Origin of the sequence: Streptomyces sp. NPDC048612, from assembly GCF_043199295.1 — a bacterium.
Lineage (GTDB): Bacteria > Actinomycetota > Actinomycetes > Streptomycetales > Streptomycetaceae > Streptomyces.
Map to the genome: position 1 here is coordinate 1 of NZ_JBICVV010000015.1, position 115,343 is coordinate 115,343.

The window sequence follows — 115,343 nt, forward strand, 5'->3', positions numbered from 1 at the left end:
GTGGTGGAGGGGGGTTGGGTGGAGGTGGTGACCGAGGCGCAGGCGGGGTGTGCGGTGTTGGTGGTGGCGAATACGGGGCCGGTGGTGCCGGCGTACGAGGTGGAGAATCTGTTTGAGCCGTTCCGGCGGTTGCGGACGGAGCGGACCGGTAGTGACAAGGGTGTGGGGCTGGGGTTGTCGATCGTGCGGTCGGTGGTGCGGGCGCATGACGGGACGATCACGGCGCGGCCGCGGGAGGGCGGCGGGCTGGTGATGCGGGTCGTCCTCCCGCTGTAGGGGCCGGGCCCGTCCGCAGCCGTGCGCCGGGTGCGTACGCCCTCCTGCCCGGCCGGGTACGCCCCGGGGGCAGCGGTCCGGACTGCGGCTTCCGTACCCCCGCCCCGTACCGCGTCCGTGGTAGCGGGCGGGCGCACCCTACTCCCCGGGGAGGCCACCGGGTTCCGCCCGGGGTACCGGCGTCCCGCGGCGGACCCTCCCTAGGATTCACGTATGGATCTCCGAGGTATCCGACCGCGCGGCCGGCGCTGGTACGCCGCCGCGGGCGCGCTGGCCGTCCTCATAGGAGGCGGCACCTGGGCGGCCGCCTCCTCGGACGCCGCGCCCGCCGTCCACCGCACGGACCGGCTGATGACCATGCCGGACCGGCCCGGCAGCCCGGAGAAGGTACGGATCGACACCTCCTTCTTCACCGCCGGGGACTCCGCCGGGCGGCGGCCCGCGGTGCTGCTCGCCCACGGCTTCGGCGCCAGCAAGGCCGAGCTCCGCCCCCAGGCCGAGCGGCTGGCCCGGGACGGCTACGCCGTGCTGACCTGGTCGGCGCGCGGCTTCGGGAAGTCCACCGGCAAGATCGGGCTGAACGACCCGGACGGTGAGGTCGCCGACGTCCGCCGGCTGGTCGACTGGCTGGCCGGGCGCCCCGAGGTGCGGCTCGACAAGGACGGTGACCCCCGGGTGGGGATGGCCGGCGGCTCCTACGGCGGGGCGATCTCGCTGCTGGCGGCCGGCCACGACCGGCGGATCGACGCGATCGCCCCGCAGATCACCTACTGGAACCTCGCCGACGCCCTCTTCCCGCACGGCGTGTTCAAGAAGCTGTGGGCCGGGATCTTCTTCACCACCGGCTCGGCGGGCGCCCCCACCGGCTCCGCGGGCGGGGCGCCCACCACGTCCGGGGGCTGCGGGCGCTTCGAGCCCGCGCTGTGCCGGATGTACGAGCGGGTCGCCGTCAAGGGCGCGCCGGACGCCGCGGCCCGCAGGCTCCTGGCGGACCGCAGCCCGGCCGCCGTCGGTGACCGCATCAAGGTGCCGACCCTGATCATGCAGGGCCAGACCGACTCGCTGTTCACCCTCGACCAGTCCGACGCGCTGTACAAGAAGCTCCGCGAGAACGGGCCACCGGCCGCCATGGACTGGATCGCCGGCGGCCACGACGGCGGGGACCGGGAGACCGCCCGCCTGGAGGGACGCACCGAGGCCTGGTTCGACCGCTACCTCAAGGGCGACGAGCACGCCGGGACCGGGCCCGGATTCCGCATCAGCCGCAGCGGGGGAGTGGACTCCACCAACGGCGCGGTGCGGCTGGGCGGGGCGAGCGCCGACCGCTACCCCGGACTGGACCACGACCCCCGGCGGGTCCGGCTGGCCGGCCGCACCCAGACCTTCAGCAACCCGCCCGGCGCCGGACCGCCGGCGATCTCCGCGGTGCCCGGGGTCGGCGCGCTCGGCAACCTCTCCTCGCTCGGCGCCGGCGGGCTGTCCCTGGACTTCCCCGGCCAGTACGCCCGCTTCGAGTCGGCGCCGCTGCGCACCCCCGTCCATCTCACCGGCCGCCCCACCGCCACCGTCCACGTCCGGTCCGAGACCCGGGACGCGGTGTTCTTCGCCAAGGTCTACGACGTCGCCCCGGACGGCCGCCGCCAGGTGCTGCCGTCCCAGCTCGTCACCCCGTACCGGATCGAGGACGCCCGGCACGGCCGGACCGTGCGGCTGCGGATGCCCGCCGTCGACCACGAGTTCGCGGCCGGGCACCGGATGCGGCTGGTGCTCTCCGCCACCGACCTCGGCTACGCCTCACCGGCCGAACCCGCCTCCTTCACCGTCTCCCTGCCGGACGGCGCCCTCGACGTGCCCACCGCGCCCGCGGTGCGCGGCGCCGCCGCCCCGCTGCCCGCCTGGACCTGGGCGCTGCCCGCCGGGGCCGCGGTTCTCGCCGCGCTGCTGCTGCTCACCGCCCGCCGCCGGACCGCGGCACCCGCGCCCGACCCGGCGCTCGCCGAGGTCCCGCTGCAGATCAGCGACCTGAGCAAGCGGTACGCGAAGTCCACCGACCGGTATGCCGTACGGGAGTTGTCCTTCCGCGTCGAGAAGGGGCAGGTGCTGGGGCTGCTGGGGCCCAACGGCGCCGGCAAGACCACCACCCTGCGGATGCTGATGGGGCTGATCACCCCCGACGAGGGCGAGATCAGGATCTTCGGGCAGGCCGTCCGGCCGGGCGCCCCGGTGCTGTCGCGGGTCGGCGCGTTCGTGGAGGGCCCCGGCTTCCTGCCGCATCTGTCCGGCCGCGCCAACCTCGACCTGTACTGGCAGGCCACCGGCCGGCCGGCCGCCGACGCGCACCTCGACGAGGCACTGGAGATCGCCGGACTCGGCGACGCCCTGCAACGCGCCGTGCGCACCTACTCCCAGGGCATGCGCCAGCGTCTCGCCCTGGCCCAGGCGATGCTCGGACTGCCGGACCTGCTGATCCTCGACGAGCCGACGAACGGCCTCGACCCGCCGCAGATCCGGGAGATGCGGGACGTGATGATCCGCTACGCCGCCGCCGGACGCACCGTCATCGTCTCCAGCCACCTGCTGTCCGAGGTAGAGCAGAGCTGTACCCATCTGGTCGTCATGGACCGCGGCCGGCTGGTGCGGTCCGGCCCGGTCGACGAGATCACCGGCTCCGGCGACACCCTGCTGATCGGGGTCGCCGAGGAGGTCGGCGACGCCGTGGTGGAGAAGGTGGCCGCGCTGCCGGGCGTCGCCTCGGCCGTACGCGCCGAGGGCGGTCTGCTCGTACGGCTCGACGGCCTCGGCACGCCCCATCTGCTCGCCGAACTCCTCCGGCTGGAGGTCCCGGTGGACCGCGTCGGCCCGCACCGCCGCCTGGAGGACGCCTTCCTCACCCTGATCGGAGGGGACCGATGACCGCGACCACCACGGGACGGGCGCCGGGCTACCGCCCGCGCCGCACCCTCCCGCTGCGCGTCGAGGCCCGCCGCCAACTGCTGCGCCGCCGCACGCTGGTGATCGCCGCCGTGCTGACGCTGCTGCCGTTCTTGCTGGTGGCGGCGTTCGCGATCGGCGGCGACCCGGCCGGCCGGGGCCGGGTCACGCTGATGGACACCGCCACCGCGTCCGGCGGCAACTTCGCCGCCACCGCGCTGTTCGTCTCCGCGGGCTTCCTGCTGGTGGTGCCGGTGGCGCTGTTCTGCGGTGACACGGTCGCGTCCGAGGCGAGCTGGTCCTCGCTGCGCTATCTGCTCGCCGCGCCGGTGCCGCGGGCCCGGCTGCTGCTGAGCAAGCTCACCGTCGGGCTGGCGTTCAGCGCCGCCGCGATGCTGCTGCTGCCGCTGGTCGCGCTGGCCGTGGGCAGCGCCGCGTACGGCTGGGGGCCGCTGCAACTGCCCGCCGGCGGCGCGCTGTCCGCGGGCGAGACGGTGCCGCGGCTGGCGGTCGTGGTCGGCTATGTCTTCGTCAGCCAGCTGGTCACCGCGGCCCTGGCGTTCTGGCTGTCGACGGTGACCGACGCGCCGCTGGGCGCGGTCGGCGGCGCCGTCGGGCTGACCATCGTCGGCAACGTCCTCGACCAGGTCACCGCCCTGGGCGCCTGGCGGAACGTGCTGCCGGCGCACTGGCAGTACTCCTGGGCGGACGCCCTGCAGCCCCGGCTGGAGTGGTCCGGGATGATCCAGGGGGCGTCGGTCTCGGTGGCGTACGCGCTGGTGCTGTGCGCGCTGGCGTTCCGGGGGTTCGCGCGCAAGGACGTGGTGTCGTGACGGCGGGGCGCCGGGCCGTGGGCCGCGGGGGCCGGTCCCGTCAGGCGGTGGGCCCCTGCATGTGGGCGCTGACCCAGCGCATCGTGCCCTCGCCGAGGCCCCGCACATAGGTCGCCGCGCTGTGGGTGCCGCCCGGCACTATCTGGAGCCGGGTGTGCACCGGGCCGTGCCCGTAGCGTGCGAGGAACCTCCGTACCTTCGGCAGCACCGTGTGCTCCCGGGAGCCGTCCTGGAACGCCAGATAGACGTCGGGTCCGCCGCGCGCTATCAGGCGCCGGGCCAGCACCTCGGGGTTGTTCTCCCGCTCCGCGTCGGCATGCCCCTTCCACAGGGGTGAGTCGGGCACGATGTCCGGCCCGTTGGGTATCGCGACCTTGAACGTGTCCGGGTGCTGGAGGACGTTCTTCAGCGCCGCGAACCCGCCCGACGAGGAGCCCATGATCGCCCAGGCGTCGCGGGTCCTGAGGGTGCGGAAGTTCTGCCGTACGAGGTCGGGCACGTCCTGGCTGAGCCAGGTGCCGATCTTCGGCCGGCCGGGTATGTCGCTGCCGTCGTGGTACTGCTTGTCGTCGGGGTTGAGCACCGGCATGACGACGATGAACGGCAGGCTGCTGCCGTTCCCCGACCAGCGGGCGAGGTTCTCCTGCAGCTTGAGGCCGGGGCCGGTCCAGTAGTTGGCGGGGTAGCCGTGGGAGCCGGGCAGCGCCTCCATCACCGGGAAGCCCTTGTGCGCGTTCCGCTTCTCGTAGTACTCCGGCGGCGCCCAGACCCAGACCCGGCCGGTGAAGCCCGACTTGGGGCCGTGCAGGGTGGTCACCCCTATCGGGGTGTTCCGGCCGGCTCCGCCGACCCGGCTCTCCTCCTCGAAGCCGATGGGCTTCGTGGGCCACTGCACCAGCGAGCGCTTCCCCGGCGGGCCGGCCCCGAGCGCGGCGTCCGCCTGGGTGCTGCCGAAGCGTACGGGGGCGGAGGCCCGGGAGGCGCCGGTGCCGCAGCCGGCCGTGGTGGCGAGGACGGTCAGGGCGAGCAGCGCGGTCACCGGGCGGAACAGGGCTCTGTGCACGGGTCTTTCTCCTTGCCGGACGGCCGGGACCGGTCCCGGCTGCCGAGCAAGAGGAAGAGGAGCGTCCGCCGGTTTCCCCGTGGCGGTGTCGGCTTCCTCGCACCGGCCGCCCGGAATCCCGGCATCCCCTTCGTGACCTGGGGTGTTCCCCGTGGAGCGGGAAGGCTGCTTTACCGGGATTTTCCCGGCGCAGGGGTCGGAGCGCGGGATCTTGGAGCCCGCCCGGAGCTTTCCGGAACCCTCGGCTCCGGCGCCGTATCCTCTCGCTATGACCTGGTCGCGTGCGCTCAAGGAGGCCGCCCGCTCGGGGCTGACCATCGAGCGGACCAAGCTCACCCCGCTGATCGCGATCCGCGGCTCGGCCGGCGTCGCCATCGTCATCGGGCTGTGCCTGTGGCTCGGTGACCCGGCGCTGGCGGTCTCCTCCGCCTTCGGCGCGTTCTCGTCCGGCATCGTCACCTTCCAGCGCAGCATGCGGCCGCGCCCGGTGCTCGCACTCGCCGTCGCCGGCGCGCTGGCGGTCTCCACCTTCCTCGGCTACCTGGCCGCCGCCCATGTCGTCGCCTTCGTCCTGCTGCTGGCCGGCTGGACCTTCCTGGCGGGCATGGCCTGGGCGATCGGCCCGGTCTCCGGGCTGGCCGGCACCCAGACCGTGGCGATCATGCTGGTCACCGTCACCCTGCCGACCTCCGTCCTCGGCGCGGCGGAACACGCCGCCCTGATCTTCTTCGGCGGTGTCGTCCAGGCGACCCTCATCGTGGTCTTCCCGGTCCGCCCCTGGGGCGTCCAGCGCGACGCGCTCGCCGACGCGCTGGCCGCCGAAGCCGACTACGCCCGGCGGCTGCGACAGGACCCGGTCGCCCCGTTCGACCCGGCGCCGCTGATGGACGCCCGGCTCGCCTCCGCGGTGACCCCGCGTCAGGCCCGGCGCCGCCCCGTCCAGCTGCACGGCCCCCGCGGCCTGGCCGAACGCGTCCGCCCGGTCCTCGCCTCCCTCGCCGACCCGGTCGTCGGCGCCCCGCTGGAAGGGCCCGAACGCGACCGGGCCCGCGACCTGCTGGGCGCCGCCGCCACCGTCCTGGACGCCGTCGCCCACGCCGTACGGCACGCCCGCCCGGTCCGGCTGCCGCCCGAGGCGATGGCCACCCTCGAAGTCCCCGCGACCGGCCCGATGCTCCACGGGGCCGCCCGCCGCTCCGCCTACCGGCTGATCTCCCTGCTCGCCGACGCCGTCGAACTCACCGACGAGCCGGTCGAGGCCACCCGCCCCACCACCGCGTCCGAACGCGGCCATCTGCTGCGCCCCAGCGTCCCCAAGTTGGTGCCGGGCGCGCTGCGGGCCCTGCACCGCGAGGCGCGCTGGACCTCGCACATCTTCCGGCACGCCCTCCGTGTCGCCGCGGTCGCCGCCGCGGGCTATCTGCTGGGCACCGCGCTGCCGTTCGGCCACGGCTACTGGGCGCCGCTGGCCTCCGTCATGGTGATGCGCCCCGACTTCGCGCAGACCTACTCCCGCGGCATCGCCCGTTTCACCGGCACCCTCGTCGGCGTCGGCATCGCGGGGGCGCTGATGGCCGTGGCGCATCCGGGGACGTACGTCAGCGCCGGACTGGCCGTGGTCTGTGTCGCGCTGATGTACCTGCTGATGCGCACCGGCTTCTCGGTGACCTCGGCGTGTGTGGCCGCCTATGTCGTCTTCCTGCTCGGCATCGCCGGCGCCGGCTGGGAGCAGACCGTCCAGGAACGCGTCGTGCTGACCCTCCTCGGCGGGCTGCTCGCGATGCTGTCGTACGCGCTGTTCCCCGCCTGGGAGACCCCCAAGCTCCGCGACCGCCTCGCCGAGTGGCTGGCCGCCAACGGGGCGTACGCGCTGGCCGTCTTCGACCTCTACGCCACGCCCGCCGAGCGCCGCCCCCGGCAGGTCCGCGACGCCCTGCTGGACTCCCGTGCCGCCCGCGCCGCCTGGGAGGAGAGCGAGGCACGGGCCGAGAAGGAGCCCGTGCGCCACCGGGGGCTCTCCCTCACCTCGGCGAAGGCGGCCAGTACCGCGCTCGCCACGATGGGCCGGGTGACCATGATCCTGGAGGTCCACCTCCCCGAACGGGACGCCGCGTCCTCACCGGGCGCCACCGCCTTCGCCTTCGAGCTGCGCGCCTCCCTGGAGGAGGCCACCCGGGCGGTCCGGGAACGGGGCGAACTGAACTGGAGCGAGTTGCGGGCCGTATGGGAGAGGTGGGACGCGGAGGACGAGAACCGCGGTGTCGCCCTGCGCGTCGCGGACCTGCTCCTCGACGCGCTCGACGACCTGGCCGGGGCACTGGCCGGGGAGCCGGACACGGACGGCGCGGCGGCGTCCGGCGCGCAGGAGAATGGCGGCCGGTGAAGGAGGGAAGGCACGGAGGGGAACCATCAGAGGCCCCCAGTAGTCTTAACAATTGCGCACAATGAACACCATTGGTGGCCCATGGGGTTGTCTGCAGCGCAATGCCCCAGGAACCCACCCCGTCGCGAGAGAGCACACGATCCCCCCATGGCGTCCAGCACTTCGTCCGGTACGTATGACATAGGCATCGACCTCGGCACCGCCAACACCCTGGTGTACGCCCGCGGCAAGGGCGTGGTGCTGAACGAGCCGTCCGTCGTCGCGGTCAACGCCGCCGGCGAGGTGATCGCCGTGGGCCTGGACGCCAAGCGCACCATCGGCCGCACCCCCTCCGGGATCACCGCGATGCGTCCCCTGCGCGAAGGTGTCATCGCCGACTTCGATGCCGCCGAGCAGATGCTCCGCGCCCTGATGAAGAAGGCCCTGCCCAGCCGCCGTTTCTCCCGGCCGCGGCTCGTCATCTGCGTCCCCTCCGGCATCACGGGCGTCGAGCGGCGCGCGGTCATCGACTCCGCCCGGGGCGCCGGCGCCCGCGAGGTGCACCTCATCGAGGAGCCGATGGCCGCCGCGATCGGTGCCGGTCTCCCGGTGGACGAGCCGGTCGGCTGCATGGTGGTGGACATCGGCGGCGGCACGACCGAGGTCGCCGTCGTCTCCATGGGCGGGCTGGTCACCGCCCAGTCCGTACGGGTCGCCGGGGACGCCATGGACACCGCCGTCAGCGCCTACATCAAGAAGAAGCACTCCCTGGACATCGGCGAGCGCACCGCCGAGGACATCAAGATCGCGATCGGTTCGGCGGTCTGGACGCCGGTCGACGTCGACGAGGACGGCGAGCCCGAGCGCCCGTCCTCCTACACGGTCCGCGGCCGCGACCACGTCAACGGCCTGCCCCGCGTCCAGGAGATCACCGAGGAGGAGATCCGCGAGGCGCTGGCCGAGCCGGTCGACGCGATCGTCCGCGCCGTCCACCGCACCCTCGACGACTGCCCCCCGGAGCTCTCCGGCGACATCGTCGAGCACGGGATCGCCCTCACCGGCGGCGGCGCCCTGCTGCGCGGCCTGGACCGCAGGCTGCGCCAGGAGATGGGCGTCCCGGTCCGGGTCGCCGACGAGCCCCTGGACTGCGTGGTCAACGGCACCGCCAAGTGCGTCGACGAGTTCGCCTCCCTGCACGGCCTGTTGACGGGCGCGAAGGAACAACCGAGGCGCACGGTGCGGTTGTAGGGAGAGGCCGTGGGCGCGGGTCCCGCGTCCGGCCGGTTTGCCGTCCCGGCAAAAAACCTCGCGCGCGGTGGGGTGCCGCCACGATCGTGGGGGAGCGGTCGCGGGGACCGCGGGCCGCGCCGGACCGGGCCCGCCCGTGGCCGCCGCCCGCAGGCACCGCCACCACCGGCGGCGCCGCACTCCCCGAGGAGGATGCATGCCGCAGTCCGCCAAGACGCCGTCCACGCCGCCCACTTCCCCCGCCGCGGTTCCGCAGCCGCCGGCCGGCCCGCTGCCGGAGGCGGTCCACCGCACGGTCGAGGTCCCCGGCGGCCGCATCCACCTCGTGGAGCAGGGCAGCGGCCCCCTCGTCCTGATGGTCCACGGCTTCCCCGAGTCCTGGTACTCCTGGCGCCACCAGCTCCCGGCGCTCGCCGCCGCGGGCTACCGAGCCGTCGCCATCGACGTACGGGGCTACGGGCGTTCCTCCAAGCCCCGCGACGTGGCGGCCTACCGGATGCTCGCCCATGTCGCCGACAACGTCGCGGTGGTGCGCGCCCTCGGTGAGGAGACCGCGACCATCGTGGGCCACGACTGGGGCTCGCCCATCGCCGCCAACTCGGCGCTGCTGCGGCCCGATGTCTTCACCGCCGTGGCGCTGCTGAGCGTGCCCTACGCGCCGCGTGGCGGCGTCCGGCCCACCGAGGGCTTCGCGCGGCTCGGCGGCGGGGGCGAGTTCTACATCAACTACTTCCAGGAGCCGGGCCGGGCGGAGGCGGAGATCGAGCCCGGTGTCCGCGACTGGATCGCCGGGTTCTACGTCGTGGCCTCGGGCGACGCCAAGCGGGACGCCGCGCCCTCCGGGGCGGGCCGGGACCACGTCGGCAGCTTCTCGGTCGCCCCGGGCGGAAAGCTCTCCGACCGCTTCCCCGAGAAGCTCCCCCTGCCGCTGCCCTGGCTCACCGAGGCCGATCTCGACTTCTACGCGGGCGAGTTCGAGCGCACCGGCCTGACCGGCGGCCTCAACCGCTACCGCAACGTCGACCGGGACTGGGAGGATCTCGCCGCCTGGGACGGGGCCCCGATCAGGCAGCCGTCGCTCTTCATCGGCGGGGAGCACGACGCCCCCACCAACTGGATGGCCGACGCCATCAAGGCCTTCCCGCACACCCTCCCCGGCCTGTCCGCGTCCCACATCCTCGACGGCTGCGGCCACTGGGTCCAGCAGGAACGCCCCGAGGAGGTCAACCACCTGCTGCTCGACTGGCTGCAGACGCTGCCGGGGGCGGGGGCCTAGGAGGCGCTCCGCGCCCGGCTCATATAGGCCGCCAGCCCGTCCAGGATGCGCTCCAGGCCGAACTCCCCGGCCCGGTCCTGGGAGGCGGGGTCGGCATCCGTGGCCGCGACGGCCGCGGCGACCGCGGGAAAGCGGTCGGCGCGGCCGGCCAGCAGTTCGTTCAGCGCCGCGCTCATGACCTGCTCGGGCTCCTTCGCTCGGGCGCTGCCCAGCCCCATCGAGGCCGAGACCTGGGCGATGGCCTGGATGTGGCCGCTCACCACGACCACGGCGTCGAGCTGCTCGGCGCCGGTCAGGCCGGTGTCCGTGAGCGCGGCGAGGGCGCGTTCGGTCCAGCCGAGTTCCATCGGGCCCATGACCCGGGGGCCGACGGCCGCGCCCAGCAGCCAGGGGTGCCGGTGGTAGACGGCCGCCAGTGCGTGCGCCCAGGCCCGTAGCGCGCTCCGCCACGGCGCGTCGTCGCCCCGGCCGGCGGCGTCCGGCGGGGGTGCGCTCGGCGGTTCCCCCATCGCCCGGTCGATCATCAGCGCGACCAGCTCGCTCTTCCCCGGGACGTAGCGGTACAAGGACATCTTGGTGAAGTCCAGCTCGGCCGCGATCCGTTGCATGGAGACCGCCCCGAGGCCGCCGGTGTCGGCGAGGCCGATGGCCGTGGACGTGATCCGCTCCAGGCTCAGCGCCGGCCTGGGACCCCGGCTGGGCCGCTCGCGGCCGCCCCACAGCAGCTCGACACTGCCCGCCTGATCCCCGAACACACTGCGCTTCCCGTCGTCTCCCGCCATCCCCGCATCCTAAAACTGTGTCCGGGGTACACAGAACAGTGTCCGTCGGATACAGTTTCTGGTGTCAGTACGACCGATCGACGGGGGAGCGTGCGATGAGGTACGGAACGACAGCGGGGTGTCCGGGTGCGGACCGGCCGGGCCGGGGGCGGGGCGAGCGAACGGCCGGGTCCCGGCCGGAAGTTCTGATCTCCGGCGCCAGCGTGGCCGGCCCGGCCCTGGCCTACTGGCTCGGCCGCTACGGCTTCCGGACGACCGTGGTCGAGGTGGCCCCCGCCCTGCGCGGCGGCGGCTTCGCGGTCGACTTCCGCGGCGCGGCACACCGGACGGTCCTGGAACACATGGGCCTCCTGGACGCCGTCCGGCGGCGCGTCACCGGTCCCGGCGCTCCGCTGAGCTTCATCGACGGGCAGGGCCGCGAACTCGCCACGCTGCCGCCCGAGTTCGCCGCCGGGGACATCGAGATACTCCGCTCGGAGCTGTCCCGCCTCCTGCACGCGCACAGCCTCACCCCGCCCGGCACCGGTCCCTGTCCGGGCGTCGCCCCCGAGTACGTCTTCGGCGACTCCCTCACCTCCCTCACCGAGACCGCCGACGGTGTCCACGCCACCTTCGAGCGGGGCGCACCGCGCACCGTCGGCCTCGTGATCGGCGCCGACGGCCTGCACTCCACCGTGCGCCGGCTCGCCTTCGGCCCCGAGGAGCGGTTCGTCAGCCACCTCGGCTACCACTTCGCCGCGTGGGACCTGCCGGCGGAGGCCGGTGACCTCGGCGCCCGCCCGGTCGGTTACGGCGAACCGGGGCGGCTGGCGACGGTCGGCCGTCTGCCCCGCCGGGCCGCCGAGCCGGGCTACACCGGCGAAGCCTTCTGCGTCTTCGCCTCGGAGGAGCAACTCCCTTACGACCGGCGGGACAGCAGGTCCCAGAAGGAGGCGATAGCCCGCGCCTTCGAAGGAGCCGGCTGGCGGATACCGGAGCTCATCGGCACCCTGTGGAAGGCCGGGGACCTCTACCTCGACGCCCTCAGCCGCGCCGATCTGCCGCAGTGGTCCACGGGCCGCATCGCGCTCCTCGGCGACGCCGCGTACGGCGCCACGCTCGGCGGGATGGGCACCGGCGCGGCGCTGGTCGGCGCCTATGTCCTCGCCGGTGAACTCGCCCTGGCCAGCGCCGACCACCGCACCGCCTTCGCCCGCTACGAAGCGAAGATGCGCCCCTACACCACTCCCTGCCAGGAAGGCGGCCGCGGCGCCGGTGAGTTCTTCGCCCCCGCCACCCAGGAGGCGATCGACGCCCGTAACACCGCCCTGAACACCCCTTCCGCCGTCACCGCCATGCTGGAGCGGGGGCATGACCTCTCCGCGGCGATCACGCTGGAGGACTATCCGGCCTCGGTCGCGGCGACCGCGAAAGCCCACGCGGAGCGGTCCCCCGGGCCGGCGGCGTGGTGAAGCCCCGCCAGTGTGCGCTGGGCCGATCGGGTGCACCGGTGTCAACGCGATTGCCCGGCGTCAACTCTTCTGGGTTACTGGAGAGGCCTGGTCGGTGGCCGTCCATCCCCCTCGGGCTTCGGTAGTCGGCCCGCCCACCAGTCCTCTTCGCTGCAGGGCTGTGAAGGACGGCCAGGAGCGTGACGGCCCCCGCACCGCCCAGGTGTGAGTCCGGCCGCTGAGCGCCCGCCCGCGTCGTCCTCCTGTGCGGCCGGCTGCTGCCAAGTGCTCGGATTCCGGCTCGTGCGCCACACCAGTCACGAGCGGGCCGGGCGACGCGCTCACACAGCAGGAGGACATTCATGTCTACACCCACACTTCCGTCGCTGCCGGGCTTCCCGCTCGCGATCGGCCCGTTGCTGCTCGGGGTGGTACCGGCCACCGGGCCGACCGCGGGCGGCAACACCGTGCAGCTGGTCGGTCTCGGCCTCGGCGGTGCCACCAGCGTCCTCTTCGGAGGGACGTCGGCGACCATCGTCGGACAGGACCCGCTGGGCCTGACCGTCACGGTCGTGGCCCCGGCGCACGCCGCGGGCACCGTCCAGGTCACCGTCACCACCGCCTCCGGTACCAGCAACCCGGCGTCCTACGTCTATCTGGCGCCGGCCGTGCCGGTGGCGGCGGCCATCACACCCACCGCGGGTCCGGTCGCGGGCGGTACGCCGTTCGCCATCATCGGCTCGAACCTCCAGGGCGGCACCGTCACCATCGGCGGCAACGCGGCCACCGTGCTGGGCACCGACCCCACCGGGTCGGTCCTGTTCGGTGTCGTTCCGGCCGGCGCCCCCGGCGGAGGCAACGTGCCGGTGGTGGTGACCACTCCGGGCGGCACCGCGACCGTCCCGGGCGGCTACACCTACCTGGTGCTGCCTCCCGTGGGCAGCTGACCGTCCGGACCACGTCCGGCACCGCCCACGCGGACGTTCACCCGCAAGGCGTGACGGCCCGCACCCCCGGATGACGGCCCGGCTCCCGGCACCTGAGGTCCACCGCCCGCGCCGGCGCGGGCCGGACCCGGCCGGGCGGCCCGGCACCGTCACTCCGTAGGGGGGCGCAGGAAAACGGTTCGGCCCCCGCCCGTACGCCGGGCGGGGGCCGAACTCGCCGGTGGCTTCCCCTGGCTCTCCGCGGGGCGGCGGTGCCCGTCAGGGGGCAGATACCGCCGGGTGTCCTGCGGGGGCCGCCCGGCGGCGCCGCACAGCAGCGGCAGCGGCAGCCCGGCGTCCGCCATCCATGTCAGGCCCGTGTGGCGCAGGTCCTGGCGCCGGAGATACTCATGGCCGAGCTCGTCCACCACGTCGTCCCAGTGGGTCGCGTCCCGCAGCGCCGCGGCGGTGAACCGGCTCCGGCGGGGGCCGGTGAACAGCCGGGCCGGGGGCGTGTGCCGGGCCGTCTCCAGCCGCCCGGCCGCCAGCTCCCGCGCGGCGGGCCGCAGCGGCACCACCCGGTGGTGTCTGCCTCTGCACGGGCGGTCGTGCAGCCCCTCCGGCTCGGACACCGTGAAGTGCTGGACCTGCCAGGTCCAGGTGCTCGGGTCGATGTCCTGGGCCTGCAGGGCGGACACCTCGCTGAAGCGGGTACCGGTCCAGGCGGCGAACCGGACGATGTCGCCCCACCCCTCGTAGCCGTCGGACGACCGCTGGACGAGGGCGGCCGCCAGCCGCTCCAGGGCCTCCGGGTCGGGCAGTGCCAGCGACCGCGGAGCGGTGCGCTCCGCCTGGGCGCGCTGGTACTCCTGCTGCCAGCCGGCCACCCGCGCCGGATTGGCGTCCAGCACCCCGTCCCGGACGGCCTGTTCCAGGACCCGGACGAGGACGGCGAGGCTGTTCTTCACCGTCGACAGCCCGCACTCGTCGGCGATCCAGCAGTGCAGCGCGCGGTTGACGACCCGGCGGGTGACCTGGTGCACGAGGACGTGCCCGATGCTGGGGACGACCCGCAGCCGCCAACCGGCCTGGTAGGGCGACATGGTCAGGGTCTCCAGGCCGTGCATCGCGGCCGCCCACCGCCGCTCCCCGTAGGCGGCGAGTGACATCGTGCGGGTGTCGGTGCCGGGCGGAATCCGGCATCCGGCGTTATCGTTCATCATCGAATCACCCTTGTCTGCTGGGAGTTATTCGTCCGACGGATCTGGTGGCGCGATGCGCTCTGGCGGCGCGATGCGCTCATGAGCGGGAAACCGAATCCGGGGAATCGTGACCACATCGTGCCGGGGGACGGTGTGAAGAGCTGCCGGCCGGCGGCGGGCAGGTGGCCGCGCCGCTTGCCGCGGAAGAAGAACGGCAGTTGGCCGGGGCCGGAAAAGGCCGGGCTCCACCGCACACGGTCCGCGCCGGCGGTCTCCCGTGGATCACTCACCGGTACGGGAGAATTGCGGACGCACCTCCAACTCGCTCAAGGCCGACGGAAGATGCGGAGACGGCATGGGCTTTGCCGAAGTCGAAGTGACTTCCATTGTCACTGTCAGCGGCGGCCGGCGGCGGTCGGCTATTGCCAGCGCGTCGGTTCCCGCTGTGTTCCACACACACAAATGACAAGCGGCGAGCTTGCTGCTGCGCGCGGTTCTGCATCGCGATCAAGCCGGCACAGTGAGCAATCCAACGCTGCATCAGTCATGAGTGGAATAAAGGCATCTCCTCAGGCCATTGCGCAAGTTGGTACGGGATTCCGCTTTTCGCGCTGCTCCGAACGGGTGGCCTTATCGGTTGACTGTTGTAGCCCGCCGAGCCGCATGGATAACTAGTCGCATCCAACCGGTGGGCCGCCCATCCTCTCCGGGGAGCGGCACCTGGCCTACCCGTTGGCCCGGCCCAGCGCCTGGTTGCGGTCAGACCGAGATGCCGTATGGGCGTCCCCGGTAGAGGGTTTTGGATCCGTCAGCCGGTGCCGGCACCTCGGCACCGGCTGATCGGCCCCCACATTCGGATCAGGGGGCGTCATGCGAACCATTCCCACCATTCGCCGGCTCAACGGCGCAGAGGCCTTGATCCCAGCCCGCACCGCGGGCGCACCAGAACCCCACCGGTACGCCGGTGACCTGCGTCTCCCGATCCCGATGCCGGATGCGAACGCCGCGCTCCCCGCCGCGGCCGGCCCGGCACCCGCGTCCGGCGCCACCCCCTCGGCGCCGGCCCCGCACCGTACCCACCCGCTCCACACCCCGCCGGCCGGCAGCGGCTCCGCTGCCGTACGCCGGCGCACCACCACTGCGGATTCCCCGGCGGGACGGTTCCCCCTCCCCGTCCGCGGGGAATCCGCCCGGCATGTCCGCACCGCCGCGGCGGCCCGGGTCGACCTGGTCCCCGGCGCCGGCGAACGGCCCCTACCGGCCGGCCCCGCCGCGTGCGGTGAACGGCTCCCCTTTCCGTGTACAGGCGGCGGCAGCGCCGTGACCGAGGATATGGAGTTCTTCATCTCCGCCTCGCCGAAAGGGAATGGGGCGCCGTGCGGAACGGGCCGCTCCGTCAGGACCGGAAGTGTGCCGGTGACCGCCGCCCGTGTCATCGGCACCTGTTCCCGCCGTGCCCGCCGCGGCGGAATTCAGTAACAAGGCCTGAGCGGGCCATCACCCGCAGCCTGCCCCGGGCGCCGCCGGGACCGCAATAGGTCACCGTGCACACCGCGCCCGTACCGCCGACGACGACCTCGGAGTCGCCGTCGCCGCGCCATCAGTCAAGACCGGTCCGGCAGTTGTCACTTCGCCGTAACCGGTCCCGCAGTGATCTGCACCCGGGTCCCCCCACCTCACCTCTGAAGCCTGCCCCCCACACAACCCACTGCGACAGAAACACCGGAGAACAGTATGGCGAAAAGAAGAATGGTGATCCTCGTCGACGGGCCTGAGGGAAATGCCCTGCCGCAGCACATGCGTGACGACGCGGGCGATCCGATAAGGCTCCTGCGGGGCAACGGGTACGAACGTTTCGAATTCTACGGCGAATACGCGGATCTGGGCGGTCAGCAGATCCCGGTCTATCGCTGGTGTTACCGCACACGAATCGCCGAGTAGGCGTTGTGCGCCCCGCAGAAGAAAGCGAAGTGCAGAGGAGAACGAACATGTTGAACCGCCTGAGGGACGGAGTTCTGTCATGAACCAACGGAATGGAAGCTCCGGGGAACGCCACACGAACCGGGACGTGATGGTGACCGGCGTCGGATTCTGTCTGCCCGGCCAGCGCGAGCCGGTGTTCACCGCCGACGACATGTGGTCGGTGATCTCCAACGGACGGTCCTGCCTCAAGCGCGACGAGGTCTACTACGGCTCGGTCGAGCTCACCCAGGAGATGTTCGACGAACGCCTCCCGGATGTGCCGCCGTTCTTCTCCCGCCACTACACCTCGGCGCACCGTTTCGGCCTGGTGTCCATGGCGGAGGCCACCACCGACGCCGGACTGTCCTTCCACGGCGGTGCGCTGAGCGAGGCCGCGATCCTGGTGGGGCGCGGCGGCGTCGACGCCAACATCGACAGCTACCTGTCGGTGCTCGGCGCCGACCCCGGCAAGACCAGCGCACCGGACGCCATGGAGCTGTTCGTCGCGGCCGAACAGGCCGTGACACCCTCCGACGTGGCCCTGGTCCAGGCGGCACTGACCCAGTCCAACGGCCCCTGCTTCACGGTCTCGTGCGGCTGTGCCTCGTCCGCCGTGCAGGTCGGCAACGCCCGGCGGATGATCGCCCAGGGCGAGGTCGAGGTCGCGGTGGTGACCGGCGTCGACGTCTTCAACGTCCACCTCATCCAGAACATCCAGCGGCTGCTGAGCGGCGCCCAGCAGACCTACGACGACCTGCGCACCACCGGCATGCCGGAGCTGCTGCCGTCCTTCAGCTCCCTCATGCGCCCCTACGACCGGCGGGCGGACTGCATCAACCACGGCGAGGGCGCCGCCACGGTGATCATGGAGAGCCGTGAGCACGCCGCCCGGCGCGGTGCGCACACCTACGGCCAGGTGCTGGCCACCGCCATGACCCGCGACGGACTGGCCAACCCCCTCGCGTCCGACGAGACCGGCGCCGAGCTGGTCACCGCCGTCCGCCGCTGCCTCGGCGACCGGTGGCGGATCGAGGACGTGCCGTACGTCCACGGCGGCAGCGACGGCAACATCGTCGTCACCGCCTTCGAGGCGGCCGCCATCCGGGAGCTGTACGGGCCCGACAGCGAGGTGCTGGTCACGTCCCAGGAGGGCTGCTTCGGCCACAACGGGGCACCGGCCGGCTGCCTGGGCGTCGCCATGACGCTGATGATGATGGAGCGGGGGCAGGTCTGCCCCACCGCCAACTGCGAGCAGCCGGCCGACGGGCTCCCCTTCGACCCCGTCCCCGGCGTGCGGCCCCGCCCGCTCGACTTCGACTACGCGCTGAGCTTCAACTACCAGGTCGGCGGCGTGAAGAACGCCATCCTCCTCGGCAGCCCGGAAGCCGTGTGACCACGGGCAGATCACCTCCCCACGTACGGAGCCCCGATGAGCAACGACAAGCACGGCTCGCCAGCCGAGACACAACCCACCCCCGAGACACAACCCACCCCCGAGACACACTCGACCCCCGAATCACATCCCACCCCCGGGACCGAGCCCGTCGCCGTGATCGGCATGGGCTGCCGGCTCCCCGGAGACACCGATTCGCCCGCCGCCCTGTGGCGGCTGCTGGCCGACGGGCGCGACGCGGTCGGCGAGATGCCCGCGGAGCGCCGGCGCCTGGTTCCCGAGGGCTCCCCCGGTCCGGGGAGCCGGGCACCGACGCCCCGTCAGGGCGGCTATCTACGCGAGGTGACCGGCTTCGACGCCGCCTTCTTCGGTGTCGCGGGCGGGGAGGCCGACGTCCTGGACCCCCAGCACCGCCTGCTGCTGGAGGTCACCTGGGAGGCCCTGGAACACGCCGGCCTCCCCCCGGACCGGATGAACGGCACCCGCACGGGCGTCTTCGCCGGCATCAGCTACAGCGACTACATGGACCAACTGGCGGGTCAGCCCCAGGAGCTGGAGGGGTCGATCCTCACCAACGGGCACTGTGTGGCGGCCGGCCGGATCTCCTACCTGCTCGGTCTGCACGGACCGTGCGTGGCGCTGGACACCGCCTGCTCCTCCTCCCTGGTGGCGGTGCACATGGCCCGCCGGGCCCTGGACGCCGGCGAGTGCGAGGTCGCGCTCGCCGGCGGCGTCACCCTGAGCTTCCAGCCGCGTATCACCCGGTCCTTCGACCGCATGGGCATGCTGTCGGCCGGCGGCCGCTGCCGGACCTTCGACGCCGACGCCGACGGGTTCGTACGCGGCGAGGGCTGCGGCGTGGTCGTGCTCAAGCGCCTCTCCGACGCGCTGCGGGACGGCGACCGGGTACTGGCCGTGCTGCGCGGCTCGGCCACGAACCAGGACGGCTCGTCCGAAGGCCTCGCCGCACCGTCGGTGACCGCCCAGCGGGCCCTCTACCTGGACGCCCTCGCCCAGGCCGGGGTCGACCCGCGCGACGTGGGCATGGTCGAGACGCACGGCACCGGCACCCCCGTGGGCGACCCCATCGAGTTCGCCAGCCTCGCCGAGGTCTACGGCTACGGACCGGGCCGCTGCGCCCTGACGTCGGTGAAGACCAACGTGGGGCACCTGGAACCGGCCGCCGGGGTCACCGGGCTGATCAAGAGCGTGCTGTGCCTCCAGCGCGGCATCATCCCGGCCAACCTGCACTTCCGGCGCTGGAACCCGGCCATCACCCCCGGGGGCACCCGCTTCTTCGTCCCCACCGAACTGACCGCGTGGCCGCTGCGCACGGCCACCCGGCTGGCCGCGGTCTCCTCCTTCGGCTTCTCCGGGACCAACGCCCACGTCGTGCTCGAACAGGCCCCGGAGCCGCGGCCCGCACGGAGCCAGGACACCGGCCGGCCGGCTCCGTCGGCCGCCGACGTCTTCCTGGTGTCGGCCGGCTCCCCGGACGTCCTGCCGGCCGCGGCCACCCGGCTCGCGGACTGGATGGAGGGCGACGGCGCCACCGTGCCGCTCCGCGACATCGCGCACACCCTGGCGCTGCGGCGCTGCGGCGGCCGCGGGCGGATGGGCGTGGTGACCGCCGCGCGCCAGGAACTCATCGGCTCGCTGCGGGCGTTCGCGTCCGGGGAGCGGCACCCGGCGGTGGTGACCGGCGCCGTGGGCGCCGCGGTCGAGCGGCAGCCGGTGTGGGTGTTCTCCGGGCAGGGCTCCCAGTGGCCCGGCATGGGACGCGGGCTGCTGAAGGCCGAACCGGCCTTCCTCGACGCCCTGACCGAGCTCGACGAGCTGATCGGCGCGCAGAGCGAGGTGTCCGTGCTCGATGTGGTGCGGCAGGGGAAGACCGTCCAGGGCTGCGGCACGGTACAGCCGGTGCTGTTCGCCCTCCAGGTCGCCCTCGCCGCCACCTGGCGCTCGTACGGCATCGAACCCGCCGCGGTGATCGGCCACTCCATGGGCGAGGTCGCGGCGGCGGTGGTGGCCGGGGCGCTGACCCTGGCCGACGGCGTCCGGGTGATCTGCCGGCGCTCCGGACTGCTGAGCGACATCGCCGGCAGCGGCAGCATGCTCAGCGTCGGCCTGGACGCCGACACGGTGCGCGGGGAACTCGCCGACAGCGCGGGCACGGTGTCCGTCGCCGTCCTCTCGGCGCCCGACTCCACCGTCGTCGCCGGGCGGACCACGGAGGTGAGCCGGCTGGCCGCCGCCTGGGAGGCCCGGAAGATCCCGGTGTTCCCGATCGCGGTGGACGTCGCCTCGCACTGCCCGCTGGTGGACCCGGTGCTGCCGGCGCTGCGCTCGGCGCTGGCCGGACTCGCGCCCCGGCAGCCCAAGGTGCCGTTCTACTCGACGGTCGTCGACCCGGGGGAGACCCCGTCCTTCGACGCCGACTACTGGTGCGACAACCTGCGCCGCCCGGTGCGGTTCGCCGAGGCGGTGGCCGCCGCGGCGGCCGACCGGCACGTGGTCTACGTCGAGGTCTCACCGCACCCCGTCGTCACCCACTCCGTGGCCGGCAGCCTGGCCGGTCTCGTCACCGACCCCGTCGTCCTGCCCACCCTGCGCCGCGACGAGGACGACCAGTCCACGCTGCGCACCCAGCTCGCCGCGCTGCACTGCGCCGGGGTGCCGGTGAACTGGCGGCACCTCTACGCCGAGGGCGCGCTGGTGGACGCGCCCACCGTCACCTTCGACCGGCGCCACCACTGGGCCGACGCCCCGCAGCCGGCGGCCGCCGCCGTGGCGCCCCGGGCCCAACTGCCCGGTCACCACACCGAGTTCCCGGGCGAACCCGTGCGCCACTGCTGGCGCGCCGACGCCGGCACCGGCGCGCTGCCCTGGATGGCCGACCACCGGGTGCACGGCAACGCCGTCTTCCCCGGTGCGGCGCACTGCGGGCTGGCCCTCTCGGTGGCCTGCGAGGTCTTCGGCGCGGCACCGCACGAAGTGGAGGTCACCGACGTCCAGTTCAAGCAGCTGCTGCGGCTGGAGCAGGACACCGAGGTCTCCACCGTCGTCACGATGACCGCGCCGGACCGGGCCCAGTGCCAGATCCTCGCCCGCAACGAGGACGGCGAGTGGGAGCCGCAGGCGGAGGCGGTGCTGCACCGGCTGAGCGTGCGGCCCGAGCTGCGGCCCAGATCCGTCGAGGACATGAGCCTGCGCCATCCGCTGTCCGTCGACCCGGCCGACCTCTACGCCGGTCTGCGCCGGCGCGGCCTGGAGCACGGCCCGGCCTTCACCGGTGTCCGCCGGCTGAACGCCGGCCGCCACAACGACAGTTTCTGGGCCGAGGTCGGCGTGCCGCGCGAGGCGAGCAGCCCGCCCCCCGGGCTGCCGGTGCACCCCGTCCTCCTCGACGTCTGCGCCCAGCTCGCGGTGGCGCCGCTGATCAACGAGGAGGACCAGGCGCTGGTGCTGCCGGTGGGCATGCAGGCGCTGCGCCTCATCGGTGACCCGGCGAGCGCCGTGTACTGCCACGCCCATGTCAGCGAGATCACCGCGGAAGCCATCGTGGCGAACGTGCGCCTCCTGGACGACAGCGGCGCCGTGGTGCTCGTCGTCAACGGTCTGCGCTTCGCACGGCGCGCGGCCGCCCGCGGCACCCCGGCGGTCGACGACTGGCTGCTGGAGATCGGCTGGCGCGCCACCCCCTGGGCGGCGCCCGACGGCGGCCACGCCCCGGGCAGCTGGATGATCGTGGGCGAGGCGGACGGCTCGGCGCAGGCGCTGGCCGCCGCGCTGCGCACCCGCTGCGCCCGCACCGCCGTCTGGGACCGGCCGCTGGACGACGGCACCCTCGCCGCCTTCCGCGACGCCCTCACCGGGCGGCTGAGCGCCGCCCTCGAATCCCCGCGCGGGGTGGTGCTGGTGTGCGGGCCCGAGGACGGCGGGGCGCCCACCGAGCAGTCCCTGCGGCGCACCCGCCGGCTGCTCGGCACCCTCCAGGCGCTCACCGCCACCTCGGACGCGCCCCGGCTGTACGTCGTCACCCGCGGGGCCCGCGCCCTGACGCCGGGCGACGCGGTCGACCTCGGCCAGAGCGCCCTGCGCGGACTGCTGCGGGTCGCCGCCCTGGAACACCCCGAGATCCGGCCGGTACTGGTGGACGCAGACCCGCACGACGCCGACCCCGAGGAGGTCTCCCTGGAACTGCTGGCCGACGCGGACGACGACGAGGTCGTGCTGCGCCCCGGCGGCCGGTACGTGGCCCGCCTGGAGCACGCCGCACCCAGCGGCGGGCAGGACGAGGCGGCCACCACGTGCACGGTCCGGTACGGCACGGACGGGTTCCGGCTGCGCGCCGGCCGCCTGGGCGATCTGTCGAGCCTGGAGTACGCCGTCACCGAACGGCGCGCGCCCCGGCCCGGCGAGGTCGAGGTGCGGGTCACCGCCGCCGGCCTGAACTTCCGCGACGTGCTCACGGCCATGGGCCTGCTCCCCGGTGAGACCGACGTCCGCTACCGCATCGGCTTCGAGTGCGCCGGAGTGGTCAGCGCGGTCGGCGACGGCGTGGAGCGCCTGCAGGCCGGCGACGAGGTGATCGCGGTCGATCTGCGGGGCGGCGCGTTCGGGTCGTTCCTGACCGTGCCCGCCGACGCGGTGGCGCCCGTCCCGTTCGGCATCGAACCGGCGGTCGCCGCCGGGCTGCCGATCGCCTTCCTGACCGCCTGGTACGCGCTGCGCTCGGTGGCCCGGCTCTCCGCCGGGGAGCGGGTGCTGATCCACTCGGCCACCGGCGGCACCGGTATGGCGGCGATCGCGGTGGCCCGCATGCTGGGCGCCGAGGTGCTGGCCACGGCCGGCAGCGAGGACAAGCGCCGCTACCTGCGGGGCATGGGCATCCGCCACGTCATGGACTCCCGCACCCTGGAGTTCGGTGAACGCACCCGCGAGGCGACGCACGGCGAAGGCGTGGACGTGGTCCTCAACTCGCTGTCCGGGGCGGCCATCCGGACGGGCCTGGAGACCCTGCGCCCGTTCGGCCGTTTCGTGGAGCTGGGGGTCCGCGACATCCTGGCGGACGCCCCGCTGGGCATGCTGCCGCTGCGGCACAACGTCACCCTGAGCACGGTCGACCTGATCGAGCTGCGGCGCAACCGTCCGGACACCTTCGCCACGGTGTGGCAGGAGGTCCTCGCCGCGTTCGAGGACGGCCGGCTCAAGCCCCTGCACTGCACGGAGTACCCGCTGTCGGAGGCCACCACGGCCTTCCGCACCATGGCCGGCGCCGGCCATGTCGGCAAGCTGGTGCTGACGGTGCCCGACAGCGGGGAGGCCCCCGCGGTCCTGCCCGACATGGACATGCCCGTACAGGAGGGCGGGGCCTACATCGTCACCGGCGGGCTGCGCGGTCTGGGCCTGGCCACGGCGAAGTGGCTCGCGGCCCACGGCGCCGGCCATCTGGTGCTCAACGGCCGCTCCGCACCGGACCCCGAGGCCGCGCAGACGCTCGCCACGGTGATCGGCCAGACCACCAAGGTGTCCGTGGTCCTCGGCGACATCGCCGATCCGGACGTCGCGGAGCGGCTGGTGTCCACCGCGGTGGCCGACGGGTTCCGGCTGCACGGAGTGGTGCACTGCGCCATGGTGCTGGACGACGCGGTGATCGCCAACGTCGCCGACGACCAGCTGGAACGGGTCTGGATGCCGAAGGTCGACGGCGCCTGGCAGCTCCACCGGGCCACCGCGGAGCACCCGCTGGACTGGTTCGCGGTGTTCTCCTCGATGGCCTCGCTGCTGGGCAACCCCGGCCAGGGCTCCTACGCCGCGGCGAACTCCTGGCTCGACGGGTTCGCGGCCTGGCGCTCCGGGCAGGGCATGCCGACCCTGGCCGTCAACTGGGGCCCGTGGGGCGAGATCGGGGTCGCCACGGACTTCAGCCGCCGCGGCTACCGCACCATCCCCACGGACCAGGGGCTGGCGGCGTTCCGGACGCTGCTGGCACACCGGCGGGTGCAGACCGGGGTGCTCCCCGGGCCGCCGGACACCTGGCTGCCGCCCGCGGGCCGTCATCTGCCCTTCTTCAGCGGGCTGACCGGCGACGCGCCCCCGGCGGAGCAGGCCCCGGCGGCCGACGGAGCCGAGGACATGCGGGCCCGGCTCGCCGCCCTGCCGCCCGGCCTGGCCCGCAGGGCGGCGCTGGAGGAGCATCTGGCGGACCACGTCCGTGACGTCCTGCGGATGGGCAAGAGCTCGCTCGACCCGCAGACCCCGCTGAAATCCCTGGGGTTCGACTCCCTGCTGGCCATGGAGCTGCGGGCCCGCATCGACCGTTCCTTCGGCCTCAGCCTGCCGCGGAACTTCGTCTGGGAGCATCCGACGCTCGTCGCCCTCGCCGCCGGTATCGCCGAGCAGCTGGGCCTGGAACTGACGGCACCGTAACCCCCCGGTCAACGGGGGCACATCACGCCCGGCGGGCAGCAAAGCCCGCCGGGCGTCCGTCTGTTCACGGCACGGAAGAAGCGGTAGCATTTCTTCCGCATTCCCGCCGCATTCCTTTCCGGCGCAGCCGCCGGCCATTTTCGTCAATGGCATCGGCGCATAATGCGCAACGGTTTTTTTATGGTCATAGTATTTCGCGTCGGTGAAATCCCCGGCCGCTCCCACTGCTGCACCGTACGCCTTCCCGGGCGTCCTGAGGCGCTGCTTGAATAGAGACGGGAAGAGGACGGAAGCGGCCCGGTGCACACCGGAGGCGCGGCGAACTCCCCAGGCCGCCACGACGGATCGAGCGATGGCGCGGCGTGCTTCATGTGGCGATACCGGCATCGGCGTCCATGAGGCAGGTACGAAAGGGGTAGTCATGTTACCCACCACAATGCATTCGGCCGAAGTCACCATAACCGCCCGGCATATCGCCGGCTGGCCCCAGGAAAGAAACTCTCTGGTTCCCGCTGACTGCTGGGGTTCCGCGCAACGCGTGGTGCTGCGGCTGCCGGCGCTGAAACGTGCCGTACCCGTCTGCCGGAGCCTGGCGCGCTCCTGGCTCGACGGACAGCACATAGACGACGAGGACACACGCTATCTGGTGCTGTTGATCCTGTCGGAACTGTTCACCAACGCTCTTCAGTATTCCGCCGGAACCCGTATCACCTGCCGGATGGGGAGAGCGGACAACCATCTGCACCTGGAGGTGCACGACCGCGGGGGGACACCGTCGGTGCCCCGGATGCGCCGTCCCGGCCCGGCACAGGAGCACGGCCGCGGCCTGGAGCTGGTCGACAAGTCCTCCGCGCGATGGGGCCGCAGGATCGAGGCGGACAGCGGCTGCACCGTGTGGGCATCGGTGCCGCTGGCGGCCGGCGTCCCGCACGGTGTGGCGCCGTAACGCGGCTCCCCGGGGCCGGTCCCGGCGGCCGGCCGCACGGAACGGAACCCGACGACGCGGGGTCCGCGGCAGGCACGCGGGCCCCGCACGACGGAACACCCCGAGCGGCGGACCGGAGCGCCACCGGCGACCGGCACCCCTCCGCCGCTGCACCCCTCGCGGGTGACTCCCCGCCGCCGACGGTCCGGTGGGCTCCGGCTCCGCACCCCCTCCCCGCGGGACGGTACGGGCCCGCCGGCCGTCGGTGCCCCCGCACCCCGCCCGCCGGCCCGTCCGGCGCCGGACGGGCGTCACGAGGGCACCCGCACGCCGCTCTCCTGCACCAGGGCGTCGAACTCGCGCACCGGTGCCGTGTCGCCGAAGGGCCGCACCTCGTCCCTGAAGTGCTGGAGATACCGCTCGCCGAGCGCCGACCTCATCCTGCCGAGCAGCGCCACCGCCTGGGTGGCGGCCCGGCACGCCTCCTCGACGTCACCGGCCTGTGCCAGGACGGTGGCCAGCAGCAGCAGATCGATGGCCCGGCGCCGCACCCGGGTCCGCGGATGCCGGGCGAGCGCCTCCTCGGCCCGCCGGGCGGCCGGCCGGGGCTGCTTCAGGTCCCGGTAGCAGTGCGCCAGTTCGTCGGCCAGATAGGCGCGGTCGAAGTGGGCGATCCAGTCGGGGCCGTCCCCCGGCACCACGTGCGCCATCGCCTCGGAGGCCTTGTCCGCCAGCATCTTGCACATCCGGGCGTCCCCGAGCATCGCGTAGCCGCGGGCCTCGGTGGCGTAGAACATGGCCTGCGCGGCCAGCGGGGCCAGCCCCCGGGTGCCCTCCTGCGCGGCACGGGCGAGCTGCACCGCCTCCCGGGAGCAGCCGGCGCCGACGGCGAGATGACTCAGTCCGGCCGCCAGCACATAGCCGCCGTAGCACCGGTCGTCCGCGGACTGCGCGAGCCGCAGCGCCTGGATGTAGTACCGCTGCGCCAGGCCCGGCTGCCCGATGTCCAGGGCGGTGTAGCCGGCGAGTTCCGTCAGCCGGGCGGCCGCGGCGAACAGCTGACGCCCGGTGGCCTCCCCGTAACTCCCGTCCATCAGACCGGACAGCACACTGCTGAGGCAGGAGACGACGACCGGCCGGACGTATCCGCTGCCGACCCGGTGGTCGAGTTCGGCCAGCGCCTGGGTGGTCGTCCGGACCAGCTCCACGTCGGTCGCCCCCACCCGTGGCCCCACCCGCCAGGCGCGTGCCACCTGCGGGTCCGGGGAACTGATCAGCCAGTCCCTGCTGGGCTCGACCAGAGCGGAGGCGGTCATGGCGGAACGCGACAAAAGCCCCCTGGACTCGGCGTCCATGTGCCATAGTTCACGGACCTGTTCCAGTGCGTCCTCCACCGTGGCCGCGAAGTGGAGGCCGACCCCGCAGGTCACGCTGTTGCCGTTGGCCATGCCGATCTCCTCCGTCGAGACCGTGCGGCCGAGTTTGCCGCTCAGTGCCTCGGCGATGATGGCCGGCACCCGGCCGCGCGGCCGCTGACCGCTCAGCCACCGGCTCACGGAGGTCTTGTCGTACCGCAGATCCAGCCCCTGTGCCTCACCCAGGACATTCACCTGGCGGGCGAGGGCGGAGTTGGACAGTGAGGCTTCCTGGATGAGCGACCGCAGCCGCTGGTTGGTCTGACGCGCGACGAGCGGTCGGGCGGCCATGGAGCGCCTCCAAGCACATGCCGCCAACGATTCACGTTGGCATATCCAGAGACAACGGGACAGGACAGTCAATACCCAACAAGCGGGACTGAATCGCCATGACCAAAGTCAAGTCGTCGCCTGGGCGTTGCGCCCTGTAGCAAAGGTGCATGAGGGGGCTCCAGAAGCCCGCCCCCCGCACCCGCCCGCCCTCCGCGCCCCCGCGGTCCCCTCCGGCGCCCACCGCTCCCCACCGCGCACAACCACCGCCACCCGCGCATCCGCGTGAGCCGTACGTGCCGGGACCGCCCCCCCGGGGAGGTGTCAGGCCACCAGCGGCCGGTCGGTCGCCGCGATCGGCGCCGGGAGCGCGGTGGAGCCGGTGAGATAGCGGTCCGTGGCCGCCGCCGCGGCCCGGCCCTCCGCGATGGCCCAGACCACCAGGGACTGCCCCCGTCCCGCGTCGCCCGCGACGAAGACCCCGGCGGCCAGGCCGCGTTCCGCCCCGGCGCCGCCACCCCGCACCGCCCGGAACCCGTCGTCCCGGGCGAAGTTCCCCCGGGCGTCCAGCGTGAGCCCCAGCTGCGCCCTCAGTCCGCTGTCCCGCTCCGGGCCGGAGAAGCCGAGGGCGATCAGCACCAGGTCCGCCGGGATGACCCGCTCGGTGTCCGGCAGCGGCCGCCTGGCCACCGGCTCCACCTCGGTCAGACACAGCGCGCGCACCCGCCCGGCCGCGTCCCCCTCGAACCGGAGGGTGGCGGAGGAGAAGAACCGCGGATCGGTGCCCGCCCGGCCCCGGGCCTCCTCGTGCGCGTGTGAGATCCGGTAGACCTTCGGGCAGACGGGCCAGGGCTCGGTGTCGCGCCGGGCGTCACCCGGCTCCGGGTTGATGTCCAGCTGCACCACGGAGGCCGCGCCCTGGCGCAGGGCGGTGCCCAGACAGTCCGAGCCGGTGTCCCCGCCGCCGACGATCACCACATGCCGGCCCTCGGCGGTGACCGGGGACGCGGCACGGTCGCCCTCCGCGACCCGGTTGGCGAGCGTCAGGTACTCCATGGCCTGGTGGATGCCGGTCAGCTCCCGCCCCGGTACGGGCAGCTCCCGCCGCTCCATGGCCCCGACGGCCACCACGAGCGCGTCATGCCGCCGCCCCAGCTCGGTGGCGTCGACCGCGCCGCCGACGTCCACCCCCGTACGGAACTTGGTGCCCTCGGCCCGCATCTGCCCGATCCGGCGGTCCAGGTACCGCTTCTCCAGCTTGAACGCCGGGATGCCGTACCGCAGCAGTCCGCCGATCCGGTCGGCGCGCTCGTAGACGGCGACGGTGTGCCCGATGCGGGTCAGCTGCTGCGCGGCCGCCAGCCCCGCGGGCCCGGAGCCGATGACGCCGACGCTCTTCCCGCTCAGCCGCTCCGGCGGGTGCGGGGGCGCGAACCCCTGCTCCCAGCTCTGGTCGGCGATGGCCTGCTCGACGTTCTTGATCGTCACCGGATCGGCGTTGATCGCCAGCACACAGGCGTCCTCGCAGGGCGCCGGGCACAGCCGCCCGGTGAACTCGGGAAAGTTGTTCGTCGCGTGCAGCCGCTCGGCCGCCGCGCGCCAGTTGCCCCGCGTCGCGTACGCGTTCCACTCGGGGATGAGGTTCCCCAGCGGGCAGCCGCTGTGGCAGAACGGTATGCCGCAGTCCATGCACCGCCCCGCCTGCTCGGCGACCAGCGGCAGCAGCGCCTGCCCCGCGTAGACCTCGTGCCAGTCGCTCAGCCGCTCCTCGACGGCCCGCGCCGGAACGGGCCGCCGGGGAGCCTTGAGGAAGCCGCGTGGGTCGGTCATGCACCGCACTCCGTCGTTCACACATGGTGCACAGGGCGTTCTGTCAGCCTACGCCTGGTTCATCCGGCTTTCCTGGCCCAGCGGGAGGCCGTAGATCGACTGGATCAAGCCACCACCAAGACGTCTCGACACTCCCGCAGGCGGTGACCACCCCCACCCGCACCCTCACGCTCCGCCACTCCATCCCTCGCTGAGGCCGGTCTCCACCACGTCAATTCCCGGCAAATTCCGTGTACTGACCGCGACGGGTCATCGGCAATGCGTGGGCGCGTTCCCGAGGGTTCACTCGAGCCCGGTATCGATTAGGTCACAGCGTTCGGTAATTTGCCCAGCCTGGAGCGTTTTGCGCGATTCGCCCCGTGACCTGCGTCACGCTGGCTGAAATTCGCCCGTGGTACATCTTCACGACCACCTGACGGACGTCACCCATGTCCGCGTAGGGGGCGCTTGAGCCGGCCACCGCCGGCATGCAACTCCATCAGTATCCGGGGGGATCGAGACCCGATCCGTCGCCACGTAGTGGCGCGGGTCGGCATGGAGCGGAAGGGCGCACCACACATGACCTCAACGCAGGTCGGCACGAACCCCGGCGACGGCAACGAAGCCTCGGGCGCGGCACCGGAAGAGGGCTACGAGCGCGGTCTCGGCAGCCGTCAGGTCCAGATGATCGCCATCGGCGGCGCCATCGGCGTCGGCCTCTTCCTGGGCGCGGGCGCGAACATCGCGAAGGCCGGGCCCAGCCTCATCCTCATGTACGCCCTCGCCGGCGTGATCGTCTTCTTCATCATGCGGGCGCTCGGTGAGCTGCTTCTGTACCGCCCCGTTTCGGGTTCTTTCTCGGAGTACGCCCGCGAGTTCCTCGGCCCCTTCTTCGGGTTCGTGACGGGCTGGACGTACTGGCTCATGTGGGTCGTCACCGGCATGGCCGAGCTGACGGCCGCCGCGATCTACGTACATTTCTGGTTCCCGGACATCCCGCAATGGGTGACCGCACTGGTCTTCCTGGTCGTGCTGTTCGTGGCGAACCTGATCTCGGTGAAGATCTTCGGTGAGATCGAGTTCTGGTTCTCGATGGTCAAGGTCACCGCACTCATCGGCATGATCGTGATCGGTCTCGGCGTCGTCACCTTCGGCTTCAGCCAGGCGGGAGACGCCGCCGCGGTCTCCAACATCTGGGCCCACGACGGGATCTTCCCCAACGGCATCGGCTCCAGCCTCATGACCCTCCAGGGCGTCATGTTCGCCTACCTGGCCGTCGAGCTGGTCGGTGTCACCGCGGGCGAGTCCGAGAACCCGGAGAAGACCCTGCCCAAGGCCATCAACACGCTGCCGTGGCGCATCATCGTCTTCTACGTCGGTGCGCTCAGCGTGATCCTCATGGTCGTGAAGTGGACGGAGTTCCAGCCGGGCGTCAGCCCGTTCGTGGCAGCCTTCGCGAAGATCGGCATCCCGGCCGGTGCGGCGATCATCAACTTCGTCGTCCTGACCGCCGCGTTGTCGTCCTGCAACTCGGGCATGTACTCCACCGGGCGCATGCTCCGCGACCTCGCCGCCAACTCCGAGGCCCCGAAGGTCCTCGGCAAGCTGAGCTCCACCAAGACCCCGGCCCTCGGCATCACCCTCTCCGCCGCCCTCATGGGCATCGGCGTGATCCTCAACTACGTCGTTCCGGAGAAGGCCTTCGCCTACGTCACGTCGGTGGCCACCGCGGCCGGTATCTGGACCTGGCTGATGATCCTCATCAGCCACATCCTCTACCGCCGCGCGGTCGTCGCCGGCCGCCTGCCCGCCTCGTCCTTCCCGGCACCGGGCGGCACGGTGTGCAGCTGGATCGCGGTGGCGTTCCTGCTCCTGGTGACCGGACTGATCGCCATCGACCCGGAGAGCCGCATCTCGCTGTACGTCGGTGCCGGCTGGGCCGTCTGCCTGGCCGTCGGCTGGGCCGTCCTCAAGGCACGCAACCCGCACCTCGCGGCGAAGGCGACCGCCGAGGGCAAGGAACTGCAGGCCACCGGCCGTCCCCGCGGCTGAACCACCGGGCCTGCGAAGGCCCTCGGCAGACGGCCGTGACGCCGTCGGCCCGCCGAACGGGGGGCCCCGCCCCCCCCCCGGGGGGCCCCCCCGCGCCCCCCCCCGGGGGGGGGGCCCGCCCCCCGCCGGCGGGCCCCCCCGGGGGGACCCCCCGGGGGGGGCGGCGCGCGGGGGCCGGGGGCGGGGCCCCCGGGCCCCCCCCCCCCGGGGCCCCCCCCCCCCGGGCGGGGCCCCCCGCTCGCTTCGCACGCCGGGGAGGCGGCCCGGCACCCGGAGGACGGCCGCTACGCGGAGATCACCGGGGAACTGCTGGCCGACCCGGACGCCGCCCGCTGGTACGCCCGCCGGGAGACCGCGGCGTACCACCCCGCCGTACGCCATTTCCGGCACCCGGTCGCCGGGGACCTCCGGCTGCGCTACGTCAAACTCGCCGCCGTCGACCAGCCGGCCCACCACCTGCCGGCCTACCTCCCCGACGACCGGACCACACAGAAGGCACTCACCACCCTCGCCGGGTGAGCCGCCACCACCCCGGACGCCGCCGGGCGTCCTCGGCCGCCCGGCGCCCCCCCCGCACCCGCGCCTCATCGGCCGCCTCGTTGCTACTTCTCCGGGCGCAGCCGGTCCAGCGTTCCGGTGACGAGCGGGTGTTGGGGGTCGATGGCGCCGACGACGCGGCGGCCGATCGTGGTCAGCTGGCGGACCTGTGCCTTGGTGAGTGCGTCGAAGACGCAGCTGCGCACGGCCTCCACGTGTCCGGGGGCGGTGGCGACCACCTTGTCGTAACCGTCGCCGGTGAGGGTGGCCACGGTGTAGCGGCCGTCGGCGGGGTCGGGGTTACGGCGTACCCAGCCGCGCTTCTCCAGCCGTCCGACGACCTGGGACAGCCGGGGGAGGGAACCCTCCACGAACGCGGCGAGCTCGCTCATCCGCAGGGTGCGCTCGGGGACCATGGACAGCCCGGCCATCACCTGGTACTCGAAGTGACTCAGGCCGGCGTCGCGCTGTAGCTGCGTGTCCAGTGCCGCGGGGAGCCGCATCAGCAAGCTGCTGAGCGCAATCCATGCCTGATCTTCCTCATTGTCCAGCCAGCGGGGTTCCTGCGGGGTTTCCATGCTCGCGAGTATAGCTTCACGCGTGAAGTGATCGACTTGATGGATGACTTGCATCTTGAAGTGAATGGGCTCTAGTCTCCACTTCAAGATTTAAGTCATCGAAAGGTGTTGATCATGATGAACGTTCTGTTGTGGGTCCTCGCCGGCGTGCTCGCCGTGGGGTTCCTGGCGGCCGGGGCGATGAAGCTGTCCCAGCCGAAGCAGAAGCTGGCGGCCTCGGGTATGGGCTGGACCGAGGGCGTGAGCGCGGGGACGGTGAAGCTGATCGGGGGCGTGGAGCTGCTGGCGGCGCTCGGCCTGGTCCTGCCGCCCGCGCTCGGCATCGCGCCGGTGCTGGCGCCCTTGGCGGCCCTCGGACTGGTGCTGGTCATGCTCGGTGCCGTGGCCGTGCACGCCCGTCGCAGCGAGGCGCAGATGATCGCCGTGAATGTGGTGCTGCTCGCGCTCGCGGCCGTCGTGGCGTGGGGCCGGTTCGGCCCGTACGCCTTCCAGTGATCCACCGGCGATCTCGTTCCACGCCTCCGTGCGGGTCACGCAGGACGCCCCCAGGACCGTCGTCCCGGAGCGCGAGGCCGCGTACTCGTCTCGCGCCCGGTCCGCCTCGGCGGAGTCCGGCGGCCGGGCCCCGGCAACCGGGCCCCGGCAACCGGGCCCCGGCAACCGGGCCCCGGCAACCGGGCCCCGGCAACCGGGCCCCGGCAACCGGGCCCCGGCAGCGGACGGCCCGGGAGCGCGTCCCGCTGCCCCGGGCGGCCCCCCGTCGTACGGCCGCCTTCGCCCGGTGACCCCACATCTGCGTCCGCGCAGCCGCCTCTGTACACCCGACACCCCAGCGGGCCCGGCCACAGCCGCCGCACCCCGCCCGACCGCGACATCGCCCAGTGAGGACCGACACCATGACCCCGCAGACCGGCCTGCCGACGATGCAGGAGACGACCTACGACATCGGCGGAAAGAAGATCTTCGTCGCGGAGGCGGGCGACGGTCCGCCCGTGCTGCTGCTGCACGGCGGCGGTCCCGGCGCCTCCGGTGTCTCCAACTACGCCCGCAACATTGCCGAGCTGGCCAAGGAGTACCGGGTCATCGTGCCCGACCTGCCCGGCTACGGGCGCAGCAGCAAGGGTGTCGACCGCGCCGACCCCTTCGGCTACCTGGCCGACGGCATCCGCGGCCTGCTGGACGCACTCGGCCTGGACAAGGCCCATCTGGTCGGCAACTCCTACGGTGGCGCCTGCGCCCTGCGGCTGGCCCTGGACACCCCTGAGCGGGTCGACCGCATGGTGCTGATGGGCCCCGGCGGGGTCGGCAACAGCCGTGCCCTGCCCACCCCCGGGCTCAACAACCTGCTGGCCTACTACACCGGCGAGGGACCCTCGCGGCTGAAGCTGGAGAGGTTCATCCGCAACTACCTCGTCTTCAACGCCGCCGAGGTCCCGGACTCCGCCATCGAGGAGCGCTACCGGGCCAGCATCGACCCGGAAGTGATCGCCTCTCCGCCGCTGCAACGCCCGGCCGGGCTGCGCACCTTGTGGAAGATGGACTTCACCCGCGACCCGCGCCTGAACCGACTGCCGGTCCCCACCCTCGTCCTGTGGGGCGCGGAGGACAAGGTCAACCGGCCGTCCGGCGGCCGGATGCTGGCCGACCGCATGCCCAACTGCGACCTGTACCTCGTCGCCAACACCGGGCACTGGGTGCAGTACGAGCGCACCGAGCTGTTCAACCGCCTGTGCGCCGACTTCCTGGCCGGCCGCCGATGACCCTGCACGACGCCCCGCCGGTCTTCGGCGCCGTCCGCCTCGGATACGTCGTCATCGAGACCAACCGCTTCGCCGACTGGCGCCGCTTCGGCACCGACGCCATCGGCATGCACCACGATGCCCTCTCCCGCCACCTGATGCGCTTCCGCCTCGACGACCGGGAGTGCCGCTTCCTCGTCCGGCGCGGCCCCGCCGAGGACGTCGTCGCCACCGGCTGGCACCTCGACGACCACGCCGCCTTCGAACGCATCGAGGCCCGCCTCCGCGCCCATGGCGTTCCCGTCACCGCCGGCACCGACGAGGAGGCAGCCCTGCGCGGCGTCGAGCGCCTGCTGCGGTTCCCCGGCCCCAAGGGCATCACACAGGAGATCTGCACCACCCCGGTGAAGTCGGCCGAGCCCCTGCGCATGCTCGCCTCGGGCTTCGTCACCGGCGACGGCGGCATGGGGCACATCGCGCTGACCTCCACCAAGCCCGCGGAGACCCGGCGTTACTTCCACACCGTCTTCGACGCCCGCCTGACCGACTACATCGACGAGACCATCAGCGGCATCAAAGTCAAGATCCGCTTCCTGCGCGTCAACGAACGCCACCACTCCATCGCGATCGCCGCCGCCCGCGGCGGCCTGCCGATCGACCCGGTCCGCACCCGCGTGCAGCACCTCAACATCCAGGCCGCCACCCTCGACGACGTGGCCCAGAGCTACCAGCGCGTGCACGAACTCGGCTTCGACATGGCCCTGTCCGTCGGCCAGCACACCAACGACAAGGAACTCTCCTACTACGCCCGCACCCCCTCGGGCTTCGAGTGGGAGGTCGGCTGGAACCCCGTCGTCGTCGACGAGAGCACCTGGGAGCCCACCACTCACCAGGGCATCAGCATCTGGGGGCACCTCCCGGTCGGCCGGACCATCATCGGCAAACTCGCCCAGTTCCAGGCCGGGGCCCGCTCCCTGGGGCGCCCGGAGAGCACGGTTCCGCCACTGAGCGGCGCAGGCGCCGGCTCCGCCCCCTTCCGGAGGTAACCCGTATGCCCCTCCCGCAGACCCGTCCCGCAGACCCTTCCCACCCCTCCCGACAGGAGCGAAGCGTGAACGCCCACGAGGCCGCCGGTGCGGTGGCCGAGGCGGCGGCCGTCCTGGACGAAGCCACCCGCACCGGAATCCCGTGCCCCCCGGTACGTCATCTGCTGCCCGAGGCGGACATCGAGGCCGCCTACGCCGTGCAGCGCCTGAACGCCGAGCGGGGCATCGCCGCCGGCCGGCGCCCCGCCGGCCGGAAGATCGGCCTGACCTCGCCCGCCGTGCAACGCCAGCTCGGTGTCGACCAGCCCGACTTCGGCGCCCTGTTCGCCGACATGGCGGTGCCCGAGGGCCAGTTGATCGCCCCCGGCCGGCTGGTGCAGCCGAAGATCGAGGCGGAGGTCGCCCTGGTGCTCGGCGCGGACCTGCCGCACCGGGACCCGACCGTTGCCGACCTGCTGCGGGCAACGGCGTTCGCCCTGCCGGCGCTGGAGATCGTCGACAGCCGGATCGCCGGCTGGGACATCGGCATCGTCGACACGGTCGCCGACAACGCCTCCTGCGGCCTGTTCGTCCTCGGCGGCACCCCCGTACCGCTGGACCGCGCCGACCTGCGCGGCGTACGGATGACCCTGACCAGGAACGGCGAGACCGTCTCACAGGGCACCGGCGCCGACTGCCTCGGCAGCCCGCTCACCTCCGCCCTCTGGCTCGCCTCCACCCTCGCCCGCCTGGGCGAGCCGCTGCGGGCCGGCGACATCGTCCTGACCGGCGCCCTCGGCCCGATGGCCGTCGCCGCCGCAGGCGACGAGTTCACCGCCCACATCGACGGACTCGGCACGGTCACCACCGCGTTCGCCGCCTCCGCCACGGAAGGAACCGGAGCATGACCACGAAGGTCGCCGTCATCGGCTCGGGCAACATCGGCACCGACCTCATGATCAAAATTCTGCGGCTCTCCGACTCCCTGGAGATCGCCGCCATGGCCGGCATCGACCCCGGCTCGGACGGCCTGGCACGCGCCCGGCGGCTGAACGTCGCGACCACCCACGAGGGCCTGGAGGGCCTGGTCGGGCTGGACGAGTTCGCGGACGTGTCCCTCGTCTTCGACGCCACCTCCGCCGGTGCGCACCAGCGCCACGACGAGGTGCTGCGCACACTGGGCCGTACGGTCGTCGACCTCACCCCCGCCGCGCTCGGCCCGTACGTCGTGCCGCCGGTCAACGGCGACGCCCATCTGAACGCGACCAACGTCAACATGGTGACCTGCGGCGGGCAGGCCACCGTCCCCGTCGTGGCCGCCGTCGCGGCCGTGACCCCGGTCCACTACGCGGAGATCGTCGCCTCCCTCTCCTCCCGCTCCGCGGGCCCCGGCACACGGGCCAACCTCGACGAGTTCATCGAGACCACCTCATCGGCCCTGGAGGAGGTCGGCGGCGCGGCCCGCGGCAAGGCCATCATCGTCCTCAACTCCGCCGAACCGCCCCTCATCATGCGGGACACCGTGCACTGCCTCGTCGGCGACTGCGACGAGGCCGCGGTGACCGCCTCCGTGGAGGAGATGACCGCACGCGTCCAGGCGTACGTACCCGGCTACCGCCTCAAGCAGAAGGTGCAGTTCGAACACGTCGCCGCCGACAGCCCACTGCGCTCCCTCCTGCCGGCCGGCTCCCGGTCCGGCCGGGCGGCGAAGGTGTCGGTGTTCCTCGAAGTGGAGGGCGCCGCCCACTACCTGCCCGCCTACGCCGGCAACCTCGACATCATGACCTCGGCCGCCCTGCGCACCGCCGAGCGCATGGCCGCCCACCGCACCACGAAGGTGGTCTCCTCATGACCGCACACCGGTCCAACACCCTGTACCTGCAGGATGTGACCCTCAGGGACGGTATGCACGCCGTCCGCCACCGCTACAGCGTCGAACAGGCCCGCACCATCGCCGCCGCACTCGACGCCGCCGGAGTCGCCGCGATCGAGATCGCCCACGGCGACGGCCTGGCCGGCTCCAGCATCACCTACGGCGTCGGCGCCCACACAGACTGGGAGTGGATCGAGGCGGTCTGCGACGCCGTGACCGACGCGGTGCCCACCTCCCTGCTCCTGCCCGGCATCGGCACCCTGCACGACCTGCGCCGCGCGCATGCCCTCGGCATCCGCTCGGTGCGCGTCGCCACCCACTGCACCGAGGCCGACCTCTCCGCCCAGCACATCGCCGCCGCCCGCGACCTGGGCATGGACGTATCCGGCTTCCTGATGATGTCGCACCTGGCAGAACCCGCCGAACTGGCCCATCAGGCCCGGCTGATGGAGTCCTACGGCGCGCACTGCGTCTACGTCACCGACTCGGGCGGCCACCTCACCATGGACGGCGTACGCGACCGCGTCCGCGCCTACCGCGACGTCCTCGACCCGTCCACCGAGCTGGGCATCCACGCCCACCACAACCTCGGGCTGGGCGTGGCCAACTCGGTCGTAGCCGTCGAGAACGGCGTCACCCGCGTCGACGCCTCCCTGGCCGGCCAGGGCGCCGGAGCGGGCAACTGCCCCCTGGAGGCGTTCGTCGCGGTCGCCGAGCTGATGGACTGGGAGCACGGCTGCGACCTGTTCCCTCTGATGGACGCCGCCGACGACGTCGTACGCCCCCTCCAGGACCGCGAGGTGCGGGTGGACCGCGAAACCCTCGCCCTCGGCTACGCGGGCGTGTACTCCAGCTTCCTGCGCCATGCCGAGACAGCCGCCCGCCACTACGGCATCGACGCCCGCGCCATCCTCATCGAGGTCGGTCGCCGCAAGCTGGTCGGCGGCCAGGAAGACATGATCACCGACATCGCCCTGGACCTGGCCGCAGCCCGCACCACCGCCTGACGCCCACGGTGTGCGGCAACACGGGCTGAACAGCACCCGGGCGAACTGTCTCTTGAACAGGTCCGCACCTGCTGCACGCGGTGGCGCAGCAGGTGCGGACGTGGAGGACCGGCGGCTCCCCACCGTGCCCGCAGCTGTGAGGGGTCCGTCGGAAAACTTCGAGAAGTTTTCGGGAGATCCAGCCGCCGAGAGCCGTTCAAACCCGGCGACAGCCGGACTGGCGCCCCCGCCGCCGGGAGCCGTTCCAGTCCTGCCGAAGCCGCCACGCCGCGTCCGCTAAACCGCCTCTGACCTGCAAAAAGCCCTCCACGAGGGAGGGCTGGGCGCAGTACGGGCGATGGCGCCCCCGGCAGGACTCGAACCTGCGGCCAAGTGCTTAGAAGGCACCTGCTCTATCCACTGAGCTACGGGGGCCGGGTGTGGACGTGGATCACGGACCGCGGTCAAGGATAGAGGTCCGGGTGCCTCGTCCCGGTTGCTTCACCTCCGTGGCACGTTGTGGAGGTTCGGTGAAGCGGTCCCGATAATCGCAGGCAGGTACGAATCCTGCATCGCTTTTGGCGCCTCGTGCGGCGGGTGTTGTGCACTCGTTATGCCTGCGCCTCGCTTGCCGCGAGTGTCTCGCGTGCCACTTATCCCGTTCTGTGCGGGTTCTTTTGGCGCGTACTAGGGGGTATACGCTTCAAAAACCTAACGAAATTGGGCATTCTGCGCATGTGGTGACCTTGGATGTACGACCCCGGCTGATCGACGCACTGTCCGTTCTGCGAGACCGCGTCGACACCGCACGCTTCCCACTGCCACTTCGGGGCGCTGCCCGGGCCCGGCGCAACCGGGCCGAGCTGCTCGCCCAGCTCGACGACTATGTGATTCCCCGCCTCCGTTCCCCTCAGGCGCCGCTGCTCGCGGTGATCGGTGGATCGACCGGGGCGGGCAAGTCCACGCTGGTCAATTCGCTGGTGGGTCGGCGGGTCTCGGAGGCCGGGGTGCTGCGGCCGACGACGCGTACGCCGGTGCTGGTCTGCCATCCCGACGATCTCCACTGGTTCGCCGGTACCCGGGTCCTGCCGCAGCTCGCCCGGGTGTGGGTCCCCGAGCAGGACGACGGCGGCGAGGACGAGTACCCGGCGGGCGGTGGCCTGGGCCGCGGGGATTACGGGCTCGGGGGCCAGGGGGCGGGCGGTCCGGCGGCGGGCGGCCACGGGGCGGTCGGCGGAGACGGTGCGGCCGGTGGGCCGGGCGCCCGTATGGCGCGGGGGGAGAGTGCGGACCGCGGCCAGCACGGGGGGCCTCGGGAGCTTTCCGGGGGGCCCGGCCCGGGGGCCTACGGCGCCGTGGGGTGCGGGGGCGAGGCGGGGATGCTGACGGTGCGGATCGAGACCGATCCGGCGTTGCCCAGTGGGCTGGCGCTGCTGGACGCACCGGACATCGACTCCCTGGTCGCGCGCAACCGTGAGCTGGCGGCCGAGCTGATCTGCGCGGCGGACGTGTGGGTGCTGGTCACGACGGCCGCCCGGTACGCGGACGCGGTGCCCTGGCATCTGCTGCGTACGGCCAAGGAGTACGACGTCACGCTGGTGACCGTGCTGGACCGGGTGCCGCACCAGATCGCCACCGACATCTCCGGGCGCTACGCCGAACTCCTCCAGCGCGCCGGTCTCGGCCATGTCCCGCGGTTCACGATCCCGGAGCTGCCCGAGTCGGCCGGCGGCGGCAGCGGGCTGCTGCCCGCCACGGCCGTCGCGGCGCTGCGGGGCTGGCTGGAGCGGCACGCCCAGGACCCCGTCGCCCGCACCGCAGCGGCGGAGCGCACGGCCGCCGGGGTGATCGCCTCGCTGCGCAGCCGGCTGCCCGCACTGGCCGGGGCCGCCGCCGCCCAGCACGCCGCGGCGCTGCGGCTGGCCGGCCGGGTCGAGGAGGCGTACGAGCGGGCCGCTGAGCGGGTACGGCAGGAGGTCGCGGCCGGTGAGGTGCTGTCCGGGGACGCGCGCGCCCACTGGCGGGACCATGGCCTCGACGGCCGGTCGGACGAGCTGCTCGACGCGCTGACCGACGGGCTGACCTCACTGCTGACCTGCGCCGTGGACGAGGCCGACGAGCGGGCCGCGGCCGCCTGGCGGCGGGACCCGGCGGCGGGTGAGGTCTCGCTGACGGCCGCCGCGGGCGCCGCCGGTGCGGGCGGCCGGCTCGGTGTGATCGTCCGGCGCTGGCGGCGCTGCCTGGAGGAGCTGGCCGAAGAGGAGACCCGTGAGGCGCGCGCCGGTCAGGCCGGGGAGCGCGCGGGGTCGGTGGAGCCGGAGGAGTCGGCGGCGTTGCTGGCCACCGCGCTGCTCGGCGGCCGTCGTGCCCGTACGGCGGGCGAGAACCTCGCCGACCTGTTGGGCGCACAGACCGCCCTGCGGCTCTGCGAACGGGGCGGCAGGCTCCTCGCCACCTATCTGGAGCGAGCCCTGGACGGTGAGCGTGAACGGCGGCTGGCGCCGCTGGACCAACTGACGGTGCCGCTGGACCAGCAGGCGGAGCTGATCGCCGCGCTGTCCGTGGTGCAGAGGGAGAAGCAGCGGCAGGAAAACCGGACGGGGAGGGAGAAGGAGCGGCGGCGGGAGCAGCCGCAGGCGGAGGAGAGGGCGCGGATGAGGGTGATGGAGAAGGAGGAGGTGTCGGGGTGAGCGATTCCGATGTGGCTGGTTCCGGGGCGGGACCGGGGGCGACGGGGCGGGGGACGGGGGCCGGCGAGGCCGGCGGAGGGGCGCGGGCTGTGACGCCAGGGGAAGGTGTGGCGCCGGTGGAGTGGCGCGGGGGCAGGGGAGCGGAGAGGGCGGAGGAACCGGGGGCGGTGGGTGCGGCGGTGGCGGCCGATGGGGGTGGGGAGCCCGTGGAGCATGCGGTGCCCGTGGAGCATGCGGTGCCCGTGGAACCTGTAGTGCCTGTGAGGCCTGTGGAGCACATGGTGTCGATGGGTTCTGAGGCGGCCGTGGGGTCTGGGGAGTCCGTGGGGGCTGTGGAGTCTCGGGAGGGGCAGGGGGGCGCGGTGTCGATGGAGCGGCAGGAGAGCGGGGTGGCTGTGGGGGCAGCGGTGCCGGAGCCGGGGGCAGGGCTGGAGCCGCGGGCGGGGACGGAAGCGGGCCGGACGTGGGATGACGGGTTGATCGCGCGGCGGGCGCGGGACGCGGGGGTGCCCAGGCCGGGGTCGCGGACCGAGCCGCCAATGGGAGCAGAGGTCTCGGGGGAGGGCGCCGTTGCGGTAGGTGCGCCGGTCGGGGCCCGTGCCGAGGCGGGTGTGCGGGCGGAGGGTGCGTCGCGGGCCGGGGAGGCGCGCCACAGGCACGCCCGGGCTGCGGAATTCCGTACCGCGGAAGCGCATCGCGCGCAGTCCCTCCTTGAGCGGGCGCGGAGCGAGCGAACGCGGGGCGGGGGACGGGCTGACGCGTGGGTGGAGGCGATGGTGCAGCCGCGTTCGCCGGCCGAGGTCGAGAGCGATGACGGGGTCACGTACCGGTGGGTCGCGGACGGGGGGCGGCGGGCCGTGGGCGGTGGGCTGCGTGGGCGGCTGGACGCGCTGCGGGAGTTGATCGCGCTGTCCCGGACCCGGCTGGAGGGGCGGGCGCTGGAGGGGGCGGGCCGGGTGCTGGAGACGGCCGACGAGCGGTACCGGCTCTCCGGCGAGCACACCGTCGTCGCCATCGCGGGAGCGACCGGCAGCGGTAAGTCATCGCTCTTCAACGCGCTGGCCGGAGCGAACCGTTCACAGGTCGGGCCGCGCCGGCCGACGACCGCGGAGCCGGTGGCCTGCGTCTGGCCGGGCAGCCGGCCGGGCGCGGACGGGCTGCTGCACCGGCTGGGGGTGCCCGTCCACCGTCGGCACGTCCCGGCGGACGGCAGCTCCGAGCTGCGCGGACTCATCCTGATCGATCTGCCCGACCACGACTCCTCGGCCACCGAGCACCGCGCTCAGGTGGACCGGATGCTGGAGCTGGTGGACGCGGTGATCTGGGTGGTGGACCCGGAGAAGTACGCGGACGCGGTGCTGCACGAGCGGTATCTGCGGCCGCTGGCGGGCTACGCCGAGGTCATGTTCGTCGTCCTCAACCAGGTGGACCGGCTGCCCGGGGACGCCGCCGACCAGGTGGTGGACGATCTGCGGCGGCTCCTGGACGAGGACGGACTGGCGCTCGGCGAACACGGGGAGCCCGGTGCCGCGGTGCTCGCGCTGTCCGCGGCGACCGGCCGGGGCGTGGCGGAACTACGCGAGGCGCTCGGCCAGTTCGTCGCGGAACGGGGCGCGGCGGACCGGCGGCTGGCGGCGGACGTGGATGCGGCGACCGAGCGCCTGCGGTCGGTGTATGTGGCGCAGAGCCGGGTCGGGCTGACGGAAGACGCCCGTGCGGAGTTCGACGACCGGTTGGCCGAGGCGGTCGGGGCGGTGGCCACCGGGCGGGCGGCGGAACGGGATTGGCTGCGGTACGCGGAGCGCGCCTGTGGATCGCCGTGGTCGCGGATGCGGCGGTGGCGGGGGAGCAGGTGGGGAGGCCGTGGTTGCGGGGCGGAGGCGACCGGGTCGGGGATGACGGGGGGCGGGGCCGGCCCGGGAGGGCGTACGGGCGTCGGGACGGCAGATGCGGGGCGGCACGGCACAGGACGGGTCTGGGCCGGGTGGAACGGGGAGGGAACCGAAGGATTGGCCGCTTCCGGGCGGAGCGGCGCGCGGCGGGGCCTGGTGGGGCGGCGGCGGGCAGCCGGGCAACCGGGCGCCGCCGGGGCTGCGGCCGGTGCCGGTGAGGTGTCGGCGGTGGACGGCCGGGCGGCGGCCCGGCCGGTGGTGGAGCAGGCCGTCCGTACGGTGGCCGCCGAGGCGGCGCACGGCCTGCCGTCGCCCTGGGCCCACGCGGTGCGGGAGGCGGCGGACCGAGGCGCCCACGGGCTGCCGGAGGCGCTCGACAAGGTGGCGGCGGATGCCGAGGAGTCCCTCCGGGGCGGACCGGCCGTGCGGCCGCGCTGGTGGACGGTGGCCGCCTCGCTCCAGGGGATGTTGACCGTGCTCCAGGTCGTCGGTGTCCTGTGGCTGCTGGGTGCGATCACCGGTGTGGGCGAGGCGACGGACTGGCTCTCGGGGCTGGCGCCCGCGGTTCTCGGGTCGGTGGGCGGGCCGGCGCTGGCGTGGGTGTGCCGGGTGGTGGCGCGTGGACCGGCCCGGCGCTACGGGCAGGACGCCGAGCGGCGGTTGCGGAGCGCGGCGGCGGCATGCGGACGGGCGCGGGTGCTGGAGCCGGTCGCCGCCGAGTTGCTGCGCTATCGCGAGGTGCGGGAGCAGTACGCCGTGGCCTCGGGCGCGTGACGCGGACAGGGAACGGGAGCGGCGGGGCGGGGCGGGGCGGGGCGGGTGAGGCTGAGGGCGGCTCGCGGGCCGCTCGGCGTCCGCCGCCGCTCACCCTTCCGGGTGGCCGAGTTGTCCACAGTCGGCCACCCGTCCACACGCCGCCGCGGCGCCCGCCGAACCCGTGCAGCATGAGATCAACGCAGCGCGAGCGGCGGGTGACGGGAGCGAGCGCGGGACACGGGGGAGGCGTTTCAGATGAACGACACGATGGTGACGCTGGTGGGGAATGCCGCGACGGCGGTGGAGCACCGGCTGACGGCGGCGGGGGTGACGGTGGCGCGGTTCCGGCTGGCGGCCACCTCGCGCCGGTGGGACAAGGCGCAGGAGCGCTGGACCGACGGGGAGACGAGCTTCTACACGGTCCGGTCATGGCGTGGGCTCGCCGACAACGTGGCGGCATCGGTGGCGGTGGGTGAACCACTCATCGTGCAGGGACGGTTGCGGCTGCGGGAGGGGGAGCAGCCACCCGAGAAGGGCGGACAGCGCTGGTTCTCGGCGGAGGTCGACGCGGTGGCGGTCGGCCACGACCTCACACGGGGCACCGCCGCGTTCCGAAGGGTCCTCCGGTCGGCATCCCGTACGGGAGCGGGCGCGGGAGTGGGAGCGGCCGTGGAGGGCGCGCCGGTGGCGGCTCAGCAGCCTGCTCCGGCAGCGGGACCTTCCTCAGCGGCGCAGGCTTCCACGGCATCGCGGGCTTCCGCGGTACCGCAGTTCTTCTCGGCGCCGGTGGGCGGTGGGGCGCCGCAGCCTTCCCCTGCGTCGGGCTCCTCCGCAGCACCGCTGTCGCCCTCGGCGGCAACGGAGTCCTCCCCGGTGCCGGAATCGCACCCGTCAGCGGACTCGTCCTCACCACCGCGACCACCGCGCCGCACTCCATCCACCCAACAGGACTTATGGGAAAGCCCGTTGCCGGAAGCCGGACCACGAACGAGCGCCGATGACGGACCGGCGGAAGCCAAGTCGGCAGCCGGTACGCCGAAGACCGCCAAGGCGCGGTCGGCTTCCGGGGCAAAGCCGGTTTCCGGAGCACGGCAGGCCGCCGCCGGAGAGCGCGCAGGACGCAAGGACCAGCCGCCCAACGAGGCTGCCGCGACTGCCAGGGCCGGCATGGGCACTTAGGCCGTCGCTGCGGCCGAAGCCCTCGTCGACAAGGCCGCAGCGACCCCCAAAACGCCTGCGACCAGCGGGATTGCGGCTGTCGTCGAGGCTTCGGGGCGCTCCGCCGCTGTGCCTTCCGCCATGGCCCATTCATCCGAGAAGGCGTCTTTGCCCTGAAAGAGGGTGACGATTTGTCGATAATGCCAGGTCAGGATGCCTGGTGTCGGTAACGATTGCGATTCGGATCGCTTATGGGATGCCATTACCGGGGACCCTGATGCACCTGCTCCATAAGATCCGACAAGTACTCACGGGGGCTGACGTGTTCGGCTGTTGAGTTCTTTGGGATCTTTCCGGCGAGGCACCCTCTCCCACTCGACCGCCTCGCCCAGAGGGGAATTTCATGCTTTCGATGAAGAGGCGGGGCGCAGCCCGCCTTGCCGCCGCGGTCGTGGCCTCCGGCCTGGTCGCGGCGGGTGCGATAACCACCGCGGGGCCTGCCGCGGCGGATGAGTCGAACCCCACGCACGGGGGTGCCACCGCCACGCTCGGCGGTCTGAAGACCTTCGACCAGGCGGTCGTGCACAACGACGGAGGGGACCAGCGCGTAGGCGCCGGCCTCTTCGAGATGGCGGTCGACAACGGCGGCACGCTCCAGACGTACTGCATCGACATCCACAACCCGACGCAGCAGCAGGCGAAGTACCAGGAAGTGCCCTGGAGCGCCTCGTCGCTGCACAACAACGGGGACGCGGGCAAGATCCGCTGGATTCTGCAGAACTCCTACCCGCAGGTGAACGACCTGGCCTCGCTCGCCGCCAAGGCCGGTGCCGGGAACCTCACCGAGAAGACCGCCGCGGCCGGCACCCAGGTCGCGATCTGGCGCTTCTCCGACCACGCCAAGGTGGACGCGCTCGACCCGTCGGCCGAGAAGCTCGCTGACTACCTCGAGAAGAGCGCGCAGAACCTCGCCGAGCCCAAGGCCTCGCTGACGCTCGACCCGCCGGCCGTCTCCGGCAAGTCCGGCAGCAAGCTCGGCCCGGTCACCGTGCACACCAACGCCGACAGCGTGACGATCTCCCCGGCCGCCGGTGTGTCTGCCGGTGCCAAGGTCGTCGGCAAGGACGGCAAGCCGGTCACCAGCGCCACCGACGGCACCCAGCTGTTCTTCGACGTGCCCGCGGGCGCCGCGGACGGCAGCAGCTCGCTGACCGCGCAGGCCGCCACCAAGGTTCCGGTCGGCCGCGCCTTCACCGGTATCGGTGAGCACGCCAAGAGCCAGACCCAGATCCTGGCCGGCTCCAGCGAGTCCACGGTCTCCGCGGCCGCCACGTTCTCCTGGAAGAAGCAGGGCGCCATCCCGGCGATCACCGCCGAGAAGAACTGCGCCAAGGGCGGTGTGGACGTCACGGCCACCAACAAGGGCGATGAGGCGTTCCGCTTCCAGCTCTCCGGCAAGGACCACGAGATCGCCCCGGGCAAGTCGCAGACCGTGACCGTTCCGGTGGCCGAGGACCAGCCGTACAACATCACGATCAAGGGTGAGGGCGGCTTCAAGAAGTCGTTCTCCGGGGTCCTGGACTGCAAGACCGCCGGCAGCGGCGGCGGCAAGCCCTCCAGCCGGCCCAGCCCGGCCTCGGTCGGCGGCAGCACCGGCGGGGACACCGGTGGGGACAAGGGCGGCGACCTCGCCGAGACCGGCTCCAGCAACGCCACCCCGATGATCGCGGGCATCGCGGTCGTGCTCGTCGTGGTCGGCGGCGGCGCGGTGTTCTTCCTCCGTAAGAAGAAGGTCGGCACCCCCGCCCAGTGACACCCGGGCCCGGTGACCCCTGTCGCCGGGCCCTGCCCGGCGGCGGCTCGCTCACCCGACGGTGAGCGGACGATCACCGGCGAAGCACCACCCCACGGCCCCGGAGCGCCACCACGCTCCGGGGCCGTCGGCGTTCGAGCAACACGTGCGCGGGCCGCCGGCGAAGCCCCGGCCCCGCGGTCGCCCGGCCCTCGGCGGCGCCCGATCGATGTGATCAACGCTGACAGACGGCGACCAAGCGGACACCGAGCCGTGGCCGGACAGCACTGAGCGGGCGTGGGGTGACCTACTCGTTTCCGCCAGAGCGCGGCCGTACGGCAAGATGGGGTGTATCTGCCCTCCCACGGTCGCCGCGCATGATGGCCCCGGGGCGGTGCCGCACAGACCCTGATCGATCCAATCTGCCGGACGGTTTCTCTTGGCTGAGTACATCTACACGATGCGCAAGGCGCGCAAGGCGCACGGCGACAAGGTCATCCTCGATGACGTGACGCTGAGCTTCCTGCCGGGCGCAAAGATCGGTGTCGTGGGTCCCAACGGCGCCGGTAAGTCCACGGTGCTGAAGATCATGGCCGGTCTCGAGCAGCCGTCGAACGGTGACGCGTTCCTCTCCCCGGGCTACACCGTGGGCATGCTCCTGCAGGAGCCGCCGCTGGACGAGTCGAAGACCGTGCTGCAGAACGTGCAGGACGGCGCCGCCGAGATCATGGGCAAGCTCCACCGCTTCAACGAGGTCGCCGAGCTGATGGCGACCGACTACTCCGACGAGCTCATGGAGGAGATGGGCAAGCTCCAGGAGGACCTCGACCACGCCAACGCGTGGGACCTGGACACCCAGCTGGAGCAGGCCATGGACGCGCTGGGCTGCCCGCCCGGTGACTGGCCGGTCACCAACCTCTCCGGTGGTGAGCGCCGCCGCGTCGCGCTGTGCAAGCTGCTGCTGGAGGCCCCCGACCTGCTGCTCCTCGACGAGCCCACCAACCACCTGGACGCCGAGTCCGTGCAGTGGCTGGAGCAGCACCTCGCGAAGTACCACGGCACCGTCGTCGCCGTCACCCACGACCGGTACTTCCTCGACCACGTCGCCCAGTGGATCTGTGAGGTCGACCGCGGCCGCCTGCACGGCTACGAGGGCAACTACTCCAAGTACCTGGAGACCAAGCAGACCCGTCTCAAGGTCGAGGGCCAGAAGGACGCCAAGCGTGCCAAGCGTCTGAAGGAAGAGCTGGAGTGGGTCCGCTCCAACGCCAAGGGGCGGCAGGCCAAGTCCAAGTCGCGACTGGCCCGTTACGAGGAGATGGCCGCCGAGGCCGACAAGATGCGGAAGCTGGACTTCGAGGAGATCCAGATCCCGCCGGGCCCGCGCCTGGGCAACGTCGTCGTCGAGGTCGAGAAGCTCAACAAGGCCTTCGGCGAGAAGGTCCTCATCGACGACCTGAGTTTCACGCTGCCCCGCAACGGCATCGTCGGCATCATCGGCCCGAACGGCGCAGGCAAGACCACGCTGTTCAAGATGCTCCAGGGTCTGGAGACCCCGGACTCCGGTGACATCAAGGTCGGCGAGACCGTCAAGATCTCCTACGTCGACCAGAGCCGCGAGAACATCGACCCCAAGAAGACCCTGTGGGCCGTGGTCTCCGACGAGCTGGACTACATCAACGTCGGCCAGGTCGAGATGCCCTCGCGGGCGTACGTCTCCGCGTTCGGCTTCAAGGGCCCGGACCAGCAGAAGCCGGCCGGGGTGCTCTCCGGTGGTGAGCGCAACCGCCTCAACCTGGCGCTCACCCTCAAGCAGGGCGGCAACCTGCTGCTCCTCGACGAGCCCACCAACGACCTCGACGTCGAGACCCTGTCGTCGCTGGAGAACGCGCTCCTGGAGTTCCCGGGCTGCGCCGTGGTCGTCTCCCACGACCGCTGGTTCCTCGACCGCGTCGCCACGCACATCCTGGCGTACGAGGGCGAGTCCAAGTGGTTCTGGTTCGAGGGCAACTTCGAGTCCTACGAGAAGAACAAGATCGAGCGCCTCGGTGCGGACGCGGCCCGCCCGCACCGCGCCACGTACAAGAAGCTCACCCGGGGCTGACGGCGTGCGACACCTCTACTCCTGCCCCCTGCGCTGGTCGGACATGGACGCGTTCGGCCATGTCAACAACGCGGTGTTCGTCCGCTACCTGGAAGAGGCGCGGATCGACTTCATGCACCGGCTGGCGCCGGGGGGCGGCAGCCCGTCGTTCACGGGCGGCTCGGTCGTCGCCCGGCACGAGATCGACTATGTGCGGCCGCTGGTCCACCGGCACGCGCCGGTGACCGTCGAGTTGTGGGTGAAGAAGATCAGCGCCGCGTCGATGACGGTCGGCTACGAGGTCAAGGACGAGGACACCCTCTATCTGCGGGCCTCGACCGTCGTCGTGCCGTACAGCTTCACCGACGAGCGTCCGCGCCGGCTGACCGCTGAGGAGAAGGCGATCCTCAAGGAGTATCTGGACGACGCCGCGCATCAGGAGGGGTCTGCCGCGGTATGACGGCGCTGCACCTGGCCGACGCGGGGGAGGCGGCCGATCTCGCCGCCTTCCTCGCCCGCCTGATCCACTACGACCGCGCCGCCGCGGTACGGCTCCAGGCCGGCGGCGGGGTGCTCGCCGTCTTCGGCCGCCCGCCGTCCTTCGAGGTGCTGGCGGTCCGCACCGCCCGGCTCGCCGACGACACCACGCTGGACCGGACGGTCTCCGCCGGGGAACTCCTCGAAGGCGTGGCGGAGCCGGCGGACGGGCTGACCGTGCCCGCCGCCGTCACCGGTCCGCCGTGGACCGGGCTGCTGCCGCCGCGCGGCGGCTGGCAGCGGGTGCCGGGGCTGCCCGCGCCCGAGGCGCTGCTGCGTGCGGTGGCCGCCGCGGTGGCCGAATTCCGGGCCCGGGACGAGGCGTTGCCGCCACAGCACCGCACCCGTACCGAACGGGACCGTATCGGCCGGGAGATCTGGTCGCGCACCCTCGGGGACACCCATCTTCCGCTGCGCGCCGCCCACGCCGCGCAGTCACTGGGCTTTCTGCGGCCGGTGCGGGCCGGCGCGCTCGCGGGGGGCGGCGCCGGGCCCGCGCGACCCGAGCAGCGTTCACTGAGCCTGCTGTCCGCGGGCGGCTGGCTGCGGCTGAGCACCCCGTACGGCTCGGTCGCCGTACGAACCGGCGGCCCGGCGGGGCCGACCGGGCTGTCCGGCCTCACGGTGACACCGGTCTGAGCGGAGCGGGCTTCGTCAGGGGAGCCGACTCTGCTGGTCAGTAGCCAGCTGGGGCACTCGTACCCGCTCTGGCGCCGGGGGGCAACTGCCGCCGGCACGGCCCCCGGTGAGGCCAGGTCGGCTGCGTCCACCGGCGGCCTCACCGGAGAACGCGGCAGGACGGCCGGTCAGCGGTGCTCGGCGCGGCCCCAGGAAGACACCTCAGCCGTCTCCGGCCCGGCCCTCCTCTTCCGTGCCCGTGCCCGCCCCCGCGTCCCCGTCCGGGCCCGGGCCCTCACCGCGACCCGGAGGCCCCTCCTTCGTCGTGTGGTCCGGCCACACCCCGATGTGGTCGGGCTCCAGTTCCAGGAGGACGCGGTGTGCCATGCCCAGGCCGGCGGTGTAGTCGGCCGGTAGCTGGAGGCGGCCCGCCCGGTCGAGCATGGCGTATTCGCGGGCCACCAGGGACTCCTGGCCGGTCGTGGCGTCCCGTTCGGTGCGGCGCAGGACCTCGGAGGACGTACGGCCGTCGCGGATCGCGACGGTGCGCCGGACCTCGCCCGCCACCTTCTGGTCATGGGTGACGATCACGATCGTGGTGCCCAGTTCCTCGTTGGCGGTGCGGAAGGCCGTGAAGACCTGCTCGGCGGTGTGCGAGTCCAGTTCGCCGGTCGGCTCGTCGGCCAGCAGGACGGACGGGGTGTTGGCCAGGGCGACCGCGATGGCGGTGCGCTGCTGTTCGCCGCCGGAGAGCTGAGGGGGGCGGCGGTCCCGGCAGTGGTCGAGGGAGAGCATCGACAGCAGTTCGCCGGCTGCCTTCGCGCGGGCCGCTCGCCGTCGGCCGCCCCGCAACTGCATCGGCAGCATCACGTTCTGGAGTGCCGTCAGGTAGGGCAGGAGGTTGCGGGAGGTCTGCTGCCAGACGAAGCCGACGACGTCGCGGCGGTAGCCGAGCCGGGCCCTGGCGTCCATCGTCAGCAGGTCGCGGCCGGCGACCGTGGCGGCACCCGCGGTCGGCACGTCCAGGCCCGCGAGGATGTTCATCAGGGTCGACTTGCCGCTGCCGGAGGCCCCGACCAACGCCATCAACTCGCCCTCCGAGACCAGCAGATCGAGCCCCTGGAGCGCTTGCACCTCCACCCCGTCGGCGGTGAAGACCCGCACCAGCCGGTCGCAGGCGATCAGCGCGTCGTGCCCGTAGGCGGGGCGTCCGCGCCGGGAGGCCGCGCGCCGCTCCAGCTCGGCCAGGCTGGTGGGTTCGGCGGGCCGGACCGCCTCCGCCCCGGGGGAGGCGGCGTCCGGCGGTGTGGCGTCGGGCCGTGTGGTCATCGGGGGTCCCCCACTCTCAACTCGGCGCTCATGTCCCGCCGTCCGCTCAGCCAGGCCTGGGCCAGGGCGACCGCCAGGGCGAGGGCGAGCACGCCCGCCGACGGCAGCAGCAGGGACGCGGGATCGGTGTGCAGGCGTACGGTGTCCGCGGCGCCGCCGCCCGGGGTGCCGGGCAGGGCGAGCGCGGTGAGGTCGATACCGGGGCCCAGCAGCCGGACCGTGGCGGCACCGGTCAGCGCCCCGCCGAGGGCCGCCAGCAGGGCCTGCGGCAGCGCCTCCAGTATCAGCAGCCGTCGCCCCTGGGCCCGGGGCAGCCCCATCGTGCGCAGTCTGGCCAGGAGTTGGCCGCGCTGCGGGGCGGCCTGGAGGAGCGACAGCAGCAGGGCGAGCAGGGCGAAGCCGGCGCCGGCCGCGACCGCGGCGGTGTACAGGCGTACCGCGCCCTGCTGGAGGGGTGAGTCGGCGAACCTGTCGCGGACGGCGGAGCGCAGCGCCAGCCGGACGGGCCGGTCCGCCGGGCTGTGGGCGCGGACGGCGGCACGCAGCGCCCGGGTGTCCAGGGAGCGGCCGGACAGCAGGAGGACGGAGGGCCCGGTTGCGGGGTCGCGGTAGGTGTCCGGATGGCGGCGGGCGACGCTCCTGGCGTCGACGACGACGAAGTCGCCGCCGGGCTGCGCGGGGGTGTCGGCGCGGACCGTCTTCGGGCGGATGACGAGCTGGCCGAGCTCCGGCTGGAGGGCCATCGGCACGTCCCCGAAGCGGGTGCGGAAACGGGGGGAGACCAGCGCGGGCAGCGGCTGGTCGCCGCCGGGGTCGGCCAGCTCCCGTGCGTCGAAGGCGCCCAGGCCGGTGGTCCGCGAGAGCCGGGCGTACGCCTCGGCGTCGGCGATGACCAGGTAGAGCGGGGACCCGTTGTCGTCGGCGGCCTGCACATCGATGCGCAGCGGCACCGCGTCCACGACGCCGGGCACCCGGCCGGCCGCCCGCCGCAGCTCCTCGGGCAGCGGTGCGCCGGCCGAGAGCCGGGCCTCCGCGCCGACCGCGGTCAGTGCCGCGTGCTCCCGTGCCGTGGCGACCCCGGCCAGCACCGAGCCGCCGAACGACGCCGTGGTCAGCGCCACCACGAGGGCCAGCAGCGGCAGTCCGGCGGTGGCCGGGGCGCGGCCCGCGCGGGCCAGCGACAGAAAGCCGGTCAGCCCGGTGGTACGGGCGGCGGGGCGGGCCGCCAGCCGCAGCGGCAGCGGGGAGAGGCGCAGCAGTACCAGCGCGGCGATCACCCCGGTCAGCACCGGGGCCACGCTGGCCAGGGTGTCCACCCCGCCGGCCGCCGTACTGCGGCCACGCAGCGCGAGCACCGCGCCCACCGCCAGGACGAGCACGGTGAGTTCGGCGACCGTACGGCGCCGGGAGGGGCGGGCGCCCACCGTGTCGGCGCGCTCCACGGGGCGCGGGCGGCGGTGCGCGACGGCCGCCCGCAACGGCAGCGCGACCGTTGCCAGCAGCCCGGTGCCGGCCGCCGCCAGCAGGGAGGGCAGCACCCGTTGCCCGGGCACCAGCAGCAGTGCCAGACCGCCGCCGGCCGCCGCAGCAGGGAGCGCCACCGCCCCGGTCTCCGCCGACAGCCGCCCGGCCAGCCCGGCCAGGGACGCACCACGGGCCCGCAGCAGGGCCAGTTCGGCGTGCCGCCGCGCCGCGGTCAGCCCGGCGGTCATCAGCAGCACCACCGCCGCGACGGTGCCGACGCCGTACGCGGCCACCGCGACGACCGGCGCGACCGCCGCCCGGGTCCGCGCGAAGGCGTCCAGCAGACCGTCCACCGCGCTGTCGGCCAGCGCACCGCCGCCCGCCACCTCGCGCAACCGGGCCAGCGCCGCACCGTGTTCGAGGGAGACCAGCCGGTCCCGCAGCCGCGCGGCGTCACCGGCGGTCAGCGCGCGGGTGTCGACCGGGTAGCGCCAGAACTTCTCCGGCTCGCCCCCGGTGCGCAGCAGCGCCGGGCCGTCCTCGGGGGCCAGCAGCAGACCGGCCCGCCACAGCCGCTGCGGCGGGATGTCCGGCGTCGTGTCCTGATGGGCGGCCGCCATCAGCGGATCGGCGGCCCAGTACGCGCTGTCCGGGTCGCGCGGGGTGAGCAGCCCGGAGATCCGCACCGTCATCCCGTCCAGATGCAGGGTGCTGCCGACGCGCAGGGTCAGGGTCCGTGCGGTGGCGACGGTGACCGCGGCCTCCAGCCTGCGCTTCCCGGGGGCCGCGGCGTGCGGCAGCCGGCCCTCGGTGAGCCGGGTATGCGTGCCCAGCCCGGCGGCCGCGTACAGCGAGAGGCCGGGGGCGAGGCCGTCGGGCCGGGGCAGCCAGGAGTCCTGTGCGGGCAGCGGCTTGGTGGTGCGCACGCCGTACAGCGAGCCGCCCGGAGCGATCCGCAGCGGGTCGCGGAACAGGCCCCGGATCGCCCGGTCCTGGCGGGTGAGTTCGCCCGCCGCGCAGGAGGCGGCGGGATCACCGGGCAGGTCCGTACGCGAGACGGTGACCTCCACCGTCCGCTGTCCGGCCGCCACCGAGCCGAGCGCATGGCGCACCCCGCGGGTCTCGTACGCCGTCACCCCGCGCGGGAACGCCGCCGCGAGGAACGCCGTGACCAGCACCAGCGCGCCCAGGGCCAGTTGCGCCGCGCGCGCCGGACGCGGCCGGTTCCACCAGGTCGCCGCCCTCACCGGCGCTCACCCCGCAGTCCGGGGCCAGGGGCCCCTGCGGCGGGCCGTGGTTGCGTGCGGACCCCTGCCACCGGCCCGCTGTTCTGTCCGTTCACCTCACAGCCCCCCTTGGCCGCGCAGGGCCCGCACCGGGTCGCCGCGGCGCAGTCCGAGGGCCGCGACCACCAGCAGCGGCACCGCGGCGACCGCCGCCAGCAGCGCGGCCACCGGGCCCGGCGGCAGCTCGACCAGCACCGGCGGCACCGGACGGCCCGCCTCCCCGGTCAGCACGATCAGCGGGACCACCGCCCGGGTCAGCACCGTCCCCAGCGCCGTACCGACGCCCAGCGCCAGCACGATCAGTACGCCCTGTTCGGCGACGAGCATCCGGGCCAGCTGGGGGCGCGGCGCCCCCAGGGCCCGCAACACGGCGAACTCCCGCGCCCGTTCGCGGACCGACCCGGCGGCACCGACCGCGAAGCCGACCGCCGCCAGCGCCACCGCGACCGCGGCCGCCGCGGTCAGCGCGGTCTGCGGGCCGATACCGAGCGGATCGTCGTGCAGCTGCCCGGCGATCTCGTCGCGGACCAGTACCTGGCCCGGGTCGGTGTCGGGGCGGGCCCGCAGCGCCTCGACGGCCGTGTCCGCCGCGCCCGGCCGGGGGCGCAGCCACCACTCGGTGGCGGACAGCGGCGGTGCGCCGCGGTCGGACAGCGCCTCGTTGACGGACCCGAGGTCGACCAGCAGCCCGCCGGCGGCCGGCGCGTCCGCCGGGCCGGGCAGTGCCCGCACCGCCCGGACGATCCGGGCCTTCAGCGGCCGCCCGTTGACCGGCACCTCGATCAGGGAGCCGGTCCGCGAGCCGCTGTCGCGCAGGTACGCCTCGGTGGCGACGGCGGCGAGCGGCGGGCGGGCGGCGTGCGCGGCGGTGATCCGCAGCGTCGTCGCCGCGGCCCCCCAGTCGTCCACCCGGGCGCCGGTGTCGAACGTCTGGGACAGCAGCCCTCCGGCGGGGACCCCGGCCCGGCCCGCGCGGGGGCCGGACGGTTCGCCCGCCGAGCTGCTCTCGTCGGTGATCCGCGCCCGCCAGCCGGGACCGTCGGGTGCGGCGAGGGGCCGGGCCGGGCCGTGGCCGGTGGCGGCCGTCACGGCGGTGACGGTGAGCCGCTGACGGTGCGCGACATGCGGCTGGTCCAGGTCGGCGACCAGGCCGGTCATCCGCAGCGGACCGGCCGGGCGGCCCGCCGGGGCACCGGCCGCGGCGCCGAGGTCCGCGCTCAGAGTGTGCGGTGCGCCGTCGGCGGGGAGCGGGCCGAGCGGCAGGGTGTACGGGATGCCGTGGCGGTCGGTGACGAGGACGGAGAGGGTGGCCGGCACCGGCCCGGTGTCGGGCCCGGCGGCCTCCTGGCCGGGGGACGGCGGCAGCGCCCGCAGGGAGCGCAGCGTGGCGGTCAGCCGTAACCGGTCGCAGCCCGGCGGCAGTTGCAGCCCCGCCGGGGCACCGCCCGGCGGCGCCACCGCGCGCAGGACGCCGTCCGCTGCCCGCCCCCGCGGACCGTCCGCGCCGCCGCCCAGCAGATCGCCGCGCAGCAGCAGCGCCCCCGCCGAGCGCCGGGTGTCCAGCGCGAGCAGCGAGGACGACCCGCCGCCCGACAGGTCCAGACCGGCCACCCCGACGGGCAGCGCCGCGGCCACCCCCGGCGTCGTCCCGTAGGCACCGCCCTGGCCCAACGGCGGTGTCCGCCCGGCCAGTACGCGCACCGCCGCACCCGCGCGGAAGTCGGCCTGGTCGTCCTGCGAACGGTCCCAGGACGCGCCCTGGCCGATCGCCAGCATGCCCAGGGCGGTGGCCAGCACCAGCAGCAGCACCGGACCGGCACCCCGCAGGGGGCGGCGGCTGATCTGCCAGCCGGCCAGCGCCGCCGCCAGGCCCCGGCCGCCGGCCGCGCCCCGCTCGGCGATCCGGGCGGCGAGCGGCAGCAGCCGCAGCGTCAGCACCGTACCGGCGAGCAGCGCCAGCGCCGGGGCGGCCACCAGCACCGGATCGATGCCCAGCCGTCCGGCGCCGTCCGTGGTCAGCACCCCGCCGCCACTGCCGCCGCCCGCCGTCTGCCGCTGGAGCTGCCAGTAGGCGACACCGGCGACCACCAGCAGCCCGAGGTCGGCCCCGGTCCTGCCCCAGGTCCGCAGCCCGGCGCGGGCGGCGGAGGCTCCCGTGCCGCCGGGCTGCGCCCGCGCCCGCCGTCGCCGCGGACCGTCCGGCCCGGTCCGCAGCAGCGCGGGCGCGGCCACCGCGAGGGCGCAGCCCAGCGCCACACCGAGGCCGGTCAGCACGGTCGGCGCGGTCAGCCGGGTGTCCAGCGGCAGCCCGATACGGGCCAACGCGCCCCGGCCGGACAGCAGCTGCAGCAGCGGCCCGGCCAGCAGCGGGGCGCCCACCGCGGCCGGGGCGGCCAGCAGCAGCGACTCGGCCAGGGCCAGTCCCGCGATCCGCCGCCGGGACCCGCCGCGGGCCCGCAGCAGCGCCGTCTCGCCGGTCCGCTCGGTGCTCAGCATCCGGGCCACCAGCAACAGGGCGTAGCCCGCCAGCAGGATCAGCTGTAACGCGACAATCAGGATTGTCGACCGGTTCACCAGCAGCGCCCGCTGCAACTGCCCCAGCGTGGCGGGCAGATCGGTGCCGGCGGTGGCCCGGCCCGCGAACGCCGGATCGGCCATCAGCGCCTTGGGCGCCCGCGCGGCCGCGGCGGTCAGGGCGGGCAGCCGGTCCGCGGTCAGCGAGCGGAAATCGGCGGTGGCGAGCCAGCCCACCGAGTCCTGGGCCGGCGACCCGCCGCGGAACGCCGCCGGGGCGGCGAGCAGCGGCCCGTAGGTGGTGAAGCCGGAGATGCGCACCCCGCGCCCGCCGAGGTCGTCGAGCTTCCAGTACGGGTCGGCGCGGTCCTTGGGCCGGTAGACACCGGTGACCTCGACCGTCAGACGGGCCGGTCCGGACAGCCGGTTGTGGAGGGTGATGCGCCGGCCGGGCTTCACGCCCAGCCGGGCCGCCGCGGCCTCCGGCAGCGCGACGGGCAGCCGGCCGTGCGCGGCCGGCGCGGGCCAGCGGCCGGCGGTGAGGGTCAGACGGGAGCGGTCCATGGCCGCGAGGTGGGTGAGATCCGGCTCACCCCGGCGTGCGTCCGGCGACCGCAGGGTGCCGGGCAGTGCGTACGGCCCGGAGCGGACCAGGGTGTGCACCGTGAACGGCAGTCCGTCGAAGGCCCGCCGGGCGCCCCGGGTGACCGCCCGGTCCGCCGGTTCCCTTACCCCGGCCGGGAGTTGGGCCTTCACCTGCAGTGCGGCGGCCGCCGCGGCGCGGGTCCGCAGTGCCTGCCGCAGCCCGGCGTCCCCGATCGCGCCGGAGAAGGCCGCGAGCGTCGTCAGCACGGTCGTGGTGAGCAGCACCGAGAGCAGAGCCGCGGTCAGCAGCAGACGGTGCGCCCGCACCCGCAGAAACACAAAGCCGGACACGGACCCCCCTTACCGCGCTCAGCACCACACAGATGAACGAATGGTGGCAGACGAGCGGCGCGGGCGGAGGGGGCTGTGGAAAACCCTGGCCGGATCGTGACGGCGAGGGCGCGGAGCGGTGTGAGGTGCTTCTCAGTCCGCGGCGTTGATCATCGAGGCGGCGGCGTAGGTGAGGTAGTTCCAGAGCTGCGTCTCGTGCTTCTCGGACAGGCCGAGCGAGTCCACCGCGTCCCGCATGTGCCGCAGCCAGGCGTCGTGGGCGGCCCGGTCGACGGTGAACGGGGCGTGCCGCATCCGCAGCCGGGGGTGGCCGCGGCCGTCGCTGTACGTGCGGGGACCGCCCCAGTACTGCATGAGGAAGAGCGCCAGCCGTTCCTCGGCCGGGCCCAGGTCCTCCTCCGGGTACATCGGCCGCAGCAGCGGGTCCTCGGCGACTCCCTGGTAGAAGCGGTGCACCAGGCGCCGGAAGGTCTCCTCGCCTCCGACCTGTTCGTAGAAGGTCTGCTCGTCGAGCGTGCCGCGTGGAATCTTGTTCACCCGTCCATGGTGGCAGACGCCCCGGCGGAGGTCTCCGGTCGTAGGACGCGGCCGGTACCGGGGCCGGAAACGCCGCCGGGGCGTGACCGGTTGGTCACGCCCCGGGGTCGTCCGCGTATCGCGGCGGCTCAGCCGCGGCGGATGCTCAGCGTCGTCCAGGCGCCGACGTGCACCCGGTCGCCCTCATGGAGCGGCACCGGCACATAGGGCTGGATGGGGTCCTCGGCGAGGTTGATCGTGGTGCCGTTGGTGGAGTTCTGGTCCACCACGGCCCAGCTGCCGTCCTGCTGCTGCACCAGCAGCGCGTGCTGGTGCGAGACTCCCGGGTCCTCCGGCGTGCTGCCCAGGTCGATGTCCGGGGACTCACCGGTGCTGTTGCGGCGGCGGCCGACCGCGATCTGGCCGTTGAGCGGGAGCACCTGCTCGGGGGAGTAGGCGGGCAGGTTGAGCCCCGCCGCCTCCGGGCCGGAGCGGCCCATCATCGCCATGAAGTACTCACGGTCCGGTGCGACCGCGACCACCCAGCCGGTGCCGACGACCGGCGCCGGACCCTGCGGCGGCGCCGCGGGACCCTGGCCGGTGCCGCCGTTCCACTGCTGGTCCGGTCCGGGCTGCTGCTGCGGCGGCATCTGCTGCTGCTCGTACGGGCCGGGCTGCTGCTGGTGCGGCTCGAACGGCTGCTGCTGCTCGAACGGTGCCTGCTGCTGCTCGTACGGACCCGGCTGCTGCTGCGGCGGGAACGGGGCGGGCGGCTGCTGCTCGAACGGTGCCTGCGGGCCCGGGCCGGGCGGCGCGGGCGCCATCGGCGGGGGAGCGGCCTGGGCGCTCGGCGGGTTCAGCGTCCAGTCGTCGCCGCCCTGCTGTGGCGGCGGACCGGCCTGCTGGCCGGGGCCGGGCATGCCGGGAGGCGGTCCGGGCGGGAAGCCGCCCGGGCCCTGCTGGTCCGGAAAACCGCCCGGTCCGGGCTGGTCGGGGAAGCCACCCGGGCCCTGCTGGTCGGGAAAACCGCCCGGGCCCTGCTGGTCGGGAAAACCGCCGGGGCCGGGGCCGCCGGGCATGCCCTGCTGCTGCGGGGGCTGCGGCTGCTGCGACTGCGGAGGCGGGAAGCCGTAACCGCCCTGGCCGCCCTGGGTGCCGGGACCGCCGGGACCGGGTGCGCCGGGTCCGCCCTGCGGGCCGGGGTGGGGCGGCGGGAAACCGTAGCCGCCCTGGGGTGCGCCGGGTCCGGGCTGCTGGGGCTGCGGCGGCGGGAAGCCGTAGCCGCCCTGGGAGTCGCCGGGGCCGGGTGCGCCGGGCGGCGGGGCGTAGGACGTCGGGGAGTTGGTGAGGAAGTTGTAGCGACAGCCCTCACAGAACGGCGCCATCGCCTCACGCGGCGTACCGCACTGCGGGCAGGTCTCCGGCTGTCCGGACGGGCCGGGGCCGGGACCGGGGGCACCGGGTCCGCCCTGCGGGCCGGGCTGCGGCGGCGGGAAACCGTAACCGCCCTGGCCGCCCTGGGTGCCGGGGCCGGGTGCACCGGGGCCGGGCTGCTGGGGCTGCGGGGGCGGGAAGCCGTAGCCGCCCTGGGAGTCACCGGGGCCGGGGCCGCCGAAGTCGGGGCCACCGGGCGGCGGGCCGGGCTGACCCTGCGGCGGACCGGGCTGCATCGGGGGCGGACCGGGCTGTCCCGGCGGCGGACCGGGCTGGCCGGGCGGCGGGGTGTTCAGGAATCCTGCAGGCAGGGAGGGCGGCGGGGGGGCAGCCCCCGCCATCCGCTGGCCGCACACCTCGCACCAGTCTTCGGCCACCGACTGGTGGCCGCTCGGGCAGGTCGGCATGTCGGTTCTTCCCCCTCCGTACCGAATTTCCGGTAGTGCCGCTCGGTACTGTTCGTGGCTATTTCTTCACGCGAACGGTCTTCGTCGAGCGCGTTTCGAGAGTCATCTCGTCCGCGTCGGCGACCTTCGCCTTGAGTCGCACAGTACCGGTCGCCGTATCGACGACGTCCACCACCTTCGCAAGGAGTTTCGCAGTCTCCTCGTTCCCCGAGGCGGCGGCCAGCTGTACCGCGCGGCCCAGCTTCGCGGTGGCTCCACCGGTATCGCCCGACTTGCGCGCATCGAGGCCCTGTTGAATGGCTTGCGCCAGTTCCGCCTGGCCTGTGTAGTGCGCCACCTGCGGATGGATCGGTGTGGAAGCGGCCACATCATCCGTCCACAGAGCCCGTACGAGGGCCTGTGACAGGGGCCGCTGCGGGTCCGGCGCGGGGTCGCCGTCCGGTGCGGAAACGATCAACGAGATCCGGCCGGCCAGCATTTCCCGGCCGATTCCGGCGGCCGGCACCCGGAGGCAGAGGTGGTAGTCGCGGGACTCGTCGCCCCAGGAGCCGGTCGGATAGTCCGCCGACCGCGGGCCGGACTCCAGGCGCCGGCCGGTCAAGTCCTCCACGGTCGGTGCCACTTGCCTGACGAAGACGGTCTCGGCGCCCAGCGGCGTCCACAGCCGTAAGCCGACACCGCCGACCGCCTTGCCCATCGCCGCCGCCATCATCCGCGTGAAGTCGGCGGTCAGACCGGCCGGATCGGCCACGATGTCGGCGGTGCCCAGCAGCGCCGAGGCGATCCCGGTGACCTCCTTGACCTCCCAGTCCGTGCCGACCCCGCGGGCGTCACAGGTGAACGACCCGGCGCAGGCGTCCAGGGCGGCCCGCAGCTCCCCCGGCGACTCGTGCTCGTTGCGGCCGTCGGTGAGCAGGAGGGTGTGCCGGACGCCGGTCCCGGCGGAGGACAGCAGCCGGCCGGCCAGCCGCAGCCAGCCGCCGATCGCCGTCCCGCCGCCCGCGGTCAGCGTGCGCAGTGCCTCCTTCGCCTGCGCGCGGGTGGCCGCCCCGGCCACCGCCAGCCGGCCGTCGCCGGGGTAGACCTCGACGGCCCGGTGGGTACCGGCCACCACGGCGAAGCCGACCCCGTCGCGTACGGCGTCGAGGGCGGCGGCCGTCGCCTCCCGGGCGCCGCGCAGCTTCGCCGGCGGATGGTCCATCGACCCGGAGCAGTCCACCACGATCACCACGCCGCCGTCCGGACCGCCGGCCCGCGTGCCCGGCACCGGCCGGCCCCCGGTCGTGCCGCCACCGGTCGCGGTGACCGTGACGACGGCGTGCACCTCCCTGCCGCCCTCGGGGAGATAGGGGTTCTGGTACACCTCGGCGGAGAAACGCGGCACCCGGGACTTGGCGAAGTTGGCCATCCGTTCCGCTCCTTGAGACGCCGTAACCGGTCGGTCGGTACACGTGGTGCGTCGTACATGGCGCAGGGCGCGCGGCGCGGCGTACGGGGCGGGGGCGCGCCGTGCCGCGCACCCCCGCCCGTCCGCCTCGGCGGTGCGCCGGTCAGGCCGGGGCCGCCTGCCCCGACGGCGCGGGGAACGGCACCAGCGCCACGGTGACGTTGTCGTGCCCGCCGCCGTCGAGCGCATGGGTGACCAGCGTGCGGGCGCCGTTCAGCGGTCGGTCGGGGGCGTCGTACGGCAGCGCGGCGGCCATCTGCTCGGCGGACTCGGCGTAGTTCCACAGCCCGTCGGTGCACACCACCACGACACCCGGCCCGTCCGGCTTGAACGTCGCGGTGTGCGGCTCGACCTCGTAGGCGTCCGCGCCGAGCCAGCCCGTGATGGCGTGCGCCCGCTCGTCGGCGTTCGCCTCGGCCTCGGACATCAGGTTGTTGGCGACCATCTGGGCGGCCCAGGAGTCGTCCTCGGTGAGCCGGGCGGGCGGCGCCGTACGGTCGTTGGGAATCCAGTAGGCGCGGCTGTCGCCGACCCAGCCGACGGTCAGCAGGCCGCCGCCGACCACCGCACCGACGAAGGTGCAGGCCGGGGCGTTCTGCTGACGGTGCTCGTCATGGGCCAGGGCCGGGTCGGCGGCGAGTGCGTCGACCGCCGAGGAGGCCGCCAGGATGGCGTCGTGCATGGCCTGCGCGGGGTGCGTACCGCGCGGCAGGGACGTCCGCAGCGCCTCTCCGGCGGCCTCGGACGCCGCCGAGGACGCCTCGTCGGGACGGGTCGCCGAGGAGACACCGTCGCAGACCACGGCCACCACGGCGGGGGTGCCGTCGGGCAGCGCGGCGGCGCGCAGCGCGAAGAAGTCCTCGTTGCGGTGGTGCCGGTGGCCCCGGTCGCTGACCGCCGCGATGCCACCCAGCTCGCCCTCCATGTGGTCGCGGGGGCGGGGCCGGGCGTGACCGCAGTGCGCGCAGTAGCCGTCGGCGTCCACCGCCCCGGACCGGCAGGCGGTGCAGACCGGGGTGCCGCCGCCGGACGGGTCGGCGGCAACGGCCGTACCGGACGGGCCGTCCGCGGCGGCGGGCGAGGTCTCCGCCGCGGGCTGCGCGGCGGGCGCCCCGGCCCCGGCGGCCGCGTCGGCGACCGCCTCGTATCCGGCGACGCGCGGGTCGGCGGGCGGCGGGGTGTCGGTCAGCGGCGGGTGGCCCGGCACCGGCGGCGCCCCGGCGTCCCCGTACGGGAGACGGGCCTGCGGGTCCGGGGGCGGCGGCCCGGCGGGCACCCCCGCACGGCCGGCCGGTGCGGGAGCCGCCGGCGGCGCGGCGGGCATCGGAGGCGGGGGCGGCGGGGGCGGTACGGCGGCGGCCCCGGGCGCGGGCGGTGCGCCGTACGCCGACGGTGCGGCCGGCGCCAGGAGTTCGGCGCCGCACCGCCCGCAGAATTTGTCCCCCGCGTCGAGCGGTTCGTCACAGCCCGGACACCGGGACGGCCCAGTCACACCCATGTCACACCCACGTCCTGGGGCGGAAGCGGTTGGCCCGTTCCACCAGTTCGATCCTTTTCTCGCCACGCTGTGCCAGCCGCGCCAGCAGACGGTACGACAGCTCCAGGCCGAAGCGCAGGCCGCGCTCCTCCAGCGGGCTGCCGAGCAGCGTCGGCTGCCCGTGCGCGTCCGCCGTGCCGTCCGGCCCGGCACCGTGGCTACCGGAGAGTACCCAGTCCAGGGCGCTGCCCAGTACCTCGGTGGTGAGCTGTTCCCGGCGCTCGGTGTCCAGACCGAAGTCCGCGAGTGCCTCGACCTGTTCGGCGGCCGCCCGCAGGTCCGGCAGCAGCGGGTCGCGGGGCGGCCGCTCCCGCAGCCGGGCGCGGACCGCGGCGATCCGTGCCGCGATGTAGTGGATGGACGACTGCGGCACGGACTCCAGGGCGGCGACCGCGCCGGACCGGTCGCCGGTCGCCAGCCGCACCCGGGCCAGCCCGAACGCGGCGCCCACATAGCTGCGGTCGGTCGCCCACACCAGGCGGTAGTACTCCAGCGCGTTGTCCCACTGGCCCAGCAACTCGGCGCAGACGCCCAGGGCCAGCTTCGGTGCCGGTTCGCCGGGGAAGGCGTCGTAGACCGCGTCGAAGGCCAGTGCGGCGCCCTCCCGGTCGTCGGCCGTCAGCGACATCAGTCCGCGGTGCCACACCACCCGCCAGTCCGTGTTCCGCCCCGCGGCGGACCAGGGCCCTGCGGGCTCCGCCGGGAGCGATTCCAGCACCTCCCGTGCCGCCGCACCGTCCCCCGCCTCCAGACGGGCGCGCAGCTCCCGCAGCCGCAGCTCCAGGGAGTCGGACGGCGCGGCGCGCAGGGCACCCAGCAGCTCGGCGGTCCCGGCGGCCGGCAGCCCGGCCAGCAGCCCGGCGTTCGGGTCGCCCGGGTCCACCCGCGGCACCGGCAGCGCGAGGGCGGCGCCGGCGACGTCCAGGGGGCGCAGCCGCGGACCGCCGGACACCGGCGCCGCCGTCCGGTCCGGCGCCGCCCCGCGCGCCCCCAGCAGCGAACTGTCGCCGTCCGCCGCGGGCACCAACTCCGTGTCGGTCACCCGGGGTTCCGGCCCGAACAGGGTCGACAGCGCGGGCCGCGGCGCGCCCGTCTGGAGCGCCACCACCTCCCGCAGTACCCCGGTCAGCTGCTCGGCCATCTCCTCCGCGGAGGCGAACCGGCGCTCCCGGTCCGGGTCCGTGGCGCGCACCAGCAGCCGGTAGAAGGACTCGTAGGCGCGGAACACCTCGATGTTGTCCGGGTCGGGCAGCGAGTCCGCGAAGATGTTCGTGTAGCCCTGGAAGTCGAAGGTGAGGACGGCGAGGGTGCGCGCGACGGTGTAGAGGTCGGAGGAGACCGACGGGCCCAGCGCGGCGATCTCCGGCGCCTGGTAGCCGATCGTGCCGTAGATCGGGCTCACCCGGTCGTCCATCCTGCGCACCGCGCCCATGTCGATCAGCTTGAGCTGGTCGTGCTGCTGGATGGCGTTGTCGACCTTGAAGTCGCAGTAGAGGTAGCCGCGGCTGTGGAGATGGCCGAGCGCCTCCAGCGCCTCCAGGCCGTAGGCGCAGGCCTGTTCGACGGGCAGCGGATCGCGCCGGCCCAGCGGGGTGCGCCGGTCGTTGGCGAGGTCCTTGAGCGACCTGCCGCCGACGTACTCCATGACGATGTAGCCGTCGCGGCTGCCCGTCGTCCGGTCGAGGTGCTCCACGAAGTTGTAGATCCGCACGATGTTGGCGTGCTCGATCTCGGCGAGGAAGCGCCGCTCGGACACCGCCACCGCCAGCGCCTCCTCGTCGCCGGTGTCCAGCAGCCCCTTGAGCACCACCCACCGGTCGGCGACCGCATGGTCCGTCGCCAGATAGATCCAGCCCAGCCCGCCGTGCGCCAGACAGCCCACGACCTCGTACTGGTCGTGCACCATGTCACCGGGCCGCAGCTTCGGCACGAAGCTGTACGGATGGCCGCACTTGGCGCAGAACCCTTCCGTACGGCCCGGCTCCTCGCCGCGCGCCCGGCCCACCGGCGCCGCGCAGTCCGCCCGGCTGCAGAACCGCTTGCGCTCCGGGACCTCCGGGTGCGCCAGCACCGCCGTCCGCGGATCGGGCCGCGGCACCTCGGGCACTGTCACCAGCCCCGCGCCCAGCCGCCCGCGCGACGGCCCGGAGACGGCGCCGCTGCCCGAGCCGCGCACCGACACCGCCGAGACCCCACGGGTCCGGGCCCCGCCGGACCCCGCCCGCGACAGCCGCCCGGACACCGACCGCCGCGACGCCGACGGGCGGGCCGACGGCACACCGCCGCCGGACCCCGGTCCGGACGGCGCGCCGCCTCCCGGCTCCGGAGCGGGGGACGGCACCGTCAGCAGCGCCCCGGCCGCCTCCCGCGCTGCCGTGACCTCCGCCGACGCCCGGTCCGTCAGCCCCGTGGGAGGCGAGGACAGCAGCCCGCCCGGTGAGACCACCGGCGCCAGGCCGCACACGTCGCAGTACCGCTCACCGCCGCCGACGTCCTCGTAGCCGCCCGCGCAGTCCCGCCGCTGGCAGCGCTCGCCGGCCCGTTCCGTCACGATTCCCCCTGTCCCTCCGGCTGCTGCGGAACCAACGCCTCCGCCGTGGCCTGCTGGTAGCGCCACACCGCCTGCTCGGCCGCCCGCAGATCACACGGCGCGCTCCACAGCATCCGGCGCGCCAGGTCGTACCGCTCCGTCAGCAGCGGGTCCTCCGCCATGCCGTGGCGCGCGACCTTCGCCCGGTAGGCGTCCAGCCGCCCGCGCAGCTCGGCGCGCACCGCGAGCGGCGCGGTCACCGCGGTCAACGACTCGCGGGCCCGGTGGAGTTCCTCCTCCGCGCGCTCCTCCAGGCTGTCCAGCAGCGGGGAGAGCCGGTGCCACTGGGACCGCCTGCGGTAGCCGGCCGCCGCCGCCAACTGCTCGTGCAGCGCCGTCGACGGGCCGCTGACCGCCGGGACCTCCGACGCGGCGATCTTCGCCAGCACCTCGCCGCGGGCCTGCCGCGCCTCGGTCAGCGTGCGGTCCGCCCGCGACAGCACGTCCCGCAGCTGCATCAGCCGCCGCTCCGCGTCCTGCCGCACGTCCAGGACGGCCGCCACCTCCCGCCGGATGTCCTCCAGGGCGCGGGCCGCACGGTCGTAGCGCCCGGTGTCCGGCCGCCCCCCGCCCGGCGCCGAACTCCCCGTCGACGACGACACCCAGAACGCCAGCGGGTCGGCGATCACCCGCGCCCGCAGCAGCGACAGCTCCTCCGTGATCCGCTCCAGGTCGTCACCCGCCGGGTGCTCCCCGGGCCGCACCCCCACCGAATGCGCCAGCGAACGTGTCCGCTGCAACTCGGCCGACAGCAGGTCTATCCGGGCCGGCAGCGCCGACCAGACGGTGTCGGCGGCCACGATCACGTCCAGCGACCGCGCGTAGAGCCCGTTGATCCGTTCGACGAGTCCCTCCAGGCTGAACCGCTTGCCCGGTTCACCCGGTTCACCCGGTACGGCCGGGCCGGGCGGGCCGTCCTCCGGGGCGCCGTCCGCCGCTTCCGGCACCGTCACCCCCTCGCCGTGCAGCAGCTCGGTCAGCTCCGCAAGCTCCGCGACGGACGGCCAGCGGCCCCGTTCCCGCAGCTCACGCGCCGACTCCAGGGCGGCCGTGTACGCGTCGAACAGCGTCCACAGGACCGTGATCGAACGCTCCGCCTCGGCCCAGCGTTCCTTGGTGGTGCCGGACAGTTCGGCGCCCTCCAGCAGCCGGCGTCCCGCGTGGTCCTGCAGGGCGAGCAGTGACGTCTCGATCGCCTCGTACTCGGCACCGAGCCGTGCCAGGGCACGATCCGCCTCCTCCCGGTCCAGCACCGGGGCATCGGGCCTCCCCGGAGAGCCGGGGCAGGGTCCAGGGACCCCCATCGATCACCTCTCCAATACGCGTACGCTGCACGGCGATTGCTGCGACCCGGTAGCCGCTGCGGTCCGTTCCTCCCGTTTCCTCCTCCATAGTGACCTCATCCGGCCGCTCCATGGGGCGATCGGTCGCACACCGCTCCTTGGAGCGATCAGTCGCGGTACTCCGGCGACGGCGGCCCCGATATGCCCGGCAGATCCGCCTCCAGCCACTTGCGGTACGCCCGCATCCAGGGGCTGTCCGCGCCCCCGTCGCCCCGGTAGTCGTCCAGGACCTTGTTGACCCGCCGCACCAGATCCGTGTCGTCCCTGTTCATCGCCACGCCGTACGGCTCGTCCGTGAACGGCCGGCCCTTCAGCTCCACCGACGGGTCCTGCGCCGCCTGCGCCGCGGCCAGCGCGTTGTCCGTGACCACCGCGTCCGCCTCGCCCAGCTGGAGCCGCACCAGACAGTCGAGCTGGTTGGGCACCGTCAGCACCCGCGCACCGTGCCGCCGCGCCGCCAGCTCGCTCTCACCCGTCGAACCCGCCGCCGTGCACACCCGCCTGCCCCGCAGCGAGTCGTCGAACGCTGTGACCTTCGATGCCTTCGGGGCCAGCACCTGCTGCCCCGCCTGGAAGTACGCCGTGGAGAACGCCACCTGTTCCTTGCGCGCACAGTTGATCGTCATGGTCCGCACCACCATGTCGACCGTGCGCTGCTGCAGCGCCGGTATCCGCAGGCTGGTCGGCACCGCTTTGAAGACCACCTTGGGGTGCGGCCCCAGGATGTCCTCGGCGACCGCCCACACCAGGTCGATGTCGAAGCCCTCCAGTTCGCCGGTCGCCGGATTGCGGTAGCCCCACCGGTAGGTGTTCTGGTCGACGCCCACTATCAGCTGGCCCCGCTGCTTGATACGCGACACCGCAGCGCCGTCCTTCGACGACGGCCGCAGACTCTCCGCGGCGTTCCGCTCCGTGCAGCGCGCGGCGGCGGGCCCCGCCCCCGGCCCGAACGCCCGGTGCGTCACCGCCGGCGCGGCCGCGGCACCACGGCCGGGTCCGTCCGCCGCCGCGTCCCCGCCCAGCGCCGGCACCAGCACCGCCGCGGCCGCCGCCATCGCGCACATCCCCGCCCCGACCGGCGTCAGGACGGCCCGCAGATTCAGCAGCCCTCGCGCTCGCATCCCCAAGTCCCCCTCATCCGGTCTCCTCACCGGTACTCCGCCAGCCTGCGTCCGATCCCCAATACGGTGCCCAGCGCCGCCAGCCCCGCCAGCACCCCGGCCCCCACCGGCAGCCCGCGCAGCGCCGCCCGCCCGCCGTCCGCCGCCGACCGGAACTCCGCCTGCTCGTGCACCAGCGCCTGTTGCAGCCCGGCGGCCACCTCGTCGAAGGACTCCCCGGTGGAGCCTTTCGCGCCGATCACCCCGGCCAGCGCCCGGTCGTAGTCCCCCCTGTCGTCCGCCGCCCGCGCCTGTGCGTGCCGCGCCTGCCACTGCCGCACCCGCGCCAGCGCCGCCCGCACCGGGCGCCGCCCCGCCTCGTCGTCCGCGAGGGTCAGCGCCGCCCCCAGCCGGCTCCCTGCCGCCGCCGCACCGGAATCGCCCGCGCCCGCCAGGTCCTTCATCCCGGCGCGGAAACCGGCCTCGTAGTAGTCCTCCCGCCCGTCGGTCAGCACCGCGCCCCGTGCCACCAGCGTCAGATTCTCGTCCCCCCGCGCCCGCAGTGCGTCGATCCGGGCCTCGTTGAGCACCCGCAACGACCGCGCACCGTGCTCGTACGACCCGGTCAGCCCGCCCCGCGCCACCGCATGTCCCGCCACCAGCCACACCAGCACCACCACGGACGCGGTCGTCGCCGCCAACAGGCCCCGGTTGAAGACCCGGTTGGTCCGACGGTAGTGCCGCCGCTGGGCCCACCCCAGCGCACCCAGTGCCATCACCCCCGCCGCCAGCGCCCACCACGGCCACGCCTGCGCCGTGGCGTAGTCCGCGGCCAGCCGGTCCGTCTCCGCGTCGTACAACGCGCGGGCGGCGGGGAGGAGTTCCGTCCGCATCCGCTCGTGCGCGTAGCGCAGATACGCGCCGCCCAGCGGCAGCCCCTGCCGGTTGTTGGCCCGCGCCGTCTCCACCAGCCCCGTGTAGCGCGGCAGTCCGCCGTTGAGCTTGGCGATCTGCGCGCCCGCCCCGTCCGAACCCGCGCTGTTCGCCGACGCCTTGACCAGCAGCGCGGAGGCCGTCGCGATGTCGGCGGCATACCGGTCGCGGGTCTCCCGGCTCTCCTCGCCGCCGGCCAGGAAGCCCGCCGCCGCGGTCGTGTCGGCATCCGCCAGCGAACGGTAGATGCTCGCCGCGTCCGCGGTCAGCGGCTGGCTGTGTTCCACCACGTCGTCCGCGGCCGCCGCCCGGTCCGAGACCTGCCAGGCCGTGACCGCGCCGAACAGCACCACCAGCAGGGCCAGTACGGCACCGATCACCCGCAGCCGGCCCGGCTCGGTCGTCGCCGCGGCCCGCAGCTCGTCCACTCCCTCGGCCCAGGCCGTCCGGCGCCCCGCGGCGGGCGGGGACACGCTGCTGGTCGACACGGAACCTCCCCCTGGGGCGCTGACGGCGGGACCGGCCCCTGCCGCACAGCGCCGGGAGCGCTCACGAGAGGGACTGGTGCATGGGCAGCAGTATGTCCGCAGCCACTGACGGCCACACCGCGATTGCCCCGATCTTGTTCGGATCGCGATCCCCGCACGGGGCCACCGCCTCCCCGCGCCCCGCACTAGAGTGGGCGGAGAGTCATCAGACATCTGGTGTTCCCCGGACCCGGATGCCGCGCCGAAGGGGAGTGGTCCCGTGCAGTCCGTCCGCAAGGGCCGGGTGTCGCTCGTGGAGACCGCGACCGACGAGATCCGCGGCCAGATCGTGAACGGCACCTGGCCGGTGGGCAGCCGCATCCCGCCCGAGAGCGCGCTGTCCGAAACCCTCGGCGTCAGCCGCGCCTCGGTCCGTGAGGCCGTCCGCTCCCTGGTGCACTCCGGCCTCCTGGAGCCCCGGCAGGGCGACGGCACCTTCGTGATCTCCGACGACGACAGTGCGGTCGCCCTCCGCCGCCGCCTGGAACGCGCCGAACTCAGCCATGTCACCCAGGTCCGCCAGGGCCTCGACGTGGTCGCCGCCCGCCAGGCCGCGACCCACCGCACGGACGCCCAGCTCGCGGGCATCGAGGCCGCGCTGGCCCGCCGCAAGGCCGCCCTCGCCGCGCACGACGGCGAGGCGTTCACCGCCGCCGACGCCGAGTTCCACGTCCTGGTCGCGGAGGCGAGCGACAACCCCGTCCTCGCCGACATCTACCGCTCCCTGAGCGCGGCCCTGCGCGAGGAACTCCGCCGCGCCGCCTGCCTGGACACCGCCACCGCGGCCCCCGACGACCCGCACGCCCGCCTGACCGACGCCCTCCGCGCCCAGGACCCGCAGGCCGCCGTGGACGCGGCCGTCCTCCTCCTCGCCGGCCACGTACGGGACCTCGCCCTCCCGCTCGACGCCTGACGCCCGCGCGCGGACCACCTCCCCACGCCCCCCACTTCACCCCCACGCGCCGCTGTCCCGCCCACCCTCCTCCGACTACGCTGAGTGACGAAGGTTGATCCGCGTCCCAGCATCCGGCACGGGCCCGCCCGCGCCGCCGCATCGGAGGAGCCGCCATGCGCCGCCTGAAGAACCTCTTCGCTACCCTCACCGCCACCCCTGCCGCCGACACCGGCCCCACCTCGGACAACTCCCCTACGGCCAGCGGATTCCTGACCATCGGCAGCACGACCTATATCGACCCGCACGGCAGCTATCCCCTCGCCCCCCGCCTGGACGGCTCCGCGACCTTGATCATCAACGAGACGGACCGCTACATCACGGTGGTGACGGAAAGCGACCATCGCGATCCGCCCGTCCGCCTGTTCAGGGCCCGCCGCGACACCGTTCCGGGGCGCGTCGGTGAACGGGACCGGCGCTGCGGACCGGGCGATGCCGATGCCCGTACTTCGAGCGACGGCCACGCACCGGCTCACCCCCGACCATCGGCTCACCACCGACCACCGGCCCACCACCGACCACCGGGCCGCCCTCCCGCCCGGGACCTCGTCCTCGCGCCGGGGGAGCGCGTGGAGACCTGGCGGGGGGACAGCGTGCGGGTGGGGTGAGGGCCTCCGATCCTTCTGCGGGCCCTACTTCCAAGCGCTCCTCGCCCGCTCGTAAGCCCCCGGTCCCGCTCCTGCGCAGTCCAAGGCGGAGAGGGCGGCGCCCAATACCGGTGGGGCGGTGAGGACGCGTGGGACCGCCTGGGGTGCGCGTTCGGCGAGGAGTTGGGTGAGGTGGTCGTGGAGGAGTGTGTGGTGGGCGGAGAGGATGCCGCCGCCGAGGATGACGGGGGTGGGTTCGTCGAGGAGGGCGAGGCGTTCCAGGGCGACGTGGGCCAAGAGGGCGATCTCCTCCGCCTGGCGGGTCACGAGGGCCCGGGCGATGCGGTCGCCGGAGGCCGCGACGGCGAAGAGAACCGGGGGGAGTTCATGGCGGCGGTGGCCGGGGATGTCGTGCAGGTGGAGGGCCTCGACCAGGTCCCGCATGGTGGTCAGGCCGAAGTGGGCGGGCAGCGCGCGGGCCAGCTCGGTGGGTGCGCCGCGACCGTCCTCGGCGCGGGCCGCATACCAGAGCGCCTCGTCCGCGAGGTGCGAACCGCCGCCCCAGTCACCGGAGATCCGGCCGAGGGACGGGAAGCGCGCGGTGGCCCCGTCGCGTCCGAGGCCGACGCAGTTGATACCGGCCCCGCACACCACGGCGACCCCCACCGGCTCCCCGTCGTCCGGCAGCCCGGCCCGCAGTACGGCGAAGGTGTCGTTGCGGACGTGCACCGTACGCGCCCAACCCCGGCCCGCGAGTTCGGCGGTCAGCCGCTCCTCCTCGACGGGGAAGTCGGCATTGGCGAGGAAGGCGGCGAGGTGGTCGACGGGGCCGTGGGCGGGGCCGTGGGCGAGGCTGTCGGTGGGGCCGGCCGGCCCGGCCTGCGCCAGGACCGAGGCCACCAGCGGGGCCAGGGCGTCGACCGCCGGCCCGGAACCCACCGCCGGCGGGCGGAAGCCGCCGCCCCGCGCCGTCGCGAGCACGCTGCCGTCCGAGGACACCAGCGCCACATCGGTCTTGCTGTTGCCCGCGTCGATGGCGAGCGCCCTGCCGGTGCGGGCGGCTGCCGCGCCGGTCAGGCCCACGTCAGATGCTCCCGGTTGTGCGCGATCAGCTTGTCGGTGAGCCGGTCCGCCTGGTCGAACTGGCCGATGAGGGGGTGGGCGAGGAGGGCGGAGAAGACGGCGCCGCGGCCTACGGTCCGGCTGGTGTCACGGGAGTGGGTGCCCAGGAGCGCGGCCTCCAGGGCGAGTTGTTCGTAGGCGGTGACGTGGGCGACCAGCCCGGCGTACCGGGGTTCCAGGGGGCGTACGGGGAGGGGTGCGGCGCCCTTCGCGTCCACGGTCGCGGGGACCTCGATCACCGCGTCGTCGGGGAGGAAGGGGAGGGTGCCGTGGTTGAGGGTGTTGACGACCTGGGTGTCGCCGGTGTCGCTCAGGAGAGACGAGGTCAGCGCCACCGCGGCCTCCGAGTAGTAGGCGCCGCCGCGCCGGGACAGCAGCTCCGGCTTCTCGTCCAGCGCCGGATCGCCGTACAGGGTGAGCAGCTGCCGTTCGAGGGCGGCGACCTCCGCGGCGCGGGACGGCTTGTCGCGCAACTCCCGTACGACGGCGTCGTGTCGGTAGTAGTAGCGCAGGTAGTAGGAGGGGATGGCGCCGAGGTGGTCGAGGAGGGTGCGGGGCATCCGCAGGGTGCCGGCGAGGGTGTCACCGTGGGCCGCCAGCAGCTCGGGGAGGACGTCCTCGCCCGCGACGCGTACGGACCGTTCCCAGGTGAGGTGGTTGAGGCCGATGTGCTCCAGCTCGACCTGCGCGGGCGCCACGCCCAGCAGGGCGGCGAACGTGCGCTGGAAGCCGATGGCGACGTTGCACAGTCCGACGGCCCGGTGGCCGTGGGTGAGCAGGGCCCGGGTGACGATGCCGACGGGGTTGGTGAAGTCCACGATCCACGCCGCGGGGTTGCGGCGGCGGACCCGTTCGGCGATGTCGAGGACGACGGGGACGGTGCGCAGCGCCTTGGCGAGGCCGCCCGCGCCGGTCGTCTCCTGGCCGACGCAGCCGCACTCCAGCGGCCAGGTCTCGTCCTGATGGCGGGCAGCCTGGCCGCCGATGCGCAGTTGCAGCAGGACGGCGTCGGCGCCGTCGACCCCCGCGTCCAGGTCGCCGGTCCAGGTGATCCGGTCCGGGTGCCCCTGCCGGGCGAAGATGCGCCGGGCCAGTCCGCCCACCAGCTCCAGCCGCTCCGTGTCGGGGTCGATGAGGACGAGCTCCTCCAGCGGCAGCAGCTCCCGCAACCGCGCGAAGCCGTCGATGAGTTCGGGGGTGTAGGTCGAGCCGCCGCCGACCACGGCGAGCTTGATGCGGGGGCGCGGGGTGGGTTCCTGGGAAGACGGCATACGGGTCAGCCCTTCACTCCGGTGAGCGCGGCGCCTTCGACGAAGGCCTTCGGAACGAGCGAGGTGGCACCGGCCGGCCGGCGCCACGGTAAGCCGGATTCTGTCCGTACGGGCGGCAGGGCGGACTCCAACTGCGGGCCCCTGCACGGACTCCCTGCGCGGGGTCGTCCCTACCCAGGGCCCCAACCCCGGACTCCCCGCACGGGCTCCCGTCGCGGACGTCCCTGCGGGGCCTGCCTTCCAGGCCGGCTCGGGCAGTTGAGACCTGCCACTCCCAACCCTCCCTCAACGCTGCCCCGGCACCCGACCACACGACCTGCAGCATGCCCCGTGAAACCGGTGACGGCCACCGGGCGTCCCCAGCGACCAGCGACCAGCGACCAGCGACCAGCGACCAGCGACCAGCGACCAGCGACCACCGACCAAGGGCCACCGAGCATTCCCGTCCGGGCACGCGCCCCACAGCACCCCACAGCACCCCCACGAAAGGCCCTGTCCCCGCCCCCGGACAACACAAAGGGGAGGGGCGCACCGACCGGTCGTCGGTGCGCCCCTCCCCTCCGATGCGGGGCCGTCAGGCCGTCGCCTGGGCCTACTTGCCGAGTTTGGACGGCGAGGCGATCGGGCTCGTCGCCAGGGACTGGGGGGACAGCGGGTTGTTGAGGGCCGAGGGGGCGGCCATGCCGGCCGTGGGGTCGGTGGACTCCGCTTCCTCCTCCTCGGGCAGCGGGCGGGGCGCCAGATGGACACCGGCCGCGTCCAGGGCGCGCTTGATGCGCCAGCGCAGTTCGCGCTCCACGCCGAGGGACTTGCCGGGCATGGTCTTGGCCGAGACGCTGATGGTGACCGTGTCGAGGTGCACCTCGCTCAGGCCGAGGACCTCCACCGGCTCCCACAGCTGCTCGTTCCAGGGCTCGGCCTTGGACATGTCCTCACCGACGGCGGTGATGGTGTCGCGGGCCCGCTCCAGGTCCTGGTCGGCGGCGATCACCACGTCGACGGCGGCCGTGGACCAGCCCTGGCTGAGGTTGCCGATCCGCTTGACCTCGCCGTTGCGGATGTACCAGATCGCGCCGTTGGGGCCGCGCAGCTTGGTGACCCGCAGCCCGACCTCGATGACCGTACCGGTGGCGACCCCGGCGTCGATCTCGTCGCCGACGCCGTACTGGTCCTCCAGGATCATGAAGACGCCGGACAGGAAGTCGGTGACCAGGTTGCGGGCGCCGAAACCGATCGCGACACCGGCCACACCGGCGCTCGCCAGCAGCGGCGCCAGGTTGATCTTCAGCACGGAGAGCACCGTCAGCGCGGCCGTGCCCATGATCACGAAGGAGGCGACGCTGCGCAGCACCGAGCCGATGGCCTCGGAGCGCTGCCGGCGTCTCTCGGCGTTGACGAGCAGACCGCCCAGCGCGGTGCCCTGGGCGGCCGCCGCGGTGCGGTTCATCCGCTCGATGAGCTTGGTGAGGGTGCGGCGGATCACATGCCGCAGCACCACCGCGATCACCAGGATCAGCAAGATCTGCAGGCCGGACGTGAGCCACGTCCCCCAGTTCTCCTGCACCCAGCCGGCGGCGCTGGTGGCCTTCTCGGTGGCGTCGTCGAGCGACGTCGGGCCGGAGGAGCCGGGTGTGGCGGCGCTCAGGTGCGCGGCAGCGACCGGCGAAGCGGACCAGAACACAGTCGAACCTTCCGTGTGGGACAGCAGACCCGGACCTCGGTGGGACCCCCAGGAACCGGGCAGACCAACCACACTAACGGGGCAACGGAAACGGCCCGCGCTCTTGTTCGAACAGGCAGGTTTTGCGCGGGCCGGAAAGAGCGGGATCGAGACAGCGGCGCCGGGGTGTGGTGGAAAACACCTCCGGGCCGTTACTCGGTCATGGTGGCGCTCCGACCAGGCAGCGGGGGACACTGTGGGGAGATCGTCCCGGCGCGAGCCACGCGCCGCCGGCGTACAAGGAGGCACCCGTGCCGCACGTCCTGGTCCTCAACGCGTCGTACGAGCCGCTCGGCGTCGTACCGCTCCGCCGCGCGCTCATCCTCGTCCTCAATGAGAAGGCTGTCAGCCTCGAGGAGTCCGGCGCCCTGATGCACAGCGCGACCCATGTCATCCCTGCTCCGAGCGTGGTCCGCTTGAAGCGGTTCGTGCGGGTGCCCTTTCGGGGGCCCGTCCCACTGACCCGCCGGGCGCTGTTCGCCCGTGACGGCGGGCGCTGTATGTACTGCGGTGGCGTCGCAACCAGCGTCGACCACGTCATCCCGCGCAGCCGCGGAGGTCAGCACACCTGGGAGAACGTCGTCGCCGCCTGCCGGCGCTGCAATCACGTCAAGGCCGACCGCCATGTCGCCGAGATCGGCTGGCGGCTCCGGCACCAGCCCGCCCCGCCGTCAGGACTGGCGTGGCGGATCATCGGTACGGGCCATCGTGACCCGCGTTGGCTGCCCTACTTGCAGCCGTACGGCGCGGATGACGCCCTGGCCCGGATCGACGCCGTATCGGCGTAGGTCCGGGTTCTTCCGTCCGGGGACCGTGGGGGTCCGCGCCGTGTGCGCGGCTCCGACGGCCCCCGGACGGCTTTCCGTGACTGCTGCCTCGCCCGCCCCGGCCAGGGACGGCTTTCAGCGCTCGTCCCTGTCCCTGCCCTTGCCCTTGCCCTTGCCCTCGTCCTCGTCCTCGTCCCTGCCCCTGCCGTTGTCCCCGCCCTGGTCCTTGCCCCTGCCGGGGTCCTTGTCGCCCAGCTCCTGCACCGCGTACGCCTCCACCGACCAGAGCGAGTAGCCGAAGCGGGTGGCCCGCTTGTCGCCCTGGATACGGACGAAGCGGGCGTCCTTGGCGTCCATCCGGACCGACTCCCGGCCGCCCTTGCCGTCCCGGACCGTGGCGGCCGTGCGCCAGGTCCGGCCGTCCGGCGAGACCTGCACGCGGTAGCTCGCCGCGTAGGCGTCCTGCCAGTTCAGGACGAGCCGGCCGAGGCGGGTCGGATGGGCCAGGGCGAACTGGAGCCAGGCACCGTCCTCGGCGGTCGACGACCAGCGGCTGCGCGGATCGCCGTCGGTCGCCGCCGACGCCGGGAAGTCCGGGGTCTCGTCCCCGGAGGAGGTGGCGACGGTGCCGCGCGCCAGGTCCCTGCCGCCGGTGCGCGGATAGATCCGCACGGTCAGCGTCTGCTCCGCGCCGCCGAACTCCACCGGGATGCGGTACGTCCCGGAGGGGGCGTTCCCGGGGATGTCGACCGCGATCCGGACGGTGGCGGTGCCGCCGCGCGGCGCGGTCACCTCCTGCGGGGCGTGCACGGTGAAGCCCTTGGGGGCCTTGACCCGGAGCTTCTCGCGGACGTCGGCGGGACGCCGGGAGTAGATCAGGGCGTCCACCGTCGCGCGGTCGCCGGGCTGGGCGTCGGTCTCCTTGCGGGACAGTTCGAGCCCGGCCGGTTCGGTGTCCTCGAACCAGGGGGTCAGCGCCTTCACGGCCGGGGCCTTGGCGCCCTTCGCCCAGGTCAGCCGTACCGCGTCGGCGCGCAGCCGCGGGGTGTGCGCCTCCGTCCAGCCGGTGGTGGACAGCCGGCCGAGACGGCGCCAGCCCTCACCGGGGACATGCGCCTCCAGGGACACCGCGCCCGCGGCGGGGTCCGGCTCCGTCTGGGCGGTGAGCGCGGCCAGCCGCCGGGCCCGCTCGAACGGCACGGTCAGGGACGTCGGCCCGGCGTCGTCGTCATGCCGGGGCGTCGCGCGGCGGGCCCCGGTCCAGGCGTCGGCCTCGGTCATCGCCCGCTCCAGGAACGGCGCCAGCACCCCCTTGCCGACCGTCGCCGGGCTGTGCCCGATCTCCTTGCGCATCCGCTGCGCCGTGCGCTGCGCGGACCAGGCGGTGTCGCCCTCGTCGTGGGCCTGCGCCATCAGCGTGTCCACGGCGTGTACCCCGGCGGTGCCGTAGCGGGCCAGCTGCTCGGCCCAGGGGCGGACCTCGGCGGCCAGCTCCGCGTTCAGGGCGTCGGGCGCGCCGCTCATGGTCCGGAACGCCTTCCGCAGCGCCCGCGCCGCCCGGTCGAGGTCCGCGTCCCTGCCCGGCCGCCCGTGGTTGGTCGCCTTCTCGCGGGCCGCCCAGAAACGCTTGATCAGCACCTGCAGGTACCGCGACTCGGTGCGGTCCAGCACCGAGGAGGAGTCGTTGCCGGCCAGCGCCCGCAGCGCGGCACGGGCCCGGGGGTCGTCGCCCGCCAGGTCGTTCACGGCCGCCTCCCAGGACTCCTCGGGGCGGTAGTCGCGGGGGTTCCACGCGTAGTCGGCGGCCGTGAAGAGCGGGATACGGGAGGCGAGCGGCTGCGCCATGGCGTTGGCGAGCAGCGCCGAGGAGCCGGTGGCGACGGCCGGCTCCCGGCCGCGGTAGGGGCCGAGGAAGATCCGGTCCTGGGCGTAGTCGTTGACCGGGTAGTTGTCCATGGTCACCAGCGGGTGGCCGAAGGCCTGGCGGGCGGTGGACAGCTCCCCGCCGGTGATGGTCCGCGGGACCACCCCGACGCCGGTCCAGGCGACCTCGACGCGGTCGCCGAGCGCGTCGGCGAGCGCGCTGCGGTACGCCGTCGCGCCGTCCTGGTAGTACTCGGTCGGCATCAGCGCCAGCGGCGCGGCCTCCGGGTGCCGCTCCGCGAGGTGCGCGGCGAGGGCGTTGGCGATCCGGGCCTGCGCCTTTGCCGCGGCCAGCGGGCCGGAGCCGAAGGTGTCCTCGTCGGCGCCGCAGTGCCACTCGCTGTAGCTGACGTCCTGGAACTGGAGCTGGAAGGTGCGCACCCCCAGCGCCCACATCGCGTCGACCTTGCGCCGCAGCGCCCGCAGGTCGTCCTCGGACGAGTAGCACAGGTCCTGGCCGGGGGAGAGCGCCCAGCCCAGGGTGACGTGGTTGGCGCGGGCCCGCTCGGCCAGCGCCCGGAAGCCGGCGCGCTCCCCGGCCGGGTACGGCTCGCGCCACCGGGCCTGGCGGTACGGGTCGTCGCCGGGCGCGTACAGGTAGCGGTTCTGCTTGGTGCGCCCCATGAAGTCGAGCTGGGCGAGCCGCTGCTCCTGGCTCCACGGCTGCCCGAAGAACCCCTCGGTGGTGCCGCGCACGGCCGTACCGGGCCAGTCCCGTACCGCCACCGCGGCCAGCTGCCGCCCAGTGACCAGCTGCCGCAGCGTCTGCGCGGCGTGGAAGAGGCCGTCCGGGCCGACGCCGTCCAGCGCGACGGTGTCCCGGCCCGCGACCCGGCCGACGGCCAGCCGGTAGCCGCCGGAGGGCAGGTCCCCGCGGGCCGGTGCCCGCAGCGCCCGCAGCGCGGCCGCGGCCTGCTCGCCGCCGGCCTTGAGCACCAGGCCGTCCGCGGGCAGCCGGTCCCCGGGCGCCAGGGTCCGGACGGTGCGCACCCCGGCGTCGCGCAGCAGCCCGCGCAGCGCGTCCAGTGCGTACGGATCGGTGTCCGGCGGCGCCACCAGCGCCGCCTCGGCGGTGAGGGGCACGGCCGCGCCCAGCTCCTGCATCGACTGCGGGCGTGGCCAGACGGCGGGCGCGCGCTCCGCCCCGGCCGGCCGGTCCGGCCGGTCGGGCGTGCCGATGGCGGGCTCCGCCGGCGCCGCCTGGGCGCCGGGCGCCCCGCCCAGCAGTCCTCCGATCACGGCGGCGGCCACGGCGGTGGTTCCCGCCACGCGCGCGCGGGCACCCGCTCCGCCGCCCTTGCTGCCCCTACCGTTCTTCCCGACGTTTCCGACGCCCCACACGCCCCGGCCTCGCACGGCTGCTCCTCGTCCCCGTCCATCACTCACCGGTCCGCACCGGCGCCCCGTTTTCCCCGCCGATGCCCGTTAGGACAGACCTTCGGCCGTGAGCCCACCATTGTGGCGGTCGGGGTGTCAACAGGGCCATGGCGGGGTCCCCGTCGGCGGCGTCCGGGCGGCGGGCGCCGGGCGTCGCGGGGCGGGGGTGTGCGGGGCCGCCGGTCCGCAGGAATTCCGCCGCGGGGCCCGGATTCTCGGCGTTCTGTGCGCCCGCCGGTGTCCGCCGCCGTGAAATCGCCTGCGTAGGGCATAATGTGACCTGGGTCACGTTTCGTGAGCAGATACGTCTGCGATCGTGTCGAGTGGGTAGGGCCCACGTGTCCCACTACCGATGAACGGGAGGCCCTCGTGGCCGCGTCCGCTCAACTGCTCCTCGATGCTCTGTCCTCCAAACCGGGAGGTGTGACCGTGGAGCCCGATCTCTTCGACGGGGTGTCCGACCCCGATTCCGGCCTGGACGGCTCCGGCTCCTACAGCTTCGTCGAGCCGCCCCTGACCAGCGAGCCCCCGCTCGCCGACGCCGCACCCCTGACCAGTGAGGTCCCGATCGCCGCCGAGCTGCCGCTGACCAGCGAGCCGACGGCCGCGGGCATGGGCACGGAGTCCATGGAGGTCTGAGGACCGATGGGCCGCGCGCGGCTCGCCCGGCTGCACGGCGTCGCCACGTCGTACACGCCCGCGCCGGGCAGGAGCGTCCAGATCACCGACGACACCGCCGTCGCCGTGCTCGCCGCACTCGGTGTCGACGCCTCGACCCCGCACGCCGTCCGCACCGCCCTGGCCGCGTACGAGGACGACGCGGCCCGCACCCTGCTTCCCCGCACCGTCGTCGCCCGGCCCGGCCGGCCACCCGACCTCACGGGTCTCCCCGAGGGCACCGCTCTCCGGGTCGAGACCGAAGGCGGGGGGACGGCGGAGCCGGTGGCGCCCGGTCGTCCGGCGGCGCTCGCCCGGCTGCCCCTCGGCATCCATGTGCTGCACGCCACCGCCCCCGGCGGCCGGACCGCCCGCGCCCCGCTGATCGTCGCGCCCGACCGGGTGCCCGTACCGGCCGGCCGCAGCCACGGCTTCCTGGTGCAGCTCTACTCGCTGCTCTCCCGGCGGTCCTGGGGCATGGGCGACCTCGGGGACCTCGCCGATCTCGCCGCCTGGTCCGGGCGCGCCCTGGGCACCGGCTTCCTCCAGCTCAACCCGCTGCACGCGGCCGTCCCCGGTCCGCCCACCGACCCCTCGCCCTACCGCCCCTCCTCGCGCCGCTTCCCCGACCCGGTCCATCTGCGGATCGAACACATCCCGGAGTACACCCACCTCACCGGCACCGCCCGCTTACGTGCCGACGAGCTGGCCGCCCGCGCGGGGGTGCTCCGCTCCGAGGTGCTCGAACGGGGCGCGCTGATCGACCGGGACGCGGTCTGGGAGCTGAAGCGCGCGGCGCTGGAGCTGGTGTGCGCGGTCCCGCTCAGCCCCGGCCGCCGGGCCGCGTACTGCGACTTCCTCGCCGAGCAGGGCCAGGCGCTGGAGGACCACGCCACCTGGTACGCGTTCGCCGAGCGGCACGGTCCGGACTGGCGCGGCTGGCCCGCCGCGCTGCGCGACCCCCGGTCCCCGGACACCGCCCGGCTGCGGCACCGGCTGCTGGACCGGATCGACTTCCACTGCCGGCTGGCCTGGCTCACCGACGAGCAGCTGGCCGCCGCACAACGGGCCGCGCGGGACGCCGGGATGGCCGTCGGGCTGGTGCACGACCTCGCCGTCGGTGTCCATCCCTCCGGCGCCGACACCTGGGCCCAGCAGGGCGCCTTCGCCGCCGGGATGTCCATCGGGGCGCCGCCGGACGCCTTCAACGCCCGTGGCCAGGACTGGGGCCTGCCGCCCTGGCGCCCCGACGTGCTGGCCGCCGCGGGCTACGCCCCCTACCGCGCGCTGCTGCGCGGGCTGCTGCGGCACGCCGGTGCGCTGCGGATCGACCATGTGATGGGCCTGTTCCGGCTGTGGTGGGTCCCGGAGGGCCGGCCGCCGACCGAGGGCGCCTATGTCCGCTACGACGGTGAGGCGATGCTCTCCGTGCTGGCCCTGGAGGCGCGGCGGGCCGGTGCCGCGGTGATCGGCGAGGACCTGGGCACCGTCGAACCCGGTGTCCGCGGCGCGCTCGCCGAACGCGGGGTGCTGGGGACGTCGGTGCTGTGGTTCGAACGGGACTACCGGGACCGCGGGGACGACCGGGCCGGAGGAAGCGCCGGGGAGCGGGAGGCGGGGGACGGGGCGCCGCGGGCGGACGCGGTGCAGGCGGGCGACGGTCCCGGTGCGGCCGTGGCACCGGAGGCGGTGGCCGACGGCGCCGCCGCGGGCCCGGCGGGGGAGCGCGGGGCGGCGCGGGAGACGGCCGCACCCGCACCGGGCGGCGCGCCCCGCATCCTGGCGCCCGACGAGTGGCGCGGCGCCTGCCTCGCCACCGTCACCACCCACGATCTGCCGCCCACCGCGGCCCGGCTGACCGGCGCGGACGTCGCCCTGCGCGAACGGCTCGGGCTGCTCGCCGGGCCGCCGGAGCGGGAGCGGTCCCGCGCCGCCCAGGAGCTCACCGAGTGGATGCGGGAGTTGGTCCGGCGCGGACTGCTGCCCGAGGGGCGCAGTGACGAGGAGGCGGCGGTCAAGGCCGTCCACCGCTTCCTGCTGCGCACCCCGGCGCGGATGGTCGGCGTCTGGCTGCCCGACGCGGTGGGCGACCGGCGCCCGCAGAACCTCCCCGGGACCTGGGACGAGTACCCGAACTGGCGGCTGCCGGTCGCCGGCCCCGACGGCCGCCCGTACACCCTGGAGGAGCTGGCCGCCTCCCCCCGGCTGCACGCCCTGATGCGGGAGCTCTCGGACGGGCCGGGGTGAGGGCCGGCGCCGGTTGTGCCACCCCGGGCGCGCGGGGCGCCGGGGCGTCCGATACGTTGACTTCGTGAGCAACAAGGTCAATAAGAATGTCCTGCGCGCCGGAACCATCACCGCCGGCACCGCGCTGATGCTGCTGATGTCGTCCCCCGCGTTTGCGCTCACCCGCGACGATGGTGACGACCCGGGTCCGGGTCTGAGCGTGATCGCGACGCTCGGCCTCTTCGTCGCTTTGCCCATCGTGCTCTTCCTGGTCATCGCCGGGCTGGTCATGGTGGGCGACAAGTCCCACAAGCAGGCCGGCACCAAGGCCTGACACCGGGCACCACACGACGCCGCAAGGGCGCCCCTCGGTTACAAGAACCGAGGGGCGCCCTTTGTCGTACCCGCATATTGGCGCAGGTGGAAAAGGGGTTGCGAGGCGGCTATCGCGCGATTTTCGGCCGGTTTGCAAGGTGGCCGCACTTAACCGGCCCGTACCTACGATGACGTAACCTACGCAGCCGTAGGTCAAACCTACGGACCCGTAGGTCATCGTCCCCAGGAGTTCCCCCCGTGACCATCGCCCCCGCCCGCCATAACGGAGAGCTCGGCCATGCCGCCTGGAGCGACGCCCAGTTGCTCTACGCGCTCGAAGAGGTCGTCGAAAAGGAACTCAACCGCCATCTGAAGATCGCCAAGGACTGGATGCCCCACGAGTACGTACCGTGGAGCGACGGGCGCAACTTCCCCGGGCCGCTGGACGGCGAGGCCTGGGACCCCGAGCAGTCCAAGGTCAGCGACATCGGCCGGATCGCCCTGGTGGTCAACCTCCTCACCGAGGACAACCTCCCCAGCTACCACCACGAGATCGCCACCCTCTTCGGCCGCGACGGCGCCTGGGGCACCTGGGTGCACCGCTGGACCGCCGAGGAGGGCCGGCACGGCATCGTGATGCGCGACTACCTGCTCACCAGCCGGGCCGTGGACCCGGACGAGCTGGAGCGCTTCCGCATGGCCCACATGTCGGAGGGCTTCGAGTCCGACAACGCGCACAGCATGCTGCACTCGGTGGCGTACGTCGCCTTCCAGGAGCTGGCCACCCGCATCTCGCACCGCAACACCGGCCACCACTCCGGTGACCCGGTCTGCGACCGGATGCTGGCCCGGATCGCCACCGACGAGAACCTCCACATGGTCTTCTACCGCAACCTCCTCGGAGCGGCCTTCGAGATGGCGCCGGACCAGACCATGTGCGCGGTGCGCGACGTCGTCACCGGCTTCCGGATGCCCGGCCACGGGATGCCCGGCTTCGAGCGGTCCGCCGCCCGGATGGCCATCGGCGGGATCTACAACCTGCGCATCCACCACGACGACGTGCTGCAGCCGGTGCTGCGCTATCTGAAGGTGCTGGAGATCGGCGGGCTGGGCCCGGCCGGGCTGGCGGCGCAGGAGGAGCTGGGGCTGTTCATGAACGGCCTGGACGGCCAGGCGCGGAAGTTCGACGAGCGCCAGGCGGCCATCCTCGCCCGCCGCGAGGCCAACCGCCGGGCCTGACCCGGGCGGCTCCCCGCTGCCGTGGTCCGCGGTGACCGCGGCAGCGGGTGCGTACGCTGCCCGCATGGCCGACTGGGACCTCAAGAAGCTGCGCATCCTGCGCACCCTCCACGAGCTGGGCACGGTCACCGCGACCGCCGAGGCGCTGCACATGACGCCCTCCGCGGTCTCCCAGCAGCTGACCGGGCTGGCCAGGGCGCTCGGGGTGACGCTGCTGGAGGCCCACGGCCGGCGGGTACGGCTGACCGGCGCCGCCCAACTGGTGCTGCGGCACGCGGAGGCGGTCTTCGCCCAGCTGGAGCGCGCCGACGCGGAGCTGCTCGGCTACCTCCAGGGCGAGGCGGGCCAGGTGCGGGTCGGGGCGTTCTCCACCGCCATCCCCGCGCTGGTGGTCCCCGCCGTCCAGGAGCTGCGCCGCACCCACCCCGGGCTGTCGGTCGCCGTACGGGAGGCGGAGGCGGAGGCCGCCTACGAGCTGCTGGCGGAGGGCAGCGTCGATCTGGCGCTGTCGCTGGCCGCCCACGCCCCCACCCCGCGCGACCCCAAGTTCAGCCGGGTCGCGCTGCTCGCCGACCCGCTGGACGTGGCGCTGCCGGCCGGCCATCCGCTGGCCGCCGCTCCGGGGCTGCGGCTGGCCGACCTGGCGGACGAGCCCTGGATCTTCGGCAGCAGCGGGCCCTGGTCGCAGATCACCACCACCGCCTGCGAGAACGCCGGGTTCGTGCCCGAGCAGGCGCACGCAGCCGCCGACTGGAGCGCGATCTGGGCGATGGTCGCGGCGGGGATGGGGGTGGCCCTGGTGCCCCGGATGGCGCGGGCGGGCGGCCTCGGTGCCGGGCGCGAGCGCGCCGGCGACGGCGTCACGCTGCGGGTCCTGCACGCGGACCAGCCGCGCCGTCATGTGATCGCCGCCGCCCGCCGCGGCTCCGAAGGGGCGCCGGGTCTGGCCCGGGTGCTGGCGGCGCTCCGGCAGGCGGCCGCCGCACAGCCGCCGGACGAGGAAACCGTTCAGTCCAGCTGAACGTATTCCTCAAAAACTTTCGATGGACCTATGGGGTGGTCCGCTGCGACGGTGAAGTGGTCCACTCCTCCACCCGTCGAAGGGCAACGATGACCGCCAACCCGGCCGCCGACTCCACCGATCCGCACGCCAACGACGCCGACCCGTACGGCGGCGGAGACCCCTACGCCGACTACCGCGGCGGGGACTTCCCCTTCACCGCGCTCGTCGACCTCGCCGACCGCCGTCTCGGCGCCGGTGTCCTCGCCGCGAACGACGAGTTCTTCGCCGAGCGCGAGAACCTGCTGAAGCCCGGCCCGGCGGTCTTCGACCCCGAGCACTTCGGCCACAAGGGCAAGATCATGGACGGCTGGGAGACCCGGCGCCGCCGCGGCACCGACGGCGACCACCCCTTCCCGGCGGAGGACGCCCACGACTGGGCGCTGATCCGGCTCGCCACCCCCGGCGTGATCCGCGGCATCGTCGTCGACACCGCCCACTTCCGCGGCAACTACCCCCAGCAGATCTCCGTCGAGGGCACCTCGCTGCCCGGCAGCCCCGGCCCCGAGGAGCTGCTCGCCGGCGGGGTGAAGTGGGAGGAGCTGGTCCCGCGCACCCCGGTACGCGGCCACGCAGCCAACGGCTTCGAGGTCACCGCCGAACGCCGCTTCACCCACCTGCGCCTCAAGCAGCATCCCGACGGGGGCATAGCCCGCCTCCGGGTGCACGGCGAGGTCGTGCCGGACCCGGCGTGGCTCGATGTGCTCGGCACCCTCGACCTGGCCTCGGTGATGCACGGCGGCACCGTCGAGGACGCCTCCGACCGCTTCTACTCCTCGCCCACCCAGATCATCCGGCCCGATCTCTCCCGCCAGATGGACGACGGCTGGGAGAACCGCCGCCGCCGGGTCAGGGGCACGAACGACTGGGTGCGCTTCCGCCTCGCCGCGCAGGGCGAGATCCGGGCGGTGGAGATCGACACCGCCTGCCTCAAGGGCAACTCGGCGGGCTGGGCCGCGCTGTCGGGGTGCGACGGCGACCCGGCCGACGAGGCCTCCTGGTTCGAGATCCTGCCGAAGACCAGACTCCAGCCCGACACCCCGCACCGCTTCGTGCTGCCGGCGGCCGTCACCGCCACCCACGTGCGGCTGGACGTCTTCCCCGACGGCGGCCTCGCGCGGATGCGGCTGCACGGCGGCCTCACCGAGGCCGGCCGCACCGCACTCGGCCGCCGCTTCGACGCGCTCGACGGCTGACCGCACCCCGCTTCCGGCGGGCGCCGGGCGTCACCACCGGCCGCGGGGGGGGGGGGGCCGCCCCCCCCCCCGCCGGGCCGCGCGGGCCCCCCGCCGCCCCCCCGGCCCCCCCGCCGGGGGGGGGGGGGGCCCCCGGGGCCGGCCCCGCCCCCCCCCCCCCGGCCCCCCCCCCCCCGCCGCCCCCGGGCCCCCCCCCCCCCGCCCCGGGGGGGCGGGGGCCCCCCCCCCGGCCGGGGGGGGGGGCCCCCCCCCCCCCCCCCCCGCGGTCCGGCGGCATCCGATGCCGCCGGACCGTACGCCGGTCAGGAGGCCGCGTCGGCCCGCTGGGCCTTCAGCGCCCGCTCGATGCCCGCCCGGGACTCGGTCATCAGCCGGCGCAGCGCCGGGGTCGGCTCGGCCGAGCCCAGCCAGGCGTCCGTGGTGTCCAGGGTCTCCTGCGAGACCTGGAGCGCGGGGTAGTGGCCCACCACGATCTGCTGCGCCATCTCATGGCTGCGCGAGCCCCAGATGTCCTTCACCGCGGCGAAGTACTTCGCGGTGTACGGCGCCAGCAGCTCGCGCTGGTCCGGCTGGACGAAGCCGCCGATGACGGCCTCCTGCAGGGAGTTGGGGAGCTTGTCCGACTCCACCACCGAGGCCCAGGCCTCGGCCTTCGCCTCGGCCGTGGGACGCGCCGCGCGCGCCGTCGCGGCGTGCCGCTCGCCCGCGGAGGTCTTGTCCCGCTCCAGCTCCGCCGCGATGGCCTTCTCGTCGGCCCGGCCGGTGGCCGCCAGCCGCTGCAGCAGGCCCCAGCGCAGCTCGGTGTCCACGGCCAGCCCGGAGATCTCCTCCGTGCCGTCCAACAGGCCCTGCAGCAGGTCCAGTTGGTCGTCCGTGCGGGCCGAGGCGCCGAACGCGCGGGCCCACGCCAGCTGGTGGTCGCTGCCCGGCTCGGCCGCCCGCAGCTGCTCCAGCGCCGCCGCGGTCCAGGTCGCCAGACCGGTCTCGCGCCACTCCGGCGCCGCGTACAGGTCCAGCGCCAGCTTCACCTGGCGGTGCAGCGACTGGACCACGCCGATGTCCGACTCCTTGCCGATGCCCGACAGCACCAGCGACAGGTAGTCGCGGGCGGGGAGTTCGGCGTCCCGCGTCATGTCCCAGGCCGACGCCCAGGACAGGGCGCGCGGCAGCGACTCGGTGAAGTCGCCGAGGTGCTCGGTGACGGTCTTCAGCGACTCCTCGTCCAGCCGGACCTTGGCGTACGACAGGTCGTCGTCGTTGAGCAGCAGCACGGCCGGCCGCTGCCTGCCCACCAGCTGCGGTACCGGGGTCAGCGCGCCGTCCACGTCCAGCTCGATCCGCTCGGTGCGCACCAGCTTGCCGTCCTGCAGCTCGTAGGCGCCGATCGCGATCCGGTGCGGCCGGAGCACCGGCTCGCCCTTGGCGCCGGCCGGCAGCGCCGGGGCCTCCTGCTTCACCGCGAAGGAGGTGATGACGCCCGCGCCGTCGACCTCGATCTCCGGCCGCAGGATGTTGATCCCGGCGGTCTCCAGCCACTTCTTCGACCAGGTCTTCAGGTCCCGCCCCGAGGTCTCCTCCAGCGCGCCCAGCAGGTCCGACAGCCGGGTGTTCTTGTAGGCGTGCGCCTTGAAGTAGGCCTGCACGCCCTGGAAGAACTCGTCCATGCCGACGTAGGCGACCAGCTGCTTGAGGACGCTGGCGCCCTTGGCGTAGGTGATGCCGTCGAAGTTGACCAGGACGTCGTCGAGGTCGTTGATCTCGGCCATGATCGGGTGGGTGGACGGCAGCTGGTCCTGCCGGTAGGCCCAGGTCTTCATGGAGTTGGCGAACGTGGTCCACGAGTGCGGCCACTTCGAGCCCGGGGCGTACGCCTGGCAGGCGATCGAGGTGTAGGTGGCGAACGACTCGTTCAGCCACAGGTCGTTCCACCACTCCATGGTGACCAGGTCGCCGAACCACATGTGGGCCAGCTCGTGCAGGATCGTCTCCGCCCGCACCTCGTACGCCGCGTCCGTCACCTTGGACCGGAAGACGTACTGGTCGCGGATGGTCACCGCGCCCGCGTTCTCCATCGCACCGGCGTTGAACTCCGGCACGAAGAGCTGGTCGTACTTGGCGAACGGGTAGGCGTAGTCGAACTTCTCCTGGAACCAGTCGAAGCCCTGCCGGGTGACCGCGAAGATCTCGTCGGCGTCCAGGTGCTCGGCCAGCGACGGCCGGCAGTAGATGCCCAGCGGCACCGTCCGCCCGTCCTTCTCGTACGTGCTGTGCACGCTGTGGTACGGGCCCACGATCAGCGCGGTGATGTACGTCGAGATCCGCGGCGTCGGCTCGAAGCGCCAGATGTTCCCGGCCGGCTCCGGCGTGGGCGAGTTGGAGATCACCGTCCAGCCCTCCGGGGCCTTCACGGTGAACTGGAACGTCGCCTTCAGATCCGGCTGCTCGAAGGAGGCGAACACCCGCCGGGCGTCCGGCACCTCGAACTGGGTGTACAGATAGGCCTGCTGGTCGACCGGGTCGACGAAGCGGTGCAGCCCCTCACCGGTGTTGGTGTAGGCGCAGTCCGCCACGACCCTGAGTTCATTGCGGCCGGCCCGCAGCCCCGCCAGCGCGATCCGCGAGTCCTGGAACACCGCACCCGGGTCCAGCGCCTCGCCGTTGAGCACGACCTCGTGCACGGCCGGCGCGACCAGATCGATGAAGGAGTCCGCGCCCGCCTCGGCGACCTCGAACCGCACCGTCGTCACGGACCGGTATGTGCCTCCTGCGCTCCCGTCCTCGGCACCGGCGCCGCCTTCCTGCGCACCGGAGAGGTCGAGGTCGATCTCATACGCGTCCACGGTCAGCAGGCGCGCCCGCTCCTGCGCCTCGCCGCGGGTCAGATTTGTGCCAGGCACCCGGCCATCTCCTTCGCATGGGTTATCACATCGGACTCTTCGGCCATCCTTCCACGTGGTCCGGCCCCCGCGGAGTGGTGATCGGCGGAGTGCGCGGCCGCCGTACCGCACCGGCTCCCGGCACGGTGCGGTACGCGCCGATCACGGCGTCCGATTCCCGCCAGCGCACGCGGCCCCGGCGGACGAGGCTGGGCCCATGACGACCTACACCGCACGTCCCCTCCCGGCATCCGCCCACGAGGAACTCCGCGGCACCGACGACGCGGGCCGGCCCGCCGCACCGTTCACCGCCCGCGCGGACGGGGCGTCGCAGGCCGCCGTCGGCAGTCCGCTGCGCTGCTGTCTGCGCGACGTCCGCGCCGGTGAGCGGGTCGCCCTGGTCTCGTACGCACCGCTGCGCCGCTGGGCGGACGCGACCGGGGCACGGCCCGGGGCCTACGACGAGCAGGGCCCGGTGTTCGTGCACGCCGAGCCGTGCGGCGGGCCGGACGCCGCAGCCGGCCGGTATCCGGCCGTGCGCACGGGCGCGCTGCGGGTGCTGCGCCGCTACAACGCCCGGGGCGAGATCACCGGCGGCCGGCTCCTGGAGGTCCCGGAAGATGCCGAGGCCGCGTTCGATGCCGCCCTCGGGGAGGCGTTCGCGGACCCGGAGACGGCGCTGGTGCACGTCCGGGCGGTGGAGTACGGCTGCTTCCAGTTCGAGGTGCGGCGGCCCTGACAGCGAAAGCGGCGGGTGCCCGTACGGAGACTCCGTACGGGCACCCGCCGTCGTGCCGGGGTGCGGTCAGCCGCGCAGCTCGGCGGCGACCAGCTCCGCGATCTGGACGGCGTTGAGCGCCGCGCCCTTGCGGAGGTTGTCGTTGGAGACGAACAGCGCCAGGCCGTTCTCGGCGGTCTCGTCCTCGCGGATGCGGCCCACGAAGGACGCGTCCTGGCCGGCGGCCTGGAGCGGGGTGGGCACGTCGGAGAGGGTGACGCCGGGGGCGCCGGCCAGCAGCTCCTGGGCGCGTGCGGGGCTGATCGGACGCGCGAAGCGGGCGTTGACCTGCAGCGAGTGGCCGGTGAAGACCGGGACGCGGACGCAGGTGCCGGACACCTTCAGGTCCGGGATCTCCAGGATCTTGCGGCTCTCGTTGCGGAGCTTCTGCTCCTCGTCGGTCTCGTTCAGCCCGTCGTCGACGATCGAGCCGGCCATCGCCAGCACGTTGAAGGCGATCGGGGCGACGTAGTTGTCCGGCTCCGGGAACTCCACGGAGGCGCCGGAGTGCGTCAGCTTGGTGGCGTCCTGCTCGATGACCTTGCGGACCTGGCTGTCCAGCTCCTCCACACCGGCCAGACCGCTGCCGGAGACCGCCTGGTAGGTGGCGACGACCAGCGAGACCAGGCCGGCCTCGTCGTGCAGCGGGCGCAGCACCGGCATCGCGGCCATGGTGGTGCAGTTCGGGTTGGCGATGATGCCCTTGGGCCGGTCGGTGATGGCCTGCGGGTTGACCTCGGAGACGACCAGCGGGACCTGGGGGTCACGGCGCCAGGCGGAGGAATTGTCGATCACGACCGGACCGGCGGCGGCGACCTTCTCGGCCAGCGCCTTGGACGTGGCGCCACCCGCGGAGAAGATCACGATGTCCAGCCCCGAGTAGTCGGCGGTCGCCGCGTCCTCGACGGTGATCTCGGTGTCCTGCCACGGGAGGGTGCGCCCCGCGGACCGGGCCGAAGCGAACAGCCGCAGCTGCTCGACCGGGAAGTTCCGCTCGGCGAGAATGCCCCGCACCACGCCGCCGACCTGTCCGGTGGCTCCGACGATTCCGATCCTCATGGGACTCCTTCTTTCTGGCCTGGCTCGGGTGTCTGCTCGGAACACCTGCTCAGTACGGGCTCCATCATGTGTGTGATACCCGTCGCCTTGTCCAATCCGTTCCCTTCCGTGGAGCGTGCCGGGCGCCGGGCGGACGGCCCCCCCGGGCGGCCTCCGGCCGGGTGTGCCGCTCCTCACGTCACCTGCCCGGCCCGGCCGCCGGAACGTCCGGTTCCAGAGTACGGACCCATCTTTTCGCGATACATCCGTTTGTGCACGAGATAGCCGGTCTGTCCGGCGGGATGTCGCCCCGCTCCCGGGCCGCCGGCCGCCCCGCTTCCCGGGCCGCCGCCCGCCGTCCCTGCTGCCCCGCCGGATGAACTCCCGGTGACCGGCGTCCGCCGCGGACATCAGGGCGCGGTGACCGTCCGGCGACGGGGAGATCCCTGTCCGGTGATGGGTTCTCCGCGTTGCGGTGGCGTTCACGCGGCGGTCACCCCCGGTGCCAACCATCCAGGGTGACAGGGCAGTTGTGCTGCCCGGCCGCCTTTGCGTTCACCCGGGGAGCCCGCGTATGTCCCGTATACGGTCCGCCGCCGCCACTCTCGACCGCCGTACGTTCCTCGCCGCCACCGGAGCCGTCGGCGCCGCCACGGGACTCGGGCTGGCCTTCGGCCCGGACCGGACGGCACAGGCCGCCACCGTCAGCCCCGGCCCGGCCCCCGCGGCGCCGGAGCCGGTCGAGGCACCCGCCGTCCCCCGCGTCCCCTACACCCGGGGCACCACCCTCGCCGGGGTGTCGGCGCCGCGCGGCGGCGGAGGCTTCCGCCGGCTCGGCGACGGCCCCGCCTGGGACCGGGTGGTACGCGCCGAGCTGGCCGCCGCGCACGGCGGGCGGGACCGGCGGCGCACCGCGCTGGCCTCGTTCGTGCACTTCACCGACCTGCACCTGGTCGATGTGCAGAGCCCGCTGCGCTACGAGTACCTGCGCAGCGAGACCGCCAGCGCCTGGCGGCCGCAGGAGGCGCTGTCCGTGGCCGGGGTCGTCTCGCTGATCGAGCGGGTCAACGCACTGCCCGGCGGGCCCGCCACCGGCGCCCCGCTGTCCTTCGTGATGACCACCGGCGACAACACCGACAACAACTCCAAGCTGGAGCTGGAGTGGTTCCTGACCGCGATGAGCGGCGGGAAGATCACCCCCAACTCCGGCGACCGGCGCCGCTACGAGGGCGTCCAGGACAGCGGGCACAAGCTCTTCTGGCAGCCGGACAGCCCGCTGCGCGACGCTGACAAGAAGCGGGGCTTCCCGGAGCTGGACGGCTTCCTGGACGCGGCGATCCGCACCGTCCACAGCCCCGGCCTGCGGATGCCCTGGTACTCGACGGTCGGCAACCACGACTCGCTGCCCGGCGGCTGCTACGCGCCCGGCGACCCCTTCTGGACCGAGATCGCCACCGGGGAGCGCAAGCTGGAGACGCTGCCCGCCGCCGAGGCCGCGAAGGTGTGGAAGGCGGTCAAGGACGGCCTCGACCCCAAGGGGGAGGACTTCAAGCGGCTGCTGAAGGGGCACGCCAAGCAGACCCGGCGGGTCACCCCCGACGAGCGGCGCGCCCCGTTCACCCGGGCCGAATACCTGCGCGCCCACCTGGACCCCGCGCATACCGGCCCCGGCCCGCACGGCCACGGCTACACCGCCGCGCACCTCGACGGGAACCGCCTCTACTACACCTTCCGGATCTCCGACGACGTCCTCGGCATCAGCCTGGACACCACCGACCCCGGCGGCCACTACACCGGCTCGGTCGGCGACGCACAGCTCCGGTGGCTGGAGCGGACCCTGAAGGAGAACGAGAAGGGCGAGAAGGCGCATGTGCTGGTCTTCAGCCACCACACCGGCAAGACGATGAACAACACCCGACCCGACCCCGCCCGGCCGCACGAGAAGCGGCACGGCGGCCCGGAGCTGATCGAGGTGCTGGCCGCGCACCCCGCCGTCGTCGGCTGGATCAACGGCCACAGCCACAAGAACGAGGTCATCCCGCACGGCGGCTTCTGGGAGATCTCCACCGCCTCGCACATCGACTTCCCGCAGCTGGCCCGGGTCATCGAGCTGGTGGACAACCACGACGGCACGCTGTCGCTGTTCACCACCCTGGTCGAGTCGGCCGCCCCGCACCGCACGGACTTCACCGACCTCTCGCAGACCGGTCTGGCCGCCCTCTACCGCGAGCTGTCCTTCAACGCCCCCGAGGCCCGCACCGACCTCGCGGGCACCGCCGGGGACCGCAACGTCGAGCTGCTGCTCAAGCGCCGCTGACGGCCGCGGGGCGTCCGCTACCGCGGCAGCACCACCACATACGCGCCCGGCTCCCGGTCCCCGGCCGCCATCAGGGCCGTGCGCACCACGGCGGCCTGCTGCTCCGGGGACTGGCGCAGGGTGCGCGGCAGCACGCGGACCACGGTGATGCCCAGCCGCTCCAGATGCTCGCGCTTGTGGAAGAACGGGGACTGCAGCGGGTCCTCCTCGGCGCGCGGGGCCCGGGTGTCGATCTCCAGGGCCACCGAGTGCTCCGGCCAGAAGGCGTCCACCCCGCCCAGCTGCGGCCCGCCCGGCAGCCGCAGATCGACGTTCCACAGCGGGTCCGGCAGCCCGTGCTCGCGCACCATGGCGTACAGCTGCTGCTCGGCGAGCGCCCGCCCCTCGGCGAGCAGGGTGTCCACCGCGTCGACCACGTGCGGCCGGGTCAGCAGCCGGGCCCGGCTCAGCTCCCGCACCACCGCGCTCGCCTCGCAGTGACCGCCGCGCACCGCCTCGGTCAGCAGCCGGCGCACCGTCGCGGCGTCGGTGAGCGCGCCGATCGCGTCCGCCAGCGCCCGCGGCACCGGCGCGGCCGGCACCCCCGTGACGTCCTGCGCCACGGGCAGCTCCACCGCCCGCAGAATCCGCGCGAAGCCGGTGGAGCGCAGCCGCCGGGTGCGGGAGACCAGCACCTCGATACGGTCCAGGGCGGGCAGCGGCGGCGCCTCGGCGAAGCCGTGCAGGGCGAGCGCCGCCAGCCCGGTGATCATCGCCTCCGGGGCGTCCCCCGACGGACTGCTCTGCCGGGGGACGGTCGGCCCCCGGTGACTGGCGTACAGCAGCACCGCGTGCAGCCGCTCCTCGCTGGTGGCCGGACCCGGGTGCAGCAGGTAGATGCCCGGGAGCACCTGCTGCCAGCTGCCGCCGGGGCGGCAGCGTTCGGTGGTCTCCGCCGCGGGGACGCCGTGCTCGCGCAGCTGACGGGTGGTCATCACCCGGCGGCGGGAGGCGGTCAGGTGCTGGAGGGGGAGGGGGGAGAGCGGGGTGTCGTGGTTCATGCCGGGTCGATTCCCGCCCCCGCTCCGCCCCCTAACCGCTGTTACACGCCCGTAGCGCAAACCGGACAACCCTGTACTAAAGTACGGGCGTTCGACTGCCGAAAGGGGCTGGTCGTCACGGGGGTTACGGCCGCGTTTCGGCCGCCTCGTCACAAGCCTGTGCCCGCAGTGCACGGGCCAGGTCGTCCCGCTCCTCCAGCACCATCCGGCGCAGCGCCGGCGCCGCCTCCGCGTGCCCGGCCAGCCAGTGGTCCGCGGCGTCCAGGGTGGCCTGCTCCACCTGCCAGGAGGGGAACAGCCCGCGCACCACGTCCATGGCGATCTCGATGGACCGCTCCCGCCACACCCGCTCGATCTCCGCGAAGTAGCGCGCGGCGTACGGGGCCAGCAGCTCCCGCTGCTGCGGCTGCGCGAACCCGGCGAGCGTCGCCTCCACCAGGGCGTTGGACAGCGCGTCGGACTCCACGACCGCCGCCCACGCCTGCGCCTTGACCCCGGCCGAGGGGCGGGCGGCCAGACAGCGCACCTGGTGGCGCTTGCCGGAGGCGGTGTCGTCACGGGCCAGTTCGGCGGCGAGCACCGCCTCGTCCGCGGCGCCGCGGGCGGCCAGCGGCTCCAGCAGCGTCCAGCGCAGCTCCTGGTCCACGTCCAGACCGTCGATCTTCGCCGTGCCGTCCAGCAGGCCCTGGAGCAGCTGGAGATCGGCGGGGGTGGCGGCCAGGGCGGCGAAGTGCCGGGCCCAGGTGAGCTGATGGCCGCTGCCGGGTTCGGCGAGCCGCAGCTCGCGCAGCGCGCCCTCGGCGAGCTCCCGGGCCGCGGACTCCCGGCGGTCCGGCGCAGAGTAGTACTCCAGCGCCGTCAGCGCCTGCCCGTGCAGCGACTGCAGCACCCCGATGTCGGTCTCCCGGCCCGCGAACCGCCGTACCAGGCCGAGGTAGTCACGGGCCGGCATCAGCCCGTCCCGGGTCAGCCCCCACAGCGCGGCCCAGCACAGCGCCCGCGCCATCGGGTCGGCCAGCTCGCCGAGCCGGTCCCGCAGGGTGGCCAGCGAGCCCTCGTCGAAACGGACCTTGCAGTACGTCAGGTCGTCGTCGTTGACCAGGATCAGCTCGGGCCGCTCGGCACCGGCCAGCTCCGGCACGGCCGTCCGCGGCCCGGAGACGTCCACCTCGGCACGGGCGTAGCGCACCAGCGCCGGGTCCGCGCCCTCGCGCCGGTAGAGCCCCACCGCGACCCGGTGCGGGCGCAGCTCGGGCCGCTCGGCGTCCGCCTCCTGGAGGATGCTCAGCTCGGTGATCCGGTCCCGGGCGTCGTAGGTGGCCTGCGGGGTCAGGGAGTTGACGCCCGCGGTCTCCAGCCAGGCACGCGACCAGCTCGCCAGGTCCCGCCCGGACGTCTCCTCCAGTACGGCCAGCAGGTCGGCCAGCCGGGTGTTGCCGTAGGCGTGCCGCTTGAAGTAGCGCCGGGCGCCCTCCAGGAACGCGTCCTGCCCGACGTACGCCACCAGCTGCTTGAGGACCGCGGCGCCCTTGGCGTAGGTGATGCCGTCGAAGTTGAGCTTGGCGTCCTCCAGGTCACGGATGTCGGCGGTGACCGGGTGGGTGGAGGGCAGCTGGTCGGCGCGGTAGGCCCAGGACTTGCGGCGGTTGGCGAAGGTGATCCAGCCGTCCCGGAAGCGCGTCGCCTCCACCAGCGCGAAGGCGCCCATGAAGTCCGCGTAGGACTCCTTGAGCCACAGGTCGTCCCACCACTGCATGGTGACCAGGTCGCCGAACCACATGTGCGCCATCTCGTGCAGGATGACGTTGGCCCGGCGCTCGTAGGACGCCTCGGTCACCTTCCCGCGGAAGATGAACTCCTCGCGGAAGGTGACACAGCCGGGGTTCTCCATCGCCCCGAGGTTGTACTCCGGGACGAAGGCGGTGTCGTACTTCCCGAAGGGGTACGGGAAGTCGAAGTGGTCGTGGAAGAAGTCCAGGCCCTGCTTGGTGACGGTGAGGACGTCGTCCGCGTCGAAGTGCTTCGCCAGGCCCTTGCGGCACAGCGCGCCCAGCGGGATCTCCAGCTCCGTGCCGTCCTCGAAGGTCCGGCGGTAGGTGTCGGAGACGTAGTGGTACGGGCCGGCGACGACGGCCGTGATGTACGTCGAGATCGGCTTCGTGGTCGCGAAACGGTGCCGGCCGCCCTCGGCCCCGCCCTCCTGCGCGCCGTTGCCGACCACCAGCCAGCCCTCGGGGGCGGTCACCTCGAAGGTGAACGGGGCCTTCAGGTCGGGCTGTTCGAAGTTCGCGAAGACCCGGCGGGCGTCGGCCGGCTCGTACTGCGTGTAGAGGTAGACCTCGCCGTCCTCGGGGTCCACGAAGCGGTGCAGGCCCTCACCGGTCCGGCTGTAGGCGCACTGCGCGTCGACGACGAGGGTGTTCTCCGCGGCCAGCCCGTCCAGCGTGATCCGGGTGCCGTCGAACACCGCCCCGGCGTCCAGCTCCCGGCCGTTGAGGGTGACCGAGGTGACCGCGGGGGCCAGCAGGTCCACGAAGGTCGAGGCGCCGGGCTCGGCGCAGCGGAAGCGGAGGGTGGTCAGGGAGCGGAACGTCCCGGCCGACGCGTCACGGGCGACCGCTGAGCGGACGTCCAGCGCCACGTCGTAGGCGTCGACGCTCAGCAGCCGGCCCCGCTCACGTGCTTCGTCCCGGGAAAGATTCTCACCTGGCACGCCGTGACTCCCTCGTCCTCGTCTCGAATATCGAACACGGGGAATCATGGCACGCCCGCCGCTGGTTGAACCTTCCAGGAACAGCACCGTGACCGACGTGCACAGCCGTGAAGAGGAGACCCCGTGTCCGAGAGCGCGAAGACCCCCGCAGACTTCTGGTTCGACCCGCTGTGCCCCTGGGCGTGGATGACCTCCCGCTGGATGCTGGAGGTGGAGAAGGTCCGCCCGGTCGAGGTGCGCTGGCATGTGATGAGCCTGGCGGTGCTGAACGAGGACAAGCTCGACGAGCTGCCCGAGGAGTACCGCGAGCTGCTGAAGACCGCCTGGGGCCCGGTGCGGGTGTGCATCGCCGCCGAGCAGCAGCACGGCAGCGAGGTGCTCGGCCCCCTCTACACCGCGCTCGGCACGCGCTTCCACAACCGCGGACTGGAGCGCACCCGCGAGACGATCCTGGACGCCCTCGCGGAGGCCGGCCTGCCCGCCGGGCTGGCCGACGCCGCGGACTCCGACGCCTACGACGCGGAGCTGCGCGCCTCGCACAAGGAGGGCATCGAACTGGTCGGCCAGGAGGTCGGCACCCCGGTCATCGCGGTCCCCGGTTCCGACGGCGAGCAGATCGCCTTCTTCGGCCCGGTCGTCACCCCGGCCCCCAAGGGCGAGCAGGCCGCCAAGCTGTGGGACGGGACACTGATGGTCGCCTCCATCCCCGGCTTCTACGAGATCAAGCGGACCCGGACCCAGGGCCCGGTCTTCGACTGACGGGCCTCCGGCCGGCACACATGGGAGCGCCCCCGCACGTATCCGACGTGCGGGGGCGCTCCGTCATTCCGCCCGCCAGGTGAAGGGTGAGAAGACGATCACGAGGCGGGACGTCTGTAACAGCGTTACGGCGCCAGCAGCAGGTTGTTCGCGCGCTGCTTGGCGGAGGCGTAGCGCTTGGCGACGTCCTGCCAGTTCACGACCTGCCACATGGCCTCGATGAAGTCCACCTTCTGGTTCTTGTACTGCAGGTAGAAGGCGTGCTCCCAGGCGTCGAAGACCAGGATCGGGACCGAGCCCTGGCCGACGTTGCCCTGGTGGTCGTAGATCTGCTCGACGATCAGCCGGCCGGTGACCGGCTCGTAGGCGAGCACGCCCCAGCCGGAGCCCTGCGTGGTGGCGGAGGCCTTGGTCAGCTGGGCCTTGAACTTCGCGAACGACCCGAAGGACTCGGCGATCGCGTCGGCCAGCTCGCCCACACCGTCCTTCTCCAGCGGCTCGCCGCCGCCCTCACCGGTCATGTTGTGCCAGTAGATGCTGTGCAGGATGTGGCCGGAGAGGTGGAACGCGAGGTTCTTCTCCAGGCCGTTGATGCTGCCCCACTGGTCCTTGTCGCGCGCCTCGGCGAGCTGCTCCAGGGTGTCGTTCGCGCCCTTGACATAGGCCGCGTGGTGCTTGTCGTGGTGCAGCTCGATGATCTCGGGGCTGATGACCGGTGCCAGTGCCGCGTAGTCGTAGGGGAGTTCCGGAAGTGTGTAGGTCGCCATGCCGATCCCGCCTCCAAGCTGCTAACCAGCAGTAGTTGCAATCAATGTGCAGAAGCACGCTATCAGCAGGAGTGATCACCGGCCGGTTGCGGGGACCGGGCTGGTCCCAAAGACGGAGGCGGGGCGGGACCTCGGAATGAGGTCCCGCCCCGCCGTCGGGGGAGTGGGGGAGCGCTACTCCTGGGACAGGCCCGCGCCCCGGCCCAGCGACCGCTGCCGGATCAGCCCGATCACCGCCAGCACCACCCCGAAGCCGCCGGTGAACAGCAGCTGGATGCGCTGGTTCTCATCCCGCAGCATCAGCAGCAGCACGGCGACGATGCCCGCCAGCGCCACCCAGGTCAGGACCGGGAAGGCCCACATCTTCACCACGAGCTTCTCGGGCGCCTCGCGCTCCAGCATCCGGCGCATCCGCAGCTGGGCGGTGGCGATGAAGCCCCACACCACCAGGACGGCCGCGCCGACCATGTTTAGCAGCCACTGGAAGAGCGTGTCGGGCCACAGGAAGCTCAGCACCACCGCGAGGAAGCCGAAGGTGGCGCACAGCAGGACGGCGCGGCGCGGCACGCCCCCGCTGACCTTGCCGAGGAAGGCCGGGCCCTGGCCGCGGGAGATGAGCGAGTACGCCATCCGGGAGGAGCCGTAGAGGTTGGCGTTCACCGCGGAGAGCAGCGCGACCAGGATGACGACGTTCATGACCTGGCCGGCCGCCGGGATCTTGAGGTAGTCCAGCACCGCCACGTACGGGCCGCTCTTGGCGATGGCGGGGGCGCTCCAGGGGATGACCGTGACGATGACGGCCATCGAGCCGACGTAGAAGAGGGCGATCCGCCACATCGCGGTGCGCACCGCGCTGGCGACCCCGCGCACCGGGTCCTTGGACTCGGCGGCCGCGATGGTCACCGTCTCCAGCCCGCCGTAGGCGAACACCGAGGCCAGCAGGCCGACCATCAGGCCGTCGACGCCCTTGGGCAGGAAGCCGCCGTCGCCGGTGAGGTGGGTGGTGCCCGGCGCGGAGGTGCCCGGCAGCAGGCCGAAGATCGCCAGCACGCCCAGGACCAGGAAGATGCCGATCGCCGCGACCTTCAGGGCGGCGAACCAGAACTCGAACTCACCGAAGTTGCTGACCGCGGCCAGGTTCGTCCCGGTGAAGATCACCATGAACAGCAGCACCCACATCCAGGGCTCGGTGCCCGGGAACCACTGGTGCATCACGTCCGCGGCGCCCAGCGCCTCGGCGGCCACCGCCACACACAGCAGCGCGGTGAACATCCAGCCGACCGTGAACCCGGCCCAGGAGCCTATGGAGCGCTCGGCGTGCACGGAGAAGGAGCCGGAGGCCGGACTGGCCGCGGCCATCTCGCCGAGCATCCGCATGATCAGCATGACCAGGGCGCCGGAGACGGCGTAGGCCAGCACGATGGAGGGGCCGGCCGCGGCGATGCCCTCGCGCGAGCCGACGAACAGGCCCGCGCCGATCACCCCGCCCAGGGCGATCATCGAGAGATGGCGCTGCTTGAGGCCGTTGGACAGCGTGGAGCCGCTGTCGGGGCCCGCGCCCTGAACCGCGTCGCTCTGCTCGCGCGCGGTGGCGGCGGACGAGGGTGTCCGATTCATGTCGTACCTGTCCCAGTAGGTGAGAGCGGAGCAAGGCGTTACTGCGTTCTCCCGGGGCCGCGACCGGTGCGACGGTGCTGCCGGGCCCCCTGGACCCCCGCCGGGGCAGCAGGTCGCGAAGGGCCTGCCGACGGCACAACTCCGGGGTCCTCGGCAAAGCGGGGCCCAGTTTGAGCGCCGGTGTCCGCTCAGGGCAACACTTGTGCAGCGAATGTTCGGTATTCAGACGTGATCGTCACCGTGTGTACCTGAATCGTCGTCGATTACGACGCGGTGTGATCTCCGTCGCAGCGGGTCAGCGCCCCGCGCGGCGCGCCCTCAGCTCGCGTACGCCCGCGACGAGCAGCACCACACAGGTCGCCCCGGCCGACCACAGCAGCTGCGGACGGGCCGCGTCGTCGGTCAGCATCAGCACCAGGACGCCGCCCATGGCCGCCAGCGCCACCCAGGTCAGATACGGGAAGGCCCACATCCGCAGGGTCAGCTTCTCCGGCGCCTCGCGTTCGATACGCGGACGGAGCCGCAGCTGGGACACGGCGATCAGTCCCCAGACGAACAGCAGCACCGCGCCGACCGCGTTGAGCATGTAGAGGAAGACCGAATCCGGCCATTTCAGGTTCAGCAGCACGGAGACGAACCCGAAGGCCACCGAGGCGAGCACCGCGCGGCGCGGCACCCCTCCGCCCGACACCTTCAGCAGCGCCCGCGGCGCCTCGCCCCGCTCGGCGAGCGAGAACACCATCCGCGACGAGCCGTAGAGATTGGCGTTCAGCGCGGAGAGCAGCGCCACGAACACCACGATGTTCATGATCTGCCCGGCGCCCGGCACCCCGATGCCGTCCAGCACCGCGACATACGGGCTCTTGCCCGGCTCCATCGACGACCAGGGCAGCAGCGTCACGATCATCAGCATCGAGCCGACGTAGAAGAACAGGATGCGCCAGACCGCGCTGCGCACCGCCCGGCCCACCGCACGCGCCGGATCGTCCGACTCGGCCGCGGCGATGGTGACGACCTCCAGGCCGCCGAACGCGAACACCACCGCGAGGACCCCGGAGACCACCCCGGCCCAGCCGTGCGGCAGCAGACCGCCGTGCCCGGTGAGGTTCGTCAGCCCGACCGGCTCGGTGTCCGGCAGCACGCCGAGGACCGCCAGCAGGCTCAGCGCGAGGAACAGCACGATCGCGGTGACCTTCAGCGCCGCGAACCAGAACTCGAACTCGCCGAAGTTCTTCACCGCGGCCAGGTTGGCGACGGTGAAGACGGTCATGAAGAGCAGTACCCAGCCCCACTGCGGCACCGCCGGCACCCAGCCGTTGGCGATCTGCGCCGCACCGGTGGCCTCCACGGCGAGCACCACGACCAGCAGGAACCAGTACAGCCAGCCCACACTGAACCCGGCCCAGCGGCCGAGCGCCCGCTCCGCGTGCACCGAGAACGCGCCGGACGCCGGCATCGCCGCCGACATCTCGCCGAGCATCCGCATGACCAGCATCGCCAGCGTGCCCGCGATCAGATACGACAGCACGATCCCCGGGCCGGCCACCGCGATCCCCGCGCCGGAGCCCACGAACAGGCCCGCGCCGATCACCCCGCCCAGGCCCAGCATCGTCAGATGGCGCTGCTTGAGCCCCGCGGACAGCGGCTCTTTCGCCTCGGTGTCCGCGCTGGGGGCGGGCGCACCGGCTGGGGTGGTGGTGTCGTGCATGGGCTCGTACTCTCGCCAGGGCCGAGGCGGCGGGGGCCGTCGGCGGTATTGGGGGAACTCCACAGGTGACCGCGGGGCGGACACAGTGTCGCCGCACCCCGCGCGCTACCACAAAACCGGCGCCATGACGCGGCCCCGGCCGTGATGAGCATCACGTGACCTGCGAAGACGCCGATCACGCCGCCGGGTCCTGGCAGCGTGGCAGTTGTTCGGAAGTCTCCAAGCGGGCCGTTATGGCTTTGTCGCCGCCACACGATGATCGCCGGGCGCTCGCTGGACTAACGTCGTCGCGTCCGGTCATGTCCCTCTCACACCGCGGAGTCCCGATGAGCACTGCCGCTCTCTCCCGTCCTGGTTCGGTCCTCGCCGATCTGCTGCCGGCCGCCACCGCCTCGCGCGCCCGCGTCCGTGACGCCGCGCTGGTGCTCGGCGGCGCCGCGCTCACCGGTGTCGCGGCGCAGATCGCCGTCCCGGTCCCCGGCTCCCCGGTTCCGGTCACCGGCCAGACCTTCGCCGCCCTGCTGGTCGGCGCCTCGCTCGGCGCGAGCCGCGGTCTGCTGTCGCTGGCGCTGTACGCCCTGGCGGGGCTCGCGGGCATGCCGTGGTTCGCCGGCGGTGCCTCGGGCGCCGGCGGTGCCACCTTCGGCTACATCGTGGGCATGCTGCTGGCCGCCACCGCCGTGGGCGCGCTGGCCCGCCGCGGCGGCGACCGCGGAGTGCTGCGCACCGCCGCCACCATGGCCGCCGGCACCGCCCTGATCTACGCGGTCGGCGTCCCCTACCTGGCGCTGAGCACCGGCATGTCCCTCGGCGAGGCCGTCGCCGTCGGCATGGTCCCGTTCCTCATCGGCGACGCCCTCAAGGCCGCGCTGGCCATGGGCGCGCTGCCCACCGCCTGGAAGCTCGCCGGACGCCGCGGCTGAGAAGGCTGCGAAGAGGGCGGGGCCCGCACCGGTCCGGTGCGGGCCCCGCCCTCTTCTCTTCTGCTGTTACGGCGTTACCCGCGCTCGGCCTCGGCCGCCACCGCGTCCCGCTCCCGCGGACGCCGGCGGTCCAGGATCAGTCCGACCGCCAGCACGACCACGGCCGCGACCACCGACAGCACCATCTGCTCACGCCCGTCCGGGTCGTAGAACATGTAGCCGATGACGAAGACGATCAGCCCGATCGTCGCGTACGTCAGCCACGGGTACAGCCACATCCGCACCGTCAGCCGCTCCGGTGCCTCCCGCTCGATGATCCGGCGCATCCGCAGCTGCGAGAAGCAGATGACCAGCCAGACGAACAGCGCCACCGCGCCGGACGAGTTCAGCAGGAACTGGAAGATGGTGTCCTTCGAGGTGTAGCTGAAGATCGTCGCGACGAAGCCGAAGGCGACCGACGCCCAGATCGCGACCGCCGGGACCCCGCCCTTGTTGACGGTGGCGAACGACTTCGGCGCATCCCCGCGCTGGCCGAGGGAGAACGCCATCCGGGAGGCGGTGTAGAGCCCGGAGTTCAGACAGGACAGCACCGCGGTCAGCACCACGACGTCCATCACGGTGCCCGCGTACGGGATCTCCAGCGACTTCAGCACCGCCACGTACGGGCTCTTGGCCACCGCCGGGTCGTCCCACGGCAGCAGCGTCACGATCACCGTGATCGAGCCGATGTAGAAGAGCGCGATCCGCCAGATGACGCTGTTGACGGCCTTGCGGACGGCCTGCACCGGGTTGGGCGACTCGCTCGCCGCCAGCGTGACGATCTCGCTGCCCATGAAGGAGAAGACCACCAGCAGCATGCCGGAGAGGATCGCCCCGGGACCGTGCGGCAGGAACCCGCCGTCCCCGGTCAGATGCGACATCCCGACCGGGTCACCGCCCGGCGGCAGCCCGAATATCGCCAGCGCGCCGACCACGATGAAGATGACGATCGCGACGACCTTGATCCCCGCGAACCAGAACTCGAACTCGCCGAACGAGCCCACCGAGATCAGGTTCGTACCGGTCAGCACGATCATCACCAGCAGCGCCCAGGCCCACTGCGGGACGGCCGGGACCCAGCCGGTGAGGATCGCGGCGGCCGCGGTCGCCTCGACGGCCAGCACGACCGACCAGAAGAACCAGTACAGCCAGCCGATCGTGAACCCGGCCCAGCGGCCCAGCGCCCGGTCCGCGTAGGCGGAGAACGACCCCGAGGTGGGGGAGGCCGCGGCCATCTCACCCAGCATCCGCATCACGAGCACGACCAGCAGGCCGGTCAGCGCGTACGAGAGCAGGATGCCCGGACCCGCGGCCGCGATCCCGGCGCCGGAGCCGACGAACAGGCCGGCGCCGATCACCCCGCCGATGGCGATCATCGACAGATGGCGGTTCTTGAGTCCTGCTTGCAGCCCGTCCTGCGACTGCCCCCCGGTCACACCGCCGCCGGGGTCACCGGCAGTGGGGACCACTTTGGTGGTAGGCGGGTGCGCGCCCATGTGCACCGTCCTTCGTGGTTCTCGGATGAATCCCCCGCATTAGATCTTCGTTAACCGTGGATTGGAAGGTCTGCAGCCGGATTGTTGTGTGAAACCCTGGACGGTTACGCGATGCGCTTGCGTACAGAAGGCGGGGGGTAGCTTTCCGTACAGGAGTCCGGGGCAGACCCAGCCGCGCCTACCCGGCGGCAGCCGTGTCACACTCATCGCATGCGCGTGTACCTCGGCTCCGACCATGCCGGCTTCGACCTGAAGAACCACCTCGTCGAATGGCTCAAGGCCCATGGCCACGAGCCCGTCGACTGCGGACCCCACCTCTACGACGCCCAGGACGACTACCCGCCGTTCTGCCTGCGCGCCGCGGAGAAGACCGCCGCCGACCCGGACAGCCTCGGCATCGTGATCGGCGGCTCCGGCAACGGCGAGCAGATCGCCGCGAACAAGGTCAAGGGCGTCCGGGCCGCGCTGGCCTGGAGCGAGGAGACCGCCAAGCTCGGCCGCGAGCACAACAACGCCAACGTGATCTCCGTGGGCGGCCGGATGCACACCGAGGAAGAGGCGACGAAGTTCATCGAGATCTTCCTCGCCACCCCGTACTCGGGCGAGGAGCGCCACACCCGCCGCATCGAGATGCTCTCGGCCTACGAGACCACCGGCGAGCTGCCCGCCATCCCGGCCCACCACCCGCAGGGCTGACCCCCGTTCATCCCGTCGCCCGCCCTCCCCGGCCGCCGGGGAGGGCGGGCGCGCCCACTGGAGGACCTCCGTGCCCGAGGGGCATACGATCCACCGCCTCGCCCTGGACCACCGCACCCGCTTCGAGGGCGAACCGGTCCGGGTGAGCAGTCCGCAGGGCAGGTTCGCGGACGGCGCGGCCCTCATCGACGGCCAGGTCATGACTGGCGCCGAGGCCCACGGCAAGCACCTCTTCCTGGGCTTCGGCCTGGACCGCTGGGTCCATGTCCACCTCGGCCTGTTCGGCAAGCTCGGCTTCGGCGCGGCCCCCGCGCCGCCGCCCACCGACACGGTGCGCCTCCGTCTCACCGGCGCCGCCGCGTACGCCGACCTCCGCGGCCCCACCACCTGCGCGCTGATCACCGAGGACGGGAAGCGCGCGATACACGACCGGCTGGGCCCCGACCCGCTGCGCCCCGGGGACGACGGCACCCGCGCCTGGCAGCGGATCTCCCGCAGCCGGACGACCATCGCGGCGCTGCTGCTCGACCAGAAGATCGTCGCCGGCGTCGGCAACGTCTACCGCGCCGAGGTCCTCTTCCGCCATGGGATCGACCCCTACCGCGCGGGCCGCGACCTCACCCGCACCGAATGGGACGCCCTCTGGGCCGACCTGGTGTTCCTGATGGCCGAGGGCGTCCGGGACAACCGGATCGACACCGTCCGCCCGGAGCACCTGCCCGAGGCCATGGGCCGCGCGCCCCGGGTCGACGACCACGGCGGCGAGGTGTACGTCTACCGCCGCGCCCACCAGCACTGCCACCTCTGCGGCAGCGAGATCCGCACCGCCGGCCTCGCCGCCCGCAACCTCTTCTGGTGCCCGGGCTGCCAGCCCGGCAGCGGCGGCGCCTGACGGTTCAGGGGCCGCCGCACCCCGCCCGTCCCCGCACCGGACCCGGGGGCGGGCCGTACGTCAGAACCCGTGCGGCAGCCAGGGCGCCACCTCCGACCCGAACGCCACCGAGGCCGCCGCCAGCGCCCCGGGCCGCAGCTCCCGCACCCGGCCCGCCGCCGCCAGCGCCGTCAGAGTGAACCCGCCCAGATACGCCGACCCCAGCTCCCGTACGGACAGGGCCAGCCCGGCCGGGTCCGTGGTCGGCGCACAGACCGCGCCCGTGCCGTCGCCGGTCAGCCGCCAGCGCCCCTCGTTCCACGGGCAGAACGGGTCGGTGACCTCCAGCACCACATCCACCGGCGCCCGGTACGTCCGCGCCGCCAGCGCCGCGCCCACCTCCACCGGCCGCACGAACAGCGCATCGCGCAGCACGGGGCGGCAGCGCCGCATGTCCACGGCCAGATGCAGCAGGGGATCGTCCACCGGCCGGGTGCGCACCGACACCGACGAGGTCAGATCGATCCCGAACAGATAGCGCCACAGCGCCGCATACACCACCGGGTCCAGCGCCTCGATGTGCCGCACCCGCACCACGCCCGCCGGCCCGGCGTCGTCCCAGACCGGCCGGACCGCATAGCGCGCATAGCCGCGCACCTCGCCGTCCACCTCGGCCAGCACACACTGCAGCTCCCCGGCCCCGTCCCGGCCGGCCGGCAGGTCCAGCACCGCGAGCCGCTCCCAGCCGGGCGCCCGCGCCAGCATCCCGGGCCGGCCCGGCACCAGCCGGGCGTAGACCCGCTCGCACTCCGGCAGCGCGGCCGCCGGGTCCGCCAGCCGCAGCCGTACCCCGTCCACCCCGGGCAGCTCGGGGGCGGGCAGCCGCACGGTGTCCACGGTCAGCTGCAGCTCCTGGGTCGCCGGACCGTAGCCGAACCGTCCGTAGATCGCCGGCTCCGAGGCGGTCAGCACCGACAGCGGCTCCCCGCGCTCCCGGGCGTCCGTCAGGTGATGCCGCATCATCGTCCGCAGCAGTCCGCGGCGGCGGTGCGTCGGCCGCACACTGACCATCGTGAGCCCGGCCGCCGGCACCCCGGCGGCGCCCGGCACGGTGAGCCCGAACGAGAGCGCCCCGGCCGTGGCGACACAGTCCGCACCGTCCCAGACGCCCATCGAGCGGTCGATCTCGGTCGCCTCCCGCCGGAGGGCCCGGTGCTCAGGACCGGTGGGCAGCTCCCCGAACGCCCGGTCCACGGTGTCCGACCAGGCGTCCCATTCGGCGTCCCGCACCCTGCGTAATTCTGTTGCCATACCCCATCCCTAACAGCACCTTCTATAGCGGCGCGACCGCATTTCCCACGGGGTTTTCCGGGAATTTTCCGGGCTGACGTGCGGCGAATCGACGCACCGCCGAACGGGTGGATAAGGTCCGAGAGCGATGACCAGCGGCCAGGGAACGGAGACCCTGACGGCCCGGATGCACAAAGGACTGCACCGGGCCCGCATCGGCGTGCGCAAGGCCGGTGTCGACTACTTCCGCGGCGAGGGCTCCGACACGTTCGCCCTGGCCGCCCTGCTCCTGGCCATACCCGCCATCGCCGCGGGCACACTCTGGTGGCCGGAATGGATCGCCCCGACGGCGCTGGTCCTTCCGGTCATCGCCGGCGGACTGCTGTTGCGGCCGGCCAACCTCCTCGTCCTGTACGGCGCTTCGGCGACCGCGCTGGTGGTGGAGTCCGCGCTGTTCGGCCCGTACGACGAAGGGCCGGAGCGGATCACCCCGGGCACGGTCCTGGTCGTCGCCGCGGTCGGGCTCTTCGGGCTGCTGATCGCGCAGTTCCGCAGCCGGGTCGGGGTGCCCTGGCGGCGCGGCGGCACCATGCTCTTCGACCTGCGCGAACGCATCCGGGTACAGAGCGAGCTGCCCAGGCTGCCGCAGGGCTGGCACCACGAGATGGCGCTGCGCCCGGCCGGCGGACAGTCCTTCTCCGGCGACTTCGTGGTGGCCTCCCGCACCCACGGCGGCACCATCCTCGAAGTGGTGCTGACCGACGTCTCCGGCAAGGGCATGGACGCGGCCTCCCGCGCGCTGCTGCTGTCCGGCGCCTTCGGCGGCCTCCTCGGCTCACTGCCGCCGCACGGCTTCCTGCCCGCCGCCAACGGCTATCTGCTGCGCCAGGACTGGGACGAGGGGTTCGCGACCTCCATCCACCTCGTCCTCGACCTGGAGTCCGGCGACTACGAACTCCTCTCCGCCGGCCACCTCCCGGCGCTCCAGCTCAGCGCCGGCACCGGCCGCTGGGAGGAGAAGGCGGGGGACGGGCCGCTGCTCGGCGTCTACGACGGCGCGCAGTTCCACCCGGTCAAGGGCACCCTGCGCACCGGCGACGTCCTGATGCTGTTCACCGACGGCCTGGTCGAGGCCGCCGACCGCGATATCGCCGAGGGCATCGACCGGCTGACCGGTGAGGCCGACCGCTATGTCACCAACGGCTTCGCCGGCGCCGCCTGGCATCTGATCGAGGCGGTCGCCAAGGACGTCAACGACGACCGGGCGCTGCTGCTGATCTGCCGGGACGCCTGACCGGTACGGGCCCGGCCGGGCCGGGCGCTCAGGCGCTGACGCGCGCCCGTGCCGTGTCCGCCGGGTCCTTGCGGAACGCCCAGGCCATCGTCGGCTCCATGGCGAAGCGGAACACCTTGCGGACCGGCGGGGTGCACAGGGCCGTCACGATCCCGCCCGCGATCAGCGTGACCGCGATCTCGCCGAGCGGGGTGTGCAGCCAGGCGTAGTCGTCGAACCAGCCCCAGAAACGCGAGCCCTTGGCCAGGAAGCCGTGCAGCAGGTAGCCGTAGAGGGTCCCCGCGCCCAGCGCCGTGAACCACGTCTGCCGCGTCGGCACCCAGGCGAAGAAGCAGGCCACCAGCACCAGCGAGCAGCCGAAGAGCGCCGGGGTCATCACCGCGCCGATCCACCAGGTGGTGCCCAACTCCTGGGCGCTGTCGCGGTGGTAGAACCACGCCGAGGACATCCGGGGCGCCGCCCAGTAGGCCATCACCAGCGCCGCGGCGAAGATCGGCAGCGAGGCGATCCGGACCGCCCGCCGCTGCACCAGCTGGAAGTGCTCCGGCTTCAGCATCAGCCCCAGGACGAAGAACGGCAGGAACTGCAGCACCCGCTGGAGGTCCAGGTCGTCACCGATGTCCGGGGACACGGAGGCGAGGACGGCGATGGCCACCGCGAGCGGGATCGGCCAGCGCACGATCTTCCACAGCGGGGTCGTCAGCCGCCAGATGAACAGGGCCACCAGGAACCAGGTGAGGAACCACGGGTCGAGCAGGCTGATGGGGTGCCCGGGGTCGTCGTCCGCCCAGCGCTTGAAGAACGCGTAGGCCGTCTCGAAGAGGACATAGGGGACCGCGACCCCGGTGACCAGTCGCTGCAACCGGTCCTTGCGCATGTCGAAGCTGCGCGAGAAGTAACCGGAAATGATGATGAAGGCCGGCATGTGGAAGGTGTAGACGGTCATGTAGAACGCCTCGGCCGTCCGGCTGCCGTCGGTCAGCGGTTCCCAGACGTGACCCATCGCCACCAGCACGATGGCCAGGTACTTCGCGTTGTCGAAGAAGGGGTTGCGGCTGCCGGACCTCGGCGCGGCCGCCGCCGTGCCCTCCGGCGCGCCGGACGGCGGAGCCGTGGGCCCGGTCCGGTCCGCGCCCGCCGCCTCCTGGGCAGGGGGCAGGGCGCTTCGGGGGGTCGAGGCAGCGGGAAACATTTGAGGCACGATAGCGGCGGTCGGCGGGCCCGTAAAACCGTGTGCCGGGCCTTCGTTATTTCACTGGGTGCCGCTCGGGAGAGCGCCCCGATAAAATCCGCAATCGTCGGGCCAGGACACCTCTCGCGCCGCCTGATTCGTCCCCCTTCATCCCCCCAAATCGGGCGGTATCCCCCGCAAACGACTCTGGGGGAATGTCCCATTCCTTAGTCTTATGTCCGAATGCTAATAAGCCTTCGGGGCGCCCCGCAGGGCAGTGACGGATGCCACGAATTTCAAATTCCCACGAGCCTTATTAATGATCAGAACGCCGCGGTGAATGATCGGCGAGAATTGCCGATGCGGCGTCAGGCGGGGAAATTCCCGGGCCGTCGGCCGGCCTGGCGCGACCGGCCGCCCGCCCTCCGTGCGACCCCTGCACGACCCCCTCGCGTCACCCCTTCGTGGCCTCCCGGCCACCAGAGGCGGGAATCGGGCAAAGCGTTGGCCGATGATTCGTCACCGGCCTGCAGTGGGCATGGAGTTGGTGGCACGATGGGTGCCGGGGGGTGTGCGCGGCATGCTCCCGGGCCGGTGAGGCGTTCCGACCAAGGGTGTGATCAGTTGTGGCTCTTTCGCTGTCAGTTGTGCTGCTGTTGGGGATCATCCTGATCGTGCTGATCAGAGGGAAGTCGCTGAAGGGCGGCCCGGCGCTCGTCGCCATACTGTTCGGCTTCTTCCTCGCCTCCACGGGCGTGGCGCCGTCCATCAACAAATTCCTCAACTCGCTGGCGGACACCATCAACCACATCACCTTCTAGGTGGTCCGCCGGCCCTCGTGCCGCCCGAGGTAACGCCCTACGAGGCCTCGCCCCCGGTCCGCGACACCGCCTCGCGCACGGCGTCCTCGCTGCGTCCCACCAGCGCCGATCCGTCGTCCGCCGTGATGATCGGCCGCTGGATCAGCCGGGGGTGTGCCGCCAGCGCCGCGATCCACCGCTCCCGCGCGGCGTCGGTGCGCTCCCAGTCCTTCAGGCCCAGCTCTCCTGCCTCGGCCTCCTGGGTCCGGGTGATGTCCCAGGGCTCCAGGCCCAGCCGCGTCAGCACGTTCCGCAGGTCCCCGGCCGTCGGCGGGTCGTCGAGGTACCGGCGCACCGTGTAGCGGGCGCCCTCCTCGTCGAGGATCTCCACGGCGGAACGGCACTTGGAACACGCGGGATTGAGCCAGATCTCCATGCCGGCCACCTTATTGACCCCCGGCCGCGCGGCGAAGAGGCGGGCCCGCGGCGCCCCGCCCAGGACAGCGGAAAGCCCCGGACCGCCGGTCCGGGGCTTCCTCGTGAGAGCGGGCGACGGGAATCGAACCCGCGTAGCCAGTTTGGAAGACTGGGGCTCTACCATTGAGCTACGCCCGCAAGCGCCACAGGTCGCACGGACCTCGGCACGCAGTGCATCCTAGCGGGTCGCGGCGGTGCGCCGCACATCCCCTTACGAGAACGGCGCGCGGCGCCACTTGCGCCCCCATGTCCCGCCACCGGGCGCCCCGGATAACTGGCAGCCGGAGCGTCGGCGGCCATGTACCCTACGTGTCGCACCGACGGGGTGTGGCGCAGCTTGGTAGCGCGTCCGCTTTGGGAGCGGAAGGTCGTCGGTTCGAATCCGGCCACCCCGACCAGCAGAGGGCCGGCCCGGCGACAGCGGCCGGGTCCGGCCCCGGCCCACCGAGGCGCTGCCGCTTGAGCGGCCCCCGATCAAGATCGCGTTGTGGGCGTCATCCTCCTTGCGGTTACTATGCAAGCTGCGTGCCCGTGTGTCTGTGTACCGGGCGTGATCGGCCGGTAGCCGGAATGCCGGATACGGGCGGATCTCAAGCAGAACCCCAGAAGTCAGCCCCAAGGAGACCGAACCGTGAAGAGCGCCGTGGAGACCCTGAACCCGACTCGGGTTCGGCTCACTGTCGAGGTGCCCTTCGAGGAGCTCAAGCCCAGCCTCGACGCGGCGTACAAGAAGATCAACCAGCAGGTCACGGTGAAGGGCTTCCGTAAGGGCAAGATCCCTGCCCGGGTCATCGACCAGCGGTTCGGCCGTGGCGCCGTGCTGGAGGAGGCCGTCAACGACGCGCTCCCGAAGTTCTACACCGAGGCGGTCAACGAGGGTGAGCTCAACGTCCTCGGCCAGCCCGAGGTCGACATCACCGAGCTGAAGGACGGCGAGCTGCTGGCCTTCACCGCCGAGGTCGACATCCGTCCCGCCCTCGAGATCCCGGACTACTCCGGCATCGAGGTCGAGGTCGACGCCGTCGAGGTGTCGGACGAGGACATCGACAAGTCCGTCGAGCAGCTGCGCGACCGTTTCGCCACGACCGCCCCGGTCGAGCGCGCCGCCCAGGACGGCGACGTCCTGACGCTGAACCTCGAGGCCAAGGTCGACGGCGAGGTCCTGGAGGACGGTGTCGCCGAGGGCGTCACCTACACCGTCGGCTCCGGTGAGCTGCTCGACGGCATCGACGAGGCCGTCAAGGGCGTCGAGGCCGGCAACTCCGCCACCTTCACCTCCGAGCTCAAGGGCGGTTCCGCCGAGGGCAAGGAGGCCGAGGTCAAGGTCGAGGTCACCGAGGTCAAGTCCCGCGAACTGCCCGAGCTGGACGACGACTTCGCGCAGCTGGCGAGCGAGTTCGACACCTTCGAGGAGCTGCGCGCCGACAGCCGCAAGCGCCTTGAGCAGATGAAGAAGTACGACCAGGCCACCCAGGCGCAGGAGAAGGTCCTGGACGAGCTGCTCAAGCTCGTCGAGGTGCCGATCCCCGAGAAGCTGCTCGCGGACGAGGTCGAGACCCGCAAGCACAACCTGGTCAACCACCAGCTCGGTCAGATGGGCCTCGACCTCGCGAAGTACCTGGAGATCCAGGGCAAGAGCGAGGAGGAGTTCGACGCCGAGACCAAGGAGCAGGCCGAGAAGGGCATCAAGACCCAGTTCATCCTGGACGAGCTGGTCAACAAGGAGAAGCTGAACGTCAGCCAGGAGGAGCTCACCGAGCACCTCATGCGCCGCGCGCAGTCCTCCGGCATGTCCCCCGACCAGTTCGCCCAGGCCGTCGTCGAGGGCGGCCAGGTGCCGATGCTCGTCGGTGAGGTCGCCCGCGGCAAGGCCCTCGCGGTCGTCGTCGAGGCCGCCACGGTCAAGGACAGCAACGGCGAGGTCATCGACCTCGACGACGAGGACGAGACCGCCGAGACCGCCGAGGCCGAGGGCACCGAGGCCGCGGCCGCCGACGAGAAGCCCGAGGTCTGAGCCACGGCCGCCTCGCGCCTTCCCGGAGAGCGCTGATGACGGGCCCGGACACGCACGCCCGCGTGTCCGGGCCCGTCTTCGTACCACCCGGTGAGCCTGCGCTCACAGCGAACAGTTATCGATGCGGGATGGCGTTGTCCGACCTGCGCGTTAGGGTCCGTAGATACGAGGGCAGGGGAGTCCCTGAAACCGCGCCGGGGCGACACACGGCGCCGATCCCCGCGCCCCAGAAGACGACGCTGAGACGGCCCCAGGCCGTCCGACAACGAGCAGGTGGACACGTGACGATCCCGATGCCTTCCGCCGCCGCTGAGCCGACCTTCGGTGGCCTCGGCGACCAGGTCTACAACCGGCTGCTCGGCGAGCGGATCATCTTCCTCGGCCAGCCGGTCGACGACGACATCGCCAACAAGATCACGGCGCAGCTGCTGCTCCTCGCCGCTGACCCGGACAAGGACATCTACCTCTACATCAACTCCCCGGGCGGCTCGATCTCGGCCGGCCTCGCGATCTACGACACCATGCAGTACATCAAGAACGACGTGGTGACGATCGCGATGGGCCTCGCCGCCTCCATGGGGCAGTTCCTGCTGAGTGCCGGCACCCCGGGCAAGCGCTTCGCGCTGCCGAACGCCGAGATCCTCATCCACCAGCCCTCCGCGGGTCTGGCCGGCTCCGCGTCCGACATCAAGATCCACGCCGAGCGGCTGCTGCACACCAAGAAGCGGATGGCGGAGCTGACGGCCTTCCACACCGGCCAGACCGTCGAGCGGATCACCCAGGACTCCGACCGCGACCGCTGGTTCTCCGCCGATGAGGCCAAGGAGTACGGCCTGATCGACGACGTCATGACCTCTGCCGCCGGCGTTCCGGGCGGGGGCGGCACGGGCGCCTGAGCCCCGTACCACTCGCCCTACAGCCCCCAGCCCACTTGATCGCCACCAGGACGGTGAACACCACGATGAACAACTTCCCCGGCAGCGGCCTCTACCAGCGCCCGGAGTCCGAGTACTCCGGCCCGGTCGCCGAGTCCCGCTACATCGTCCCGCGCTTCGTCGAGCGCACCTCGCAGGGCGTGCGCGAGTACGACCCGTACGCGAAGCTGTTCGAGGAGCGCGTGATCTTCCTCGGCGTGCAGATCGACGACGCCTCGGCCAACGACGTGATGGCGCAGCTGCTGTGCCTGGAGTCGATGGACCCGGACCGGGACATCTCGATCTACATCAACTCCCCGGGCGGTTCCTTCACGGCGCTCACCGCCATCTACGACACGATGCAGTTCGTGAAGCCCGACATCCAGACGGTCTGCATGGGCCAGGCGGCCTCCGCCGCGGCCGTGCTGCTCGCCGCCGGCACCCCCGGCAAGCGGATGGCGCTGCCGAACGCCCGGGTCCTGATCCACCAGCCGTACAGCGAGACCGGCCGCGGCCAGGTCTCCGACCTGGAGATCGCCGCCAACGAGATCCTGCGGATGCGTTCGCAGCTGGAGGAGCTGCTGGCCAAGCACTCCACCACCCCGATCGAGAAGATCCGGGACGACATCGAGCGTGACAAGATCCTGACCGCCGAGGAGTCCCTGGCGTACGGTCTGGTCGACCAGATCGTCTCGACGCGGAAGTCGTCCGTCTCGATCGGTTAGCGATCTTCGCTGAATGAGCCGGAGCGCTGCCCCCTTGGACCGGGCCGGGACCGAGTGAACCGAGTCCGTCCAAGGGGGGCCCGAACGGGGGGCCCGGCAAGGTACCGTCGATAGGCAAGCACCCGGGTCCGTGGAGCAATACGGATCCCAGGCGAAGGGGAAGCACCTCGTGGCACGCATCGGTGACGGCGGCGACCTGCTCAAGTGCTCGTTCTGTGGGAAGAGCCAGAAGCAGGTGAAGAAGCTCATCGCGGGACCTGGTGTGTACATCTGCGACGAGTGCATCGACCTCTGCAACGAAATCATCGAGGAGGAGCTCGCCGAGACCTCCGAGGTGCGGTGGGAGGAACTCCCCAAGCCGCGGGAGATCTACGAGTTCCTGAACGGCTATGTCGTCGGCCAGGAGCCCGCCAAGAAGGCCCTGTCGGTCGCCGTCTACAACCACTACAAGCGGGTGCAGGCGGGCGAGAACGGCCCCGGCCGCGGCGAAGAGGGCATCGAGCTCGCCAAGTCCAACATCCTGCTGCTGGGCCCCACCGGCTCCGGCAAGACGCTGCTGGCGCAGACCCTGGCCCGGATGCTCAACGTCCCCTTCGCGTTCGCCGACGCGACGGCGCTGACGGAGGCCGGCTACGTCGGTGAGGACGTCGAGAACATCCTCCTCAAGCTGATCCAGGCCGCGGACTTCGACATCAAGAAGGCCGAGACCGGCATCATCTACATCGACGAGATCGACAAGGTCGCCCGCAAGAGCGAGAACCCGTCGATCACCCGTGATGTCTCCGGCGAGGGCGTCCAGCAGGCGCTGCTGAAGATCCTGGAGGGCACCACCGCCTCCGTGCCGCCGCAGGGCGGCCGGAAGCACCCGCACCAGGAGTTCATCCAGATCGACACCACGAACGTCCTCTTCATCGTCGGCGGTGCCTTCGCCGGCCTGGAGAAGATCATCGAGGCCCGGTCCGGCGCCAAGGGCATCGGCTTCGGTGCCACCATCCGTTCCAAGCGGGAGATCGAGTCCAAGGACCAGCTCCAGGACGTCATGCCGGAGGACATGGTGAAGTTCGGGATGATCCCGGAGTTCATCGGCCGGCTCCCCGTCCTCACCTCGGTCCACAACCTCGACCGTGAGGCCCTGCTGCAGATCCTGGTCGAGCCGCGCAACGCGCTCGTCAAGCAGTACAAGCGCCTCTTCGAACTCGACGGTGTCGAGCTGGACTTCGACCGCCCGGCCCTGGAGGCCATCGCCGACCAGGCCATCCTGCGCGGTACCGGCGCCCGTGGTCTGCGCGCCATCATGGAGGAGGTCCTCCAGGCGGTGATGTACGAGATCCCGTCCCGCAAGGACGTGGCCCGTGTCGTCATCACCGAGGACGTCGTTCACTCGAACGTGAACCCGACTCTCGTCCCGCGCAACCGCGGCGAGTCGGGGGAGCCGCAGGAGAAGAGCGCCTGAGCCGCGGCACGCAGCCGCCCACCGAAACCGAACCGCCCGGCAGCGGGAACGCTGCCGGGCGGTGGTGTGTTCCGCGACGGGTCAGGACTGCGCGCGGTTGCAGGCTTCCTCGGCGTGCGACGCCTTGACGCCGAGACGCTGCAGAGGCTGCATGCACGGAAGGGGCGGGGTCGCGCCCCCGAGGCTGGTCGCCCAGTCCTCGCAGACGGTGAGCACCTTCTTTCCCACGATGTAGCCCTTGCTGCTCAGATAGGCCGTGCAGTCCGCGGTACTGGCCTGGGCCGGAGCGGTGGCGACGAGCGGAAGCATGGCTCCCGCCAGCAGCACCCCGGTCGCCGCCGCTGTGCGGCGCATGGACTTGCGCATGGCAGTTCCCCCTGAAGTGAAAAAGATCTTGGTCGGTCGTCGGTCAAGGTTCCAGTGGAGCAAGCGGAAGGCGCTCGACGAGCGTTCCTCGTCGAGCGCCTCGGTGCCTCGTGGGGCCGGGCCCGCCGGCGTTACTTCTCCTTGCGGACCTCGGTGCGGATCTTGGCGGTCTTCTCGGACAGCTCCTCGGCGCCGGGCGTCGACGCGGTGGCGGGCCCGGAGGCGGAGGGGGCGGCCATCATCTGGACGGCGCCGATGGCGCTGCTGTCGCCCCAGATGCAGGTGGATGCGGTGATCGGCACGGAGACACCGCCCTGGGTGACCGTGATCTTCTGCGTCCGGCACTTCATCACCGCGCCGTCGAAGTCCTCGGGGGAGTACGAGGTCGTCGGCGTGACATCCTCGATCTTGGCGTTCCGGGTCGCCGCGGACTTCTTCTGGTTCTCGTCCATCTTGGCGAACATCTGGCCCACCGTGCCCTCGGGGTCGGCCACCTCGCCGTACACGCCGATGACCTGCGCCGTCAGGCCGCCGTCGGCCTTGTAGGCACCCTGGACACCCTTGCTGTTGGTGAT

Annotated in this window: 81 protein-coding genes, 3 tRNA genes and 1 pseudogene (1 of these 85 running past the window's edge); 49 read left to right on the forward strand and 36 right to left on the reverse strand. The window is 73.2% G+C overall.

The features are described from left to right. The 3 genes from ACGFN2_RS22365 to ACGFN2_RS22375 form a co-directional block, all read left to right on the forward strand. Positions 1 to 276 (forward strand): sensor histidine kinase (locus ACGFN2_RS22365; RefSeq protein ID WP_393363069.1); only part of this gene is annotated, 276 nt, incomplete at its 5' end. A 213-nt stretch (positions 277 to 489) separates the two neighbouring features. Continuing rightward, on the forward strand, positions 490 to 3,189 hold the full coding sequence (locus ACGFN2_RS22370; protein ID WP_393363071.1) for an alpha/beta fold hydrolase: 2,700 nt from the start codon (positions 490 to 492) through the stop codon (positions 3,187 to 3,189). After that, the gene (locus ACGFN2_RS22375; protein ID WP_393363074.1) at positions 3,186 to 4,040 is read left to right on the forward strand and encodes an ABC transporter permease; all 855 of its coding nucleotides are present in this window, start codon (positions 3,186 to 3,188) and stop codon (positions 4,038 to 4,040) included. The genes ACGFN2_RS22370 and ACGFN2_RS22375 overlap by 4 nt, the downstream gene beginning before the upstream one ends. Before the next feature lie 40 nt (positions 4,041 to 4,080). On the opposite strand, the gene ACGFN2_RS22380 is transcribed toward ACGFN2_RS22375, so the two are convergent. Further along, on the reverse strand, positions 4,081 to 5,103 hold the full coding sequence (locus tag ACGFN2_RS22380) for an alpha/beta hydrolase (protein WP_393363077.1): 1,023 nt from the start codon (positions 5,101 to 5,103) through the stop codon (positions 4,081 to 4,083). 268 nt (positions 5,104 to 5,371) lie between these two features. Here ACGFN2_RS22380 and ACGFN2_RS22385 point away from each other — a divergent pair, with 268 nt between their 5' ends. From ACGFN2_RS22385 to ACGFN2_RS22395, 3 genes are all read left to right on the forward strand, one after another. Next, on the forward strand, positions 5,372 to 7,486 hold the full coding sequence (locus tag ACGFN2_RS22385; protein WP_362611947.1) for an FUSC family protein: 2,115 nt from the start codon (positions 5,372 to 5,374) through the stop codon (positions 7,484 to 7,486). Between the two features lie 147 nt (positions 7,487 to 7,633). After that, positions 7,634 to 8,713 (forward strand): rod shape-determining protein, encoded by a 1,080-nt coding sequence (locus ACGFN2_RS22390; protein ID WP_362611945.1) that lies wholly within the window; start codon positions 7,634 to 7,636, stop codon positions 8,711 to 8,713. Positions 8,714 to 8,909: 196 nt separating this feature from the next. After that, on the forward strand, positions 8,910 to 9,989 hold the full coding sequence (locus ACGFN2_RS22395; protein ID WP_393363081.1) for an alpha/beta fold hydrolase: 1,080 nt from the start codon (positions 8,910 to 8,912) through the stop codon (positions 9,987 to 9,989). Here the strand turns inward: ACGFN2_RS22395 and ACGFN2_RS22400 are convergent. Further along, complete coding sequence (locus tag ACGFN2_RS22400) at positions 9,986 to 10,771, reverse strand: TetR/AcrR family transcriptional regulator (RefSeq protein ID WP_393363084.1); 786 nt, start codon at positions 10,769 to 10,771, stop codon at positions 9,986 to 9,988. The two genes, ACGFN2_RS22395 and ACGFN2_RS22400, sit on opposite strands and share 4 nt — an antisense overlap. A 203-nt stretch (positions 10,772 to 10,974) precedes the next feature. Between ACGFN2_RS22400 and ACGFN2_RS22405 the strand changes: the two genes are divergently transcribed. Further along, positions 10,975 to 12,222, forward strand: a complete 1,248-nt coding sequence (locus tag ACGFN2_RS22405) for an FAD-dependent oxidoreductase (RefSeq protein ID WP_393363086.1) — start codon at positions 10,975 to 10,977, stop codon at positions 12,220 to 12,222. Positions 12,223 to 12,563: 341 nt separating this feature from the next. Then, on the forward strand, positions 12,564 to 13,148 hold the full coding sequence (locus ACGFN2_RS22410; protein WP_362611936.1) for an IPT/TIG domain-containing protein: 585 nt from the start codon (positions 12,564 to 12,566) through the stop codon (positions 13,146 to 13,148). A 149-nt stretch (positions 13,149 to 13,297) separates the two neighbouring features. Here ACGFN2_RS22410 and ACGFN2_RS22415 read toward each other — a convergent pair whose 3' ends face one another. After that, positions 13,298 to 14,350, reverse strand: a complete 1,053-nt coding sequence (locus tag ACGFN2_RS22415; RefSeq protein ID WP_393363089.1) for a tyrosine-type recombinase/integrase — start codon at positions 14,348 to 14,350, stop codon at positions 13,298 to 13,300. 1,713 nt (positions 14,351 to 16,063) lie between these two features. Between ACGFN2_RS22415 and ACGFN2_RS22420 the strand changes: the two genes are divergently transcribed. The 4 genes from ACGFN2_RS22420 to ACGFN2_RS22435 all read left to right on the forward strand — a co-directional run bounded on the left by ACGFN2_RS22420 (position 16,064) and on the right by ACGFN2_RS22435 (position 25,062). Continuing rightward, positions 16,064 to 16,270, forward strand: a complete 207-nt coding sequence (locus ACGFN2_RS22420; RefSeq protein WP_393363092.1) for a DUF5988 family protein — start codon at positions 16,064 to 16,066, stop codon at positions 16,268 to 16,270. Between the two features lie 79 nt (positions 16,271 to 16,349). Further along, positions 16,350 to 17,684, forward strand: coding sequence for a beta-ketoacyl synthase N-terminal-like domain-containing protein (locus ACGFN2_RS22425; RefSeq protein WP_393363095.1), 1,335 nt, complete (start codon positions 16,350 to 16,352; stop codon positions 17,682 to 17,684). A gap of 36 nt (positions 17,685 to 17,720) precedes the next feature. Continuing rightward, positions 17,721 to 24,116, forward strand: a complete 6,396-nt coding sequence (locus ACGFN2_RS22430) for an SDR family NAD(P)-dependent oxidoreductase (RefSeq protein WP_393363098.1) — start codon at positions 17,721 to 17,723, stop codon at positions 24,114 to 24,116. A 538-nt stretch (positions 24,117 to 24,654) separates the two neighbouring features. After that, the gene (locus ACGFN2_RS22435) at positions 24,655 to 25,062 is read left to right on the forward strand and encodes an ATP-binding protein (protein ID WP_362611926.1); all 408 of its coding nucleotides are present in this window, start codon (positions 24,655 to 24,657) and stop codon (positions 25,060 to 25,062) included. 290 nt (positions 25,063 to 25,352) lie between these two features. Here the strand turns inward: ACGFN2_RS22435 and ACGFN2_RS22440 are convergent, their stop codons facing one another. Further along, positions 25,353 to 26,747, reverse strand: coding sequence for a transcriptional regulator (locus ACGFN2_RS22440; RefSeq protein WP_393363101.1), 1,395 nt, complete (start codon positions 26,745 to 26,747; stop codon positions 25,353 to 25,355). A 303-nt stretch (positions 26,748 to 27,050) separates the two neighbouring features. Continuing rightward, entirely contained in the window at positions 27,051 to 28,556 is a 1,506-nt protein-coding gene (locus ACGFN2_RS22445) for a glutamate synthase subunit beta (protein ID WP_393363104.1), read from the reverse strand. 558 nt (positions 28,557 to 29,114) lie between these two features. Here ACGFN2_RS22445 and ACGFN2_RS22450 point away from each other — a divergent pair. Together ACGFN2_RS22450 and ACGFN2_RS22455 are read left to right on the forward strand one after the other, a co-directional pair. Then, positions 29,115 to 30,587, forward strand: coding sequence for an amino acid permease (locus ACGFN2_RS22450; RefSeq protein ID WP_393363106.1), 1,473 nt, complete (start codon positions 29,115 to 29,117; stop codon positions 30,585 to 30,587). Between the two features lie 267 nt (positions 30,588 to 30,854). After that, positions 30,855 to 31,106: pseudogene (locus tag ACGFN2_RS22455) on the forward strand (XRE family transcriptional regulator); the annotation flags it as partial. Positions 31,107 to 31,189: 83 nt separating this feature from the next. On the opposite strand, the gene ACGFN2_RS22460 reads toward ACGFN2_RS22455, so the two are convergent. Continuing rightward, on the reverse strand, positions 31,190 to 31,702 hold the full coding sequence (locus ACGFN2_RS22460) for a MarR family winged helix-turn-helix transcriptional regulator (RefSeq protein WP_393363109.1): 513 nt from the start codon (positions 31,700 to 31,702) through the stop codon (positions 31,190 to 31,192). A gap of 114 nt (positions 31,703 to 31,816) precedes the next feature. On the opposite strand from ACGFN2_RS22460, the gene ACGFN2_RS22465 reads away from it, so the two are divergent. The 6 genes from ACGFN2_RS22465 (at position 31,817) to dmpG (ending at position 37,346) form a co-directional block, all read left to right on the forward strand. Continuing rightward, the gene (locus ACGFN2_RS22465; protein WP_393363112.1) at positions 31,817 to 32,197 is read left to right on the forward strand and encodes a DoxX family protein; all 381 of its coding nucleotides are present in this window, start codon (positions 31,817 to 31,819) and stop codon (positions 32,195 to 32,197) included. A gap of 401 nt (positions 32,198 to 32,598) precedes the next feature. Then, entirely contained in the window at positions 32,599 to 33,462 is an 864-nt protein-coding gene (locus tag ACGFN2_RS22470; protein WP_393363115.1) for an alpha/beta fold hydrolase, read from the forward strand. After that, complete coding sequence (locus tag ACGFN2_RS22475; protein WP_393363118.1) at positions 33,459 to 34,487, forward strand: VOC family protein; 1,029 nt, start codon at positions 33,459 to 33,461, stop codon at positions 34,485 to 34,487. The genes ACGFN2_RS22470 and ACGFN2_RS22475 overlap by 4 nt, the downstream gene beginning before the upstream one ends. A 65-nt stretch (positions 34,488 to 34,552) precedes the next feature. Continuing rightward, positions 34,553 to 35,374: a 2-keto-4-pentenoate hydratase gene (locus tag ACGFN2_RS22480; RefSeq protein WP_393363121.1), complete on the forward strand. Its 822-nt coding sequence runs from the start codon at positions 34,553 to 34,555 to the stop codon at positions 35,372 to 35,374. After that, entirely contained in the window at positions 35,371 to 36,318 is a 948-nt protein-coding gene (locus ACGFN2_RS22485) for an acetaldehyde dehydrogenase (acetylating) (RefSeq protein WP_362612069.1), read from the forward strand. The genes ACGFN2_RS22480 and ACGFN2_RS22485 overlap by 4 nt, the downstream gene beginning before the upstream one ends. Then, positions 36,315 to 37,346, forward strand: coding sequence for a 4-hydroxy-2-oxovalerate aldolase (gene dmpG, locus ACGFN2_RS22490; protein ID WP_393363124.1), 1,032 nt, complete (start codon positions 36,315 to 36,317; stop codon positions 37,344 to 37,346). The genes ACGFN2_RS22485 and dmpG overlap by 4 nt, the downstream gene beginning before the upstream one ends. 338 nt (positions 37,347 to 37,684) lie before the next feature. Here the strand turns inward: dmpG and ACGFN2_RS22495 are convergent. Then, a tRNA-Arg gene (locus tag ACGFN2_RS22495) sits at positions 37,685 to 37,760 on the reverse strand. Between the two features lie 311 nt (positions 37,761 to 38,071). Between ACGFN2_RS22495 and ACGFN2_RS22500 the strand changes: the two genes are divergently transcribed. The 7 genes from ACGFN2_RS22500 (at position 38,072) to ACGFN2_RS22530 (ending at position 48,872) form a co-directional block, all read left to right on the forward strand. Further along, positions 38,072 to 40,015 (forward strand): ATP-binding protein, encoded by a 1,944-nt coding sequence (locus tag ACGFN2_RS22500; RefSeq protein ID WP_393363127.1) that lies wholly within the window; start codon positions 38,072 to 38,074, stop codon positions 40,013 to 40,015. 773 nt (positions 40,016 to 40,788) lie between these two features. Further along, positions 40,789 to 42,681 carry a GTPase gene (locus ACGFN2_RS22505; protein ID WP_393363130.1) on the forward strand — a complete coding sequence of 631 codons (1,893 nt, stop codon included), beginning with the start codon at positions 40,789 to 40,791 and terminating at the stop codon, positions 42,679 to 42,681. A gap of 237 nt (positions 42,682 to 42,918) precedes the next feature. Beyond that, positions 42,919 to 43,842, forward strand: coding sequence for a single-stranded DNA-binding protein (locus tag ACGFN2_RS22510; RefSeq protein ID WP_393363133.1), 924 nt, complete (start codon positions 42,919 to 42,921; stop codon positions 43,840 to 43,842). A 382-nt stretch (positions 43,843 to 44,224) separates the two neighbouring features. Continuing rightward, positions 44,225 to 45,634 carry an LAETG motif-containing sortase-dependent surface protein gene (locus ACGFN2_RS22515; protein ID WP_393363136.1) on the forward strand — a complete coding sequence of 470 codons (1,410 nt, stop codon included), beginning with the start codon at positions 44,225 to 44,227 and terminating at the stop codon, positions 45,632 to 45,634. A gap of 418 nt (positions 45,635 to 46,052) precedes the next feature. Next, complete coding sequence (gene ettA / locus ACGFN2_RS22520) at positions 46,053 to 47,717, forward strand: energy-dependent translational throttle protein EttA (RefSeq protein WP_362612080.1); 1,665 nt, start codon at positions 46,053 to 46,055, stop codon at positions 47,715 to 47,717. A gap of 4 nt (positions 47,718 to 47,721) precedes the next feature. After that, positions 47,722 to 48,156, forward strand: coding sequence for a thioesterase family protein (locus ACGFN2_RS22525; RefSeq protein ID WP_362612081.1), 435 nt, complete (start codon positions 47,722 to 47,724; stop codon positions 48,154 to 48,156). Beyond that, positions 48,153 to 48,872, forward strand: coding sequence for a hypothetical protein (locus ACGFN2_RS22530; RefSeq protein WP_362612084.1), 720 nt, complete (start codon positions 48,153 to 48,155; stop codon positions 48,870 to 48,872). The genes ACGFN2_RS22525 and ACGFN2_RS22530 overlap by 4 nt, the downstream gene beginning before the upstream one ends. A gap of 201 nt (positions 48,873 to 49,073) precedes the next feature. Here the strand turns inward: ACGFN2_RS22530 and ACGFN2_RS22535 are convergent, their stop codons facing one another. From ACGFN2_RS22535 to ACGFN2_RS22585, 11 genes are all read right to left on the reverse strand, one after another. Beyond that, positions 49,074 to 50,180: an ABC transporter ATP-binding protein gene (locus tag ACGFN2_RS22535; protein WP_393363140.1), complete on the reverse strand. Its 1,107-nt coding sequence runs from the start codon at positions 50,178 to 50,180 to the stop codon at positions 49,074 to 49,076. Then, positions 50,177 to 52,891, reverse strand: coding sequence for a hypothetical protein (locus ACGFN2_RS22540; RefSeq protein ID WP_393363143.1), 2,715 nt, complete (start codon positions 52,889 to 52,891; stop codon positions 50,177 to 50,179). The genes ACGFN2_RS22535 and ACGFN2_RS22540 overlap by 4 nt, the downstream gene beginning before the upstream one ends. Positions 52,892 to 52,987: 96 nt before the next feature. Next, positions 52,988 to 56,380 carry an FtsX-like permease family protein gene (locus tag ACGFN2_RS22545; protein ID WP_393363146.1) on the reverse strand — a complete coding sequence of 1,131 codons (3,393 nt, stop codon included), beginning with the start codon at positions 56,378 to 56,380 and terminating at the stop codon, positions 52,988 to 52,990. 132 nt (positions 56,381 to 56,512) lie between these two features. Then, on the reverse strand, positions 56,513 to 56,917 hold the full coding sequence (locus ACGFN2_RS22550; protein WP_362612090.1) for a globin: 405 nt from the start codon (positions 56,915 to 56,917) through the stop codon (positions 56,513 to 56,515). Positions 56,918 to 57,045: 128 nt separating this feature from the next. Continuing rightward, positions 57,046 to 58,737 (reverse strand): FHA domain-containing protein, encoded by a 1,692-nt coding sequence (locus ACGFN2_RS22555; RefSeq protein ID WP_393363149.1) that lies wholly within the window; start codon positions 58,735 to 58,737, stop codon positions 57,046 to 57,048. 58 nt (positions 58,738 to 58,795) lie between these two features. After that, entirely contained in the window at positions 58,796 to 60,145 is a 1,350-nt protein-coding gene (locus ACGFN2_RS22560) for a VWA domain-containing protein (RefSeq protein WP_362612094.1), read from the reverse strand. Between the two features lie 142 nt (positions 60,146 to 60,287). Continuing rightward, positions 60,288 to 61,682 (reverse strand): protein phosphatase 2C domain-containing protein, encoded by a 1,395-nt coding sequence (locus tag ACGFN2_RS22565; protein WP_393363152.1) that lies wholly within the window; start codon positions 61,680 to 61,682, stop codon positions 60,288 to 60,290. A gap of 1 nt (position 61,683) precedes the next feature. Further along, positions 61,684 to 64,272: a tetratricopeptide repeat protein gene (locus tag ACGFN2_RS22570; RefSeq protein ID WP_393363155.1), complete on the reverse strand. Its 2,589-nt coding sequence runs from the start codon at positions 64,270 to 64,272 to the stop codon at positions 61,684 to 61,686. After that, the gene (locus tag ACGFN2_RS22575; protein WP_393363157.1) at positions 64,269 to 65,615 is read right to left on the reverse strand and encodes a hypothetical protein; all 1,347 of its coding nucleotides are present in this window, start codon (positions 65,613 to 65,615) and stop codon (positions 64,269 to 64,271) included. Before ACGFN2_RS22575 ends, ACGFN2_RS22570 begins: the two co-directional genes overlap by 4 nt. Positions 65,616 to 65,761: 146 nt before the next feature. Continuing rightward, positions 65,762 to 66,775: a glutamate ABC transporter substrate-binding protein gene (locus ACGFN2_RS22580; protein WP_393363160.1), complete on the reverse strand. Its 1,014-nt coding sequence runs from the start codon at positions 66,773 to 66,775 to the stop codon at positions 65,762 to 65,764. A 26-nt stretch (positions 66,776 to 66,801) separates the two neighbouring features. Further along, entirely contained in the window at positions 66,802 to 68,175 is a 1,374-nt protein-coding gene (locus tag ACGFN2_RS22585; protein WP_393363163.1) for a hypothetical protein, read from the reverse strand. A gap of 259 nt (positions 68,176 to 68,434) precedes the next feature. Here ACGFN2_RS22585 and ACGFN2_RS22590 point away from each other — a divergent pair, with 259 nt between their 5' ends. Then, positions 68,435 to 69,127, forward strand: coding sequence for a FadR/GntR family transcriptional regulator (locus tag ACGFN2_RS22590; protein ID WP_393363166.1), 693 nt, complete (start codon positions 68,435 to 68,437; stop codon positions 69,125 to 69,127). 155 nt (positions 69,128 to 69,282) lie between these two features. Then, a complete protein-coding gene (locus ACGFN2_RS22595) occupies positions 69,283 to 69,774 on the forward strand; it encodes a hypothetical protein (protein WP_362611747.1) in 492 nt (163 codons plus the stop codon). 24 nt (positions 69,775 to 69,798) lie between these two features. On the opposite strand, the gene ACGFN2_RS22600 is transcribed toward ACGFN2_RS22595, so the two are convergent. The 3 genes from ACGFN2_RS22600 to ACGFN2_RS22610 all read right to left on the reverse strand — a co-directional run bounded on the left by ACGFN2_RS22600 (position 69,799) and on the right by ACGFN2_RS22610 (position 73,827). Continuing rightward, on the reverse strand, positions 69,799 to 70,836 hold the full coding sequence (locus tag ACGFN2_RS22600) for an N-acetylglucosamine kinase (protein WP_393363169.1): 1,038 nt from the start codon (positions 70,834 to 70,836) through the stop codon (positions 69,799 to 69,801). Further along, positions 70,827 to 72,110 carry a 6-phospho-beta-glucosidase gene (locus ACGFN2_RS22605; RefSeq protein WP_393363306.1) on the reverse strand — a complete coding sequence of 428 codons (1,284 nt, stop codon included), beginning with the start codon at positions 72,108 to 72,110 and terminating at the stop codon, positions 70,827 to 70,829. Before ACGFN2_RS22605 ends, ACGFN2_RS22600 begins: the two co-directional genes overlap by 10 nt. A 628-nt stretch (positions 72,111 to 72,738) precedes the next feature. Continuing rightward, on the reverse strand, positions 72,739 to 73,827 hold the full coding sequence (locus ACGFN2_RS22610) for a mechanosensitive ion channel family protein (RefSeq protein ID WP_362611750.1): 1,089 nt from the start codon (positions 73,825 to 73,827) through the stop codon (positions 72,739 to 72,741). Positions 73,828 to 74,117: 290 nt separating this feature from the next. Here ACGFN2_RS22610 and ACGFN2_RS22615 point away from each other — a divergent pair, with 290 nt between their 5' ends. Next, positions 74,118 to 74,654 (forward strand): HNH endonuclease, encoded by a 537-nt coding sequence (locus ACGFN2_RS22615; protein WP_006605595.1) that lies wholly within the window; start codon positions 74,118 to 74,120, stop codon positions 74,652 to 74,654. A gap of 114 nt (positions 74,655 to 74,768) precedes the next feature. Here ACGFN2_RS22615 and ACGFN2_RS22620 read toward each other — a convergent pair whose 3' ends face one another. Further along, complete coding sequence (locus tag ACGFN2_RS22620; RefSeq protein WP_393363172.1) at positions 74,769 to 77,825, reverse strand: beta-N-acetylglucosaminidase domain-containing protein; 3,057 nt, start codon at positions 77,823 to 77,825, stop codon at positions 74,769 to 74,771. 477 nt (positions 77,826 to 78,302) lie between these two features. Between ACGFN2_RS22620 and ACGFN2_RS22625 the strand changes: the two genes are divergently transcribed. From ACGFN2_RS22625 to alc, 6 genes are all read left to right on the forward strand, one after another. Continuing rightward, a complete protein-coding gene (locus ACGFN2_RS22625; RefSeq protein WP_362611756.1) occupies positions 78,303 to 78,572 on the forward strand; it encodes a hypothetical protein in 270 nt (89 codons plus the stop codon). Between the two features lie 6 nt (positions 78,573 to 78,578). After that, entirely contained in the window at positions 78,579 to 80,837 is a 2,259-nt protein-coding gene (gene malQ / locus ACGFN2_RS22630) for a 4-alpha-glucanotransferase (protein ID WP_393363175.1), read from the forward strand. A gap of 64 nt (positions 80,838 to 80,901) precedes the next feature. After that, the gene (locus tag ACGFN2_RS22635; protein ID WP_362611760.1) at positions 80,902 to 81,150 is read left to right on the forward strand and encodes a hypothetical protein; all 249 of its coding nucleotides are present in this window, start codon (positions 80,902 to 80,904) and stop codon (positions 81,148 to 81,150) included. Between the two features lie 239 nt (positions 81,151 to 81,389). Then, positions 81,390 to 82,370 carry an acyl-ACP desaturase gene (locus tag ACGFN2_RS22640; RefSeq protein WP_362611763.1) on the forward strand — a complete coding sequence of 327 codons (981 nt, stop codon included), beginning with the start codon at positions 81,390 to 81,392 and terminating at the stop codon, positions 82,368 to 82,370. Positions 82,371 to 82,434: 64 nt separating this feature from the next. Beyond that, a complete protein-coding gene (locus ACGFN2_RS22645) occupies positions 82,435 to 83,391 on the forward strand; it encodes a LysR family transcriptional regulator (protein ID WP_393363179.1) in 957 nt (318 codons plus the stop codon). Between the two features lie 89 nt (positions 83,392 to 83,480). Then, positions 83,481 to 84,626 carry an allantoicase gene (alc, locus tag ACGFN2_RS22650; protein ID WP_393363182.1) on the forward strand — a complete coding sequence of 382 codons (1,146 nt, stop codon included), beginning with the start codon at positions 83,481 to 83,483 and terminating at the stop codon, positions 84,624 to 84,626. 302 nt (positions 84,627 to 84,928) lie between these two features. Here alc and pepN (ACGFN2_RS22655) read toward each other — a convergent pair whose 3' ends face one another. After that, positions 84,929 to 87,523, reverse strand: a complete 2,595-nt coding sequence (gene pepN / locus ACGFN2_RS22655) for an aminopeptidase N (protein WP_362611769.1) — start codon at positions 87,521 to 87,523, stop codon at positions 84,929 to 84,931. 196 nt (positions 87,524 to 87,719) lie between these two features. Between pepN (ACGFN2_RS22655) and ACGFN2_RS22660 the strand changes: the two genes are divergently transcribed. Next, positions 87,720 to 88,241, forward strand: coding sequence for a DUF1203 domain-containing protein (locus ACGFN2_RS22660; RefSeq protein WP_393363185.1), 522 nt, complete (start codon positions 87,720 to 87,722; stop codon positions 88,239 to 88,241). Between the two features lie 66 nt (positions 88,242 to 88,307). Here ACGFN2_RS22660 and ACGFN2_RS22665 read toward each other — a convergent pair whose 3' ends face one another. Then, a complete protein-coding gene (locus ACGFN2_RS22665; RefSeq protein ID WP_362611775.1) occupies positions 88,308 to 89,339 on the reverse strand; it encodes an aspartate-semialdehyde dehydrogenase in 1,032 nt (343 codons plus the stop codon). Positions 89,340 to 89,892: 553 nt separating this feature from the next. Here ACGFN2_RS22665 and ACGFN2_RS22670 point away from each other — a divergent pair. Continuing rightward, on the forward strand, positions 89,893 to 91,635 hold the full coding sequence (locus tag ACGFN2_RS22670) for a TIGR03767 family metallophosphoesterase (RefSeq protein ID WP_362611778.1): 1,743 nt from the start codon (positions 89,893 to 89,895) through the stop codon (positions 91,633 to 91,635). A 17-nt stretch (positions 91,636 to 91,652) separates the two neighbouring features. Here the strand turns inward: ACGFN2_RS22670 and ACGFN2_RS22675 are convergent, their stop codons facing one another. Together ACGFN2_RS22675 and pepN (ACGFN2_RS22680) are read right to left on the reverse strand one after the other, a co-directional pair. Beyond that, the gene (locus ACGFN2_RS22675) at positions 91,653 to 92,675 is read right to left on the reverse strand and encodes a hypothetical protein (protein ID WP_393363189.1); all 1,023 of its coding nucleotides are present in this window, start codon (positions 92,673 to 92,675) and stop codon (positions 91,653 to 91,655) included. Positions 92,676 to 92,799: 124 nt separating this feature from the next. Further along, complete coding sequence (pepN, locus tag ACGFN2_RS22680) at positions 92,800 to 95,388, reverse strand: aminopeptidase N (protein ID WP_393363193.1); 2,589 nt, start codon at positions 95,386 to 95,388, stop codon at positions 92,800 to 92,802. A 123-nt stretch (positions 95,389 to 95,511) separates the two neighbouring features. Here pepN (ACGFN2_RS22680) and ACGFN2_RS22685 point away from each other — a divergent pair, with 123 nt between their 5' ends. Continuing rightward, positions 95,512 to 96,147, forward strand: a complete 636-nt coding sequence (locus tag ACGFN2_RS22685) for a DsbA family protein (RefSeq protein ID WP_393363196.1) — start codon at positions 95,512 to 95,514, stop codon at positions 96,145 to 96,147. A 125-nt stretch (positions 96,148 to 96,272) separates the two neighbouring features. Here the strand turns inward: ACGFN2_RS22685 and ACGFN2_RS22690 are convergent, their stop codons facing one another. From ACGFN2_RS22690 to ACGFN2_RS22700, 3 genes are all read right to left on the reverse strand, one after another. Next, positions 96,273 to 96,914, reverse strand: coding sequence for a superoxide dismutase (locus ACGFN2_RS22690; protein WP_109889760.1), 642 nt, complete (start codon positions 96,912 to 96,914; stop codon positions 96,273 to 96,275). 174 nt (positions 96,915 to 97,088) lie between these two features. Then, positions 97,089 to 98,531 (reverse strand): amino acid permease, encoded by a 1,443-nt coding sequence (locus ACGFN2_RS22695; RefSeq protein WP_362615107.1) that lies wholly within the window; start codon positions 98,529 to 98,531, stop codon positions 97,089 to 97,091. Positions 98,532 to 98,826: 295 nt separating this feature from the next. Next, positions 98,827 to 100,239: an amino acid permease gene (locus ACGFN2_RS22700; protein WP_393363200.1), complete on the reverse strand. Its 1,413-nt coding sequence runs from the start codon at positions 100,237 to 100,239 to the stop codon at positions 98,827 to 98,829. Between the two features lie 326 nt (positions 100,240 to 100,565). Here ACGFN2_RS22700 and ACGFN2_RS22705 point away from each other — a divergent pair, with 326 nt between their 5' ends. Further along, positions 100,566 to 101,162, forward strand: coding sequence for a biotin transporter BioY (locus tag ACGFN2_RS22705; RefSeq protein WP_393363203.1), 597 nt, complete (start codon positions 100,566 to 100,568; stop codon positions 101,160 to 101,162). Positions 101,163 to 101,236: 74 nt separating this feature from the next. On the opposite strand, the gene ACGFN2_RS22710 is transcribed toward ACGFN2_RS22705, so the two are convergent. Continuing rightward, positions 101,237 to 102,697, reverse strand: coding sequence for an amino acid permease (locus ACGFN2_RS22710; RefSeq protein ID WP_393363206.1), 1,461 nt, complete (start codon positions 102,695 to 102,697; stop codon positions 101,237 to 101,239). A 210-nt stretch (positions 102,698 to 102,907) separates the two neighbouring features. Between ACGFN2_RS22710 and ACGFN2_RS22715 the strand changes: the two genes are divergently transcribed. Continuing rightward, complete coding sequence (locus ACGFN2_RS22715; protein ID WP_362606940.1) at positions 102,908 to 103,393, forward strand: ribose-5-phosphate isomerase; 486 nt, start codon at positions 102,908 to 102,910, stop codon at positions 103,391 to 103,393. Positions 103,394 to 103,463: 70 nt separating this feature from the next. Continuing rightward, positions 103,464 to 104,285 carry an Fpg/Nei family DNA glycosylase gene (locus ACGFN2_RS22720; RefSeq protein ID WP_393363209.1) on the forward strand — a complete coding sequence of 274 codons (822 nt, stop codon included), beginning with the start codon at positions 103,464 to 103,466 and terminating at the stop codon, positions 104,283 to 104,285. Between the two features lie 60 nt (positions 104,286 to 104,345). Here ACGFN2_RS22720 and ACGFN2_RS22725 read toward each other — a convergent pair whose 3' ends face one another. Next, positions 104,346 to 105,575: a GNAT family N-acetyltransferase gene (locus tag ACGFN2_RS22725; RefSeq protein ID WP_393363212.1), complete on the reverse strand. Its 1,230-nt coding sequence runs from the start codon at positions 105,573 to 105,575 to the stop codon at positions 104,346 to 104,348. Positions 105,576 to 105,702: 127 nt separating this feature from the next. Here ACGFN2_RS22725 and ACGFN2_RS22730 point away from each other — a divergent pair, with 127 nt between their 5' ends. Beyond that, entirely contained in the window at positions 105,703 to 106,848 is a 1,146-nt protein-coding gene (locus tag ACGFN2_RS22730) for a PP2C family protein-serine/threonine phosphatase (RefSeq protein ID WP_393363215.1), read from the forward strand. Between the two features lie 28 nt (positions 106,849 to 106,876). Here ACGFN2_RS22730 and ACGFN2_RS22735 read toward each other — a convergent pair whose 3' ends face one another. Next, positions 106,877 to 108,040, reverse strand: a complete 1,164-nt coding sequence (locus tag ACGFN2_RS22735; protein WP_362606930.1) for an acyltransferase family protein — start codon at positions 108,038 to 108,040, stop codon at positions 106,877 to 106,879. 605 nt (positions 108,041 to 108,645) lie between these two features. Here ACGFN2_RS22735 and ACGFN2_RS22740 point away from each other — a divergent pair. After that, positions 108,646 to 108,840, forward strand: a complete 195-nt coding sequence (locus ACGFN2_RS22740) for a hypothetical protein (protein ID WP_159745942.1) — start codon at positions 108,646 to 108,648, stop codon at positions 108,838 to 108,840. Between the two features lie 37 nt (positions 108,841 to 108,877). Here ACGFN2_RS22740 and ACGFN2_RS22745 read toward each other — a convergent pair whose 3' ends face one another. Further along, on the reverse strand, positions 108,878 to 109,255 hold the full coding sequence (locus ACGFN2_RS22745) for an arsenate reductase family protein (protein WP_393363220.1): 378 nt from the start codon (positions 109,253 to 109,255) through the stop codon (positions 108,878 to 108,880). Positions 109,256 to 109,363: 108 nt separating this feature from the next. Beyond that, positions 109,364 to 109,434 (reverse strand) — tRNA-Gly (locus ACGFN2_RS22750). A 183-nt stretch (positions 109,435 to 109,617) separates the two neighbouring features. Between ACGFN2_RS22750 and ACGFN2_RS22755 the strand changes: the two genes are divergently transcribed. The 5 genes from ACGFN2_RS22755 to clpX all read left to right on the forward strand — a co-directional run bounded on the left by ACGFN2_RS22755 (position 109,618) and on the right by clpX (position 114,402). Further along, positions 109,618 to 109,694: transfer RNA gene (locus ACGFN2_RS22755), tRNA-Pro, on the forward strand. 233 nt (positions 109,695 to 109,927) lie between these two features. Further along, entirely contained in the window at positions 109,928 to 111,310 is a 1,383-nt protein-coding gene (tig, locus tag ACGFN2_RS22760) for a trigger factor (protein WP_393363223.1), read from the forward strand. Between the two features lie 293 nt (positions 111,311 to 111,603). Next, positions 111,604 to 112,206, forward strand: coding sequence for an ATP-dependent Clp protease proteolytic subunit (locus ACGFN2_RS22765; protein ID WP_362606955.1), 603 nt, complete (start codon positions 111,604 to 111,606; stop codon positions 112,204 to 112,206). A 65-nt stretch (positions 112,207 to 112,271) separates the two neighbouring features. After that, positions 112,272 to 112,949, forward strand: coding sequence for an ATP-dependent Clp protease proteolytic subunit (locus tag ACGFN2_RS22770; protein WP_159747181.1), 678 nt, complete (start codon positions 112,272 to 112,274; stop codon positions 112,947 to 112,949). 169 nt (positions 112,950 to 113,118) lie between these two features. Further along, positions 113,119 to 114,402: an ATP-dependent Clp protease ATP-binding subunit ClpX gene (clpX, locus tag ACGFN2_RS22775; RefSeq protein ID WP_328386842.1), complete on the forward strand. Its 1,284-nt coding sequence runs from the start codon at positions 113,119 to 113,121 to the stop codon at positions 114,400 to 114,402. 81 nt (positions 114,403 to 114,483) lie between these two features. On the opposite strand, the gene ACGFN2_RS22780 is transcribed toward clpX, so the two are convergent. Continuing rightward, positions 114,484 to 114,768 carry a hypothetical protein gene (locus tag ACGFN2_RS22780; RefSeq protein ID WP_362606923.1) on the reverse strand — a complete coding sequence of 95 codons (285 nt, stop codon included), beginning with the start codon at positions 114,766 to 114,768 and terminating at the stop codon, positions 114,484 to 114,486. A gap of 131 nt (positions 114,769 to 114,899) precedes the next feature. Beyond that, a protein-coding gene (locus ACGFN2_RS22785) for a hypothetical protein (protein ID WP_362606922.1) crosses the window boundary here: on the reverse strand, positions 114,900 to 115,343 show its final stretch. The gene runs 513 nt beyond the window's last position; the window shows 444 of its 957 coding nt (coding positions 514-957); the start codon falls outside the window, past its right edge; its stop codon occupies positions 114,900 to 114,902.

What these genes read in the sequence shown, in the direction of transcription:
- ACGFN2_RS22370 (WP_393363071.1), top strand. Translation starts at nt 490, where the DNA reads ATGGATCTCCGAGGTATCCGACCGCGCGGCCGGCGCTGGTACGCCGCC.
- ACGFN2_RS22375 (WP_393363074.1), top strand. Translation starts at nt 3,186, where the DNA reads ATGACCGCGACCACCACGGGACGGGCGCCGGGCTACCGCCCGCGCCGC.
- ACGFN2_RS22385 (WP_362611947.1), top strand. Translation starts at nt 5,372, where the DNA reads ATGACCTGGTCGCGTGCGCTCAAGGAGGCCGCCCGCTCGGGGCTGACC.
- ACGFN2_RS22390 (WP_362611945.1), top strand. Translation starts at nt 7,634, where the DNA reads ATGGCGTCCAGCACTTCGTCCGGTACGTATGACATAGGCATCGACCTC.
- ACGFN2_RS22395 (WP_393363081.1), top strand. Translation starts at nt 8,910, where the DNA reads ATGCCGCAGTCCGCCAAGACGCCGTCCACGCCGCCCACTTCCCCCGCC.
- ACGFN2_RS22400 (WP_393363084.1), bottom strand. Translation starts at nt 10,771, where the DNA reads ATGGCGGGAGACGACGGGAAGCGCAGTGTGTTCGGGGATCAGGCGGGC.
- ACGFN2_RS22410 (WP_362611936.1), top strand. Translation starts at nt 12,564, where the DNA reads ATGTCTACACCCACACTTCCGTCGCTGCCGGGCTTCCCGCTCGCGATC.
- ACGFN2_RS22415 (WP_393363089.1), bottom strand. Translation starts at nt 14,350, where the DNA reads ATGATGAACGATAACGCCGGATGCCGGATTCCGCCCGGCACCGACACC.
- ACGFN2_RS22420 (WP_393363092.1), top strand. Translation starts at nt 16,064, where the DNA reads ATGGCGAAAAGAAGAATGGTGATCCTCGTCGACGGGCCTGAGGGAAAT.
- ACGFN2_RS22425 (WP_393363095.1), top strand. Translation starts at nt 16,350, where the DNA reads ATGAACCAACGGAATGGAAGCTCCGGGGAACGCCACACGAACCGGGAC.
- ACGFN2_RS22430 (WP_393363098.1), top strand. Translation starts at nt 17,721, where the DNA reads ATGAGCAACGACAAGCACGGCTCGCCAGCCGAGACACAACCCACCCCC.
- ACGFN2_RS22440 (WP_393363101.1), bottom strand. Translation starts at nt 26,747, where the DNA reads ATGGCCGCCCGACCGCTCGTCGCGCGTCAGACCAACCAGCGGCTGCGG.
- ACGFN2_RS22445 (WP_393363104.1), bottom strand. Translation starts at nt 28,556, where the DNA reads ATGACCGACCCACGCGGCTTCCTCAAGGCTCCCCGGCGGCCCGTTCCG.
- ACGFN2_RS22450 (WP_393363106.1), top strand. Translation starts at nt 29,115, where the DNA reads ATGACCTCAACGCAGGTCGGCACGAACCCCGGCGACGGCAACGAAGCC.
- ACGFN2_RS22460 (WP_393363109.1), bottom strand. Translation starts at nt 31,702, where the DNA reads ATGGAAACCCCGCAGGAACCCCGCTGGCTGGACAATGAGGAAGATCAG.
- ACGFN2_RS22465 (WP_393363112.1), top strand. Translation starts at nt 31,817, where the DNA reads ATGATGAACGTTCTGTTGTGGGTCCTCGCCGGCGTGCTCGCCGTGGGG.
- ACGFN2_RS22470 (WP_393363115.1), top strand. Translation starts at nt 32,599, where the DNA reads ATGACCCCGCAGACCGGCCTGCCGACGATGCAGGAGACGACCTACGAC.
- ACGFN2_RS22475 (WP_393363118.1), top strand. Translation starts at nt 33,459, where the DNA reads ATGACCCTGCACGACGCCCCGCCGGTCTTCGGCGCCGTCCGCCTCGGA.
- ACGFN2_RS22485 (WP_362612069.1), top strand. Translation starts at nt 35,371, where the DNA reads ATGACCACGAAGGTCGCCGTCATCGGCTCGGGCAACATCGGCACCGAC.
- dmpG (WP_393363124.1), top strand. Translation starts at nt 36,315, where the DNA reads ATGACCGCACACCGGTCCAACACCCTGTACCTGCAGGATGTGACCCTC.
- ACGFN2_RS22505 (WP_393363130.1), top strand. Translation starts at nt 40,789, where the DNA reads ATGGTGCAGCCGCGTTCGCCGGCCGAGGTCGAGAGCGATGACGGGGTC.
- ACGFN2_RS22510 (WP_393363133.1), top strand. Translation starts at nt 42,919, where the DNA reads ATGAACGACACGATGGTGACGCTGGTGGGGAATGCCGCGACGGCGGTG.
- ACGFN2_RS22515 (WP_393363136.1), top strand. Translation starts at nt 44,225, where the DNA reads ATGCTTTCGATGAAGAGGCGGGGCGCAGCCCGCCTTGCCGCCGCGGTC.
- ACGFN2_RS22530 (WP_362612084.1), top strand. Translation starts at nt 48,153, where the DNA reads ATGACGGCGCTGCACCTGGCCGACGCGGGGGAGGCGGCCGATCTCGCC.
- ACGFN2_RS22535 (WP_393363140.1), bottom strand. Translation starts at nt 50,180, where the DNA reads ATGACCACACGGCCCGACGCCACACCGCCGGACGCCGCCTCCCCCGGG.
- ACGFN2_RS22555 (WP_393363149.1), bottom strand. Translation starts at nt 58,737, where the DNA reads ATGCCGACCTGCCCGAGCGGCCACCAGTCGGTGGCCGAAGACTGGTGC.
- ACGFN2_RS22560 (WP_362612094.1), bottom strand. Translation starts at nt 60,145, where the DNA reads ATGGCCAACTTCGCCAAGTCCCGGGTGCCGCGTTTCTCCGCCGAGGTG.
- ACGFN2_RS22565 (WP_393363152.1), bottom strand. Translation starts at nt 61,682, where the DNA reads ATGGGTGTGACTGGGCCGTCCCGGTGTCCGGGCTGTGACGAACCGCTC.
- ACGFN2_RS22575 (WP_393363157.1), bottom strand. Translation starts at nt 65,615, where the DNA reads ATGGGGGTCCCTGGACCCTGCCCCGGCTCTCCGGGGAGGCCCGATGCC.
- ACGFN2_RS22580 (WP_393363160.1), bottom strand. Translation starts at nt 66,775, where the DNA reads ATGCGAGCGCGAGGGCTGCTGAATCTGCGGGCCGTCCTGACGCCGGTC.
- ACGFN2_RS22595 (WP_362611747.1), top strand. Translation starts at nt 69,283, where the DNA reads ATGCGCCGCCTGAAGAACCTCTTCGCTACCCTCACCGCCACCCCTGCC.
- malQ (WP_393363175.1), top strand. Translation starts at nt 78,579, where the DNA reads ATGGGCCGCGCGCGGCTCGCCCGGCTGCACGGCGTCGCCACGTCGTAC.
- ACGFN2_RS22645 (WP_393363179.1), top strand. Translation starts at nt 82,435, where the DNA reads ATGGCCGACTGGGACCTCAAGAAGCTGCGCATCCTGCGCACCCTCCAC.
- alc (WP_393363182.1), top strand. Translation starts at nt 83,481, where the DNA reads ATGACCGCCAACCCGGCCGCCGACTCCACCGATCCGCACGCCAACGAC.
- ACGFN2_RS22660 (WP_393363185.1), top strand. Translation starts at nt 87,720, where the DNA reads ATGACGACCTACACCGCACGTCCCCTCCCGGCATCCGCCCACGAGGAA.
- ACGFN2_RS22665 (WP_362611775.1), bottom strand. Translation starts at nt 89,339, where the DNA reads ATGAGGATCGGAATCGTCGGAGCCACCGGACAGGTCGGCGGCGTGGTG.
- ACGFN2_RS22670 (WP_362611778.1), top strand. Translation starts at nt 89,893, where the DNA reads ATGTCCCGTATACGGTCCGCCGCCGCCACTCTCGACCGCCGTACGTTC.
- ACGFN2_RS22675 (WP_393363189.1), bottom strand. Translation starts at nt 92,675, where the DNA reads ATGAACCACGACACCCCGCTCTCCCCCCTCCCCCTCCAGCACCTGACC.
- ACGFN2_RS22690 (WP_109889760.1), bottom strand. Translation starts at nt 96,914, where the DNA reads ATGGCGACCTACACACTTCCGGAACTCCCCTACGACTACGCGGCACTG.
- ACGFN2_RS22695 (WP_362615107.1), bottom strand. Translation starts at nt 98,531, where the DNA reads ATGAATCGGACACCCTCGTCCGCCGCCACCGCGCGCGAGCAGAGCGAC.
- ACGFN2_RS22700 (WP_393363200.1), bottom strand. Translation starts at nt 100,239, where the DNA reads ATGCACGACACCACCACCCCAGCCGGTGCGCCCGCCCCCAGCGCGGAC.
- ACGFN2_RS22705 (WP_393363203.1), top strand. Translation starts at nt 100,566, where the DNA reads ATGAGCACTGCCGCTCTCTCCCGTCCTGGTTCGGTCCTCGCCGATCTG.
- ACGFN2_RS22710 (WP_393363206.1), bottom strand. Translation starts at nt 102,697, where the DNA reads ATGGGCGCGCACCCGCCTACCACCAAAGTGGTCCCCACTGCCGGTGAC.
- ACGFN2_RS22715 (WP_362606940.1), top strand. Translation starts at nt 102,908, where the DNA reads ATGCGCGTGTACCTCGGCTCCGACCATGCCGGCTTCGACCTGAAGAAC.
- ACGFN2_RS22725 (WP_393363212.1), bottom strand. Translation starts at nt 105,575, where the DNA reads ATGGCAACAGAATTACGCAGGGTGCGGGACGCCGAATGGGACGCCTGG.
- ACGFN2_RS22730 (WP_393363215.1), top strand. Translation starts at nt 105,703, where the DNA reads ATGACCAGCGGCCAGGGAACGGAGACCCTGACGGCCCGGATGCACAAA.
- ACGFN2_RS22735 (WP_362606930.1), bottom strand. Translation starts at nt 108,040, where the DNA reads ATGTTTCCCGCTGCCTCGACCCCCCGAAGCGCCCTGCCCCCTGCCCAG.
- ACGFN2_RS22745 (WP_393363220.1), bottom strand. Translation starts at nt 109,255, where the DNA reads ATGGAGATCTGGCTCAATCCCGCGTGTTCCAAGTGCCGTTCCGCCGTG.
- ACGFN2_RS22765 (WP_362606955.1), top strand. Translation starts at nt 111,604, where the DNA reads ATGCCTTCCGCCGCCGCTGAGCCGACCTTCGGTGGCCTCGGCGACCAG.
- ACGFN2_RS22770 (WP_159747181.1), top strand. Translation starts at nt 112,272, where the DNA reads ATGAACAACTTCCCCGGCAGCGGCCTCTACCAGCGCCCGGAGTCCGAG.
- ACGFN2_RS22780 (WP_362606923.1), bottom strand. Translation starts at nt 114,768, where the DNA reads ATGCGCAAGTCCATGCGCCGCACAGCGGCGGCGACCGGGGTGCTGCTG.